This window comes from Ruegeria sp. BF12 (assembly GCF_056538705.1).
Genome location: NZ_JBQFTP010000005.1, coordinates 1 through 113,643, shown reverse-complemented (window position 1 = coordinate 113,643; position 113,643 = coordinate 1). Strand labels below are relative to the sequence as shown.

Sequence of the window (113,643 nt, the reverse complement as noted above, 5' to 3'; positions counted from 1 at the left end):
TTGATTGCCAACAGTGCCGCCCCAAAGGATGCCACCGGGCATGCCTTCTGCCAGCCAGAGATTGTCATGCCCCGGCGCTGGGCCTGCAAGGGGTAACTCATCCGGCGTCATCTGAAACGGGCCTCTGGTATTGGCTTTGATGCCAACTTCGCCCAGCACTGGTACCCGCTCGATTGCACGCTCCCATTGGGTTTCAACAGCGTCGAAATCCTCGGGCAACAAATCCGCGCCGAACTGGGGGGGGACGCGGTCTTCGGCAAATAGCTTCAGGTCTTTCTCGAATTCATAGGGTCCGAACTGAATACCGCCCGTGTCTTCGCGCAGATAGGCACCATAGTCCTCGTCCCGCAAAATGGGATACTCCGGAAAGCCCTTCTTCTTGCGTTCAATCAGTTGAGGAACTGTTTCCGTGGTCCAGTACTGGTGAACGATCGGGATACAAGGCAGGTCCAGCCCCACGCGGCGCGCGTTTTCGCGAGCATAGTTTCCGGTGGCGAAAACAAGATGCTCGCAGGTGATCTCGCCTTGATTGGTGACCACTTTCCAATGTCCGTTCGGCAGCTTCTTGTAACTTTGCGCCTCGGTGTTCTGATACACTTTCGCGCCCGCATCCCGCGCCAGTTTTGCCATGGCTTGCGTGATGTCCGCAGGGTTCACATAGCCGTCTTCGGTGTGCAGGATACCGCCTTTAATGTTTTCATTCTGATTGAGAAGTGGGTGTACTTCGGCAATTTCTTCTGGTGTCAGCAGCCTGCAAGGCACACCTGCGGCCTCTGCCACCGACAGGTAGCTTTGAAACTCGTCCCAACGTTCCGGCGTGTTTGCCACGCGCAGCTGCCCGACTTTGCGCAGTCCGACTGACGTGCCCAGTTTTTCCTCAACTTCTGAATAAATGCGGATTGTCTCCAATGTCATCTTAGAGACGTTGTGTGAGCGCACGAAGGTCACCAGCAAGCCCGCAGCGTGCCACGTTGATCCGGCGGTTAGCTGTGTGCGTTCCAGCATCACCGCATCGGTGCAACCGTGCTCTGTGAGCCCATAGAGAATGGACGCTCCGACACATCCGCCGCCAACGACAACTACCTTTGCATGGGACTTCATTGGACACTCTCCGATTCTGTGCTGACTTGTCGAGACTAATGGTCGTTAAACTGCCGGATTGCCGTCCTTTCAATTGCAATAAAATTTTCTTTGGATTAGGTGTAGTAATCCGAATCTCGACGGGGATTGTGGTTTTTATCCTTGTTGAACTCGTCACAACTGAATGGATTTTACCCGTGTCTGGCTATTCCCATCTGCCGATGCGCGCCCTGATCAGCTTTGAAGCGGCTGCACGACATGAAAGTTTCAAGGGTGCTGCGGCCGAACTCAATGTCACCCCGGCCGCCATCAGTCACCAGATCAAAGCGCTTGAACGTGAGGTGCGTGGAAACCTATTTCAACGATTGCACCGTCGCGTTGAGCTGACAGAAAAGGGCGCGTATCTGCTAGTTGCCATTCAGGGTGGGTTGGATCAGGTCAGTCAGGCCATGGATCAGTTGAAGTCTCGCCAAAGCCGTAGTGCTGTCACGATCCACTCCACTACTGCTGTAAGTTCTCTCTGGTTGACTCCCCGACTTGCGGAGTTCTGGAAGTCAAACCCTGATGTCTCTGTCTCGCAGGTGGTCAGTGACACGGATCGAAACGAAGGAACCTGTGATCTGAGTATCCATTACGGTGATATGTCCAGCGAAAGCGCTCAGTGCAGGCGGCTTTTCAATGACCGGATCAGTGCTTTGGCCAGCCCGGAGTTTGCCCGTAAGCATCCGGTTTTTTCGGTGTCCGATCTGGCTTCGGTGCCCCTCATTCAACTTCGCCGGGCGGAAAACCATTGGACCACTTGGGAACAGTGGGCCGAAGCGCTGGGCTATTGCGGACCGTTGCGGATGTCGCATTTCGTAAACAATTATGTCATCGCTCTGCAGGCCGCGCGCGATGGGATGGGTGCAGTTCTGGGTTGGGAGGGGTTGACGGCCGGCCTCACTGAAGCCGGCACCTTGGTCCGTTTGCTGCCCGAGACCCTATTGTCGCCATTGGATTTCTATGTCGCGCGTCACAACCACGATTCAAGTCAGGTGGATCGGGTGATCGAGTGGCTTTCGAATAACTAGCGTCATGACCCATTGATTTCCGTTTTGCGGCGTGATTCACGGTTCAAAAACGAGCGGTGAACATGTCTGATCTCTTCTGGCTTACGGATGCGCAAATGGCGCGTCTGGAGCCCTTCTTCCCGAAGCCCCACGGCAAGCCGCGCGTCGATGACAGGCGTGTGGTGAGCGGGATTATCTTCATCAATCGCAATGGTTTGCGGTGGCGGGATGCCCCTGCTGCCCATGGACCGCACAAGACGCTGTACCATCGATGGAAACGGTGGAGCGACAAGGGCATCTTCGCGCGAATGATGGCTGGCCTGGCCGCCGGGCACGGCGAACAGAAGACTGTGATGATCGCGCGACCTGTCTGAAGGCTCACCGGACAGCGACCAGCATGGGCGTCAAAAAGGGGGGCGTGGACGCCTGATTGGCCGAACCAAGGGCGGCATGAACACCAAACTGCACGCCATCTGCGACAGTCAGGGACGCACGCTGAACCTGTTGATAACCGCCGACTACATCGGTGCTCGGGCTCTGTTCAGCGGCATACCGAATGTCGATTGGCTACTCGGAGATCGCGGATACGATGCCGATTGGTTCCGAGAAGCGCTACAAGACAAAGGGATACGCGCTTAAATCCCCGGGCGGAAGCAGCGCAAGACAACGGTGAAGTACGACAAGCGCCGATACAAACGCCGCAACCGGATCGAGATCATGTTTGGCAGGCTCAAGGATTGGCGCCGCGTGGCAGCCCGGTACGACAGGTGCCCGAAGGTCTTCCTCGCAGCAATCGCCCTCGCAGTTCTCGTCATCTATTGGCGATCAGTCCTGACCCTAGAAATGGGCGTTCATCACTGGCAAGACGCGTTTCAAGCTGGGCCAGTGCTTCAAAGTAATTTTTGAACGCTTTGGCATATATTGCCTGATCTGAAGAAAAACCTGCTTTGTAAGCGCCATTGTTAATATTGATGTAAATCAGCTCGTTCAATTCGTCGATTTCACCCCGAAGCTCCGGCTCGTCGGGGTACAACTTTTGCTGTTCAGAAACGCTGCGCGAACTACCCAGTTCCGCTGCGTGTTGGTCGAGCATCCGAATGATCTCTGCGCTTTCGTTGTTAACGATGCGGTTCGTCTTTTTGTCGTAGAGTACAGGCACCGATCGTTCGTCCGCTCCTTCGGCCCGATAGATTTCCCGCACCAGTTTAAAGCCCTGACCCGTGCCGGTTTCAGCCGTACACTCCGATAAGGGATTGCCAGTCAGCGATGCCACTTGTTCGGGCGCAAACTGCCAGTGATTGGGGCCGTCAGGATGGTCTTCGCCCGTACGGTTTGGAAAGGCCACGTCCATCGAGATGCTACCCTGCAACCCCAACAAATTGCGTGCCAAAATTACACGATGGCACCAAGGACAGTTCAAGGCGACAAACAAGTGATAACGGTTTGGTTCAGCCGGGAAATCCGGATCGCCAATCGAATGCCGAAAACCGCTGACGCCGCGCACGAATTCTCCTCGTGCGCGGCGAGTTTCCGCGTTTGACTGATCTTCCTGTTTAGAATGGTCGGTCATTCGGGTGGCCTTACCCTCTCAGGCGGTGATGGAGGATGATCGGAACGGCAAGTTCCTCTTCATCGCTCAGGTGGCGTTGTAGAAAGGCCTCGATGGCCTCAGAGGTATCGCGCAATGCCCCCACTTCCGAGCGGGCCTGAGACTCGTCCAGATGAATGAGCTTTATCACACGATTGGCCGTCCGGGTGTATTGGTCAAGCACCAGATCCAGATCAGCGTGGTCCTTTTCCAACACTTCTAACCCGGCATCAAAGCGGGAATCCGCGGCAGAAAGCTCGGGGAAGTAGCTGCGATCTTCCCACCCATGATGTCCATGCAGATTCCCGACGAGGGCGTTGCCATAATAGGACAGGCGCGCTGCGTACTCATCTGGCGACACGTCCTTTTCCAGGTAATCCTCTGCATCCGCCCGAACCAGTTCGGCAAGGCGCCGGAACATCTGGTGCGCACCCAGCCAGTGACGCGTTTTCTCCTTGAAGCCGGGGTGAGCGTCCCAGCTGTCACGAGGATACTTGTCGAGCAAGATCTGCATCTCACTCGGCATGTCTGCGGTGCGGATATTGTAAGTATCAAGCATGAGCTTACTCCTTTCCGCAGTAATTTGTGTGCCATGATTTCAATCTGTTAGGCACAGGAATGCACAGGTGATGTCCATCTTTGCACACCATCAGAACCGCAGCCAATCAGTTCAACTCCAACTCCTTGTCAGGGCCTGAAGCAAGCAACAAAAAATTTTCCTTTCGGTCACCTGTGGCGGGCAGTCGACCATTAAGGTGAGGTGCTGAACGCTGTGGTGACCAAAGGCCTAAAGGACAGCGTCATTGGCCAAACAGAGACGAGTTCGAATTCGTCTGACGGCACCGCCACTCACACCATTTTCGACACATCTGCGTTTTCATCTTGTCCATAAACTGCGGCGCAGTTCCGTGGGGTTGATACATCCGGAACCCGTCAATCAATTACTCCGGATTGAGGAAGATTGCGTCAAATCGAATGCGTCGGATCTTTCCGCAGTCCCCGGCGATTTCAAGATAATCACCGTTCAGGCTTAGCGATTGAATGGCAGACCCTGTCGGCCACGTTATTGCGCCGATGGCATGTGTGACGATGGAAGGGGCGTCTAGCGAAAGGTTCAGAGCACCCGGACCGGAGAGTTCTGCATCGCGATTTGATCCCAGAACATGCGCGGCCGCGCCTTCTTCGATGCCCAGGCATCCGAAATGGCGACCGGACCAGGGCGGATAATCTCGACCTCCGTTGGAATGCCACAACATCGTCATGGGTAGTGAGGCAGACTGCTTCAGCGACAGAAAAAGGTCGCCCTCGACCGGTCGGGTCACGGCGGTCCACCCTAGTCGGTATCCTGGGGCATCGATTCCGACTACGAAATCCTCGTGCTTGGGAAACCAGGGGTAACGTGTCAGGTCCGTGGTTCCGTCAATCGATGGGAACCGCGTCGGATCGCTGCTGGATGCTGGATAGATCAATCCTGACCGGCCTCGGGCAGGATCGCTCTCTAGGGGCATCGGCGAGGTCTGCCAACCGGATTTGGGCGATGTCCGAATGATGCCGCCGTTCGGCAGAGACAGGTTTGCATGGTTGGCGACAGGGATTTGTCCGTTGCCGCCGTTGAATGTATGCCGCTGATAGACAAACGGGTGCTCAGGGCAAAGCCAAAGCTCTTTGACCAACTCAGCGTTGTTCACGCGACGGTCCAGCCGCGCGGACAGGTAGCCGGTTGAGGTGCTGGTGACAGACCATGGCGCGTTTGCCGGCCAACCATGCAGCGGAGCGCCGTCTTTTTCCTGCCCGAATGGGGCACAGAAAAAATCTCCGCCGAGTGTATACATGTGCGGTGCAAGACCTTTGGGAAGGACTTCGTCCGTTCCAACCCACGGTGCCCGATGCATAGGAGAAATCTCTGTGTCGCCGTCAGCGACGGTGAAGCTTTCGATCAGGCCGGTTTGGGGGTCGAACGACAGTTGGATGCCGTCTGCTGACAGGTGGAACATGTTTTCTGGCCTTCCGTCAACGAGAGCGCGCTTTCAAGGTTACAGATTTGTGGCAGCGCAGGATAGGCTTCTCAAGGAATCAGAACGAAAACGCGCCCGTCCTCTGACTTTGTCTGATAACTTCCGAGGCTGTCGCAGGCCGGTGCGCGCAACGCTTCACCAGACCGGTAATCGAAAAGCCCGTTATGCCGTGGGCATTCGATCTCATGATCCATGACCAAGCCATCAGCTAAATGCACCTTTTCGTGCGTGCACAGCCCGTCTGTGCAGAAGAAGGCACCTTCCGGACTGCGGACTATGGCGAAGGTCTGGCCATTGTGATCCCACCGAAGGACGTCTTCTTCGTCAACGTCGTCGACAGCGATTGCATCGATCCAGGGCATTCCAGCCTCCTTTCCTTTATTGGTCGGATCAACTCGAGCGGCGATCCGGCACATGCGAATGCAAGTGTTCCTTGTACGGTCTTGCGGTCGACGGAAGCTTTTTCCTCAACGCATAGCCGGGATCTTTTCGCTGCCGCATCACAGCGCCCAACATTTCCTTGTAACCATCCCAAATGGACGTGTTGGGTGCCGGCAGATCATCCTTGATCTCTTCGTGCAAAGCCGGAAGCGCGTAATACGGGACCATCGGGAACATGTGATGTTCAATGTGGTAGTTCATGTTCCAGTAAAGCCAGCGACTGACCGGGTTCATGTACAACGTGCGCGAGTTCAGGCGGTGATCAATGACGTCTTCGGGCAAACCGCCGTGTTGCAGCAAGCCTGTCATTACAAAATGCCAGCATCCGTAAACTCGGGGGGCGCCGATCAAAAGGACCGGAATTGCCGATTTCCAACCCATTCCGTTCACCAGCATCAAGACTGTGCTTAGCAATACCGCGGCGTAGATCAGCATATGAACGCGAGCCCAAAACACGGCTCTGGGCCACTCGGTCTCGGGAATGTAGTCCTTTTCGTCGGGTGATAACTGACCCAAGGCGTTGCGGAACAGACCGCGCAACGACAGCCAGGTCTCATAGATGCCAACAAAGGCAAGGGCCTTCAGCGTAAGGTTTATCGGGTGCATCCAGGCGATCTCTGGATCGCGGCCGACAATCAGCGTGTCGGTGTGGTGGCGCGCGTGACTCCATCGCCAGTTCACCGGGTTTCGCATGATCTGAAAGGACGCGATTTGGTACACGACATCGTTCATCCAGCGCGTGCGAAAGGCCGTCCCGTGTCCGCATTCGTGCCAGCGGCTGTCGCAGGCAGAGCCATAGATTACCCCATACGCCATCCAGAACGGCAGCGAGAGCCATGTTCCCCAGAAATAGATGGCGCCTGTCGCGAAGATGATATGAAGCGCAATCCACAATGCGGTGTCGCGCAGGGCGGGGGCATCACGGCGTTTCATCAGGGACTTCATCCTCTTTCGCGGTACGTCGCTGTGATACCACTCGGCTGCGGCAAGCCCGATCTCTTGGGCTTGCCGCCCAGATGCACCAGTCAGAGAATAATCCCGGTCTGCTTTGGGCGGTGCCAATTTATGTTCGGCGTCGTTCATTGGTCGAAGTGCTCCTGTGCAAGTCCCCGTACTTGGACGTGTGAGTGACTTGCTTTCTGTTGAAACAGCTTCGACGGGATGAGTCCCTGCTTCAAGCTGGGTTGCCATCAGATCACATCAGATTTGGTTCAACACTTCCTCTTTGTAAAAAAAAGACCTTGTTTCAGTGTTTACTTTTGAAGCCAGTACAACTCAGCTGATGTAAACTGATGTGCCATGAACAGGACTAAACTCGCGGATCGCGCTACAATCGTGCGGAAACTTGCATCATCGGGAACACACTGCGCATGGCACACGTGACCATAGCTGATATTTCGAAACGGGCAGGGGTCTCGACGGCTACTGTTGACCGGGCCCTCAATGGGCGCAAAGGCGTCAGCGCGGCCAACCGGCAACGTGTGATGCGGGCGGCACGGCTGCTTGGTTACCTCCCGTCCGAGGGCATTGTTGCGCTGCCGTCCCGGCCCGCGCGTCTGAGTTTTCTTATCCCGTACGGCGGAAACGCGTTCTTGCAAGAACTTGCAGACAAGATTGCCCAGTTCGCCCAAACGCAACCGTTGGTCGAGGACTGCAATATCGTTGCCCTCAAAGGCATTGGACCCGACCCGCTCGAAGAGGCCTTGGATGATTTGCCGCCAGATACCGAAGGGATCGGGGTGGTCGCTATGGACGATCCGCGAAGCCGCGACGCTCTGCGTCGGGTTTGCGAGGCCGGCATTCGCGTGATTACCCTTGCGTCTGACGTGTTGGCCACGCCCAGATCGGGGTACGTGGGTGTCGACAACTTGGTTGCCGGGCGTACGGCCGCACAAATTCTCGGGATGTTTGCAGGGGGCCGTGCCGGAGACGTTGCCGTATTCTCCGGGAGTCATTCCTATCATGGCCATAGCGAGCGTGAGGCCGGATTTCGAACCTGCCTGTCAACTTACTATCCGTCGCTGCAGGCCCTGCCGTCGATTGAGACCGGCGAGAATGGCGAGCGGTTGTATCAGGAACTGACCCGGTTGTTTCGGTCACAGCCCAATCTGCTTGGGGTCTATTGCGTCGGTGCCGGTCGGAAAGGTCTCGTGCAGGCCCTGGAAACCATTCCCCAGACCTCTTGGCCATATGTCGTGATGCATGACCTGATCGAAGATACGCGGCGGTGGCTTGCCGAAGGCATGATCCATGCGGTGATCGACCAGAACGCCCGTCTGATCGGCGAACAAGCCGTCATCCGGTTGCTCGGTGCCATCGCGTCTGGTCCGGTCCAATTGCCGCTTGAACAAATCGATCCAAGGATCATCCTGCGAGAGAACATTCCGGCCGGTCGGGTGTCGGCGTGACAATTCGGCTTGAACATATGGCCCTTATCGTCACGGGCGCGGCTCGGGGTATCGGTCGAGCGATTGCGCAAGAGGCCGCCGCGCAGGGTGTCCGGAGTATTCTTGCGACGGACAGGGATCAGGTTGGTCTCGAAAGCCTTGCGCGCGACCTGTCGGACCATGCTCGGGTTGAGATCACCGTCGCAGACTTGTCTGAGGCCAAAGCATGCGTCGACGTTGCAACGGTCGCGCAGTCGGCTTTCGGCCGGATTGATGGGCTGGTCAATGCGGCCGGAATAACGAACCGAGCCAGTTTTCTGGATGGTACCGCCAGCGACTTCGATCAGGTTTTTTCCATCAATGCTCGCGCACCATTTCTATTGATGAGCGCGGCAATCCGGGACATGCAGGCCCGTGGCGAAGGCGGTGGGATCGTGAACATCCAGTCCGTGAATGCGCATTGTGGCGCGCCGGACCTGGCCATCTACGCGGCCTCCAAAGGTGCGTTGCAGACGCTGACAAAGAATGCGGCCAATGCGCATCTGCGCGACGGAATTCGGGTGAACGGCATCAACCTAGGCTGGGTGAACACGGAATCCGAGCACGAAATGCAAACCGAGAGGTTGGGAGGGCACCCGGACTGGGCCGAGCGGGCGGGGCGCAGCCTGCCCCTTGGCCGCCTGATCACACCGGAGGAAGCGGCGCGGGTCGCCGTCTTTCTGCTTAGCCCCGCGTCCTTCCCGATGACAGGAGTGAGTGTCGATCTGGAGCAATCGATACTTGGTGCGCCGCCCTAGACTGTCCTCCTCAGGGTTTCGGGGCTGCAGTGCTCGCGCGGTCGATCAATTCGACCGGTACCGGTGTTTCGGGTTCACTTGCAAACCGGCCTCGGGAAAGTCTGCCAAGCAGCAGTTCGGCAGCTCTTTGCCCCAGTAGGTGCCTGTCCTGTCGTATCGTGGTCAGTGCCGGAACGTAGTATTCCGACATTTCAATGTCGTCGAATCCGACAACCGACATGTCCTCAGGTACGCGAATGCCGCCTGCCTGCAGTCCAGCGATCAAACCAAATGCAACCATATCCGCCGAGCAAAAGACCGCTGTGGGCTTATCCTGCATGGCGAGAATGCGTGAGGCGGCCTCGAACCCGGATTCAAGCGAAAAATCACCGCGGATTATCCATTCGGTAGGGGCAGGCAGTCCAAGACGCGTTCGTTCCGCGACCATCCCTTCACGTCGTGCCGTTGTCAGAACATTTCCCTCAGGGCCGGTTACATGCGCGATTTTCCGATGGCCAAGATCATGTAGGTGACGGATTGCAAGCCGCGCGCCTTCGACGTTGTCGCTCTTGATAACCGGGAATGACTGGTCTTCTACCCACTCGCACAGAAACACGATTTTATTGCCAGCACCGGCTTGAACGCATTCTCTGAGAACCGTCTCGGAAAGCTGTCCGTCAAGTGAGATGGCTCCGTCAATTCGACCGTCAAGAAAGTAACCAGCCAGCGCGGAATCATGTATAGGATTGCTTTCTGTATCGGTGATCAGAACGGCATATCCGGTATTCGAAAAGGCTTCGCTGATGCCTGCAAGAATGCCCGAGTAGAACGGTTTCCCCAAGTTTGGAACAAGAACTAATACTGCGTTCGCCCGCTGCATCCTAAGGTTTCTGGCCGCCTGATTGACCCGGTAACCAGTGCTCTGGATGGCCTGCAAAACGGCGTCTTTCGTGGATTTTTTGACCAGATCAGGGTTGGACAAGACCCGGCTGACCGTGGCGGTTGAGACTTTGGCCACACGGGCGACATCCTGGATTGTTGCGGTTTTTTGAATCATGAGCCTTGGTTGCAAAGTGAGATTCCAGTTGACTCGAATCCCTGACGCTGCCGATTATGTAATCGATTTCATTTGTTGAAAAGGTCGAATTTTCGAAAATGTAATCGATTGCAATGCGCGGATCGCGCAAAATGGGGGAGAGTAATGATCGCTGCAATAAGCAACGCATCGACCGGAGAGAACCTTTGACTGCCACAGCAGAGTTCGATTTCTCCGGTGCGCGGGTCACCGTGATCGGAGCAAGCCGTGGCGGTATCGGTGCGGCCATCGCGCGCGCGTTCAAGGACGCCGGCGCCAATGTCGAGATCACGGGCGCCGAGCCCGAATGTCTGCCCGAGGACGCGACGCGTTTTCCCTACACGCAACTCAACGTCACTGAAACTGAGGCCGTGCAGGCTTTTGGTCGCGAACGGGATGAGTTGGACGTGCTGGTCAATTGCGCGGCGATAACGCGACGCGATGAAGAGATGGAGCCGGGGTTCTTCAGCCACGTGTTGGATGTGAACCTGGTTGGGACACTGCGTTGTGCACAGGCCCTGCATTCCGCCTTGCTGGCCCGCCGGGGTCGGGTGATCAACATTGCATCAATGTATGCCCGCTTCGGATCGCCGCGGAACCCGGCTTACGGGTCATCCAAGGCTGGTGTCGAGCAATTGACGAAATCCCTTGCGATTGCATGGGCGTCGGACGGCATCCGCGTGAACGCCATCGCACCGGGTTTCATCGTTACCGAGCAATCCGCCCGGGCCAGACGGGACCCCGAATTTGTCGACGCTATCGAGGCGCGAACACCGATGGTGCGCTGGGGTGTGCCAGCAGACATTGTCGGCGCCGCTCTGTTTTTGGCGTCCGACGCGGCGGCCTTTGTCACCGGCATCTGTATGCCCGTCGACGGAGGGTATTCGGTTGTCTGAGGGAGGGGATCATGTCTGACGTCTCGCAGGTGCGCGCCGCAGTTATAGGTACGGGTTTCATCGGGACGGTGCATGTTCAGGCTCTGCGTCGTCTTGGGGTCAAGGTGGCTGGTGTTCTCGGCTCCTCCGCAGAAAGAGGGGCCGCTCGTGCCGCAGAAATCGGTGTGGCGCAGGCCTATGCATCGCTGGACGCGCTGCTGGCGGATCAGAGCGTCGACGTGGTTCACGTCACATCGCCGAACCACGCGCATTATCCGCAGGTGATGGCGATTCTAAAGGCGGGAAAACATGTGATTTGTGAAAAGCCGCTGGCGATGACCAGTCAGCAATCTGCCGAAATGGCCGAGATGTCGGTGGCTTCGGGAAAGGTATGCGCCGTTTGCTACAACATCCGGTTCTACCCCTTGAACCAGCAGGCGCACGAAATGGTCGCGAAAGGAGAACTGGGTGATATCCGGTTTGTGACAGGTCACTACCATCAGGACTGGCTTGCGAAACCGACCGATTGGAATTGGAGGCTACAAGCCGAAGCCGGAGGCTCACTGCGATCAGTCGGGGATATTGGTACGCATTGGGTTGATCTGACCAGTTTCATAACCGGGCTGAAGGCCAAGTCTGTTTTTGCCGATCTGACCACGTTCATACCAGAACGGCAGCGCCCCAAGGGTCCTGTCGAAACCTTTTCCAATGCACAGGGCGCAACGGAAACCGTGGAAATAGATACAGATGATGCCTCGGCGATCATGATCCGATACGACGGCGGGGCGAAAGGCGTAATGACCACCTCGCAGATCAACATCGGGCGCAAGAACTCGTTGATCTGGGATATCGCAGGAAGCCGTGCCAGCGCGGCGTGGAACAGCGAAACTCCAGATCATTTGTTTGTCGGGCATCGCGATGCGGCCAATCAGATTTTGATGCGTGATTTCACACTGATGAATGAGACCGGAACAAGGGCTGCGTGCTTGCCACCGGGCCATGTGGAAGGGTTCGCAGACAGTTTTTTCGGCTTCTTTCGCGCCGTGTACGCCGACATTTGCGCAGGTGCCCGGGGGCAAGACAGCACATGGGCGACGTTTGAAGACGGCCACTATGAAATGCGCTTTTGCGACGCCGTCGTGAAATCGGCCCGCGAAAGTCGCTGGGTCGATCTGGACGAGGTTTGAGGGGAACGCAATGAAACTTGGACTACTGACCGCGCCGTTCGAAGACACCGAATTGATGGAGGTTGCCACTTGGGCGGCGGGCAATGGGTTCTCGGCGTTGGAAATCGCGTGCTGGCCCTCGTCTGGCGGTGAAAAACGGCGCTATGCCGGTACGAGCCATATCAATGTGGATGGACTGACCGCATCGCGGGGCAAGGACATCGTTGACGGCCTGAAGAGCAAGGGCATCGAAATTTCCGGCCTGGGGTATTATCCCAATCCGCTCCATTCCGATGCGTCGCACCGGGACGAAGTGATCGAACATCTGAAAAAGGTGATAACGGCGGCCGGGGCAATGGGCCTGTCGGTGGTCAACACGTTCGTCGGGGGCGACAGGTCTCTGAACGTAGACGAGAACTGGGCGCGGGCGCGGAATATAATCTCACCCATCGTGGACCACGCCCGTGGGCATGGTGTTCGTTTGTGCTTTGAGAATTGTCCGATGATCTTCAGCTATGATGAATGGCCCGGTGGTCATAACATTGCCTACTCACCAAGAATCTGGCGCAGAATTTTCGAAGAGTGGGGCGACGATGTCGGCATGAATTTCGACCCGTCTCATCTGATCTGGCAGTTCATCGACCAAACCCGCTTCATAAAAGAGTTCGGCCCCAACATTGCCCATGTGCACGCCAAGGATCTGATGGTGGATCGCGACGGGCTTTACGAGCACGGGATCATGTCGGCGGGCATGGGGTGGCAGGTTCCCCGCCTGTGCGGGCTGGGCGACGTCGACTGGTCCGGTTTCTTCTCGGGCCTTTATCGCGCGGGGTACGACGGACCAATCATTATCGAGCATGAAGACAGGCTGTTTGAAGGAACCGACGAAAAGGTAAAGCGCGGGTTTTTGCTGGCACGCGACGTGCTGCAACCCTTCATCAAATAGAAGAGCGAACAGCTCCGGTCACATCAAAGATTGATCAACTGGGAGGAACCAGAAATGAAAAAACTACTAACGGGTGCGGCTGCCCTGGCTGTTGCGGCGGCGTTTTCACCGGCAGCGTTTGCCGCTGACTATACAATCGGCGTGTCCAACACTGTGCAGGGCAATGGATGGCGCGAGCAAATGATCTGCGCGATGCGGGCACAGGCCTTGGTGGAAGGCGATGTGTCCAACCTGATCGTGGCCCACCGAAATACCGACTCCGCCGGTCAATTGGAGGACATCAACAACCTGATTGAAGCCGGTGTCGATGCGATTGTCTTGAACCCGTCGAACCCAGATGCGCTGAATTCGGCGCTGGACGCGGCGATGGAGAAGGGCATCGTCGTGGTTGCTGTCGATGCGGGTGTGACGGCGGACGGCGCGTACATCCTGTCAAACAATCAGGAAGAATACGCTTATCTCGGCGCCAAATGGCTGTTTGAGCAGTTGGGCGGGTCTGGCGATGTGGTCTATATGCGCGGCATTGCCGGGGTCTCGGCGGATACCGACCGCGACAATGGATTCAAGCGCGCCTTGGCAGAGTATGACGGCATCAACGTTGTGCACGAAGTATTCACGGGCTGGCAGCAGGACCAGGGCAAACAGCAGATTTTTGATTTTCTGGCCACCGGCGTTCCGTTCGACGGCGTCTGGACCAGCGGGATCGACAATGTGATCGTTGATGCGTTTGTGGAATCCGGAGCACCGCTTGTACCGATCGTCGGTGCGGACAACGCCGGGTTCGTGCAGTATCTGACCGAGGTCGACGGGCTGCAGGGCGCGGCGGTGACGAACCCGGGATCGGTCGGTGGGGCAGGGATTGCTCTGGCGGTCGATATTCTGAATGGCAACGCCCCGGCAGATAAGACCGTTCTGGTTGACCCTGTGCTTTGGGAAAACGCCACCGACGAAGGCGTCGCGACAATAACTGCCGCGCAAAACCCGAACCTTGATCCGGAATGGCCGGTTTCTGTCACCGTTCCCGGTTGGACGGACTACACGATGGATCAGATCATCGAATGCAAAGGACCGGGCGATAGTTAAGATCGCCAGGAACCCGCGGGCACTCCCCCCGTCCAAACGGGTGGGGGGACGGCAATACTTTGGAAATGCAGGCATATATGACGGAAACGTATCTTCTTGACGCCTCAGGGATCGCCAAAAGCTTTGGCGCGGTTCGTGCTTTGACAGAGGCCAGTCTCTGCGTTTCACCTCGCGAAGTTGTCGCGTTGATGGGCGCGAACGGGGCGGGGAAATCTACATTCGTAAAAATCATCACGGGCGCCTTGCAGCCGGACAGCGGGCAGGTGTTGATCCGTGGCCGCCAGGCGCGTGTCGGTAACCCGTCCGAGGCGCGCAAATCCGGGCTGGTACCGGTCTATCAGGAGCCGTCGCTCATTCCTGATCTGGACGTGAAGGACAACCTGCGCCTGACGGACACAGCGGTCCAGCCTTTCCGTCATTGGGTCAGTGAGCTTGGGGTCGGTGACCTGAAACTCTCAGACATGATCGGAGACCTGCCGCTGGCTACGCTGCGCATTTTGGATCTTGCGCGCGCGCTGGCTTCAAAGCCCGACGTGCTGTTGCTTGACGAGATGACGGCGGCACTGCCGACGGACCTAGTTGAGAGGGTTCTCAAGATCGTACGCGAGCAGGCGGATGAGGGGATGGGCGTCATCTACGTGTCCCATCGATTCAGCGAAATCTCCGAACTCTGTGACAGGGCCTCGGTCCTGCGGGATGGGACGACGGTGGGTGATCTGGCCATTGAGCCCGGTGTGGAAGAACGTGCGGTAGAGCTAATGCTGGGGCAGAAACTGGACCTTGGGCGACGCGCCGCGCAAGGAATGCGTACTGTCATACGCGATGAACCGCGCCTGCATATCAGGGATATCGCCATTGCACCAAAAGTTTCGAATATCTCGTTTGACCTTTTTCCGGGAGAAGTGCTCGGCGTTGTCGCGCTGGAGGGGCAGGGACAGGACGAATTGTTCGATTGCCTGGCAGGTTTCATGCCGCCTACCGAGGGGGCGATCAAGGTAAACGGAAAATATGTTGCGTTCGGGCATCCGGCGGATGCGATCTCGGCGGGTTTGACATTTGTGCCGGGGGACCGGGCTGAGGCTTTGCTGGCGCAGAGGTCGGTGAAGGAGAACATCGCACTTCCATTCTCGGCTCGCATTCGCGATTGGGGGAGCCTGAAGCTGCGGCGTGAGCGCGAACGCGTGGATTACGCTATCGAAAAACTGCAGATCGACACGCGCGCGCAGGGAGAGGTTCAGCGTCTGTCCGGCGGGAACCAGCAGAAGGTGACAATAGGCAGGTGGCTTGCCACGGGGGTCGAAACGCTTTTGCTTTTTGACCCCACGCGGGGAATCGACGTGCGGACCAAGCGACAGATCTATCCGCTCGTTCGCGAATTGGCCGAAAACGGGGCCTCTGTTCTGTTTTATACATCCGAGCTGGAGGAGATCCCTCTTGCTTGCGACCGTGCGCTGGTCATTTTCAACGGCAGGGTCGTCGATGTCATCGACGCGCAGGATGCCGATGAGCAGACGCTTTTGCGGGCGGCATATGGGTTGACGGAAAACGAGAGTGCGGCGTGACAGGGATTTTACGCAAACACTCCTGGCTCCTTGGGCTCGTTGCGCTGCTTCTGGTTCTATTGATCATCACCAAAGCCATTCAGCCAACGTTCGGAACATCCGGTCTGGAAAGTATCGCGCGCGCCGCGTTGCCATTTGCCTTTGCAACTGCAGGTATGGCGGTGGTTGTCATCGTCGGTGGGATCGATCTGTCGGTCGCGTCCATGATGGCGGTGTGCGCAGTCTCGGCGGCCGTGTTGATGGAGAGAATGGCGGGGTTGCCTGCCATCCTGATTGTACTCGCTTTGGGGTTGGGCATGGGGCTGATCAATGGCGGTCTCATCGTCCTGACGCGCGTGCCGGACATCGTCGTGACGTTGGCGATGCTGTTCGTCTGGGAAGGGGTTGCACTGTTGATCCTTGAAACCCCGGGTGGTGCAACGACGGGTTGGGTGCAGCAGATCATTCGAGGCAGCATTTTCCCCGGTTTGCCCAGTGCTTTAGCGATCATTGTTGTTTGTATTGCCGCAATATGGCTGCCCGTTCGCCGGTCCAAACTGGGTGTCTCTATCTATGCGACGGGATCCGACGAGCGTGCAGCTTTTCGTTCGGGCGTCGCCGTTGGGCGGGTGAAAGTTGCGGCTTATGGCATTTGCGGCGTGTTCTGTGCCTTTGGGGGGCTGAGTCTGGCGGCCCTGACCGGGATCGGCGAACCGGTGCCAGGACCCTATCTGATGGCGTCCGTGGCCGCTGTGGTGCTGGGAGGGGTCGTTTTGGGCGGCGGCCGAGGAGGCCTGCTGGGGCCGATAATTGCTGTGTTCATTCTGCGGATCGTCCGAACGATCCTGACTCTGTTAGCTGTTGATCCCAACGTCACGACGATCATTGAGGGCACGATCATGGTGGCTGTCGTCTTGCTTGGCACTGCGGCAACACTGCGAGGGGCAAGATCATGAGCATGGCCGTGAACGACCCACCCATTGTCCGATTTGGTAGGTACCTGCGGGATAACCCCGTGATCCCGCTATTGGCGTTTCTGGTTTTGCTGATCGCGATACTCGAGGTGATGCGCCCCGGTATCGTGACGCCGTTCCGCGCTGGGCGAGACGGGATAATCTCGACCTTCTGGGTTGGAAACCTGATCAAGTTCGCGATCCCCCTTGCGATGCTAGCCGCTTGCCAAGTGTTGACGATGCTGACCGCCGGGATCGACCTTTCGGCTGGAATCGTAGCCACGGTCGCGGCATTCGTTTGCGCGACACTGAGCGCGCTTTGGGGCGTCACACCGGCGGTTCTGGTCGCTCTGGCGTCCGGCGTTGTTGTCGGGGTCGTCAACGGCCTTGGGGTCGGGTTGGTGCGGGTGCATCCGTTGATCATGACGCTGGGTACAGGCCTGATCGCCACCGGATGTCTTCAGGTGTATCAGCGCATGGTGATCAGCGCTGGTTCCCAGATTCCGACCTTTCTGACCTGGCTTGGGACTGGGCGCACATTGTCCTTGCCCAATGGCCTGTTTCTGTTCGTTCCGTTTGCCTTGTTTGTCTTCTGGCTGATGCGGTTCACGGGGTTCGGCAGGCTGCTTTTCGCGCTGGGGTCCAACGAAAATGCGGCCAAACTTTCGGGCGTCAAATCCTGGCAGGTGTATCTTGCGCTTTATGCCCTGTCCGGGTTGATCGCAGCCGTGGCCGGGTTGCTCTATCTTGGTATGATCCGCCAAACCTCATTGAGCTTGGCGAACCCGCTGTTGCTGCCATCCGTGGCCGCCGCAGTGATTGGCGGAACGTCAATTTTCGGCGGTCGTGGAAGCTTTGCGGGGGCCATCGTCGGTGCGCTGATCATCAGGGTTCTCGATACCATGCTGACATTGCTGCAGATGCCCGAAGGCGCAAGAACCGCCTTGTTTGGCCTGATCATCCTCGCCGTTACGGCAATTTACGTCAGGATCACCGGAAACCGCTAAAGGGAGGACACCCTATGCCCAGGTTTCGTATTGTTGGAATCAGTTTTGACCATATGCATATGGGCGACTTGCTCAGGATGGTGCATGATCACCCAGATGCGGAAATTGCGGGACTCTTTGACCCCGACCGGCAGAAAATGACGTCGGCAATCAATAACTTCGGTGTACCTGAAAACTGCGTTTTTACCGATCTCGATGACTGCATGGCCGCCGGGCCTTATGATATGGCCATTCTTTGCGTGGCCACGGCGCACCACGCCGAGTACACGGAAAAACTGGCGGCACATAACCTGCATGTGTTTGTAGAAAAGCCCTTCGCAGCCTCGGCGGATGACGCACGCCGCATGATTGCTGCCATGGAGGGCACCGGCCGGCAATTGGTCATCAACTGGCCGCTGAGATGGGTCGAAAGCCACGTCACTGCCAAGCGTCTGATCGACGAGGGAATGATCGGTGAGTTGCGGGAAGTGCATTTCTACGACGGCAACCGTGGTCCGCTTTTTCACCTTGCCGACAAGGTTGAAGTCAGCCCGGAAGAAGTTGAAAGCCAAAAGCCCACCTCTTGGTGGTATAAGAAGTCCTCGGGGGGCGGATCGCTTTTGGATTATCTCGGGTATGGGGCGACACTGGGAACCTGGTACATGAATGGTGAAGCCCCGCTCGAAGTGACCTGCGCCGTTGATGAAACGCCCGGAATCGAAGTCGATCAGCACGCAATTGCCGTCTGTCGGTATGCGAGCGGGTTGTCCAAGATGGAAACGCGCTGGGGAACGTTTACAGACCCGTGGACCACGCAACCGCAACCAACCTGTGGGTTTGTATTCGTCGGCGCCGATGGAACGATCGCTTCGCCTGATTACGCCGATCACCTTACTGTTCAGACGCGCGCCAGACCCGAACGACACAAGATTGCTGTCGATCCGCTACCCGAGGGGCAGAAGAATGCGATCGAATATGTGCTGGGGTGTATCGGGAACGGGCAGCCGGTGACGGGGCCATTGGACCCGCATCTGTGTCTGACGGCCCAACGGATCGTCGATACGGCGGTTCAGTCTGCCGCTCAAAAACGCACATTGGAGTTGTTGCCGTGAGTGATGATGCCGCCGACACAGATACATACGCTTTGAAGTCCAACAAGTTGCCGGAAATTGCCGCCCCGAAAGTTGCCTATCGTCCGCCGACCCCAAGGTCTTATCGCCCTCGGATTGGGATGATCGGGACCGGAGGCATTTCCAACAGCCATTTGGACGCGTATCGCACAGCGGAGTGGGAGGTTGCGGCTGTCTGGAACCGAACACGGGAAAAAGCGGAAGAGAAAGTTGCAGAATTCTGTCCGGACGCGCGGATCGACGACGATTTTCTGGACCTTCTGGCGGACAGTGAAATCGACGTGGTGGACATTACCCTGCCGACCGAACTGCGGGCCCCGGTGATCGAAGCGGCGTTGAAGGCGGGCAAGCACGTGCTCAGTCAAAAGCCGTTTGTGTCCGATCTGGCAACCGGTGAGGCACTGGTTCGGTTGGCCGATGATCAAGGGGTGCATCTTGCCGTCAATCAGAACGGTCGATGGTCTCCGCACATGGCCTGGATGCGCGAAGCCTGCCGGTCGGGTCTCATCGGAGAGGTCCAATCCGTGCACGCCGCTGTTCACTGGAACCATGGTTGGACCGCCGGAACCGCGTTCGATGAGATCGAAGACCTGATCCTTTATGACTTTGGCATCCACTGGTTCGATTTTGTATCCTCCATCGTCGGAGCCCGAGCCGAGGCGGTTTTTGCCACCGCGTCTCATGCCCGCGGGCAGGGCAACAAGGTTCCGCTTCTGGCTCAGGCGGTGATCAGGCTGGAGGGTGGGCAAGCCAGCCTCGTATTCGACGGCAATACGCAACACGGACCACAAGACACGACGTATATTTCCGGCACCACTGGCAGCATCGTTTCCATGGGTCCCGATCTTGGGCTGCAAACTATCACGCTGACGACCGCAGATGGGTTTTCCCGCCCTCAGTTGCAGGGCAAATGGTTCAACGATGGGTTTCGCGGAGCAATGGGAGAATTGCTTTGCGCGATTGAGGAAGACCGATCGCCGGATAACGCGGCCCGGAATAATCTAAGGTCGCTAGAGCTTACCTTCGCCGCGATCCGATCACGGAGCAGCGGCCAGGAAATTGCGCTCGGCAGGCAGTCCTGAAATGTTGGGGCCGGGCAAAGCATGCCCGCTGCGCGCGACAAGGATCGGTCGTTTGACCCCCGCCACTTTCACCGATGACGCAGCCTTATCACGCCAAAAAAGATCGGTCGAAGTTACTGGTCGAAAATTGTTCGAAAACACTCAGTTTTGCCTGAAATCGCATACTGGCATACAGTGCGGGCAATAAATTGTACGATTACGGCGTTTGAGTTTTGACCTATGAAAGCTGTTCTGGCCTGAAATGCTGAGGTGCATGCGGACCCATAAGATGTGGCGGCAGGCCCAAAAACCTTGCGGCAACACAGACAGGACAAGAGGGCGGGCAACCGCGCGACAGGTCGGCTCAACCAATCCTACATCCAGCTTGAACAGGTGCGTTTCTGATGCGTTAAATTGACAATATCAATAGGGTGGCTGAGCCACTGATTGAGGCGCAAACGCAGCCTGTGCAGTGGATCGAGCACGCAGAAGAAATTCACAAAAACGTGGTGCTGGTCGACTGGATGCTCGGCAATCGCTGCAACTACGCGTGCATCTACTGCCCGCCAGCACTGCATGACGGCACGAAGGGCTGGCAAAGGCTTGAAGATGTCGTGGGCATGATCGAGGCCTTGCATGAACATTATCAGGTCGGAATGGGAAGTCGTGTGTGGCTGCAACTGACTGGCGGCGAACCGACATTTCACCCAAAAATCAAAGATATTCTGGGTACTGCCCGCGCGCACGATATGAAGGTTAGCCTGATTTCAAACGGTTCACGGACCGAGCGGTTCTGGCAGGCCATTCGTGACAAGCTGGATTCTCTGATCCTGACGTTTCATCTCGAAGAAGCCGAGTTTGCACATGTACATCGGGTTATCGAAATTCTGTCCGAAGTCATTCACGTTCAGGTCAACATCACGATGCTGCCGGATCGGTTTGACGAAAGCTATGATGCCGCCCAAAAGCTTGGCTCGGATTTTCCGCGTATTGCAATCGTGATGAAGCCTTTGCGCGTTGGGTTTGGCAGTGCGCTGTACCCTTATAGCGAAGCGCAGATTGCCAAGATGCAAGAAAGGATGTCCAAGCCTTCGCGTTCAAAGGGATAGCTGCGGAATCCGCGCTGGATCATGGCCCGCGAGAACACGGACGGAACCCGCGAGATCATTCGCCTCAACGAGTTTATTCTCAGGGGCGAGAACCGTTGGCGGGGTTGGACCTGCAACTCGGGGATCGTATCCCTGCGGATTGCCGGTGACGGCGCTGTGTACCGTGCGGTGTGTGGCGTAGGCGGTTGCATTGGTGAAATCGGTCGCGACATCAGGCTGCCGGAGGGGTCGGTAGTCTGCGATCGCGATGCCTGTTCCTGCGTCGCGGACATACTGATTTCGAAGGCAAGGTGGCAGTAACAAGCACCGCACCAAATTGCATGTACCGAACAGTGATATTACGGAGCAAATTGAGGCTATCCGCGCGATGATTGCCCTTAGGAGAAGACGGTTCCCTGGCTAAAAACAGGCGACCCACCATCCAACTAAAACAGTAAGAGGTGCCGGTTTACTTGTTTTCGAGTGGTCAATTTTTTATACTCGATAGCGTATTTATTTTGGAATTTACGATGTTCACGAGTGTATTTGGTTTGCCCGAGTTGCAACAGCGTAGAGCGTGTTTCGGCGACCAGTTCGGGGGTATTAATGACAAAGGCCAGCGGTCCAAGAGCTCGACCTGAAGTTGCCAAAAAAGACGCTAATCGAGTGTCGGATCTCTATGATTTTGTGCAGTCTCCTGAATGGCAGGAGGTGCTTGAAAACGCTCGGAAAAAGCAGGAAATCAACCAGGCGGCGCTTAAGAAAAAGGCGCAGGCGGCGCAGCAGCCGGAAGAAGGCCGTAGTAAGGCGGGTCAATCAACTGCTAGAGCAAATTCACCAGAAGGACCAAACAAGGGGCCGGCCCAGGCAGAAGTGGCCAGCAAGCAAGGTGACGCAACAGGTGCCGGGCGTGCCGGTGAGTCGGTGCAAAAGCCCACTCAAGCGCAGAATGGCGCCCAGAATGTGAAAACCAGCGGCAACGTGGCCGGAACAGCCAGCACTTCTTTTGATGCCCAGAACCAGAACAGAGAACCCAACCCCGCGGATCAGAGTAACCGCGAGCACCCGCAACAAGAACCGGGTCAGGATACGGCTCAAGAGATTCAGGAAAGCCAAAGCGATCAGGCGTCCTCAGAGCCCAGATTGAAACTGTCCGCAGAGGAGGTAGCTGATCGCCTGCGCAAAAACGAGCTTGAAAGACTGGCGGATCAGAAAAGTACCCGCCGCAAAATGAAGTTGGGTCTGGTTGCTGTTGGATGTGCCATCGGAGTGGCGGCTTCGTCTTCGGTGTTTCTTGTACTTTCCGAATGGACGTCGTCTGGTCCGGTCGAAAGTGCAGGATCGGCGATTGAAAGCACCGAAGTGACCAGTATCGCGTCACTGCAAGATTCAGAGATAGGTCCGTCCGATGGGCCGCAATCTGATCTATCTGGGGGCGCGGAGGATCAAACTGTTCTGTCCGCAACCATTTTTGATACGTCATCACGCTCGGTGCCGCCTGACGCCAAGTTAGCCGAGCCTGAGGAAACGGAAAGTCTTGCTTCCTTGACACTACCTTTGCCCGGATCTGCGGAAGGTGAGGGTGTTGTCGAGCCGAAACTGTTACGATTGGCCCCCAACGTTCAGTCATTTGTGCCGACACTTGCTCAACCACCGCTGCCGATAAACCTGATAAGCTATCGTCCGAGGACAGAGTTGAATTTGGGATTTGTGCGGTTTCAATCCACGCCAGAGATTTTCGGTACGTCCGTCGCATTGCTCGAAGAGGCTGCGGCTGTTCCATTAAATCGCGCAGCTGAATTGACCGTTACGCCACGGCGCGCGCCTATCGTTCCAACGCAGCCTGGCGCGATGGTTTACGCGAGGCCTAGAATGAGTGGAGAAGTGGTCGCTGCACTTCCGAAACAAGCCAGCGCCTATCAGCCAGAAATACGCGGTTCAAATGTCCGCGAGATCAGCGCAGCGCTTTCGCTGCCCGAAATCATGGCTGCTCTTGAAATCGAAGAGCCGCCTGCGGTGCGCGTTTTGATCGATCCAAACGCAAGCGGATTGAAGACCGTGGCACTGGAGCCGATGGCACAACCGGACGAAACAGACCTTCCCCCGGTGATTACGCAACCTGAAAAAGCTGAGCCGGTGCCAGAACAACCAGATCTATCGGTCTTGTGGGCAACACCGGAGCCGCTGGAAACGTCCGCGCCATCCTATACTTCGGAACCATTGGAGGCACTGGTGCCAGATACGCCCGCGCCATCGGAGCCATCTGATCCCATCGAGCGCACGGCATTGCTTGATGATGCGATTGAGCCTCCGGAACCAGCTTCGGTTAGGGGGCAGGTGGCATTCCGGCTGTATGCGCCCCGCAGCCTGTCCGAGGATGCGGTCAACTCCGTCGTCACAAATCTGACGACAACCGGGCATGAGCTCAGCGGGACGGCGAGGGTTGGGTTCGGGATAAGCCAATCCAACGTCCGGTTTTATCATAAGCAGGACGAGGCGACAGCCGCAGCTCTTGCTCAAGATGCCGGTGCCTTGTTGCGGGACTTCACCGGTGCGGCAACCAAAACTCCAAGTGGGATCATAGAGTTATGGTTGGCTGGCGAAGGGTCTGGCGCGCTTGCGGTTAAGCGTACCGCGAAACGAAGCCGCGCCAAAGCACCGGCCGCCAACCGTGTAAACCGACTGAGAAGTCAGGTTCTGAGCAAACTTAAGAAAGCGACGAACTAATGATCGTGTTTTTGGAGTATAATACCAAGGACTGAGTCTTTTCTGTGTAGCGTTAACAATTATAGCCGGGTTTCCAAAGATGACTGATAGACGACTTATTGGAATAGTTACTGCCCTTTTGTTTTTATCTTCAACGCAGAGCGCGCGTGCCGAAATTACGCTTGAGCATCTGCTCGTTATAGACCAATTGCTGTCGACCAATGACATTCAGGCGCTTTATTCATACCTTGAGAAGAACCCGGATTTGTTAACGGGTGAGGACGAATTGTCGCTTGAGCTCAGAAGTTTTCACGAGGCCGCATCGGTTGGCAATGTGGATTTCAGCTATTCCACCAGTGCGCCAGCCAACACGGATGGCACCCTCAATGAAAACTCATCCTTCGCAAACTCGTTGCAGCACTGACACCGATGTCCGGAATGTATGCATTCAGGCGGTCGAGCTCTCCAAAGATCGCCTACGTCATTGAGCCACGGTTTTCAGGAGGAACATCAGCAGCGGTGGCCGCAGAGTTGCCGGTGGCTGCGGAATTTGGGCAGGTCGTTGTTCACGCGATCACGTCCAGAACATTTGGCGATAACCAGTGTGTCGCGCCGGTTTTGCGCAAGGTGCTGGACGATTTGCAAATTCCACTGGTTTGGGACGCACCCTTTATAAGTGCGGATTTCGTGTTTTTGCACAATCCGTCCTTTTTGAAGTTTCAGGATACGTTGGGCACAAAGATCATTGCCCGTGATCTGTTCGTGATCACGCACGAGAATTTCCTGCGTCCGGGCGGTGAAGAGGGGTTCGACGTCTCAACCTGTTTGAGCCAGATCGAGGTCTCAACGATTTCTCTGAGGAAAACGCTTGCGCCGATTTCACCGTATAATCGAAAGGGCGTCGTCAACTGGCTGGCCACGTCTCGAATGGCGCGGCGTTGGAATGTGCTCGACTGCGACTGGTTCAACATTTGTCAGATCGAATTGAATACTCCGTGCGAAACTCCCCAAGATCGTCGGGGGCGGCATTCACGACCCGGGTTCGAAAAGTTTCCTGCGATTGCCGAACTGGACAGCTGTTTTCCAAAGCATTCTCAGTGCAATGTTATTCTCGGGGCGGATGCTTTGTTAGAGGCGCGCGTACTTCGCGCACATTGGAACCTGCTTCCCTTTGACGCCATAAGTGTGGAAGAGTTCTTTGGAATGATTGACTTTTTCGTATATTTTACAGCGCCGACCTGGCAAGAAAGCTTTGGGCGCGTTGTCGCCGAGGCACTTGCCGCCGGAAAAGTGGTTCTGGCGAACCCCGACACAGGTGCGACGTTCGGCGATGCCGTCCTGACCTGCCGTCCGGCAGAGGTTGACGCAATCATATCCGACCTCGTCGCCCATCCGCACAGATATCATGAACAGGTGTCCAAGGCCCAATCGGCGCTGGATCGCTATTCTGCAGAGAATTTCAGGACGATGCTGTCCGGCATTCTATCCGCTGACAGCGGGGTACTTAAATGATCTACATTGAGGCTGGCACGCGCTCGTTACGTTCGTTTGATGCGCAGTTGATCTTTGCCGAACAACTCTCGGCGCGCGGATACAGTGTTTGCATTGATGCCGAGTATTTGCCGGAAAATGCGGGCCGGGGCAGAATTTATGAAGCGGCCAAATATCTTGTTGATCCGGCGGAACATGCAGCCGAAACCGTTTTTGCCCTGGGTGCCGAGGAAATCGACGACTCGCTTCTTGCATCGATCCGGAAAAAGCAACTCGGCCCGGGCGTTCCTGTGATTGCGACGGGTCGCTTCGTGACCCAGCAAAGCTATATAGGCGCCAAGGCGCGGCTGGCTTATGCGCTTGGACGCGAAGCCATGGTCATCGACCTGACCGATTTTCAGCCACGGACTTTGATGCCGTCCAGCGTAAGCCCTTTGGTCGCGGATATTCGAACTGTTTCGCGGCGGCCTCAGAGGGAAATGCCGAACGTAACCGTTGTTCTGGGGTCAATGGAGTTGGACAACCCCGAGACGCTTTCCTGCTTTTCACGGATGAGCAACCAAGGTGGCTATAACCTGAAGCTGATTGTAAGCGGGGCACAGAACGACGCGATCAAAGCGTCGCCATTCCATGATTTGCCCACCTATCTTTATACCGGGCTTTCTCCTCTAACCTTGGCGAACACGACGGATATTCTTGCGATGTTCGGCCATGGTATCGCCGGTGTGCGTATGGCCGCGTTCGCAGTCGAACTGATTGCGGCAGGAGGAGTTGCAATTGACTGCACCGAGGATGAGATCCTCATGTCGTCGGGCGCGCCCGCCTTGCTGGGGCCAAAGACCCCTTTTGCCCTGGATGGGTATTTGATTGGCAAGGTTATTGGAAACACGCCGCAAATCGCGGAGCAGGCGTCAAAATCTCAGTGGCTGCATACGGTGGACATATCGCGGCTGGAAACCGCGGCAGGTCTAAAGCCCAAAAGGCGCGGACCGGCGCGAACTACGCCAAGAACCTTGTTTTTCCCGACGAACGGAGTGGGGCTCGGCCACGCGCAGCGGTGCGCTATCATCGCCAAGGAATTGCCGGACACGGTCTCTACGATGTTCGCAGCATTCCCCACTTGTGTCCCGCTTGTCCGCCGCGAAGGCATCGACTGCATTCCCTTGGTGCAGCGAACCGACACAAAGTCCAATTCCGACGGCAATGACATTCTGACCTATCGACGACTTGGCGCCACCCTTCAGGAAAACGACACGTTGGTCTTTGACGGCGGCTATGTCTTTGATTCCGTTTACCGGGTGATCCGCGAACGCAAATTGTCGGCTGTGTGGGTTCGGCGGGGTCTGTGGCCCGAGGGCCGGTCGAGGCAAACCATGCTCCGCCGCGAGGGCGTTTTTGATCAGGTCATCGTGCCCTCCGAGGCGTTTGAAGAACTGAACGACGCATACAGCTACGGCGATCACGTGCATTATGTCGGCCCGATCGTGCGCCAGGTAGAACAGTCTGCAGAAGAGAACGAACAGCTCAGAGCCCGACTGTCAGAACGGTTCGGGCGCGAGTTCAGGCAGTTGGTGGTCAGTATGCTGGGCGGCGGTGTGGCCTCTGATCGATCCGCCCAATTGCAGGCAATCTCCGGCATGCTCGAGGCGCGGCCCGACTGTCTGCATTTGGTCGTGACCTGGCCCGGAAGCACGGTTCAACCCGCCGCGTTTGGCTGGAAAAATACCCATGTCGTACAAACGCTGGAAGCCACAAAGCTTTGTATGGCTGCGGATCTGGTCATTTCTGCTGCGGGATACAATTCCGTGCTTGAAATGCTTTACCACAAGATCCCGGCGATCTTCATCCCGCAATCGGCGCCTTATCTGGACGACCAGACTCGGCGCGCAATGGCTTTGGCCGAACGCGACCTGTGCGCCATGATCACCGAAAAGGAATTCATGAAGTTGGAGCGTACAGTATCGGAATGGCTGGATCACGATTGTGCAGAGGTCTACCGCTCAGCGTTAAGCAAGATTGAACTGCCTGAAACGGGGGCTTCCAGAGCAGCTGAACTGTTGACAAAGGCTGGGTCCAGAAAATGACAGGTAACGTATGGTTCGACATCTTAAGCCGCGCGTCGCCAAATCGGCCTGAGCCCTTGGACGATTTGGTCAATGATAACCGCGCCTCGCAACCGCGCGGGAAAGTCATATTCCCCCAAATGGATCTGACGCCGTCTGTCGCCCTTTGGGAACGTGAACCGGGCGGTCCCATACATATCGGCGTCCGGATTTTTGAACCGCCAGAGGCCCCCTATAGCGTGGCCAGGCTTCTTGCTGCCGCCGCAATGGAGCGGGACGTGTTTCCGGTTCTTCTAAGCCGGGTCGACTACTGCGGGTTCGAACGGTTTGGCTTTCGTGTCGAACGCATCCCGGACGAGCCGACAGCGGCCGAAGCTGCTGAAGAAGAGATCAGAAAGTACTGGGATCTCGCAATTATCATCGACGGGCATGAAATTGGCCTACTAAGTTAGCAATTTCCCCAGACGTGCGACTGCCGCATGTCTCAAGTGTTGCCCGGACCGCAGTTGACCAAAAAAGGTCCCGGCCGGTTCACTGTTCGAGGCGCCACTTGAGGTTAGCCTTCACCGTTGGCCATTCGCACTGAATGATCGAGTAGACTGCGGTATCGCGAACCGTGCCGTTTGCCATGATCATGTTGGATCGCAATATCCCGTCAAGCTTGGCCCCAAGCCTTTCAATTGCGCGACGGCTTTGCGTATTTAGAAAATGTGTTCTGAACTCGACGCAGATGCAGCCGAGTTCTTCGAAGGCGTGCTGGAGCAACAACAGTTTGCACTCGGTATTCAGCGGAGTTCTTTGAACCGATTTTCGATACCAGGTCGATCCTATTTCCAGACGGCGATTCGGGGCATCTATGTTCATATAGGTCGTCATCCCGACGGCCCGCCCTGAGGCGGGTTCGATCACCGTGAATGGGAACATCGAACCCGCCTCTCGCAGGGCCAGTCGGCGTATGATTTCTGCGGGTACGTCTTCGGGTTTTGGGACCGTTGTGTACCAAAGGCGGTGAAGCGCGCCGTCAGCGGCGGCCTTGGACAGATCGGAATGATGCTCTTCGGCCAGAGGTTCGAGCAAGACATGTTGCCCCTGTGCGGAAAACGGTTCTACCCAGCCAGTTTTGTTCATCAGATCTCGTATCCTCATTAGTTTCAGCCGAACGTGGGGGCCACCTCAATCACTCTAAAGCGAAACGCTGAGAGAGCCAGATGCTGAGGCCGGAAGTCACGGGTTGGGCATGGCAGTTGCTAAATCGTTTCGGTAATTTTGAAAATCCGACGTTTGCCAATAGGATGCGCACATATCTTCTAACGAAATTTTTTGTGGGGAATGTGTTATGACCTCAGGACATTGGACGGTTGGCTCGTATTTGGCGAAGCGACTGCATGAGGCGGGGATCGCGGATTATTTTGTGGTACCCGGAGATTACAATCTGGTGTTGTTGGACGAATTGCTTGGCAACACGGACATGCGAATGATCAGTTGCTGTAATGAGCTGAATGCCGGATACGCCGCGGACGGCTATGCGCGCGCAACCGGGGGGCCTTCGGCGGCGGTTGTCACTTATTCGGTCGGAGGATTGAGCCTGCTGAACGCAGTGGCAGGGGCTTATGCCGAAGACCTTCCATTGATAGCGATTTCGGGTGGGCCAAACACCAACTCTGAGGCCGAATGGGAATACCTGCACCACACATTGGGCGAGGTCGACTATGGTTATCAACGTGACATGTTCGCGCGCGTTACGGCCGAAGCAGTCATAATTCACCACCCTTCGTTGGCACCCGTGGCGATTGATCGGGCCATCGACACAGCCATGTTGCGCCGAAAGCCAGTCTATATCGAAATAGCCTCGAACATTGCCGGCGCGCCCACATCCGCGCCCATTTCCCGAAGCTTTGCCAGACAATCGGCTAGCGACCCCAATTCATTGGCGGCTGCGGTTGAGCAAACCTCGGCCTTTCTGAACGCCGCGGAGCGACCGGTGCTGGTCGCCGGTAGCAAGATCCGCGCGGGTCAGGCCGAAAAGTCGCTGCGCGGTCTGGCCAAGGCGTGCGAATATGCGCAGGCGTCGATGCCCAATGCGAAAAGCTTCCTGTCCGAAGAAGACGACAACTTTATGGGCATCTATTGGGGTCCTGTCAGCACACCGGGCTGTGGTGAGATCGTGGATGCCGCAGACGGGTTGCTGTTCGTCGGTCCCGTTTTCACCGACTACACAACGACCGGTCATCAGTTGAGCTTCGACCCCGGCAAGGCGGTCATGGTTCACCCGACGTCGGTTCAATTGGGCGAGACACATTTCAGCAATGTCCGCATGGACGAGTTTCTGGAAGCGCTGACCGATAAGCTTACGCCGAACAACAGTGCGATTACGGCCTTTGAGAGAGTCAGAACCGAACAAAGCGCGCCCGAGCCCGGCGCGGCAGAAACGCCCGTTACGGTTCGACAGTTGTTCGCCCGAATTCAGGGGATGTTGGATGGCAACAGTACACTGCTCGTGGAAACAGGGGATTCCTGGTTTAACGGGATGGAGACCAACTTGCCCGATGGCGCGCGTTTCGAGATTCAGATGCAGTACGGGTCTATCGGCTGGTCTGTTGGTGCTTCGCTGGGTTACGCGCTGGGCAGAGGTAATCGCCGGTTGATATCGTGCATCGGCGATGGGTCGTTTCAGCTAACGGCTCAGGAAATCTCGACAATGATCCGGTATGACGCAAAGCCGATTATTTTCCTGATCAACAACGGCGGTTACACGATCGAAGTGGAAATCCACGACGGCCCGTACAACACGATCAAGAATTGGGATTACGCAGGCCTGATCGAAGTGTTCGGCGCTGGCGAAGGCAATGCCTGGGGATGTCGCGTCGTGACCGAAGGCGAGTTGGACGCAGCCATCAAAAAGGCTGAGGGCCATGACGGTTTGTGCCTGATCGAGGTGTTGATCGACCGCGACGATTGCAACGTCAACCTTCTGCGGTGGGGCAATCAGGTCGCGCGGAACAACGGTCGGGCCAATCGATGCAGGTAAGGAGCGTTTTGTGAAGATCATGACAGGCGGACAGACCGGCGTCGATCTGGCTTCGTTGCAATTTGCGCTTGAGAACGACATTCCTTACGGCGGTTGGGTGCCCAAAGGACGCACGAACGAGGACGGCCTAATCCCAGAGCGGTTCACAGGGTTGGTCGAAACGTCGTCTGAGGATGTGAGTGAGCGGACAAAGCTGAATGTCCGAGACAGTGGTGCTTTGCTGGTGTTTCAGGACGGGGCGATCAGCCCGGGAACTCAGTTGACTATCGACTTTGCTCAAGAGGTCGGAAAACCGCACCTGGTCGTTGACCTTCGGAATGGGATAGATGCCTGCGCGCGTCAGGTGCGATCGTGGATCATGTCCCGCCCGGACGTGGTGTTGAACATTGCGGGGCCAAGGAATTCCGAAGCACCCCAAATCGGAGCAAAAGTGACGGCTGTTCTAAAGCGGTCTTTCGAAATCAAGGGCAGGTCAATCTAGGGTGGTGTGTGATCTGCGCTTACGACTTTCCGCCAGTAGGCGCAGTTCCATTCGGTTGCTAGGATTGGTTAGGGTGTGGCAACTTGATTGCAAAGGCCAGATTTCATGCACGCAAAAACTGCCGGACAAAGCGAATTCGACAAGGTTTTGATCGTCGATGATCATCCTCTGTTCTGTGACGCGTTGTCGATGACGCTGCAAAGCGTGGCCGATATTGGCGAAATCCACACCGCCGACAGGCTTGAAAACGCGATTGCGCTGATTGCCGACGGGCTCAAGCCTGACGCGGTTATGCTGGATCTGAACTTGCCGGATGTGGACGGGCTTGAGGGGTTGGTTAGGCTGAAGTCTGCGACCAACGCGCCGGTCATCGTGGTGTCATCGATTTCCGAAAACCGCGTGGTCAGCCAGGTGATCCATGCCGGAGCTTCGGGCTACGTGCCAAAACACAGTCAACGCGACGTGTTTCGTATCGCCATTGAGACGGTGCATTCCGGCGAAGTTTTCGTGCCTGAGGGTTGCGTACTGATCAAAGCTGACGGAGACAACGAACACAACGACGCGGTCAATCGCCTTGCCACTTTGACAAATCAGCAATCGCGCATCCTGCAACTGATCTGTGAGGGCAAGCTGAACAAACAAATCGCGTTCGACTTGTCCATCGCAGAAACCACAGTAAAGGCGCATGTGACCGCGATTATGCGCAAGCTTGGCGTGCAGAGCCGAACTCAGGCTGTGCTGATCGTCAAGAAAGCGTCCCTTGCAAGCGTCTTGCAAGAGTAAGCCTTGGCACCATATCCTATGAAGACGTCGCGCTTTTTAGGGAGGAAGGCACGATGAACCAAGCAATCGGGTGGGCAACAGCCACCGCCCGTACGTCAGGTATCGTCAAAACAGGATTTGTACATTGTAAGACGGATCAGGCGATAGCAAAGCTAGCCGGATCCTTGGGCGAAGACGCCTTGTCATTTGTCATTCTGTTTGTAAGCCCCAGCGCGGACGCTGCGGCCGTTATTGCCGAGGCTAAGTCAATCTTTGCGCCAACGCCCGTGATCGGATGTACGACGGCGGGTGAGCTTGCGGATTGCGGTTACAGTGAAGATCAGATCGTTGCCATCGGTTTTCCGAGCTCGCATTTCGAGACGCGGACCCTGCTGGTTCCCGACCTTGGGGATTTTTCGGCGCAGGAAATTATCGATCAGATGATCCGCAATCGTAATGACATGACGGTGACGACACCGGATTGGAGGCACGAGTTCACTTTTTTGATGATCGACGGGATGTCTACGAAAGAGGATGTTCTAACGTCGGAGCTGGCCATCGGTTTGGGGCCGGTGCCCCTGTTCGGCGGATCCGCCGGGGACGGGACCCGATTTGGCAGGACCTATGTGCTGAATGACGGTCAGGCTATGCAGAATGCGGCGATCCTTACGCAGGTGCGTACGCGCTGTCCGATCAAGGTGTTCAAGACAGATCACTTGATTCCGACAGCCCGGCGCATGGTGGTGACCAAGGCCGACCCAGCGCGACGCATTGTGCAGGAAATCAACGCAGAGCCTGCCGCCCGTGAGTATGCCCGAATCCTCGGCAAAGACCCCGACCAACTGACGACGTTCACCTTCGCGGCGCACCCTGTCGTGGTGCAGATCGGCGGGCAGCATCACGTGCGGGCCATACAGCGGGTCGCTGGAAACGGTGATCTGGTGTTTTTCTCGGCGATCGATGAGGGGTTGGTTCTGACGCTGGCGGAACCACGGGACATGGCAACGCATCTCGAGGAAGAAATAGCGGCCCTGACACAGGATGTGCGTCCGGACACGATCCTTGGTTGCGATTGCATCCTGCGTCGTCTGGAAGCGCAGGAAAAGCAAAAGACCGGCGAGATATCCCGCCTTCTGTCCGCAAATCACGTGGTTGGTTTTTCGACATATGGTGAGCAATACAACTCGATCCATGTGAATCAGACGCTGACCGGAGTGGCGATCTATCCGCCGGAAGAGGTTTAGGCGATGATAGAATCCCTTACCGATCCGAGTGACCCTCTGGATCGCCAGAATGAGAAGCTGCTGAAAATCGTGGCGGCATTGATGCGCCGGGTCGAGGAATCCACCGATGCCTCTGGTGCGGCCTACGCTCAGTTCCAGCGGGCCGCGATGCTGGAACAGGAAGTAAGGGCGCGCACGGATGAACTTGAGCGCGCACTGGAGTTGCTAAACGACTCGAACGCCCGTCTGGCCAAGGCCAATCAGGAAACCGAAGCGGCGCGGGCAGACCTCACGAACGCAATCGAGGCCGTGCAAGAGGGGTTTGCGCTATTCAATCTCGATGAAGAGTTGGTGCTGTGCAACAGCCGTTTCGGCCTGCATATGCCGGACATCCAGAACCAGCTTACCCCCGATTTGCGCTTTACCGAATATGTAGAGCTGGTCAGCCAGTCCAAATTCCTGTCGCTTCCTGATGCGGTTGAACCACAAGATTGGGTGCGGCGTCGGATGGCACGCCATGCCGACGATCACGTGGTCTTCAACGTCCGCCTAAGCTGCAACCGTTGGATGCAAGTGTCCGAGCACCGCACGCCAAACGGCGGCACCGTTATCCTGCAGACGGATATCTCTGACATCATGCGGCTTGAGCGTCAGGAAAGGGACCGCATCCTTGACGACAAGGCCCGACTGATCCGCGCGACGCTGGAACATATCGATCAGGGGGTTTGCATATTCGACAGCAAGCTACGTCTGGTCGGGTGGAACAACCGGGCCAGCGAATTGCTGGCCATTCCCAATTCTCAGTTCCAGATGGGGGCGCAGTTTCGAACTCTGTTCAATCGTCTCAGCACAACCATTCGCTTTGAGGGCGGCGTGACGGATGCTGATCTGCTTGCCTGGGTCAATTGCTCCACCGAGCGTCCGCCGTTGCAGTTTCAGATGCACAGCGGTCGAACCAAGATATTGTCAGTCTTTGCGCAGGAGATGCCGGACCGGGGTTTCGTGATTTCGTTCACCGATATCACGGCCGAACGTCAATCGGCGCAGGCCCTGTATGAGGCCAAGGAACTCTTGGAACAGCGCGTTGCGTCCCGCACGATAGAACTGGCAGATGCATTGAACGAGGCGGAACGCGCCAACGCATCGAAATCGCGATTTGTCGCGGCGGCCAGCCATGATCTGCTTCAGCCGCTTTCAGCAGCTAAACTTTACGTTGCGACACTCGGCGGTGGATTGGATGAGGCCCAAGCAAGCGCGGTCGCAGCAAAAGCGGAAAGCGCGCTCAATAGTGTAGAGCACATTCTTGAAGCGCTGCTTGATATCTCGAAACTGGATTCCGGACGGGCATCCGTTCATTTGTCGTCAATCTCGGTCGGAGAGCTTTTTTCACAGCTCGAAGACGCGTTCAGACCGGTTGCGCAAGCCAAGGGGCTTGAGCTGCGATTTGTCGGTACCGAGGCCGTGGTCAGAAGTGATGCAAGCTATTTGCGACGCATTCTTCAGAATCTGTTGTCGAATGCGATCCGATATACGGAAACCGGAAAGGTTCTAGTTGGAGTGAGACACCGGAAGAACACTTTTGCAATTCAGGTTTGGGATACCGGAATCGGCATCGCCGCCGAGCAACAAGACATTGTTTTTCAGGAGTTTAAGCGCCTCCACTCAGATGCTAGTGCGGCTGAGGGCATGGGGCTGGGTCTTGCCATTGTGGAACGGGCCTGCGGTTTGCTGAAACACCCCATTCAACTGCAGTCGCAGTTGGGTTGCGGATCCGGATTTTCGATTGAAGTCCCTTCGGCTGAGGAGACAGGTGCCGAACAAAACAATGACATCGCGGCGAAGAAATCAAACTCGGAAGTGCTGACCACAACTATCGCTTTGTTGATCGAAAACGATGACAACTTGCGGGCGGCACTGAGCATGACCATGGAGGCATGGGGCGTTCAGGTGCTTGAAGCAGCAAGCACAGAAGTGGCGGCCGACCTTCTGCACGAGATCGGGATTTTGCCGGATGTCGTGATCGCCGACTACCAGCTTAGCGACGGAAAGACAGGAACCGATGCCATTGCGGACCTAACGCGACAGTTTGGACACCTGCCTGGGTGCATCATTTCAGCAAATCGATCGCCTGAGTTGGCCGCATACTGCAAGACGGCGAACCTTCCGCTTTTGCATAAGCCGATTGACGCACAGATGCTGAAATCAGCGCTTGAGGCAGCAGTCGGTTGACGGTTTTAGGCACCGCAAAGGGTCAGGAGGATCGCCTCTTGCCAACCGTACGCATCATCTGCCGAAAATAGAAATCCGGGGCCAGACGGTTAAGAAGGTTGGCAATGCGCGCGACGCGGCCGACAGGGATGTAATCCTTGCCACGCTGGAACCCACGCAGAATTACCTGAGCCGCGGCTTCGGGTTCCATGTAATCAATGCCGTCCGAGGCGGAACCGGGGCGAACAAACCCGTTGCCTGCCGCATCGGGGCGGCCAATATTCGTTGCCACAAAAGAGGGGGTGGCGATGGATACACGAACCCCATGTACGGTTTCCTCGGCCCTAAGGGATTTGAAGAACCCCTCCATCGCATGCTTGCTGGCTGCATAGGCTGTGCGATGGACCAAAGGCGCAAAGCCCGCAACGGATGATATCGCCAGATGCGTTCCCTTGGATTTTCTGATCGGCGCCAGAAAATGCCGGGCGCAGCTTACAGCCGCGAAATAGTTGATCTCGAACAGGTTTCGATGTGAATCCATGTCGCTATCGGAAAATGCGGTGATCTGAGAAACTCCTGCATTGTAGATGACGAGGTCTATTGAGTCTCTTGAGCTTATGATCCGGGAACAGGTTTCTTCGCACTGATCACGGTCAGTCAGATCACAGGCATAGACGCTCACCTCACCAAGATCTGCAAGCGCGTCAAGTTCCGGACCCGGCAGGTCCATCAACGCCGTGTGCCAGCCCTGATCCCGCAGCGCGCCGGACAGGGCGCGGCCCAGACCGCCGGCTCCGCCAGTGATGACAGCAGTTGGTCTCATCGGGCGGCCTCCCACCAGCGTTTGAATGCTTCGGCGCTTGTGAATTTGGGGTGATAGCCGAACACGCCTTTTAGCGCAGCGTTGTTCAGAACCGGGCGGTACAGAAGAAAGCGCACCTGTTCCGGGCCATACCGGGACAGTCCGAGAGGGTGCGCAATCGACAATACTGCGCGCACCAACGCTGGCGGCAGCCAACGAACGGTTTTGCCCATCTGCGACGCGATCTGGGACACCGTCAGTGCGCCATCACCTGCAACATTGAAAACACCTGCGGGGCCGTCGGTGGCGGCGCGAACCAGAATATCGGCCAGATCCTCGTCCCAAATGAATACAAATGGGCTGTCTGAGCCTTTCAGACCAAGCAGGCGGGGTTTGTGAAACAGGGCCGTGATCTGGTTTTCGACGTTGGTCCCCAAAACCGTACCAACCCGCAGAACGACCTGTTCCAGATCGGGTGCCGTGGTCCTTGCGTCAGCCAACATCTCTTCGACCAGACGTTTGTGCCAGGAATAGGCGAATTCCTGATTGCCCCGTATCGCATCCGTCTCGCGCAGGGGGGTCGGGTTGTCGGCATGGTAACCATAGGCCGCGCCGGAAGACGTGACGATCAGACGTTGCACTCCGGCCGCGATCGCCGCATCCAGCACATTTCGTGTGCCTTCGACATCGACCTGATACTCGGACGCTCTGGTCGATTTCGGCCCGGGCGTCACGATAGACGCAAGATGTACGATAGTGTCCGGAGCCTCAGCCAGGATGACGTTCAGAGGATCGTTGCCTGTAACGTCCATTTTCAGGAAACGGGTGTTATCTGGCAAGCTATCGGGTTCGCGAATGTCCGTCGCGATGACTTTGATGTCGGCGTGTTCACCCAGTCGTTGCAGCAGGGCGGTCCCTACGGCACCGGCGGCACCGGTAATCAGGATGTTGCGCATTCCGGCACCTCCCGTCTTGCGAAAAAGGCGGCAAGCGCCAGGCCTGAGATTGCGTGCCAGATACCCCAAAGAGCTGCAGCAATTGCCATTCCGCCAAGCCCTCCGAAAAAGGCAAAGATCAGGATCAGCCCTAGGCCGGAATTCTGTATTCCGGTCTCAATAGTGACCGACCGGCGATCCCGTTCCGACAGATTTGCGGCTGTCGCGGTCAGATACCCGCCCATGAACGCCAGAGCATTGTGGAGAATAACGATCCCGATGATCGCGGTGGCAAAGCGCTGGAAGTTCTCCCAATTCGCTGCGAACGCCACAATGATAAAGGTCACGAAGATCGCCATCGATAGCCATTGCAAGGGACGACGGATTTTGTCCGCGAAAGGCGTAAACCGGGCGTTGACCAACATGCCAAGGATCAGGGGCAAAATCAGCATAAAGCCAACCGTGATGGCCACTGCTACCGGATCGATTTCGGTTCGCTGGAGGATTTCGCGCGTCGGGCCATATAGGTTCCCCCAAAGCGCAATATTGGCCGGGGTTACGGCAATTGCGGCAACAGTCGCAAAGCCGGTCATAGAAACAGATAGGGCAACGTTGCCGCCCGCGCGATGTGTCATGAAATTCGAGATGTTCCCACCCGGACAGGCGGCAACAAGGATTAGACCCATAGCAACAGATGGCATTGGGTTGACTGCAAGAAGCATCAGGAAAGTTATGGCCGGAAGAACCAGGAACTGGGACGCAAGACCCACCAGCAATGGTTTCGGGCCGCGTAGAATACGGCGGAAATCATCAACTCGCAGATCCAGCGCGATCGAGAACATAACGATGGCAAGGATGGCATTGAGGAGCCGCAAGTTTCCCGCGTCGAAGTTCAGCACAACTTCATCAATACCGCTCATGGCTGTGCGGCCTTCAGCGCGGCGATCTGCCCCGTGACTTCACCCCGGTAGGTCGCTTTGTCGACATAGTAGGCCATGCGGGGCAGGTCGATATAGTTCATGCCTCCCGTCGCGCGTTCGTAGCCTTCGGATTTGGTTTCACGGATGGCTTTCGCTGCCGTGTTCCCCGACTTCAGACCGGCGATATAGCGCGCAACCATCTCAGCCTGCTCATGGCGCCCTTGCCAGCCGAGGCCAGATGCTTCGACCATTCCCAGAACGAACAAGTCATCACGATCAGGATGAATGCAATTGAGGTAAAGGTGCGGCGCATCGCCTTGCCAATTCAGCAGCGCCTTGTCGATGAAGGGATAATGCAGCTTGTATCCCGTTGCAGCCAGGACCATGTCGTATTCGGCACTGGTGCCATCACGGAAGTGCACCGTCTTGCCGTCGAACCGTTCAACGTCGGATCGCACTTTTAAATCGCCATGCCCTGCGTGGAACAGGATCAAGGAATTGACCACGGGGTGGGATTCGTAAAGTGCGTAGTCCGGCTTTGGGAACCCGTACTTTTGTGGATCGCCTACGAACCATTTCAGGATTGTGCCGTCAACCTTCCGCTTAAGCCACATGGGCAGTTTGATTTTACCGCCCATGGTGTCAGCGGGCATGCCGAAGACGTATTTGGGAACGAAATAGTACCCCCTACGCATCGAGATATCGCAGGACTGCCCGTGGTGAATGGCGTCAACGGCAATGTCACAGCCCGAGTTTCCGGCCCCGATGACCAGTACACGCTTGCCGGTAAACTGCGTCGGGTAACGGTAGTCCGAGGCATGGATGAGCTCGCCTGTGAACTCACCCTCAAATTCAGGCATGTTAGGTTCGGACAAAGTACCGTTGGCGATCAGAACGCCTGCAAACGTCTGGCAGTGTTCGGTGCCGGTCTTGTCGCGCCACTTTATCTTCCAACCACCGTCGTCCAGAGGTGTCGTGCTCAGAACTTCTGCACCAAAGTGAAAGTGTTGATACAGGTCGAAGGCGTTTGCGAAATCCCGAAAGTATGTCTTCAATTCGCGGTGCGATGGATATTCCGCCGTTTCTTCCAGCATCGGAAAATCGGCGAATTCAGTCATCTTCTTTGAAGAAATGAGGTGGGCGGTCTCGTACATCGTAGACCGAGGGGCATCGATATTCCACAAACCACCCACATCATCTGCCAGTTCAAATCCCTGAAATGGCACCCCCTGCTCGACAAGTGTTTTAGCCATCGCCAGCCCCATGGGCCCGGCGCCGATCAGAGCAAAACACTCTTCTGGGCGGGCCTTCACCGTGACCGGTTGGCCCGCTCCTACCTGAACCTGTTCCATGCGCCTCTCCTCCTGCGACACTATTTATCTTGAACGATCGTTCGAAATAAGGCAAATTAGTTTTTGAAATGGCACAACACGCTGTAAAAGAAAGAAAAAGGGCGCCATCCCAGCGATCCATAGCCGCGCGAGAGCGTATACTTGACGCGGCGGAACTGGTCTTCGCCGAGCGGGGATTCGAGGGCGCATCGATTCGGGATATTGCTGAGCGCGCGCAGGTCCAGAAGGCCAATGTGAACTTCCACGGTGGCCCAAAAGACGAGCTGTTCGAACGCATCGTTGCGCGTCGCGCCAGTGAGCTGTCGCAAGAACGTCTTGAGGCAATCGCCCGACTGGATGAGCAGGGGGGATGGGATGCCGGGGACCTGATCGCGGCTTTCATGATGCCTTTGTTGAGCCGTGCATTCGGTGGGAACTCGCAGTGGCTTGCCTACGCGCGGATCGTTGCCATTGTGTCGGCCGATGTGCGCTGGCACGCGTTGACAAAAACCCACTTTGACCCTGTCGCCTCGTTGGTCGTGCAAAAACTGTGTGCACGATACCCCGAGGCTGATCCTGCGCGCGTGGCAGGTGCTTTGGTGTTTTCTGTATCGTCCATGCTGGCCCTTTGTGCTTCCGAATGGCGGATTTCGGCTTTGGCCGGTCCCCGCAGTGAACCAGCCTCAGATGGGATGATTCAGAACTTGCTGGAGTTTTGTGAGGCTGGCCTGGTTGGCAGTCTGAAAACGTCCCGGTAGCAATTCGAGTAAGATCGATTTCGGACAGTTCGTCAGCTGATAAGGGTTCATAAACTAAGCACCGCAACGGTTGCACAAGTCCAGCCAAGCCCCTCAACTTGAAGTTACGGGTCGCACCATACCAATTGCGCCTGTGCGCTATTATCTTGTGATTAACCAAGATTAACGATTTGGAGCGTGGGGTGACATGACAGAGAAAAGGGACCGCCTGACCGCCGAAGAGGCGAGGGGGCTGCGGACGGCCAAGGAACTCGAAGGGCATCTGGCATGGTTAGACACGTTCACACCCGCCGCTCTGGGCGTGCTGGCGATTGCATCGGGGATTTACACTTATTTGGGGGTCTCGTCGCTTCTGGAAGACAATGGCGCAGTGTCGTTCTTTGCTGCCGTCGCCTATTCAATCGCGGTTTCCGTCGGCATCTTTGTGTTCTGGAGCTACATGCTGCGGCTACTACCGTCGATGCGCACCGCCAGCGGCTTCATTGGATTGACGATCTCAACTATTGTCGGCTCGGTTGCCATCATTGCCATGTCCAGTTGGCTGAACGCAGCGGCTCTGGCCGGGGCGGCTGCGGTTGAGCAGCATCTGGAAAACACGGTGCGCGACTATCAGGCGGCTCTGGAGCAGGCCCATGACATTGCTCTCAGTGGGCAGGCGCTCGGCCGCGAAGTTGAACGTGCGCGCCAAAGTTTTGAGGAACTGGCTGAGCTTGAACAGTCCGGTGATCTCTCTGGAACCGCTGGGCGCGGCGCGGTGTTTCGGGTGCTGACGCAAAAGGCTGAGGAACTTCGAAATCTGGAAGAACAGATCGCCAACCAGCAACCTTTGATCGAGGACGCATTTCAACAGGGCAACGAAATTCTGGCCAGAATGCGCGAACTCACGGTCGCGCCCGGACCGGTTGACCGACGTTCCGTCCAGTTTTCCGAAGAAAGCGTCAAGCTGGCTGGGGTGATCTCACGCCTGAACCAGTACAACGTAGCGCCACTTGTTGCGCGGGCGGCGCAGGATTTGCCGTCTTCGGTGGTGCTACCTGAACTGGATGGGCGCAGTTCGGAAGTTCGTGACGCTCAGTCGTCGACCATCAACTCGGTCCTGAATGCGTTGGATCAGCGCGGTCAAACCCTCAGGAACGCGGCTGAGGAGGTCTTGGAGGCCGAGCCACCAATCGAGACGGCTTACAATCCGATTTCCAGCGCGGATGCGGTTATCAAGTATGCCCACAACTTTGTGCCATCGTGGGCCGGAGCCATCGCTATCGATCTTCTTCCTGCGGTTCTCGTGTTCGTTTTGGCGATTACGCAGGCCGCCATTCGGAGCGGCAAGGACGGTATGAGTATCGAGGATACCCTAACCCTGTCCGATCTGCGCGCGGCGATGAACGCTATGAAGGATGTCGAAGCGACAATGGGGGTTGCAGATGCTGCAATCCTTGATCGTACAACGCCGAAAAAAGACGAAACGTGATGGGCTACCTGTCCAAAGTGGAACTGCGAAATGGGCTGCGATATGTGCTGGTGCTGCAATTGGTCATCGCAGGTGTCCTTGTCCTGACGGACGTGTCAGAAGCGGTGCAAAACCCGTTCAGGCAACGGGTTGAGCTGCCGACAGGTCCCGTTTCACCAGGCGATCAGCGCCGTGAGTACCGGACCGACCGCACCGACCCAACGTTGCTGCCCCAATATCAGCCACTGGACGTACCCGTGCCCGAGAACTTCCCGACCCGGTTGGATTTTTCCGAGCAGATGGTCGACGATCTTGGCAGGGTACTCCTTGTGACTGGCCAGATCGAAAAGGGTGACGCGGATCGGTTCGAAACCTACCTGTCAGAGATGCAGGACCGACCCGATCTGGTAGCGTTGCACAGCCCCGGTGGCACCGTTTCCGAAGCATTGTTGATCGGAAGACAGATCCGCGCGGCTGGACTGTCTTCGGCAGTCCTGACCGGCTCAGTTTGCATGTCCGCTTGTCCTTACGTTCTGGCAGGCGGGGTGGAGCGCGTTGTGTCCCTGCAAGGTGTCGTCGGTATGCACCAACACTATTATGAGCAACCGCGCCTAATCCCAGTCGTCTTTGCCGTCGAAAACATCCAGAAAGGGCAGGGCGAGACAATGCAGCATTTGATCGATATGGATGTCGACCCATCGCTGATGCTGTATTCGTTGAACACACCGCCCGACCAAATCTATGCCTTGGTTGAGGAAGAGCTGGTAGATACCCGTATCGCAACGCAAATCGTGGACTGATAGAAAAGCCCGCCTAACGGGCCCTTCAATCGCGACGCCTTAGTTCCTGAAGGCTGCAATAAGCTCTTTGGCCATTGGAAGCGACGAGTACCCGTGCTTTGATGGGGTCAAGCCCAGCCGCACCAACACCATGTCATGAGATGGGAAGACTCCGATAAACTGACCATCATGCCCCTGCAGCCAGACGGCATCTTCGAACGGTGGAAGTCCACCTGGAGACTCGAGCCACAGGTGGCCCTTGCCGTACATTCCATCCGACGCGGCAACCGGTTCAAACATCCAGTCCGTAAAGCCTTGGGGAAGTATCTGCTGACCGTCCCATTCCCCTTTCTGCAGCAGCAATTGGCCAAAGCGGGCCCAATCACGCGCAGTTGCATACATGTAGCTGGACCCGACAAACGTGTTTGCGGCGTCAGTCTCCAAAACAACGGATGTCATCCCAAGCGGTTCGAACAGGGCTTCTTGAGGATAGGTCAGACCGCCATCACTCAGCAGATCCTGCCAGACGCGTGACAGCGCGGTGGTCGTTCCGGAAGAGTAGTTGAAGTCCGTCCCTATCTCACTTTCCGCTGGTTGACCCGAGACAAATTCTGCCATGTCATCCGTGAGATACAGCATCCTGGTGACGTCCGAGACGTCTCCGTACCCCTCATTCCATTGCAGGCCGCTGGACATGGCCAGCATGTCGCTGACGGTGATGTCTTTGCGCCCGTCCTGTTCCCAGCCGGGGTAGCTGGCCGTCAGCGAGTCTTCCAGCGAAATCTGGCCGGACTCGATAAGGGTGCCGATCAATCCTGCGGTCACGGTCTTGGTCATCGACCAACCAAGCAGAGGGGTGTTTTCGTCAAAACCCTCGCCATAGCTTTCGCCGACTATGCGCCCATTGCGAACGACGACCACGGCGCGATGACCTTCACCAAGCAGCGTCTCATCCGACAGAATGCGGGCAATTTCAGGGTCCTGGGATCGTTCGACCTCATTTCCGGCCGGCCAAATCCCATCAGGCAAAGGTTCCAGCGCGGCCAGTGTCGTGTCGCTGAGCGTGGCATCGTGGATATTGGTGCATCCAAGCCCCTCGCGATACTGCGATGTCGCAGGCGCGAAGAACCGGAAAATCCGCGCTGTCACAGTTTGCTTATCCGCGTCCACATCAAGCGTGATTTGCTTAAGCAACGGATGGCCCGGAGCCTGCACGTCGACGGCCAAAACCTCATCCGGATCGCGTCCGGCGATGAAGACGTTGGAACAGACGATCTTGGCCGAATAGTTTGTTCCGACTTTCAACAGGTCAGGAGGGGATACAAACAGGTACCCCACTGCCCCGACAACACCCAGAGCAAGGGTTCCCGCGACGATTTTCAGCGTTTTTGCAATCACTCGATATCCAAACCGGTTGTACCGGCCCCTCACTTGCCCCGGATTCAAATCGAGTTAAGTGCGATCCGCGTTTCGTTGCTACAGTTCCGTTACGTTCGCTCTGATCATTTGTCTTGGGCGCTGGGCCATGTTGTTGGACGATCGCTCATGTTCTCAGCGCGAAAATCTGCAAAGTTGTTTTGGCAAGCTGAACACTTGACCAAAGCCGCGGGGTCGTCCTTCATGGAGCGTAGTCTGGTTGGAGAATGTGGTAACTTCACCACATTCTAGTAGTTGCTGAAATGAACGGGTCCCTTCACTCTGCAGCACCCTGTTTCTGGTTTGAGGCAAATGAAACGATCGCATGTCTGAAATCGAGATCTGGCTTGAAAGGCACGGCCTGTCAAAATACGCCGAGGCCTTCGCCCAACATGAAATAGAAGTGGGTGATCTGTCCGAGTTGACGGATAATGATCTTGTCACAATCGGCTTGCCGCTTGGGCCACGGCGGCGATTTGCAAAAGCCGTTCGAGAGCAAACTTTGCATGGCGCCCAGCCGGTCAATCCGGCACTAGGTCCCACAATCGTTGCGGAACGGCGGCAACTGACCGTTATGTTCATCGACCTGGTCGGATCTACCGAAATCGCTCAGCGGCTAGACCCGGAAGATTTGGCCGAGGTGCTGCGGCTTTTCAAAGAGACCTGCGCCGCGGCCGTGGCGGCATTTGACGGGCATATCGCCAGTTACTACGGCGATGGCATCATGGTGTTCTTCGGGTTTCCGCAAGCGCATGAGGACGATCCCGAGCGGGCAATTCGTGCAGGTCTGCGCATCATTCAGGAGACACCGGAAATTCATACCCATGCGCGGCTTGAGGTGCGTATAGGTATTGCAACAGGTCTGGTGGTTGTTGGCGATCTGCGCGGCGAGAACATGTTTGAGGACGGCACCGCCATGGGCGAAACGCCGAATCTGGCCGCGCGTCTTCAGGCAATGGCCGACCCCGGTACTCTGATCGTGGCGCCCACTACGCACCAACTGGCAGGGGACGCTTTCGAGTATGTTCTGCGCGGTGCATTCAAGCTCAAGGGCTTCGCGAAAGAGGTCGAAGCTTGGCAGGTGACGGGAACGCGGCGGACCCTCAGCCGGTTTATGGCCGCTGACAGTGGCCCGATGAATTCTCTGATTGGTCGGGAGCACGAGTACAAGACCCTGCACAGCAAGTGGACGCAGGCCAGCGTCGGGCAGGGGCAGGTCGTCCTGGTGTCCGGCGAAGCTGGGATCGGAAAATCCCGATTGATCGAAGAGCTTCGCCTCAAAGTTGGCGACGCACGCTCTGGGCATTTGCGGTTCCAGTGTTCGCCCTATCACGAGACGAGCGCTTTCTATCCGGTTATCCGTCAACTTGAAAACGCCTCAGATCTGCGTGCCGACGACGCTAACGACGTCAAGCTTGAAAAAGTGGCTAAAACTCTGGGCGCCCCGTCCGATGACGCGTTGAAACTGGCGGCGGCGCTGTTGTCCATCCCGTTTGAAGATCAGTTGGGTCAACTTGATCTAACGCCTCAGCAAGTCATGGACCAGACGCTGGACATGTTGGTCGAACACTTTGTCGCCGAGGCCGGGCAACGCCCTGTTTTGTTTCTGTTTGAAGATGCGCATTGGATCGACCCGACAACAAAAACACTGCTGGATCGGATCGTTGATAAAGTTCAGGATACGTCGGTTTTGGTTGTGATGACACATCGGACCGGGTTCGACGCAGGTTGGGATATGAAGCCGCATGTTACCCATGTCCGTCTGAAGCAACTGGATTTCCCGCAAGTCAGAGAGATCGTTCACGAAGTTGCGGGAGGTAAGCCGATCCCGCCTGAGATGTTCGGCGTGATTGCCGGCAGATCCAACGGCGTACCGCTTTATGTGGAAGAGGTGACCAAGGATCTGTTGGAATCCGGCGTTTTGGCGGATCGCGCGAATGCAGTCACGCTGGATGGTGCCTCTAATCCTGCGCCTTCAGTACCCAGCACTTTGCATGACGCATTGATGGCGCGTCTCGACCGCCTGAGCTCGGCCAAGGAAGTGGCCCAGATCGGCGCTGTGATCGGGCCGCATTTCACCTATCCTCTGATCTCCAGCGTGTCTGGATTTGGCAACAAGGCGTTGCGGGCTGGTCTGGATCTGTTGGTCGATGCCGGTATTGTCACAGTTGCGGAAGCCGAGCCCGAAGAGACGTTCGTGTATCGTCACGCGCTTATTCGGGACACAGCCTACAACAGCCTTCTGAAAAGCGAACGGCGCAGCCTACACGCACGCGTTGCCGGGGCTCTTGGCAACGAAACATCGAGCAACGCAGGCACGGGCCCGGAGATTCTAGCGCATCACTACACCATGGCCGAAATGACCGCAGAGGCCATCGAGCAGTGGCACCTCGCTGGTCAGCGCGCAGCCGAGCGATCAGCAAATGTCGAAGCTGTGACCCAGCTTGGAAATGCGATTAAGCAGTTAAGCGAGCTGGAAAAAACCGCTGAACGCGACCGCAAGGAGGTCGAGATTCAGGTTCTTCGCGCGGGCGTGCTCCGATCCACGGAGGGCATTGCGGCTGACGAAACCGGTGCGGCTTACGCCCGAATTCGAAAGCTGTGCAACCGTCTGGACGAGACAGAGAACCTGTTTCCCGTCCTGAACGGCCTTTACGCATTCCATCTGGTGCGGGCCGAATATGATCTGGCGAAAGAGGTGGCCGAACAAATTCTTGAACTCGCGAGCCAGTCCGACGAAACGCATCATGTCATGATCGCCCATCGCGCGATGGGGGCTGTGCTGTTGCATATTGGTGATCTGGACGCCGCGCACGAGCATCTTGAGCAGGCGTTGCAGTTGTACGACGCGGATCAGCATGGGCGCCTCGCTTACGTCTATGGTTCCGATCATGCCGCGATAACTTCCTGCTTTCTGAGCATAGCAGTGTGGCTAATGGGAGAGCCCGACCGTGCGCTTGATATCCAGCGCACGGCTGTCAGCGCCGCGCAGGGTCTCAAACATGCGCATAGTATTGCCCAAGCGCTGACCTATCTTTGCATGCTGCACATTTTGCGCCGCGAACCCGACGAGGTGTTAGAGGTGGTGCAACAATTGGAAGAGCTGTCGGACAAGCATTCCTTCACTTTCATGACAATAACGGCCAATTTCTGGCGCAGTTGGGCGACCGCGTATAACTCGCCTACACCTGAGACGATCCGTGCACTGCAGCAGGCAGCTGAAGCCTGGTGGGACAGTGGCGCAGGAAACTACAAACCGTTCTTTCTGACGCTTATTGCCGAGCTGAACTTGAAAATTGGAGATCCGCAGAGCGCGCAGAGCTTGTTGGCCGAAGCGCGCCACTATCAGAAACTGACAAACGAAGGCTGGGCGCAGGCTCAGATGGATCGGGTGCATGCGCTCTTGCCACAGTTAGAGGCGCCTTAATTTGGTGAACGAGCAAGTCAAAACCCACTGACACGTTCGACCAACCAGTACATCGACACGCAGCCGATGGCATAACCGGTCACTGGTACGGCAACAGCGTCGGCTTTGGACATCACCGACGGTGCCAACAAACGCCAGATTATAATCAGGGCCGACAGAGCGGCGATGAACAGAAGCTGACCGGCCTCGACCCCAACATTAAACGCAAACAGAGCGGCAAATATGTCTTCTGGCGGCACACCGATCTCGGCCAGCGCACCTGCAAAACCGAGCCCGTGTAGCAATCCGAAGCAAAAGCAGACGATCCAGGGATACTGTTCGGACAGGCGCAGCTTGCCGTCTTTTCGGTAGAGGATTTCCAGCGCCAGAAACACGATGGACAGGGCAATCACGGCCTCGACTGGCGGGGCGGGGACGCGCAGCACTCCCAAGGTGGCGAGGGCCAGCGTAATCGAATGCGCCACTGTGAAAGCTGTTACCGCACCGACCAATCGCCACGGATCGCGTACCAGAACGAACAGGGCGAAGACAAATAGCAGGTGGTCCCAGCCCTCAAGAATGTGTTCGAACCCAAGAAGGAAGTAGCTGGCCAACACAGTCGAGGTCGTAGGTTGTTCAGGTATTGTCAGAACCGGCATATCGGGTGTGAACCGAAGAGTTGTAGGTTCGGACGAAAGTGGCTGAATGCGCATCAGAACGTCATTGCGTTGCCGCTCCAGACCCTCGATTGCGATGGTTTGACCGGCGAAACCCTCATCGCATTGAACGACCCAGGTTGCGATCCACGCAGCGCCATCCGATTTTGGTTCCGGGCCTCGAGGCTGGTCGCATTGGCTGGGCAAAAGGGCGTTGATGTCCATGGGGCGGCCGGTGACATCGGGTTTGCGCCACAACACCTGCCACGTATCGGACGCCAATTGGCGCAGATCCAGATATCCGGGGTCAAGCGCGTGCGCGTGGGCGGCTTTACCCGACATCAACACCCAGCCGACAAGCAGTAGACAAAGGATCTGCCTCATTCGGGAACCTGGTTTATCTCAGGGGTCTCGATCCGGTAGCTCGACGCGAGGTTTTCATATTGCGCTTGCGCCAGATCCGCGCCAGTTTCGCGCCGCCATTCCAGTAGAACGGAATCACGGACTTCATCCAATTTCGGCCGCTCAGGTGCTCGTTTGTCGGTGATGCGAACAAGGTGAATGCCGAATGCAGACTGAACCGGGCCGGACCAGATACCCGGTTCTAACGTGCCCAGAGATGACGAAAATCCAATGCCAAAGTTCGAGTCCACCACACGGGCCGTCGACAAAGGCATGGACTTTGGCAGTAAAGTCGTTTGCCCGAAACTGTCCCAATCATCCAGCCCATTTACCGACGCAATTGCATTCTTGATAACTTCGGGCTCAACCGTCTGCCCCAGATAGACCTGATCAAATGCAATCTGCGGGCGCGTCGTGAAACGCTCAGGATTTTCTTCAAGATAGGTCTGCAATACGTCGTCTTCCGGCTCGACGGATGCAGCAATCGCATCGGTCAGGAAATCCATCTTTTGCGCAAGCCGCGCGCGGATGACCTGATCTCCTTGATCCAGTCCCAGCTTGCGGGCTTCGCGCACCAGAACTTCTTCTCGGACCGTTGCTTCAATCAGAGCCCGCAACTCGTCCTGCGTGGGGGGGCGGTTCCAACTGGTTTCGAAACGAGTGGTCAAAAGAGCGACATCGTTGCCGTCGATTGTGATCGTGTCAGTTTCTTCGACGATGTCTTGCCGGGGAGAAACCCATGCAAACCAGAAGAAAATGGCGATCCCTATCAAAATGAAGTGGAACAGAGGTTCTTTCAAAATTCGCATGCGCGGTCCCGAGGTCGTGTCGAAAAATCTCCGGGCAGGGTAAGCCACCCGGAGAAACTGTAAATCAAATTATCCCGTTATTCGCTGGGCGTATACCAAATGGGTGAGGAATACGCCCGTTCCTGATGGACCAGCTGAGCCTCTTCCGGCAGATCCAGACCAAAACGGAGCTTGTCGTATAGGACCCAGCGTGGCGTCGGGATCTCAAGAACCCGAACGTAGTAGAAAGCGCGTTGGCCGGGGTCGAACTCAGGGTCGGTCCAAACAGTCACCAGTTCGGAGGCGCCGATTGTATTGCTCCAACTGGCGGTTTCCAGATCTACGGTGTTGCCGACCTCGGGCAGATTGCCATCAGCGTCCAGCGCGCGGTCATCGGACCAGGCGACATTAAACACTTTCTCGTGCATTTCCCCCTCGGCATCCAACCAACCTTTTACGACCTGAACACGGTCCAGATTTGCTCCGATCGGGTCGCGCAGGGCGCCGATCAGGAAATTCGGTGCTCCGTCACCTTCGCGGGGGCGCAGGTCGCTGCCCATGGGAACGCCCTTAGTGTAACCGACATCCGCCACCAGACGCGTCAGCAGGTCCTCATCCTGAAAGTCCCAGCCGCCAAAGAAACGAAGACCGATCCTCGGGCCGGTTGTGGCGTAGGTCTCACGCCGTTTGAATGCATCGAAAATGGCCGAACGGGTGTTTTCCGATGCCCAAACCGCTGTGTACCCCGAGGCGACCAGCGTATGGCCTTCAAACGCCCCCAGGTCGCTTTCGACAAACGGGTGCAGAACGCGTGTGGCAGAGGGTTCGGCGCTCACGGACTTGCCGAAATAGTTTTCCTCTTCAGCTGTGGCAAGGGACGTGTGGCTGTCTGTCGCCCCACCCATGCCGAATTTATAGGGGTTCACGCCGAACTTTTCTTCCAGCGCCAAACCGCGTTTCAGCGCCTCGCGCGCGTATTCACCGGCCAGCATGTCATCGGTTTTCAGCTCGGTGATATCGAGGTTTCCGACGTCCCAGTTTTCATAATCGGCAAACGGGTCATCAGGGCTGAGGTACGGATGCGCCTCGCCGTCGCCCTTGATTTGAGTGACTTCGTAGTGCGGTTCCCACTTGGCGCGGTTCTGTACGTATTCCTCGTCCACCTGGCCACCGTGATAGGTGTCTTCGGTCGGGAACATCCAGCCATTGGACAGGTTCCCGTTGTGGGCAAAGGCCACGGCGCGGCCACCGGTTTTGGCCTCGTAGTCCTCAAGCCAGGAATACAACGCTTTGGGGTCGGTATCGCCGTAGGGCGGCTGCGTCACCGGAGGCACGACTTGCAGCGCCCTGATCGGGCCGTCGCGCAGCATGACATTACGATGCAGATTGAAACCCTTGGGCACCGAGGTCCACTCGAACCCGATAAACGCGGTGAAGTTACCGGGATCATTATGGCGTTCGGCAGCCAGCACGATCTGTTCCCAAGTAAACGCAAACGCATCCGCACCCGGGCTGTAGGATTCCAGCAAAATCTCGGGCAGGGTCATTTGCGAGAAGTTGGTGATAATATCAAAGGCTGCCTTGGCCGCATCCTCACCGCCAGCTTTGTACCCTTCGTACCATTCCAGACCCTTTGGGTCGGAAAGCACTCCGGGTTTTCCGGCCTGCAGGTCAGGCGCGAACCCCATGAGATCTGTGTGATCCGTCAGAACCATCCAATCCAGCGGGCGCGCGAGCCTGACGGGTTGACCGGTGGACGAAGTAACCTGCTCGCCCTTCGCAAACCGCCACGCTTCATCCGGAAGCAAAGTGTTCCCGAAGGCGCCGGCATCCAGCGAAAGTCCGGTGTGCAGGTGCGTGTCGCCCCAGAGTGGCCGTTCGGGAAAGGACCGGTTGGCATAAGGTGAAAACGGGCGGTCCGCAAAGGTGCCCTCGGCCGCCTGTTTGCTGGGTACGGCGTCTGCCCAAGCGAATGTTGGCAAAACAAACAATGAGATCAAACAGGTTGAAAGTCGAAGCATTAAAACCTCCCCAGGCATTCGAACCAAGACATTATATGTACGTTGAAACTTTCGTATATTCGGTTTTTATAATGTATGGAGGGCGAGTTTTGTACTAATTTTTTACTGGAGTGACCTTCGTCGCGGCGCGAGGGTCTCGTTCCTGGTACTGCCTAGGTGCCGTCGGAAAGCCAGGTCATGAACATATCGACCTCTGATTTCGCCACCCCGGTTTTCGTTGCCGAACAGAAATAGCCCCGGTTCGTTGCGGGCTCGTGCTTGCAGGCCTGAACCAACGATCCGTTCAGGAGGAATTCGTCGATCATCGGGCGCCAGCCGATGCCAACCCCAAGCCCGTTTTGAATGGCACGCAAATAGACCATGTAGCTGAGAAATCGGTCGTGTGTTGCCGGGCGGGGTACCTGCTGGCCGCTGCCTAAAAAATACCTGTTCCAATCATCCGCATGCGCTGGGCCGGACATATGCAACAGACGTTGTTGCGCAAGCTCGTCCAACGAAAGTGGCGAGGAAGATTTCAAATAGTCCGGGTGGCATATGGCGACCATGCGCTCGGGGAAGACTCTCATGCTGTTCAAACCTGGCACACCCTGTTCGCCAAACACCACCACCGCGTCGCATCGGTTCAAGTCGTAGTCCGGATTTTGATCGCGCGTGACGATTTGAACTTTGATATCAGGGTGGGACATCTGAAAATCGGCCAGTCTTGGTAGCAGGTACAAGCTGGTAAATCCGATGGCCGCGCTGACAACAATGCGGCTTTCCTTTTGCCGGTTACGAATGTCGTCCATATCGGCACGGATCGCGTCAAAACCCCGGGACACGCTTGATGCCAGTTGCTCGCCTTCTTCGGTCAGCGTCAGACGCGGCTTGCTGCGGACAAATAGTGGTGTATCGAGCGCCGCTTCAAGGGCCGCGACCTGCCGGCTGACAGCAGGTTGCTGCACGTTCAGCTCTTTGGCTGCGGCCGAAAAACTCAGATGCCGCGCTGCGGCCTCGAATGCGTTTATCTGTGCCAGAGGTAAGGGTTTAACCACTCATACTATTCCTTCCGGGAATGATCGGCATTCATCATTTCCGTCTTTTTCGATGCGGGCAAGGGGTTAGTCTGATCATGAACGCTGAAAAAGGAATGTTGCTGTTGCACGTCAAACTGCTCGCTTTGGGAGGGGATGGCATCGGCCCGGAGATCCTTGCCGAGGGCTTGCGGGTCGCCGGTGCATTGGCGGCAAAGGCTGGTCTGACCCTGAATGTCGAGCATGATCTGCTGCATGGTGCATCGTGGGATGCGCACGGAACGTTTTGTCGACCGGAAGTGTTGGAAAAAGCCCGGCAGGCAAATGCAGTTCTGGTGGGTGCGGTTGGTGGTTCGAAATGGGACAACATCCGCGTCCCCGGTGGGGCAGAGTGTCAGGACGGGCTGATGTATCTGCGGCACCATCTGCAAACTTACCTGGGCCTGCGCCCGGCGCGTGCCTGGCAGCCATTGTTGCACCATACCCCATTCCGGCGCGGGCTCGCCGATCGCGCAAACGTTCTTATCCTGCGGGAGATGTGTGGCGGCGCTATGTTTGCGCGCGAAAGGGGGCAGCGGCAGGTGAACGGCGTGCGACAGGGCTACGACCTTACTGCTTACGACGCGGATGAGATCGCCAGATTTGCCCATGGCGGCTTTCAACTCGCGCGCCGCCGTCGCGGTAAACTGGTCAGCTGCGACAAGTCCAACGTGATGGAAAGCTACAAGCTTTGGCGCGAAGTGGTGAGCGAGGTTGCCACCCAATACCCGGACGTGGCCTTCGAGAACATGTTCGCGGATAACTGCGCTTATCAGTTGATGTGTCGACCCGGGGATTTTGACGTTGTTCTGTCATGCAACCAGTTGGGCGACATTCTGAGCGATCTGACGGCCGTCTACTCCGGGTCGCTGGGGATGCTTTCCTCGGCCTGTCTGTCCGCCAATCCTAAGGGTGGTCCTGTTTTTGGAATGTATGAAAGTACGTCCGGCTCCGCACCGGATATCGCAGGGCAGGGTATCGCCAATCCGATAGGCATGATCCTGTCCGTCGGCATGATGTTTGAATACTCACTGGCCCGCCCGGATCTGGCAAAAGCGTTAGAGCAGGCTGCCGAGCAGGCTCTGGCAGACGGTATCATGACGCGCGACCTTGGCGGCACCGCTGACAGCAGTTCGATAACCGATGCCATTCTGGAAAGGCTCTCGGGATGACGGTCTTTGATTACGTTATTGCCGGAGGTGGATCGGCCGGATGTGCGCTGGCCGCGCGTCTGGCGGAAGATCCTGATGTGTCGGTCTGTCTGGTCGAAGCGGGCGGGAAAGGGCGCGATCTGTTCATCCGAATGCCCGCCGGAAATGGATTTGTCTTCGGCAACCCACGCCTCGACTGGGGTTACGAGTCCGTTCCTCAGCCGGCTCTGAACGGGCGCAAAATCTATTTCGCAAGGGGGAAGGCGCTGGGCGGCACGTCGATTGTCAACGGCATGATCTACATGCGCGGCGTACCAGCCGACTATGATGCCTGGCGGCAAATGGGACTAAAGGGGTGGGGCTATTCCGACCTTCTTCCTTACTTTCGCCGATCAGAAGGATCGCGGGATCGGCGCGACGGGTATCATGGCGTTGCGGGACCTTTGAAAACGGAACCCGCAGCGAACTTCGGTACGCTGGATCAGGCCTTTGTAGAGGCCGCGGTTGCGGAGGGCCATACCAGATTGCCCGATTTCAACGGGCCGCACAGGACCGGAGTTGCACGAAACGACAGTACGGTCTGTCGCGGGACTCGCCAATCATCGGCCATCGCCTATTTAAAATCCCCGCCTGAAAACCTGACTGTGCTGACAGGCAAGCACATTGCCCGCATCCTGTTCGAAAACAAACGCGCCGTCGGTGTCGAAACCCTTGGCGGCGAACGGTTTCGCGCCAACCGTGAAGTCATTGCATGCCAGGGCGCTTTCGGCACACCGCATCTTTTGATGTTGTCAGGTGTTGGTCCGGCCGAGCATCTCGAGGAACATGGGATTGCGCCCATTGTCGATCTGCCTGGGGTAGGGCGAAATCTGGCGGACCATGTTGACGTTTCGATGCAATGGGCTTCGGACCGACTGGACCTTTCGCATGCGCGCCACCAGAGGTTGGACAAGGCCGCGATGCTTATGGCGCGCTGGCTGCTGAATGGGACCGGTCCGGGCGGCGGGGCAATGTTTTCGACCGTTCTGTTTCATGCAATTGATGACCCCGCACTGCCAGAGCTTGAGGTTTACATGACCCCCATGATTATCGAAGAAAACTTGGGCAATGGTGAAACAGAGGCCGCGCCGTTACTGCAGAGACTCGGTCGCAAGCTTTTGGTCCGGGGCCGCAAAGTGGCCCGCGCCGGGGTGCAGATCGACATCAATCAAGAGCGTCCCAGGTCCCTTGGCACTGTGCGCCTGAACAGTGCAAACCCTATTGTGTATCCCCAGATCGATCCGAATTACTTCGCAGACCCGCGCGATCTCGATGAACTTGTGCGCGGTGTCAAAGCCATGCGCGAAGTCATGGCCCAGCCGCAGATTGCCAAATACGTGACCGGAGAGCTCGGCCCCTGGGCTACGGCGCGCACGGACGCGGAAATCGTCTCGGCTATCCGCGAAACGGCTTACACCGGGCACCACCCGTGCAGCACGGTTAGAATGGGCGGCGATGGGGACCCTATGGCTGTACTTGACGATCAGTTAAGGGTGCGGGGGATCGATGGGCTGCGCGTTGTGGATGCGAGTGCGATGCCCACGCAGATCACGGGCAACCTCTATGCTACCGTTGTCGCAATGGCAGAAAAAGCTGCCGATATGATACTTGGGCGCCCGGCGCTCCCTTCAGAAAACCCTTCGGAGACCTGAATGGCTGATATCCGCACGTTCCAGTATTTCGCGAATAATCAATGGCATGATCCGGCAGACGGTGTCTGGTTCGACAGTGAAAACCCGGCAAATGGCGAGGTGTGGGCACGGGTTCCGGATTGCCGCGAGGCCGATGTTGATCGCGCAGTGGCAGCCGCGCGAGAGGCGTTCTACTACGGTCCATGGGGGCGAATGTTGTCGGCGGAACGGGGGCGGGTTTTGCGCCGTATCGGCGACGTGATCTCAAAACATGCCGAACGGCTTGGGGCAATTGAGACGCAGGACAACGGTAAGCTGCCCCACATGATCACGCCGGGGTTGAAAGAGGGGCATTGGCTGGTCGACAGCTGGCACTACTACGCTGGCATGTGTGACAAGTTCGAAGGCCGGGTCATCCCGGCCGAGACCCCCAACATGCACAATTACATGAAATGGGAACCCTTCGGTGTAGTCGCACAGATCCTTCCGTGGAATTCGCCTTTGGGGACTTTGATCTGGAAACTCGCCCCTTGTCTTGCTGCCGGAAACACAGTGGTGATGAAGCCTTCGGAACACTCCAGCTGTTCGACGCTTGAACTGATGGATGTGCTTTTGGAGGCTGACCTTCCGCCCGGCGTGCTCAATGTCGTCACAGGGTTTGGCAGCACGACCGGAGAGCCGTTGATCGACCACAAGGATGTTCGGATGGCGTCCTTTACAGGCGGAACCGCTGGCGGTCGCGCGGCTGCCGCTGTCGCTGCGCGTCAGGTGAAACCGATCATTATGGAGTTGGGCGGCAAATCCCCGCAGATCGTTTTGCCGGATGCCGATCTGGAACTTGCCGTGAATGGTGTTGCGGCAGGTATCTTCCCGCCCGGCGGGCAGTCTTGCATTGCCGGGTCGCGCTTTTTGGTGCATCGCAATGTCGTTGAAGAGTTCTCGGACCGGCTTGTCGATGTTGTCAAAAAGGCCCGCGTGGGGGAGCCTACCGATCCGGAAACCCAGATCGGTCCCATGGCCAACGGTCCGCATTATGAGAACGTTTTAGATCGTATCGCAGCGGCTGAAGAGGCAGGTCATAAATTGCTTTTGGACGGCCGAACTGTCTGTCGCGACAAAGGGTATTACATCGGCCCGACCATCTTTGCCGATGTGCCGAACGATGCGGATCTTGCGCAGAATGAGGTCTTCGGTCCTGTCGTCTCGATTGAAGCCTTCGACAACGAAGCCGAGGCGGTTCGGATCGCGAATGACACCATTTACGGACTGGCTGCTGGTATCTGGTCACGCGACGTTACCAAGGCCATGCGCATGGCCGACCGGATTGAGGCCGGTACGGTTTACATCAACAACTACTTCAACGCCGCCACACAAAGCCCTGTAGGTGGGTACAAACAGTCCGGATATGGTCGCGAAAACGGTTGGGAAGGCATGCGATGTTTCATGCAGACCAAGTCGGTCTGGCTAGCAACCGACCCCCATCAGCCTGATCCGTTTGGGTAATGACGGCGATCCGGTTTCTGGCCCAATTTGCCACTCAAGCCGATCTTGCGGACGACCTCCGTTCGATCATCGCTCCTGCGGTCGCTGACTGCTTTGGTTGCATTCTTGCCGGGGTTGACAGCGGTGTGGCGGTTCGTGTCCGGGCCGCTTATGCGCGGATGACTACGGGCTCCGCGCGCGTCTTCGGTGCGGATGAAACGTCCAGCCCACCAATTGCCGCCCTGATGAATGCGGTCGCGGGTCATGCATGGGATCTGGATGATTGGGAAGAACCCGGAAATACCCATCCGAGTGTCGTTCTGGTGCCCGCGTTGCTGGCGGCGGCTGATGTCCGTGCAACGTCTGGTCGGGAATTGGCGTTGGCATATCTGGTGGGGACGGAAATCATCATGCGGCTGGGTGAGGCCGTTTCGCTGGATCACTACGCAAGGGGGTTTCACTCCACGGCAACGCTCGGAACGATTGGCGCGGCCGGGGCCGTCGCGCGTATCCTGAAGCTGTCCGAAGATCAATCCGCTCATGCCCTGAGCATCGCGACATCGCAGGCTGTCGGTTACACCGCTCAGTTCGGTTCAAACGCCAAACCACTGCAGGCCGGTTTCGCCGCGCGAGCAGGCGTCGAAGCTGCCCTGTTGGCGAAAAGCAGTGTCACCGGGCAGCCGCAAGTTCTGGAAAATCGGCGCGGTTTCAGCGGGTTGTTGGGCTTACACGATGCGGACCGTTTCAAGGTAATGCTGGATAAGTTGGGTGCTCCGTGGGCTTTGCGTCAGTACGGATTGATTTTGAAGCCGTGGCCGTCCTGCGGTTATACACATCGGCTGATGACGGCGGCGCTGGAATTGCGGTCCCAAGTCTTGGGTCGTTTGCAGGATATCACCGCAATCGAGGCGTCGATGCCGGATTTTCACTTGGCCATATTGCCTTTTGACAAGCCCCGATCCCGGAGCGAAGCCCTGTTCTCGGCCCCGGCCTGTCTTGCGCAGGCGCTTGTCACCGGTGGGCTGACGCTGGCAGATAGCGAGGATGAGTTTTGGCGTCAGCCGGAGGTCGCACGTTTGATCGATATCACCACGGTGTCGCCGGAACCTGCGCGCAACCCGGCTTTGAACTACGATCACGATCAACCGGATACGCTGCGGATCTCGCTTTCAGACGGTTCGGTCCTCATGGCGGCTTGCACATATCCGCTCGGGGCTCCCCAGCGCCCAATGTCGACGGCGCAGCTTGCCGAAAAATACCGATCCATCTGCAACAGGCCTTCGCTCAGGTTCCACGCGTTGCTCGACTGGTTCGACGCGCCGGATGTCGCGAAATTCTTTGAGGAGGCAGGCCAATGACCGGCACAAGACGAGGCGGCGGGCGCGCCGCGCGCATGGCGGAACGGCAGGGCGGCGCGGGCTCTGGCCCGACCGAGGCGATTTGGCCGGGCATCGAAGGTGGCCGGTATCAGCCCCTGACCTCAGCCGAGTTGGCGATGGTCGACGAGACAGCGATGCGCATTCTCGAAGAAATCGGATTGAGGGGCGCGACGGACGTTTGTGCTCGGACCGTTTGCGCGGCCGGTGGGCAGATGACAGAAGATGGCCGGCTGAAAATGCCCGAAAACATGGTGCGCGAAGTCCTGAAGACCGCGGGCCGTGGGTTCAAGCTTTATGGACAAAAGCCCGAGCATGACATCGACCCGTCCGGCAGCCGCATCCACTTTGGAACCTCAGGGGCAGCGGTGCACATCGTGGACAGCGCCACTCGCAAAATCCGCGACTCCACTCTGCGCGATCTCTACGATATGGCCCGACTGGCGGATGCACTTCCGAACATTCACATGTTTCAGCGCACGGTGGTGGCGCGGGACCTGACAGACCCAAGGGAGATGGATCTCAACACTGCCTATGCCTGCCTGAAGGGCACTGCCAAACCCACCGGAACTTCGTTCGGGTCAGCCGAGGTGATGGAAGAAGCCGTGAGCATGTTGAGCATTCTTATGGGAGGAGCAGAGGCGCTGCGGGCTCGGCCTCCGATTTGCGTGTCTACCTGTTTCATCGTTCCGCCGCTTACTTTTGCCGAAGAGGCGCTGGGCGTCATTGAATGCGCGGCGCGACATGGCATACCGCTAAAGCTTGTCTCGGCTGGGCAGGCCGGCGCCACAAGTCCCGCGCCGCTGGCCGGGGCTGTCGCTCAGCAAACCGCTGAGGTGCTGGCTGGGATAGTTTACGCCAATTTGCTCAGCCCGGGTCATCCGGCCACTTTTGGCGCTTTGCCCTTCGTCAGCGATTTACGCACCGGTGCGATGTCAGGCGGCAGCGCCGAGCAAGGACTGCTGATGGCCGCGTGTGCTCAGATGGCTCGGTTCTATGACATCCCCTGCGCGGTCAGTGCAGGTATGACGGACAGCAAGATGCCGGATTTTCAGGCTGGATACGAAAAAGGCTATACCGAGCTTTTGGCAGCGTTGGCCGGGGCCAATCTGGTCTATGAAGCGGCCGGCATGTACGGTTCGCTTCTGGGCTGTTCGCTGGAGAGCTTTGTGCTGGATAACGACGTGATCGGGTCAGTCATGCGTGCCACGCGGGGTTTCGAGGTCAGCCGCGAGACACTGTCGCTGGAAACGATCCGCGAGATCTGTATCGGCGGCCCGGGGCACTTTCTTGGGCACGATCAGACGCTACAACGGATGCAAACCGATTACTACTACCCGGCCATGGCCGATCGCCGAACGCCGCAGGAATGGGATACCGCATCGGACAAGGATCTACTCGAGAGGGCGCGTATTCGGACGCGCGAACTTCTGTCGGCGCCCGAGCCCACACATATTGCGCCGGAGACGGACGCGGAAATCCGGGCGCGCTTTCCAATTCGGTTGAATTAGCGGCGGCGGGCGCAGTCAAGCAACGGAATACCCCTGAGCACCCAGCTGGTTTTGGCAGGTGTTTTGAAACGGGTCGAACAGCGCGACAAACTCCAGCGGTTTGCCTAGCTCGGTGGCCAGGATGACGTTCGTCGACGACGCAAATTTGTCCACAACGCTGTCGTTTATCTTGCCGAGCTTTTCGCTGACATACGGCAGGTCCTGCAGGCCGGCCCAATAGCCCACATCCAACATCTGGCCTTGAATGCCCTTTTCAAGAACGAACTCTTCGTAGGCCTGTGCGAACGCGTGTGCTGCCGGGTCATTCGCGATGTCTGGCCCGTACACGTCGCGGATAACTTCCAACGCATGCCGAGAAATACCGTGCCCCTTGATCGCCCTGTAAGCGACACCGGCACCAACGACGCCGACGCCCAATGCGATAACTTTGCGACGCGAAATCCTCATGACACTGCCTCCGATGCCCTGAGCGCAAGCGCTGAAACCGTCAGCGAAGGGTTGGCCGGTGGACAGGTTGGAAACGCTCCTGTGCCCAGCACAAAGACATTGGGCGCGGAATGAAGGCGCAGCCTGTCATCGACGACCGAGCCCTCAACAAAAAGACCCATACGATGTGTGCCTTGGATATGGGCGTCCGACGGTAAAAGACCGGTGACCGCAAGATCCTCGACTGTATCGGGAACGATGTCGGCCAAACCCGCTTTTGCCCTTTCTATGCCGCGCATGGCATAATCCGAATAGCCAGTCCATTCGATGGCGGGTTCGTCGTCTTCAAGCAGAACGCGGTTCTCGGCAAGTGGCAGATCTTCGACGGCGATGCGCATCTGGATGCGGTTGGCCCATTTCCCGCGCTCACGCCGGATTGATGCCGGGGCGTTTAGGGTTTCGATCAGGGCCGCGCCGGCCGTGCTGCGATCAATGTCATGATAGAAATGATAGCCGTGACCGGTTTCTGAGGTGCCGCCAAAAAATCCTTTGATGTTGGCAGTGTCGACATGAACGTCCACGACCGCCTGTTCATGCAGATTTTTGCCCAGCGCATCGTTGCGTATATCCGAGCGCTGCAAAATGGCAGCATTGAAAATGCCATTGGTACCCAGCGCGACAGTGCCCGCACGCAGGCGTGCTTCGGTGCCGTCTGCGCCTTTGACCCGGACACCGCGCGCGCCTTCTATATCGACCGCCGGTCCTTCGGTGCCGAAGAGGTAATGAACACCGGTGTGAGTTAGTTTCTCCAACCCGTTCAACATTGTGAACTTCGCGTCGCTGAGACAAATCAACCGAGCCAAGGGAAACTGGTTTTGCAGGCTGACGAGTTCATCCTAAGCTGGTTTTCTCGAAATGGATTACCCGGTCGGTGACACCGGAATTTCGATGGCGGCAATTTGAGGTTGCTGATCGCGCTCATTCACAGTCAGATCGCCGTTACAACAAAGGGGCGGACCGGCCAATGAAACAACAAACCGCGGGAACAGCCGTCTTTTTGACCGGCAGCCTGATGCGGCATGTGACCCGCATGTCGCTGACCACCAGTATCGGGCTGATGGCGATCTTTGCCGTGGATTTCGTGGACATGGTCTTCATCTCGATGCTGGGTAATGACGCGCTGGCGGCCGCTGTCGGGTATGCCGGGACCCTTTTGTTTTTCACTAACGCGGTCAATGTCGGCCTCTCGATTGCGGCCGGAGCACTTGTTGCGCGTGAACTGGGTGCGGGGCGGCCTGAAAAGGCCAGGCAATTCGGAACCAGCGTCGCCTTGCTGGGCATTCTGATTGGATTAGTCGTGTCCACCATCGTCATGATTAACCTGAAATTTCTGCTGTCGTTGCTGGGGGCGCAGGGCGAGGTGCTGCAATTGGCGGTGCGATATGTGTCCATCATTTTGCCAACGATGTGGGTGATGGCTGTGGCGATGGCCGGCATGGCCGTGCTGCGCGCGTATGGCGACGCGCGTCGGTCCATGCTGGCAACGATTTACGGAGGGGTCGCAAACGCGGTGCTCGATCCCATCCTGATTTTCGCAGTGGGACTCGGTCTGGACGGAGCAGCCATCGCCTCAGTGATCGCGCGGATCTGTATGCTGGTCGCCGCCGTCAGGCCAGCCGTTCGCGTTCATCGCGGTTTTGCCCGACCGTCTATGAAGCAGTTGATCGAAGATATCCATCCAGTGCGGGCGATCGCCATCCCTGCGGTTCTGACCAATGTTGCCACGCCGGTCGGCAATGCCATCGTCATCCGCGAGGTCGCGCAGTTCGGCACTGATGCCGTAGCAGGCATGGCTGTGATTGGACGGTTGATACCGGTGGCGTTTTCGGTTGTGTTCGCCCTGTCCGGCGCAATCGGTCCAATAGTCGGGCAGAACTTTGGGGCAGGGCAGTATGACCGTGTGAAAGAGGCATTTCTGGCTGGGGTGAAGTTCACCGCCGTCTATGTAGTGCTGATGGCGGCGGTTCTGTTCCTTCTGCGTGCACCCATCGCCGATTTGTTTCAGGCACAAGGAGAGACGCGGGCGCTGATCTATCTATTCTGCGGTCCGTTGGCCCTGGCGTCCTTCTTTAATGGTGTAATCTTTGTTGCGAATGCCAGCTTTAACAACCTTGGCTACCCGATTTATTCGACCTGGGTAAACTGGGGCAGGCACACGTTGGGAACCTGGCCTTTTGCGGTCGCGGGTGCCTATCTGGCGGGTGCTCCGGGTGTGCTGTTGGGGCAGGCGCTAGGAGGTGTCATATTCGCCGTGCTCTGCTGGGTTTTGGTCAGGCGTGTGGTATCGGGTCTGACTGCGCCACAAGACGTTGACCCTTTCGCCGGGCAAAGTCGGTTGCAATCACTTTTCGGGCGGCGCGGGTGGTGAAGCGGACAGGGCAATTGGCACTTCGACCGAACTAATTGTGACAGCATCGCAGGCGCTTTCAACGGCCGCCAAAGTAGGTTGTGACAAAAGTTTCCGGCGAGGTTTTACCGACCCAAACATCCTCAGTTGCCAATTCATGAATTCGTTGTAAGCTGAACCTATGATTACAGAAAACGCGCAGTGATTTCGCCGCGCCGATTTCAAAAAACTCTTTAACGACTGAGGATGAGCAATGTCCCGAAGTCTTTTGAAGTACACGCGTGTTCTTGAGATTGTCGGGGATACGATCAAGGTCAGGGTGCCGCTGGACGGATCGACCGACGCCGCGGTGCGTTTCAATGATCTGGCCGTTATCGAAACTGTGGACGGCCACAAGACGCTGGCACAGGCGATCTTTATCGACCGGGACGTTGTCACCTTGCAGGTGTTTTCCGGCACCAAGGGGATATCGACCGAGGCCACGGCGACATTCCTTGGCCACCCGATGCAAACGCCGTATTCGCAAAACATCCTGGGGCGCGTATTTGACGGTGCGGGTGTGTCGATCGACGGTGGTCCGGACCTGTCGTCCGAGCCACGTGTGGACATCGGAGGCCCAACCGTCAACCCCGCGGAACGGGCCGTACCCAACAAGATGATCCGTACGGATGTTCCGATGATCGACGTGTTCAACACTCTGGTCGAAAGCCAGAAAATCCCGATCTTTTCGGTTTCCGGTGAGCCGTTCAACGCGTTCCTCAGCCGGATCGGCATTCAGGCAGATGCAGATATTGTGGTGTTCGGCGGATTGGGGCTGATCTTTGACGATTACTTCACGTTCCGTACATCGTTTGAAGATGCGGGTGTATTTTCCCGCACTGTGATGTTCGTCAATCAGGCGATGGACCCGCTGGTCGAACGGCTGCTTGTGCCGGACATGGCGCTGGCCGTGGCAGAGAAATTCGCGGTCGAAGAGGGCAAGCGCGTTCTTGTCCTGCTGACCGATATGACTGCCTATGCCGATGCGATGAAAGAGGTTGGGATCAGCCAGGAACGCGTGCCCTCGCAGCGCGGATATATGGGCGACCTGTACTCGCAATTGGCCCGCCGGTACGAGAAGGCCTGTGATTATGCAAAGGGCGGTTCGGTGACCGTTTTGACCGTGACCACGATGCCGGGCAACGACGTGACCCATCCGGTACCGGACAACACGGGCTATATCACTGAGGGGCAGTTTTATCTGCATTCCGGGGTGATCGACCCGTTCGGCAGCCTTTCCCGTCTCAAGCAGAACGTGATCGGCAAGACCACGCGCGAGGACCACAGCCAGATCATGAACACCATGATCCGGTTCTATTCGGAAAGCCGCGACGCCGCGCAGAAACAGGCAATGGCTTTTGATCTTTCGGATTACGATCATCAGTTGTTGAAGTTCGGCGGCCTTTTCAGAACCCGGTTCATGGACATCAACGTCTCGATTCCACTCGAGGAGGCGCTGGATCTGGGCTGGAAAACACTGGCTGAGTGTTTCGCGCCTGAACAGCTGCTGATGAAGCAGGAACTTATCGACAAGTATTTCCCGAAGGATGCCGATGGCGCGGTTGCAGCTGAATAAATCGTCACTCGCCCGCGAGCAGACCCAGCTGAAAGGCTATGAACGGTTCCTGCCGTCGCTTGACCTCAAACGTCAGCAATTGATGGCAGAACGTGCCAAGGCGCGAGAGGACGTTCATCGCCTGCAGGATGAAGTGCATGAGCTGGCGCAAAAGATCGGTGAGAAACTGCCGATGTTGGCGCAGAAGGGTGTCGATCTGGATGGTCTGGTTGAGTTGAAGGACTACAAGGTCAAAGAGGTCAACGTCGTCGGCGTCAAAATGCCAGCGCTGGATCGGATTGAGGTTGCGGTGCGCCCGTATTCTTTTCTTGCCAAGCCGCACTGGGTCGATGCGGCAGCCAGTCTTTTGCATGACATGATCGAGGCGCGATTGCGCGTTAAAGTGGCCGAAGAGAGGGTCAAGATATTTGACAAGGCCGTCGCCACAATCACCCAACGGGTCAATTTGTTCGAAAAGGTCCTGATCCCCCGCGCCAAGGCCAACATCAAGAAAATCCGCATCTACCTGAGTGATGAACAGATGCAGGCCGTGGTGCGTTCGAAGATCTCGAAACGCAAACATGCGCAGGAGGCTGTGTCATGAGTGTCGCGAGGCTCAAGAAGTTGTCGCTGGTAGGGCCAACTGCTCATAAAGGCGAGACGCTCGAAGCGTTGCAGGAACTTGGGTGCATGCATGTCCTGCCTCTGGCTCCACCGCCCAGCGAACCCGAGAAGATCAGTGAAAGAGGTGCTCGTAACGCCTATAAAGCCCTGCGGTTTCTGAATGATGTGGCCGAACCCCGTCGGCAGATACAGCGTGATCCGGAATTCGATATGGAGCAGTTCGTCAGAGATGTTCTGGATCTGATGCAGCGCACCCGCGATATGACGGACCGACGGGATTTTCTGGCGAACCGGATCGCTCAGGTCCGTCCCTGGGGCGATCTGGACTTTCCGCCAGGCGATGTGCTGGCTGGCAATAGGTTGTGGTTTTACCGGTTGCCATTGAAGCACCGTGATGCGCTGGAAGTTATGGAATTGCCCTGGGCCATTTTGCAGCAGGACAATCGGTTCATCTACGCAGTTCTGATTTCACCCGAAGAACCTGATGACGACATCCTTCCTGTACCCCGAACTCACACCGGTTCGCTTCCCATTCACGAGCTTGAGGCGCAGCTGGAAGAAGCGGAGATCGCCATAGAAGCGCTGGATGCAGAGAGGGTCGCGCAGACGCGGTATCTGACGCTGATGCGACGGAATTTGTCAGTTGCTGAAAGTGCGGCTGAATTGGCCCATGCAACGCAGAAGGTACGCGACGAAGAGGCCATGTTCGCCCTTCAAGGCTGGGTGCCCGAGGACCGCGTTGACGCGGTGCTGGACATGGCTGGCGCCAAGGACGCCGCGGTTCTGATCGAGGAGCCCGATCCTGATGACAACCCGCCCACTTTGCTGGAACAGCCGGAAAAACGCAGCGCTGCCGTAGACTTGGCGCTGTTTTATCAAGTGCCCGGATACAAAGATTGGGACCCTAGTGTCATCGTCGCGGCGTCATTTGCGATCTTCTTTGCGATGATCGTTGCTGACGCGGGATACGGAGCGATCATCCTACTGGGCCTTCTGGTGTTTTGGAAACGGCTCGACGGAACGCCAGGAGAGCGATCCTGGCGGAGGTTCGGGGTGATCATCTCGGGCGCGACGATCCTGTACGGCGTTCTCGTCGGCAGTTACTTCGGTGTTTCGCCGCCTGACGGATCGTTTTGGGCCAAACTCAAACTGCTCGACCTGAACAACTTCGGTGCCATGATGTTGGTTTCGATTGTTGTGGGTGTACTGCATCTGGTTTTGGCCAACGCCTTGGCGGCCCGCGCGGCGTGGGGGCAGCGCAAGGCGATCGCCAACCTAGGTTGGATTGCGGCGCTGATTGGCGGGTTTATTCTGTGGCTCGGCTATATGAAGGGCAGTTCACTGATCCCCGGCGCGGTCCTGGTGGGTATCGGGGTTCTGGCCATCGTCTGGTTCTCTAGCGGCCTGCCCATCAACAAGCCCATAGATTGGCTTTGGCGCTTGATTGAAGGGCTGCAAAGCCTTGCTGGCGCGATGGGAGCTTTCGGGGACGTGCTCAGCTATATGCGTCTGTTTGCGCTAGGGCTAGCCTCAGCCTCACTGGCGATCACCTTCAACGATCTGGCGGTTTCGGTGATGCAGTCCCTCAAGGGGCTGGGTATTCTATTGGCACTGCTGATCCTGATCATCGGCCATGTTCTTAACTTCGCCCTCGCCATGATGAGCGGCGTCGTCCACGGTTTACGTCTCAATTACATCGAATTCTTTAAATGGGGTCTGCCGGACGAAGGCATCGTCTTTCGCCCGTTTGCCCGCAAGGAGGTTCAGGAATGAATGAGCTTGTTTTGACTTTGGGTTGGCTGGGCATCTATGCGCCGATGGCGCTGGGTGCAGCTGCAAGCGCCATTGGCTGTGCCATTGCCGGGCAGGCCAGTATTGGGGCGATGACGGAAACCGATGGTGGATATGGCCGCTTTGTTGGCGTGTCGGCCTTCCCATCGACGATGGTCATCTATGGCATCGTCATCATGTTCACCCTGAACCGGGACGTGACGCCCGAAAACGCGGGCGGCTTGTTCGGGATCGGTATCCTGTCGGGGATCGCGCTGATGTACTGCGGTATTTGGCAGGGCAGGGCATGTGCTGCGGCGATTAATGCCACCAAGGAAAAGCCCGAGATCTTCGGCCTTGCACTGGCTCCGGCAGCGATCATCGAGGGGTTTGGTGTCTTTGCCTTCGTCTTTGCTCTGGTCATCAGCGCGGGGATCAGCTGATGGCACAGGATGGCATGATTTCTCATGGCGTAGATGCCCTGATCGACAAGCTGCGCAATGACGGCGTAGCGGCCGGTCAGGCAGACGCTGACAAGCTGCGCGCCGAGGCCAAGGCTGAAGCCGCCAAAATTCTGGCGGATGCAAAGCGTGAGGCGGACGACTATCAGAAAAAGGCCCGTACTGAATCCGACAATTACCGTTCGGCCGGTGAAGAAGCGTTGAACACCGCCATGCGGGATGCGGTCCTGACCATGAAGGGTGGATTGACGGATCGGTTCCGCGAAGATGTCGAGCGTCTGGTCACCAAGGAAATGGCCGACCCGGATCTTTTGAAACAGATGATCCTTGAAGTGGTTGGACGTGAATCCGATGGCGTCAACTTGGATGGCAAAGTGCAGGTCATTCTGCCGGCCAAGGTCGCGACGCAAGAGGACATCAAGCAAAACGCTGATGACATCCAGTCAGGCAAGCTGACCAAGTATGTCCTTGGATTGACGGCCGAGATGCTACGCGAACAGGTCGAACTGCACGCATCGGATGATACGCAAAGCGGCATCCGTGTGCGAGCCGAGGATCAGGGTGTGGTTCTTGACCTGACGGACAAGGCCGTCGCGTCGCTGCTAATGGAGCATCTGCAGCCGCGGTTCCGTGCCGTGCTGGAAGGTGTGATCCGCTGAGATGTCGGACCCTGACGCCTATATCGCCCTGATCAGCAGCCTTCCGGGCTCTGAGCGGTTATTCGTCGCCAAACAGCCTCCGTTGTCGCGGCTACGGTTGGATCGCCGCATGAAAGCGCTGACGCCTGAGGACGCCCGTGTCCTGAATGTCATGGAAAATGCCCTGAACTGGAGCGCGTATGATATGGACGTCACCGACGCGCAGGCCGTTCAGAGGTGCAAACAGGCTCTGGCCGAAATCCCGCAACCGACGCTGCGCGATGTGTTTCTTGAGCGCATGGACCTTCGGACCGTCGTCGCTGCGCTGCGCTTGCGCGGGCAGGGGGGAGATCCGCCAATGGGGTCTTATGGTTTTGGACGCTGGAGCCGTCACATCTGTGCCAACTGGGGCGACCCGGATTTCCGCCTTTCGGTGCCGATGCCATGGATCAAAGAAGCGCGTCAGTTGCTGGAGGTCGAGGACCCGTTGGGCCTGGAACGGTTGCTTTTGTCCGTCAGCCACAAGCAACTGAGACGCCACGCTGGCCGCCACCTGTTCGATTTCGAAGCGGTGGCAATCTACGTTCTGATCTGGAACATTTTTGACCGCTGGGCCCAAAGCAACGCTCAGGATGCAGCAGCCAGATTCGAGAAACTGGCCCAACAAGCCATGGCCAATGTCGCAGATTTCGATTTTGAGAGAGTAAGCGCATGACTGCCCAAACACCCCCGGTTCAAACCGCAACCGCCCGTGTCGTCTCGGTCCAGGAAGGGCTGGTGCAAATTCAGGCCAACCCGGATGCTGCCGGAGTTCCGGGGCAATTGGTCAAGAACGAGGTGGTCTTCATCCTTCCCACTCGGCCAGGCCCCGGTGGACGGCAGGAGCGGCTGAAGGCGGAGGTGCTGCGCGTGCGCGGCGATACGGCCGACGTTCAGGTTTATGAAAGCACCGACGGCGTGGCCGTTGGCGACCCGGTGGAGCAATCGGGGCAACTGCTCTCGGTAGAGCTTGGGCCGGGGCTGTTGGGTCAGGTGTTTGACGGTTTGCAGTCACCCTTGCCCAAGGTCGCAGCCGAGTTCGGGACGTTCCTGCCACGCGGTGCCGACGTTGCTCCGCTGGATGATCAAGCGAAGTGGTCGTTCACGCCATCGGTCAAGGTTGGGGATACGGTCACGGCGGGCGACAGCATCGGCACCGTGCCCGAGGGGCGGTTCACCCATAAGATCATGCTGCCATTCAATTGGGTCGGCGATTACAAGGTCGTCTGGGTTCAGAAAGGCGCCGCTTCGATCCACGAAATCGTTGCGCGCCTGGAGGATGAGCAGGGCGGTGAGCACACCCTGACCCTATGTCAGAAATGGCCGGTACGGCGACCTTTGCCCGAAAGCATCCTGAAACGTGCCTTGTCCGAGCGTTTGTATCCGACCGAACCAGTGCTGACTTCACAACGCCTGATCGACACGTTCTTTCCCATCGCGCGTGGCGGAACGGCCTGTATTCCTGGTCCGTTTGGTGCCGGTAAAACCGTGCTTCAAAACCTGATCGCGCGGAATTCGAAGGTCGATATCGTCATCGTTGTGGCCTGCGGGGAACGGGCCGGCGAAGTGGTGGAAACGATCCACGAATTCCCCAAGATGACCGACCCAACCTCGGGCGGCAGCCTTATGGACCGGACGATCATTATATGTAACACCTCCTCGATGCCCGTGGCGGCGCGCGAGGCGTCGATCTTCACCGGGATCACGCTTGGCGAGTATTACCGCCAGATGGGCTATGACGTGCTGCTGATCGCCGATAGCACCAGCCGTTGGGCGCAAGCCATGCGCGAGACATCGGGCAAGCTTGAGGAGATTCCCGGCGAGGAAGGTTTTCCAGCCTATCTGGAGAGCTCGATCAAGGGGCTATACGAGCGCGCAGGCGCACTGAAAACCAACGATGGCGATCTGGGCAGCCTGACGCTGATCGGCACAGTTTCACCCGCGGGTGGCAACTTTGACGAGCCGGTGACGCAGTCGACACTCTCCACAGTGAAGTGTTTCCTTGGCCTTTCTTCGGAGCGTGCCTACAAGCGGTTCTATCCGGCCGTCGACCCGATGCTCAGCTGGTCGCGATACACGGATCAGCTTTCGGATTGGTACGACAAGAATGCAGAACCCGGCTGGACCGGTAAGGTGCGTGATCTGCTGGCGCTGATTGAAAAGGGTGAGCAGGTGGACCAGATGATGCAGGTCACCGGCGAAGAGGGCGTCACTATTGAGGACTTCGTGACCCAACAAAAAGCACTGTTCGTGGACATGGTCTATTTGCAGCAGGACGCGTTCGACAAGGTGGATGCAACGGTTCCGCTGGAGCGTCAGAAGATGACGTTCAAACTGATCTACGATGTTACTCAATCAACCGCGAGCTTTACGGACAAGGCCGAGGTACGGCAGGTGTTCACTCAGCTCACCGGGTTGATGAAGAACTTTCACTATGCCGCAGAAAATACGCCGGAATTCAAATCCCTGTGGGGTCAGATACAAGACCTGTGTCGAGAAAAATTCGGAGTGTAGATGAGGAGAAGTGGTAGCCCGTAGGGGAATCGAACCCCTCTTTCCAGGTTGAAAACCTGGCGTCCTAACCGATAGACGAACGGGCCATCTGAAATGGCGCAAGCACAAGTGGTAGCCCGTAGGGGAATCGAACCCCTCTTTCCAGGTTGAAAACCTGGCGTCCTAACCGATAGACGAACGGGCCACGCTGGCTTGTGGAGGGCCTTTTACGGTTTACCTCTGACCCCCGCAAGTCGAAAAATGCAGGGATGTGAAACTTTTTTGGCGCGGCCGGAAAAGAGCTCAGTTTGCCTCTGCCGCGTCCTCTAGCCTCAGTTGAACACTTTGCCGCCCGCCCCATGTGTTCACCTCAAGTCGCCCGGCGAAATGGAACCGGGCGCCACCGTGATTGGATAGCCGTTCACCCATCGGTCCGTCAAAAGCACCAAAGGCGATCGCGTCCAGTCCCGCGCCCATGCCGTCCGACAAAGACAGCTTCAGGTGCGATTCTCCCACGCGTTTGGCAAAGCGGACCTGTAAGTCGGATAGAGCGTAGCGCGGGGCAGGGGCACTTGCCCCAAATGGCCCTGCCTTTTCGATCTGTTCGATCAAGTCAACCGAGGCAGCGCCGGGCATCAGCGCACCGTCCAGCTTCAGGTCCGCCGGTCCGCCTTGACCCGCACCCTGCTTGGCCAGCAATTCGCTTAGGCGTTCCATGGCCGGCTCCAACTGGTCCCGCATTACGGTTAGCCCTGCCGCCATCTTGTGGCCGCCGCCTTTGACCAAAAGCCCCTCAGCCGCCAACCTCTGGATCGACGCTCCCAGATCAACGCCCGAAACCGAGCGGCCCGATCCTTTACCCTCATCCCCGTCAAAGCCGATTACGATGGCGGGTCTGTTCGCACTTTCCTTGAGACGGGACGCCACGATCCCGACGACTCCAGGATGCCAACCTTCGCCCGCAGCCCAGACCAGCGGCGCATCCAGCCCGCGCTCTTCGGCCTGTTCCAACGCTGCCGCGCGCACCGCATTCTCAATATCACGTCGTTCGGTGTTCAGTTCGTCCAGCCTGTTAGACAATGCCTCCGCCTCGGTCATCGAGTCGGTGCTCAGCAGGCGTGCCCCCAGATCCGCCTGACCGATCCGCCCACCCGCATTGACGCGCGGCCCCAGGAGGAAGCCCAGATGGTAGCTGTTGGGGGCCGAATCCATACGTGCCACATCCGACAACGCGACCAACCCCGGTCTTTGCCGTTGCGCCATGACTTTCAGACCTTGCCGGACCAGCGCCCGGTTCGCGTCAATCAAGGGGGCCACGTCTGCAACAGTCGCAAGGGCCACAAGATCCAGCAAACTGATCAGGTCCGGGCCTTTTACCCCGGCCTCGCGCAACTGTCGGCCAGCCTCAACCAACATCAGGAACACGACACCCGCTGCGCAGAGATAACCCAGATCGCCGTTTTCATCCTGCCGGTTAGGGTTCACCACCGCAACGCAGTCGGGCAGCGTCTCCCCCCCAAGGTGGTGGTCCAGCACGATGACGTCTGCGCCCTTCGCCGCCGCAATTGGTTCGTGGCTGAGCGTTCCACAGTCCACGCAGATGATCAGGTCATGCGCAGCCGCCAGTTCCTGCATCGCGTGTACGTTCGGCCCATAGCCCTCATCAATCCGGTCTGGAACATACAGCGTAGCCTGCAGCCCCATCTGACGCAGCCAGACCAGCAGCAACGCCGCCGAGCTGCCGCCATCCACATCGTAATCGGCAAAAACCGCAATCCGCTGCTTGTTCCGGACAGCTTCCAGAAAGCGCGTCGCGGCCTTCTCCATGTCCTTCATGGCCCGGGGATCAGGCAGCAGTTCCTTCAGCTTGGGGTCCAGAAAACTCTGCGCTTCCATGGGGGGCACGCCGCGCCGCGCCAGAACCTGACACACCGCACGTGGCAGGCCCGCCTGTTGCACCAGCATTTCCGTAGCCCGTTCGACCTCGGCCTCCGGTCCGACCCAACGCCGCCCTGTCAGTGACTGCTCAACCCCTAAGAAACTCATGCCTGCCCTCATATGCCAAGGCCGGACCCTCTCGGACCCGGCCTCTTCACCTATTTACAGATACTCTCGCCGAAGGCAGCGGCGCAAGCCGCTTATGCCTCGTTGTGCGGCCACATGGGGGTACGGTAGGACATACGGCGTACCGATCCGGTCTTGGACCGCATCAGCAGGGTAGTGGTTTCGACCCAACCCGGCTCGCGCTTGATGCGCGGCAGCAGAGAGCCACCTGTCACACCGGTTGCGGCAAAGATCACATCAGCCGTCACCATCTCATCGCGGGTATACACACGGTCCAGATCGGTGATGCCCGCCTTGGCGGCCCGACCACGTTCGTCGTCGTTGCGGAACAGCAGGCGGCCAAAGATCTGGCCACCCATACATTTCAGCGCAGCCGCTGCCAGAACGCCCTCGGGCGCACCACCTTGGCCCATATACATGTCGATGCCTGTCTCTTCGCTTTCGGCGCAGTGCATGACGCCCGCCACGTCACCATCGGTGATCAGACGGATCGAGGCACCGGTTTCGCGCACTTCGGCGATCATCGCCTCATGACGTGGGCGTTCCAGAATGCAGACGGTGATATCGGCCGGCTCACAGCCTTTGGCATTTGCCAGAGCTTCAACGCGTTCGCGCGGGCTCATGTCCAGATTCACGACGCCTTCGGGAAAGCCCGGACCGATGGCCAGCTTGTCCATGTAAACATCCGGCGCGTGCAGCATCGAGCCGCGTGGGCCCATTGCGATCACGGTCAGCGCGTTCGGCATATCCTTGGCGGTCAGCGTGGTGCCTTCCAGCGGGTCCAGAGCGATGTCCACACCGGGGCCGCTGCCCGTACCCACTTCTTCGCCGATGTACAGCATCGGCGCTTCGTCGCGCTCGCCTTCGCCGATGACGACAACACCGGCGATGTCCAGCAGGTTCAGTTGCTCGCGCATCGCGTTCACCGCCGCCTGATCCGCAGCTTTTTCGTCGCCACGTCCGACCAGCGAGGCCGAGGCCAGTGCAGCCTGTTCCGCGACCCGTGCTAGGCCCAGAGACAACAGGCGGTCGTTGAAATCGATTTTGGCAGCGCTCATTTTAGATATCCTCAGGTCAATAAAGGCGTTTCATCGGGCATAGCCTGCGTTTTGGGCAGGCTGCAAGGGTCAAACCTCTTCAATCCGCAGTGCAACGGGCTCACCCGATACAACATCGGTCGCGCGGAGGCCTTCCAAAGCAACGTCCAGCGTCGCGCGCGTGGTTTTGTGTGTGACGATCAGCACCGGCGCTGTGGCTTCTGTGTGCCCGTATTGGCGCATCCGATCAATTGAGACGCCGGCATCGCCCAGAATGGCGGCCACTTTGGCCAGCGCCCCCGGTTTGTCGAACAGCGCCAGACGCAGGTAATAGGGGGCGGGCAGACCGGTGATTGCGGGCTTGGCATCTTGTAGCGTGGTCGCCGGACGGCCGAATGTCGGGATTTGCAGCCCGCGCGCCAGATCGCACACGTCGCCCATCACGGCACTGGCCGTTGGGCCTTCGCCTGCGCCGGGGCCGCGCAGGACAACCTGCTCAACCGCATCGCCTTCGATCACCACCATATTGGTGCCGCCTTCCAACTGCCCCAAGGGCGAGCCGCTGGGCACGAGGCATGGCTGCATCCGCTGTTCCAGCCCGCGCGCCGAGCGCTGAGTAACGCCCAGCAGCTTGATGCGATAGCCCATGTCGTCGGCTTGGTGAATGTCATCCAGGCTGATCTGCTGAATGCCTTCGATCTGGATGCCGTCGAAATTCGGCTTGGTGCCAAATGCGATCGAAGACAGCAGCGCCAGTTTATGCGCCGCGTCGATACCACCCACGTCAAGGTTTGGGTCAGCCTCAAGGTAGCCCAGTTCGGCGCATTCCTCGAACAGAGCGTTATAGCCTAGCTCCTGTGACTGCATTCGGGTCAGGATATAGTTGCAGGTGCCATTCATCACGCCCATGACGCGAGTGATCTCGTTGCCTGCCAGACCTTCGGTGAGGGACTTAACTACCGGGATGCCGCCAGCGACGGCGGCCTCGAAACGGATTACGCGGCCTGCGGCCTCGGCCTTTTCGGCAAGTTCCTGACCATGGATTGCCAGGAGTGCCTTGTTTGCTGTCACAACATCTTTGCCAGCGGCCAGCGCCGCCTCGACCGATGCTTTGGCGGCACCGTTTTCGCCGCCCATCAGTTCAACAAAGACGTCAATATCATCGCGTTTTGCCAGAGCGACGGGATCAGTCTCCCACGCGTAATCCGACAGGCTCACGCCGCGGTCCTTGTTTGCGTCGCGCGCGGAAACAGCGGTGATTTCGATCGCACGGCCTGTACGCGCCTGCAGCAGATCGGCATGGCGGCGCACGATCCGCACGACACCCACCCCAACTGTTCCCAAGCCCGCAATTCCCAGCCGCAGCGCCTGTGTCATCCCGTGGGTTCCTTTCCGCTCGAATTTCTGTGGTTTCGGGCTGTCCGCCCGTTCATCGGTGCCTTAACGGGTTCAGCGCCGGGGCGCAATCCGAGACAGCGGATACAGGCGTTTGAATTGATGAAGGCTAGTTTATTTCGGCATTTTGCAGCGCTTCGGCCTTTTTCGCCAGCGCTTCGCTGCGCGCCGTCAGATCCTCTTCGACCTCAGCCGCTTCGCTCACGGGGTCCACTGGCGGGCCCAGAATGTCCTGAACCGGGATCAGCTTAGGGTACGCTGCCGAACGCACATTCGGCAGCTCACGCCCTTCCAACTCCGGAAAGTCGGCGCACGCTGCGCAAGTCAGAAACAGAACCAGCAATGGCAGGGGTTTCATCCAGAACCCTTTCAATGGCGACTGACACCGTGATGCACCTTTTGCGGCGGTCGTTCAAGCGGGGTTCTATATGAACATGCGTTCATATACGGTGATGCAATGGCACGTACCCAAGGTTCACATTCAGACATCACCGGCCCGCGCATCCGCAAGGCTGCGCTGGGACTTTTTGCTCGGCATGGCTATGCCGCTGTGTCCATGCGACAGATCGCGAAGGAAGTCGGCGTGCAGGCCGGCGCGCTGTACAATTACACGCCGGATAAACAGAGCCTGTTGTTCCGTCTGATGCATGACCACATGCAAGACCTGTTGTCAGCCTACGCTGAACTGGGCAAACCGGGGGATGCAGAAGGTGCGTTGCGCCGTTTTGTGGGCTTTCACATTCGGTTTCACTTGCAGAGGCCGGATGAGGTGTTCATCGCCTATATGGAGTTACGCAATCTCACTCCCGAAAATTTCTCTGAAATCGAGGGATTGCGCAGGACTTATGAGGACTCGCTTGAGACCATTCTGAGGGATGGACAAGAGGCAGGGCTTTTCTCGGTTGCCGATACCAAGATCGCAACGCTGGCGGTGATTGCCATGTTGAACGGTGTGATGACCTGGTACCGGACAGGTGGACGATTGTCGCTGGACGAGGTCGAGCGGGTCTATTGGGATATGGTCAGGCGCGCCGTAACCGCCTGACCAAATTGCCTTTATCAGTGAGCGGCACGGATGAATGTGCCATTCCGCAACTCGCGGAACGCCTGCTCCAGTTCTGCTCGTGTATTCATGACGATCGGACCATGCCAGGCGACCGGCTCGTCAATTGGTGCGCCGGAAATCAGCAGAAAGCGAACACCTTCAGGCCCGGCTTGAACCGTGACTTCGTCGCCGGTTCCAAACCGTACGAGTGTTCGATCCCCAGACATGTCGCGAATGTTGACCTCTTGCCCGGCGACTTCTTTTTCCAGAAGTACACCAGTGGGTTGTGACGCGTCAGCGAATGCGGCTTGACCTTGGAAGACATAGGCAAATGCCCGGCGATATGTGTCGATGCGAAAGGTCTTCTTCACTCCGGCCGGGATCTGAACGTCCAGATATTGCGGATCTGCAGCGATGCCGTCCACGGGACCTGTCTTGCCCCAGAACTCGCCAACGATGACGCGCACTGTGGTGCCGTCGTCATCGGTGATCTCTGGTATGTCCTTGCTTTGAACGTCCTGATAGCGCGGCGCAGTCATTTTCTGGTCCGATGGCAGATTCCCCCAAAGCTGGAACCCGTGCATCTGGCCGACATCGTTCCCTTTGGGCATTTCCTGATGCAGGATCCCGGACCCTGCCGTCATCCACTGGACATCACCCGCGCCGAGCGTGCCCGTGTTGCCGAGGGAATCCGAGTGCTCGACGGTCCCAGACAGAACATAGGTGATCGTCTCGATGCCGCGATGAGGATGCCAGGGGAAACCCGCCTGATAGTCCTGCGGGCGCTCGTTTCGAAAGTCGTCGAACAACAGAAACGGGTCGAGCTCGGACGGGTCCTGAAACCCGAATGCCCGATGTAGCTTGACGCCTGCGCCTTCCATCGTCGGAACGGCTTTGCGGGTTTCCAGTGTCGGTCTAAGGGACATGTTGGCCTCCTGGTGTTGTGAGGATCATGTAACCTGTGCACGATCTGCGTCAATTCGCGTGCAAACACGCTGGCTGTGCAAAAATCGAGGGTAAGATGCCCTCTGTTTTTCGACCGTCAAAGCAGTTAAACCCGGGCGGAGCAGAGCAGGGGATGACAATGCAACAGGAAATACTGGCCACGGTCAAACCGTCAGCACCGAGGCGCTGGATTGGCGTGGGAATGCTGTCGATCGTGGGCGCGCTGGTGCTTTATGTCGCGCTCGCTACCCCGCCGGAACCGGCTTGGCTGGTCTTTTTGCTTGCGGTCGGAGCAGGCGCCTTTTGGTTGGCTTACCGCATGTGGCAAGCCACCAACGACTGGATCGAGCTGACCGAAACAGAGCTTCGAACTGGGGCAGGGCAACTCATTGCAAAGGTTGAGGATATCGAGACCGTCGAGCGCGGCGTCTTCGCCTTCAAACCCTCGAACGGGTTTTTGGTTTGCACGCGTAAAAAGGCGCCCAACACTTGGGCGCCAGGTTTATGGTGGCGTGTCGGTCACCGTATTGGCGTCGGTGGGATGACCTCTGCGGCAGAGACTAAGTTTATGTCTGAGGTGCTGACTACACTGTTGGTACAGTCTGCTGACAAAACTGATCCGACGCAGCCCAAGCGACCTTGTCGTTGAAGCGAGGCCGCGTGAAGACAAAATTGTCGAATGTGTAGTCGTCGGCCAGCCAGCTAATATTGAACGTCGGGACGTACCTGTTTCTTGTTTCAACAAGGATCAGCGTATCCTGATCAGGCATAGGCGGAAGGCTGTCTTTCAGTTGTCCGATGCTGCCGTTTTCCCAGTTTGCTGTAAAACCGCATCTGGTGTTCCCCATCACATAATGGCGTTTGTCTTCCTCATCATATCTGATCACCGTCACCCGCATTTCGAGTTGCGACTCATTACCAACCATCCGGTCCATCAGAATAAATAGCGATTTAAAATAAGTATCTGTGAGCGAGTAGGATTCCCGTGAGATCAGGTCACCGATTGTATAAGCTGCCTTCAGGTTGGCAGCACTTTGGCGGAAGCCGTCAAAAAAGCTGTAAGTGCCGGTTACCGTCCACACCAGCAGAGGGAAGATAAGGACATATTCAACCGTCAGCGATCCCCGCTCGTCACGCTTTGCGCGCCCCAGAAATCCACGAATCTTTGAAAAAATGGCCATGCCGTTCTCAAGGCTCCTGTACAAATGCAGTTGTGGCCGTGAGGGCAATCTGCCCGGTTTCGTCGACCAGAGCGCGCCTCATTTGGGTCGTTCGCAACAGAGGATCGACCTTGGCGCACGCCCGTAAGATCATCAGTTCGTTGGCTTGACCATTTTTGAAGCTCCGAACCGGTTTGACCTCTTCCGAGTTGTCGGTGCAATCTGGCTGTTCGGGCAGGTTTATTCCCTCATACGCGTTTTGAACGATCATTTCCAAGCGAAGGTTCTGATCACAATCATTGACCATGAGAGTGCGATCGCAAATCGATTTTTTGATCTGGTCATGGGTAAATGCCTTTCCGGTACCCAGGCGAATATCGCGTACAACCAGATCGACCGACCTTTCCAGCATGGATTGTTGCATCGTCACAAAGGCATACTCCATTGCGCCGACAATAAAGAGGAGGAGCGATGGGAATAAAAGCACGAACTCGAGCGTAACATTGCCGTCTTCCGAGCGTTTGAAACGCACCACTTTTGCCAGTGTTTTCCGTATCATTGGGTCAGTCTCAGCTTTTTGATCGAAGACGCGATAGAAGCAAACGCTTCTTCCAAAGAGATGCCCTCGGGATCATTGAATTCATCAACGTTGTAGACATGGCTGTCTGAGCTAGCGCAGTTCTTGATCGTAGTCAGTCCGTGGCTGGGCGCTTCAAAAGCGATACCGTAGACGATTACGCCCTTGTTCTTCGCGGCAGTACAGATGTTTTTTGTTCGCGTGTCCTTTGTTGATCCACCGACCGAGGAACGTGCATCCCAATACCAATAGTTTTCGTGATTGTTCTGCCAGTAAAAATTGTTCTTAGCATTCCACCAAAGGGATGCCAGATTGAACAAGTCCGGATAGTTCAAGCGAACAGATGTTCCGATCTCTTCATTCGAAGAGTTCTCATTTTCGGGGTTTCCAAACGGGTGATCGGCAGTCACGTAGCTGCCACCGTTTTTTTCGGTATGCTGCATCCAGACCCAACGATCCGGGTCCCGGGAATAGCGAATGCTGTATTCGCCTGTCTTGCCGTTACCTCGATCGTATTCTGGGTTAAACCAAACTTCCGTTTCGCCGCTGCGGAATTCATCTTTCAAGAAGTACTGGCTCGTATTTTTCCCGTCCGTCATCACAATGACGATTTTCAGTACATCTGAATTGTATTCTTCCGGGCGATTATTGTACTTGGTCGGAACCGTTCCCTCTTGTGCCAATTTGCTTACAATACCCCTGAACTGGGGGTCCAACATCGCGCTGCCCCACTTCATACCCAGGTCAATCGACGTGTTGCCGCTGGCTGTCAGCTGATCAATCCGTTGGTGCAATACGTCGATATCATCTGTTACCGGGGTGATTTCACTGCCAGCACGAGTCGGGCAGACTCGGTATTTTGGATATTGCTCAGCCCCGTTCGAGTATCTCCACGGGTCAAAGTGCGCTGTCCGCTCGTGCACCGCATTAGGATCAATAGATGCGTCGCTGAACTGGCTGCCCGAGAAGTTAAGGCAGTGAGAATAGTCGTGTTCTGACGATACTTTCGTGAACTTTCCAAGGATCCCTTCGCCCGCGTTAACCTGAGTCGCATAGGGGATGATCGACATGGAAATTTTGCTTTCACCAGTCTTGTTGAGCATCAGCGTAACAAAGTCCTTGGCTGCAGAGCGAAGAACTTGAATCTTGGTCTTTCCCGCTTCGGCCGAAGGGTCGTTCATTGATCCTGACATATCAAGCACCAGCGAAATCTCGACCGAGCCAATGGATTCTTCAGCTGTGCTGGTGACGCGGGCCTTAAGTGTTTTCACACCTGAAAGCCTCATGAAATTGGTATTGACGAGGACGTCAGCGGTGGCCGTCACTTTACGTGACCCCAGACCCGAGACAACTATGGGTTCGCCTACGAGTGTACCGGGCGAACCCGACGTCGCCAGATAGGATTTCACAACATCCGAAGGAGGCAGTGTCTGGTCAAGGTCAGCTGCTGCAAGAACTGCACGGTCAAGTGTTGCCTGAAGATTAGCCCGATCACGCTCGAAGTTCATCATATCGACGCCCATTCCGGTCGTCGCGACGATCAACAAGAAGGTGAGAACCACGAAAACGATGAACGATCCGTCTTCGTTCCGGGCAAAGCGTCGGGCTTTCGATTCTTTTTCTTTAATGCCGTTCGAGACGTTTCTAAAAATTCGTCTTGCCATTTTGCAGTCCCCGCTGAGCAGACATACGACGCTGCTAAGGAAAAGTTAACGTTTGATAAATAACGGCGAAACGTGGCGTGAATTGGGCAAATTCGCCAGGTAATTGGCAAGTTTGCCCGTGGGCTAGGGATAATTGCTGATCTTTGGGCTCTCTGTTTTCGGTCGGGGGACAATTTCGCTGGTTCGGGCAGAAGACGCGACTCAACCCCGCTCAAAGATATTCACGATGATTTTGCCGTTTTATTTCTGCTTAAATATTGATCGTTTACCCAATGGGTGCGACAAAACGTCAGAACGCCAGTCGTTCGTTGGCACGGAGGATTAAATGACGGCCACTAATGAACCCAGCTTTCGCGAGAGTGTAGACCTGATGTTTAACAGGGCGGCGTCCCTGATGGATCTTCCGCCAGGGCTGGAAGAGAAAATCCGGGTCTGCAACGCCACCTACACGGTTCGCTTCGGTGTTCGACTGCGTGGCGATATTCACACGTTCACCGGATACCGCTCGGTCCATTCCGAGCATATGGAGCCCGTTAAAGGCGGGATACGCTATGCAACGGCCGTGAACCAGGATGAGGTCGAGGCGCTTGCTGCTCTGATGACCTATAAATGTGCTTTGGTCGAAACGCCTTTTGGCGGGTCCAAAGGTGGTTTGCGTATCGACCCGCGTAAGTACGAAGAGCACGAGTTGGAACAGATCACGCGCCGCTTTGCGTATGAACTGGCCAAGCGAGACCTTATCAACCCGTCGCAAAACGTGCCGGCCCCCGACATGGGGACGGGTGAGCGTGAGATGGCGTGGATGGCGGATCAGTATGCCCGGATGAACACCACGGACATTAACGCGCGCGCTTGTGTGACAGGTAAGCCGCTGAATGCCGGGGGTATCGCTGGCCGGGTCGAGGCAACGGGCCGGGGTATCCAGTATGCTCTGCGCGAGTTTTTCCGCCACCCGGAAGATATCAAGAAGGCAGGCCTGTCCGGTAAGCTGGACGGCAAGCGCATCATTGTTCAGGGGTTGGGCAACGTGGGATACCACGCTGCGAAATTCCTCAGCGAAGAGGATGGCTCACGAATCGTGGGCATCATCGAATGGGATGGCGCGCTTTATAATCCCGATGGAATTGACGTGGAATCGGTGCGTCAGTGGATCGTCAAACATGGCGGTGTCAGTGACTATCCGGATGCGACGCACTCGGCAGAGGGCGGTGCAGTTCTCGAGGAAGAGTGCGACATCCTTATTCCGGCCGCTTTGGAGGGCGTCATCAACCTCTCCAACGCTGACCGGATCAAAGCACCGTTGATCATCGAAGCTGCGAATGGTCCTGTTACCGCTGGTGCAGACGAGATCCTGCGTAAGAAAGGCACGGTCATCATTCCGGATATGTACGCAAATGCTGGTGGTGTGACGGTGTCCTATTTCGAATGGGTCAAGAACCTGAGCCACATTCGCTTCGGCCGCATGCAACGTCGTCAGGAAGAAGCGCGACACGAACTGATTGTCAGCGAACTTGAACGTTTGGATCGGTACCTTGGCGATGCCTGGTCGATGTCTCCGAACTTCAAGTCCAAGTACCTCAAGGGCGCGGACGAGTTGGAACTGGTGCGCTCGGGTCTCGATGACACCATGCGAATTGCTTACCAGTCGATGCGTGAGGTTTGGCACGATCGTGCGGACGTCGAGGATCTGCGGACCGCGGCCTATATCGTTGCGATCGACCGGGTCGCAAAAAGCTATCGCGCCAAAGGGCTGTAATGGTCTGAACTCAGGGGCAATCAGGCTTATGTCAGATTGCCCCAAAAACTTGACACCGGATCAGTCCAGCACAAATCGTACTTTGAAAACGGTCATGGCAGGCACCGCCCGCGGCGGGTAAGCTGCTGCGAAAGAATCGATTACCGGAGTACCCCATGTTGCGTATCGCGATCGCTGCTGCCTTGCTGGCCACACCATTGGCCGCAGAAGAGAGCAAAGAACAAAGCTGCCAATATCAAGCAGATGTTGTTAAGGCGATTCAGCAGGCTCGGCTGGACCGCGTCAAAGAACGCGATGTGCCCCAGGCCGTGGCTGACACCGGCCCGACCTGGCCCGAAAACTACAACGCGGCGATTCCCCTGATTACGCCTTGGGTCTATGAGCAAAAGATGCGCGATGTGCGCAAAAAGGATCTGGGTGCCGCATGGCTTGAGCTGTGTATGCAGCAATAATCCACAGCCTCATCATTTCCTTGTGGACAACCGCGCGTCATACCCTTGGCGCGCGTTTCCATTTCTGCCAAGTTTGACCCATGTCTTTGCCCCCCGGATTTCTGGATGAACTGCGCACCCGGTTGAGCCTGTCTCAGGTCGTCGGCCGAAAAGTCATGTGGGATCAGCGCAAGTCCAACCAGGGCAAAGGGGACATGTGGGCGCCTTGCCCGTTTCACCACGAAAAGACGGCGTCCTTTCATGTCGATGATCAGAAGGGGTTCTATTACTGCTTCGGATGTCACGCCAAGGGCGACGCGATCAGTTTTGTAAAAGAGACCGAGAATGTCTCCTTCATCGAGGCAGTGGAGATTCTGGCGCGTGAGGCTGGGATGCCGATGCCCGCGCGGGACCCCAAGGCACAAGAAAAACAGGATCGCCGGTCTCAACTGGCTGAAGTTATGGAGCAGGCGGCGCAGTTCTTTCGCCTGCAGCTCAAAACTGGGGCCGGGGGCGCCGCGCGTGATTATCTGACGCGCCGGGGCTTGGACGCGCAAGCGCTGGACCGGTGGGAGATCGGATTTGCACCGGACAGTTGGCAAGCCCTTTGGGATCACCTGCGCGGTAAAAACGTGGCCGAGGATCTGATCCTTGGCGCAGGTCTGGCAAAACCTTCCAACAAAGGCAAGAAACCCTATGACACCTTCCGCAACCGGATCATGTACCCGATCCGCGATCCGCGTGGACGCTGCATTGCGTTTGGCGGGCGGGCAATGGACCCCAGTGACAATGCGAAGTATCTGAACTCGCCCGAGACCGAGCTTTTTGACAAAGGACGCAGCCTCTATAACCACGGACCTGCCCGACAGGCGGCGGGAAAGGGTCAGCCGCTGATTGTGGCCGAAGGGTACATGGACGTGATCGCACTGGCTGAGGCTGGGTTTGGAGCGTCGGTTGCACCGTTGGGCACTGCCATCACGGAAAATCAGCTACAACTCCTGTGGCGTATTTCGGATGAGCCGATTATCGCACTGGATGGTGACACGGCGGGTTTGCGCGCTGCGATGCGGGCGGTCGATCTGGCTCTGCCGTTGTTGGAGGCCGGCAAATCCCTGCGCTTTGCGCTGATGCCCGAGGGCAAAGACCCCGACGATTTGCTGCGCGCCGAAGGGCCGGGGGCCGTGCAGGCGGTGTTGGAAAGCGCGATTCCTATGGTCAAGCTGCTGTGGCAGCGTGAGACCGAAGGGAAAGTGTTCGATAGCCCCGAGCGTAAGGCGGCGCTGGATAAATCGCTGAAGGAAAAGATCAAGCTGATCCGAGACCCCTCGATCCGTTCTCACTACGGACAGGAGATTAAGGATCTGCGCTGGCAGCTGTTCCGCCCACAACGCCAACCGCAAAACCGCCAATGGCAACCGCGCGGCAAGTGGCAGCCACAAAAACAGGCCGCAACTCCGGGCGCGCGCGCTTCTTTTCTGGCGTCTTCGGAAAATGCAGACATCCGAATGCGCGAAGCCGCCATTCTGGCAATCGCTGTCCTGAACCCCACTGTTGTGATCCAATTCGAGCACCAGCTGGAAGAAATGGAATGCCATGATCCCGATCACGCTGCACTACGCGCTGCCATCCTAAGGCACGCCATCGACGATCCGGATCATCTGAAAGACCACATTATTGAAACTTTAGGCCCCGCAATCCTTGAAAACCTGCTGGCCCTTCGCCATGTCGCAGTAATCCCCTGTGTGTTCAAACCAGGCGACGTTGAAAAGGCCGAGATCACGCTGGCCGAGGAACTCGCAAAAATCAAAGCGCTCCGGGGGTTGGATGCCGAGATTGCCGAAGCTGCAGAGGAATTGTCCGATCTGGCCGATGAGGCGCTGACATATCGGCTGGCGCAAGCCGCCGAAGAGCGTAACCGCACGAGCCGCAGCCAGAATGAGGACAGGGCGGTTTTCGACATCGCCGACAATGGCGCGCGAATCAACCGCGACGAGAAAGACGCGTTTAAGGCGATCATGTCTGGCATCAATTTTGAACGGAAACGTCGTTAAAGTGATGTTTTCGTAAGGCACTGGAAAAGAAAAACGGGTAAACGGGTGGCCGAATCACTTCTACGCGCTAATGATTCGGTTCAAACGAATCACCCATCCCTGCAGGAGCATTGAATGGCCGCCAAAGACACGACCGAAGATCGCAAATCCGAAGAGCAGGAACAGGAAATCTCGCTGGACATGAGCCAGGCCCAGGTCAAGAAGATGATCGCTGAGGCTCGCGAGAAAGGCTACATCACCTACGATCAGCTCAATCAGGTTCTGCCGCCTGATCAGGTGAGCTCGGAACAGATCGAAGACGTTATGTCGATGCTGTCCGAGATGGGCATCAACATCATCGAAGATGAAGAGGCCGAAGAGGAAGAGAATAAAGGCTCGACCGAACTGACCACCACCGATAGCAATCGTGAGGTTGCGCTGGCCGGTGCCGCCACTGAAAAGCTGGATCGCACCGATGACCCTGTGCGCATGTATCTGCGCGAAATGGGCAGTGTCGAACTGCTGAGCCGTGAGGGCGAGATCGCCATCGCCAAGCGGATCGAAGCAGGGCGTAACACTATGATTGCTGGTCTGTGCGAAAGCCCGCTGACCTTCCAGGCGATCACCATCTGGCACGACGAATTGCTGTCGGAAGACATTCTGCTGCGCGACGTCATTGACCTGGAGGCCACGTTCGGCAACCAGTTGGATGAAGACGGCGGTGTTGAAGAGCCTGTTGTCGATACGTCTGCCGTTCAGGCGGCGAAGCCTGCCAAGGAAACCGGTCCCGAACTGGATGCCGATGGCAATCCGCTGAACAACGATGACGACGACGATGATGACGATCAGGCCAACATGTCGCTGGCCGCGATGGAAGCCGCGCTGAAGGATCAGGTTCTGACCACGCTGGAACGGATCTCGACCGACTTCGCCATGTTGTCGGAAATGCAGGACAGCCGGATTTCGGCTACCCTGAACGAAGACGGCACGTTCTCTGCGAAGGACGAAGAAACCTATCAGAAACTGCGTGCCGAGATTGTGGAGTTGGTGAACGGCCTGCATCTGCACAACAACCGGATCGAAGCTCTGATCGACCAGTTGTACGGTATCAACCGCCGGATCATGTCGCTGGACAGCGCGATGGTGAAGCTGGCTGACCAGGCTCGCATCAACCGTCGCGAGTTCATCGAGGCCTATCGTGGCCGCGAGCTGGATCCGAACTGGCTGGCCGAGATGGCCGACAAGCCGGGCCGGGGCTGGCAGATGTTTATCGAACGCTCGACCGCGAAGGTCGAGGAACTGCGCAACGATATGGCTCAGGTCGGTCAATATGTCGGTCTGGATATCAGCGAATTCCGCCGCATCGTACAGCAGGTTCAGAAGGGCGAAAAAGAGGCGCGTCAGGCCAAGAAGGAAATGGTCGAGGCCAACCTGCGTCTGGTGATCTCGATCGCCAAAAAGTACACGAACCGCGGCCTGCAATTCCTTGATCTTATTCAGGAAGGTAACATCGGCCTGATGAAGGCGGTGGACAAGTTCGAATACCGCCGGGGGTACAAGTTCTCGACCTACGCGACCTGGTGGATCCGTCAGGCGATCACGCGTTCCATCGCAGATCAGGCGCGAACCATCCGTATTCCGGTCCACATGATCGAAACGATCAACAAACTGGTTCGGACCGGTCGCCAGATGCTTCACGAGATTGGTCGCGAGCCGACGCCGGAAGAACTAGCTGAAAAGCTGCAGATGCCGCTTGAGAAGGTTCGCAAAGTGATGAAAATCGCCAAGGAACCGATCTCGCTCGAAACACCGATTGGCGACGAGGAAGACAGCCAGCTGGGCGATTTCATCGAGGACAAGAATGCCGTGCTGCCGCTGGACAGCGCCATTCAGGAGAACCTCAAGGAAACGACCACACGGGTTCTGGCCTCACTTACCCCGCGCGAAGAACGTGTTCTGCGGATGCGCTTTGGCATCGGTATGAACACCGACCATACGCTGGAAGAGGTTGGTCAGCAGTTTAGCGTGACACGCGAACGTATCCGTCAGATCGAAGCGAAAGCGCTGCGGAAGCTGAAGCATCCCAGCCGGTCGCGAAAGTTGCGGTCTTTCCTGGATCAGTAAAGTCAAAGGCGCCTTAATCGAGGCGCCTTTTTCTTTCCGGCTTACGTGATGATCACGATGTCCGGTTTGCAATTCAATTTGGCGAGAAGTCACAAGGCTGACGGCCGCAGGATCTCTATATCCTAAAGGTCCACTCATGGGACAGGCCGGGGCGAGGTGTTGCCGCTGGTGACCCCCGGCCACATACCCAATGTCAGGACTCCAGGCGGTTACGGAATGTGCTGGGGGCCTGACCGGTCCACCTCTTGAAAGCGTTCGAAAAGGCTGGCTGGTCGGCGTAGCCAAGCGAATAGGCAATTTCGGACAACGGAATCCCGTCCGTAAGAAAGGTCTGCGCAAGATCGCATCTCAGGTCTTCGACGATCTCGCGATAACTGGTGCCTTCTTCATTCAACCGCCGTGCAAAGGTGCGTGGGCTCATACCCAGATTGGCCGCCGCGTCGTCGGCCTGAATGATCGTTCCGGGCAGGGATCGCGTGATCAACCCTTCGACCTGTGCCCTGAGCTGTTGCGTTGGCTGCCTGCGTTCGGCCAAAATGCGGTCACCGTAAGCTAGGAGGTGTTCCCGTAAACTCGGGTCATAAGTCGGCACGGGCAAGTCCAGCGAGGACAAAGTGAGGACGATTTCCAGCCTTTCCGCTCCGAAGGTCACCGGAAAGCCCGCCAGTTTTTGGTAGCGCTTGCTGCTCGCACCGACCTCATGTTGGAACCTGATTTCGATAGGGAAGAAATTTGTCTGCGTCAGGGAACGAATACGCGCCAGCGCGGCAAACATCAGAAACTCGGTCCGTCGGTGATACCGGGCGAAACTGGCGTCCTTCCAGTCACCTTCGATTGCAGCGAAGTTTCCCGCGACCCGCAGGGTGAAGGACAATGCTGGGTCGATAAGACTGTGAAAACGCGACGTGTTTTCCACCACCTGCTTCAGGTCCCGCGAGTACTTACTGATATAGGCGGTCACGCTGGATGATGCGGTGAACGCCAACCCGGCCCGGGCTGAAAAAGTAACGTCGTTCAACGCGTCGCAAGCATAACGGGCGAAAAGAGCTTCTTTGTGCGCACTGAATGTCGTTACGGGCGGCGCTATGTGTTCGCGGCTGACGCCGCATTTGGCAAACACACGGTCAACAACTGCGGAATCCTCCGCGCATTGATCCAGCGTTCTGGCCAACACTTGAATGCGGGCAATATCGACGTCCATTTATTACGACCATTTAATCTGAGTGTTAAACTTTTATCTACTTTGGCTGTCTTTTCGGAGGGGCGCGTATCGTCTGTCACATATTCAAATTACATTGGCGGAATTACGCAAGACCGCAGTCGCCAGTATGACTATTTTCCGCGCGTTGTCGGGTTGGAACCTTTTAGGGGATGAGGTCAGAGCCCAGGAAACTTGTCGTGCAGACTGCCGGAGGCTCCCCGACACATTCAACCCACAATGATGCCCAGTGTCGCATTGCCCGACTGATGCGGCGGTGTAATGGTCTGATGCAACGGAATTATCAGGCGTATCTGACATGACCGAACGAGCAACTGAACTGGCGGATGGTCAGGATTTCATCGTCTTTGACGGAGAATGCGTTCTGTGTTCCGTTTTTTTTAAATTCATAGTGGCGCGGGACAAGGTGCAACGGTTCAGATTTGCCACCGCGCAGTCTCCTTTAGGTCAAAGGTTGTATTCTGAGCTTGGGTTGCCCACACGGGATTTGGAAACCAACCTCGTTGTCGCCGACGGCGTGGTTTACCAGCGGCTGGATGCGTTCGCAGCGGCCATGCGGCATTTACCGGGGATCTGGTCCGCTTTATCGGTCTGCAGGCTTCTGCCTGGGTTTGTTAAAGATCCTCTGTATCGTGCGATTGCCAAAAACCGGTACGCGATCTTTGGGCGTTCGGCCACGTGTATGGTCCCGGACCCTGCGTTGCGGTCCCGTTTCCTGCCCGAGGGGTTCTGATTGAAACCGGATCCCTTTTTGCAGGCCATTCCCGCGCGGGCGGAGCTGCCAAAGGCCATCGAAATGCTGCATGGCGGTTCTGGTCAGTATTCGGGCCGGTGCACGGTCGAAACGGGTTCGGGGCGGTTCATCGGATTGGCGTTGCGCCTTGGGCAAATGCCACCCGAGGGTAAGGATGTTGCGGTGCAGCTCAAGGTAGATCGGGACGGGCCTGTCTGGGTCTGGACACGCGATTTTGATGGTCACACAACTCGCTCCCGGCTTACCTATGACCATGACCTTGGCTGTGTCCGTGAACGATTTGGCCAGCTCTCAATTTGGCTCGTGCCGATATTTGAGGATGGGCGTTTGTCGATCCGGATCAAGCGTCTCAGCTTTTTGGGCATTCCTTGCCCTAAGTTCATGCTACCGCGTTCAAGGACCGTGGAATGGGAGGATGGCGAAGGCCGGTTCCGGTTCGACGTGTCTGCTGATATGCCGTTCCTCGGGGCTTTGATCCGATACCAGGGCTGGTTAACGTCCGATCACGCGCAGGTGGTCAAAGACTGAATTGATTGTGAACCGGCTTTGCCCGTTTAGGAAGTATACTATTTCAAAAATCACCTCGTAACAGGAAAGAGTATGATTATGAAAAAGGTTGTGACTTTAGCGGTTTCCGCCGCGTTCTTATTGAGTGTGCCCGTAACTGCATCCGCCGCGCGCAATGGATATCAGACGGTCGCGTTGAGCAGTACGGTATTCGAAGTAATTCCGCGAACGCGACGCGATGTTGACGGGTACTGGTGCGCGGCTGCGGATTTTGCTCGCAGAACACTGGGTGCCGGCTGGCAGCAGCGCATTTACGTTGTGCGTGGCTACGGGCCTAGTGAAGCAACGGGGCGGCGGACCTCCGTTAAGTTTTCGATAGCGCCGCCCAAAGGGGGGGTTGCCCAGCAAAGCAGCTCGATATCGTCCGGCTTTACCCCCGGCGAAAGCATGTCGGTTCAGGGCGCAAACGGTCGTTGCAACGTCCGCCCGTTCTTCAACTGATCCAGGACTGACAACCGAATGCAGACCGAGTTTATTATTTCGACGAAAGGTCCGGGGCTGTACGAATTCACCTCGGACGTGCGCAACTGGCTCAACTCGGTCTCAGGCGACGGTTTGCTGACGTTGTTTGTGCGGCATACATCGTGCTCGCTGGCCATTCAGGAAAATGCCGATCCCGAAGTGCAAACGGATCTGCGCGCCTTTTTTGAAAGGCTGGTTCCGCCATCCGATCATCCCGCCATGGCATATTTGCGGCATACTTACGAAGGCCCTGACGATATGCCTGCCCATATCAAGGCCGCGCTATTGCCTGTGTCGCTGTCTGTTCCAGTGTCTTTAGGTCAAATGGTGCTGGGAACGTGGCAAGGCATCTATCTGTTCGAACACCGTAATGCGCCGCACGTCCGGCGGGTCGCAGCACATTTCGCCTGACCCCTTTATCTTGCGGTGAAAAATTCCGGCTACCCAAACCCTAGCGGCTGCCCTATAGTTGTGGATAAGTAAGCCATAGCACTTACAAAAAGAGGCGGAACAAGGGACGAGGAGACGGCGGATGCGCTGCCCGTTTTGCGGAAATATCGATACTCAGGTTAAAGATTCACGCCCGGCAGAGGATCACGTCGCGATCCGCAGGCGTCGGTTCTGCCCCGCTTGCGGTGGACGGTTTACCACATACGAACGCGTTCAACTGCGCGATCTGGTTGTCATCAAGACCAATGGCAAACGCGAGGATTTTGACCGGGACAAGCTGGAACGCTCGATCCGTATCTCGATGCAGAAACGCCCGATCGACCCGGAGCGGATCGATCAGATGATTTCGGGGATTGTGCGCCGTCTGGAAAGTATGGGCGAGACTGACATCCCGTCCAGCAAAATCGGCGAGATCGTCATGGAAGCTCTGGCGCGGATCGATACCGTCGCCTATGTTCGCTTTGCGAGCGTATACAAGAATTTCCAGGCGGCCGATGATTTCGAGGAGTTTGTCCACGAACTGCGCCCGCCGCAGCCTTCGACGGACGAGTGAGCGAAACAGATAAGCGATACATGGCGTTGGCCCTTTCCTTGGGTCGACGCGGTCAAGGGACGTGCTGGCCAAACCCGGCCGTCGGCTGTGTGATTGTGCGCCAAGGGCGCATTGTGGGGCGCGGCTGGACCCAACCGGGTGGCCGACCTCATGCAGAACCCCAAGCGTTGGCCCAGGCCGGAGAAGCGGCGCGCGGCGCAACGGCGTATGTCTCGTTAGAGCCTTGTTCTCATTTCGGAAAAACACCACCTTGTGCCGAGGCGCTGATCAATGCTGGCGTGTCGCGGGTCGTTTCAGCGATCGAAGACAGCGATCCTCGCGTGGCCGGGCAGGGCATTGATATGTTGCGCGCGGCAGGGATTGAGGTCACTACCGGCGTTCTGGCCGAGCAGGCCGCGCGCGATCACGCGGGGTTCTTTCTGAAGACCGAGCAGGGCCGGCCATTTGTCACTTTGAAACTCGCCAGCAGCTTTGACGGGCGGATTGCCACCGCCAGCGGCCACAGTCAGTGGATTACCGGCCCCAAGGCTCGAAGGGCCGTTCACGCGATGCGTGCGCGTCACGACGCAGTTATGGTCGGGGCAGGTACCGCCCGTGCCGACGACCCGTCTTTGACGGTTCGCGATCTCGGTGTTGAGGCGCAGCCGGTTCGGGTTGTCGTTTCGCGGCATTTGGACATTCCCCTGATGGGGCAACTTGCGCGCACCGCTTCCGAGGTTCCGGTATGGCTGTGTCATGGCCCATCTCCGGATGCCGAGCGCGCACGCGCCTGGGAAGGACTGGGGGCGCAATTGGTGCCCTGCGCCCTGAGCGATCATCAGATTGACGCGACAGACCTGTTGCAACAGCTGGGGCAGGCGGGTTTGACGCGCGTGTTCTGCGAGGGCGGTGCGGCCCTGGCTGCGTCTCTGCTGGCCGCCGACCTTGTGGATGAGCTGGTGGGGTTCACTGCCGGGTTGACCATCGGTGCCGAGGGGCTGTCAGCCGTTGGCGCGCTTGGGTTGGACAAGCTGGACGCCGCGCCCCGTTTCAAACTGATCGAGTCCCATGCCATAGGGCCGGACGTGATGCATCGTTGGGCACGGGCACTGCGTTAACGGCGCCATAGGTGCGTGTGGGTGGCAAATGCGCCTTGAAGTTTCGAGAGTATCCGAACGGCTGGGCCACCTTTAGGCGTAACGCCTTGTGACAGCCGCTCCACTGCAACTTCGACCGGGCAGGGGTCACCTGCGACTGGATCAAAATACCGGGGATAGTCAATCAGAGCCGCGTGGACCAATCCCCAGAGCGAAGGCCGTGCGCCACGGCGGACCGGAACGGTTCCAAGATCAGTTGTCAGACCCCAGCCCGCGTAAAACGGTGCCCCAAGCGTTGTTACGCGTACCCCTCGCATCAAGGCCTCGAACCCCAGCAGCGAGGTCATGGTCCAGACCTCGTGCACCTGCGGTAGTAACTCCGCCGGATCACATTGACTGGCGATAACGTCAGCCAGGCCTTGTGCGTCGATGGCCCCATCGCGCAAGCGGGCTTCGACATCTGGGTGTGGTTTGTAGATTAATACGGCATTCGGGTTTGCCTCGCGGACCGCGCGCAACAGCTCGGTATTGGTACGCACATTGCTGGTTCCGAGCAGGATCGAGGCATCGTCCTCGACCTGGCCAGGCACAAGTATCCGGTGTCCTTCAGGTAAATCGGGAGCGCTGCCGCCGATGTTATACTTGCTGATCTGTGCGGAAACGATTTGTGCGACAAGCCTTTCAGCGCGCATTTCCTGATCGTGCCTTAGAGTTTCGCGGGTGGCTATGAACTCTTCCAACTGGCTCGGATGTGTCGGGTCGTAATAGATGCCCTGATCGTCGGTTGCCAATGAAAGAGGCGGCACCAATTCGGCACCCAACCCGCGTGAACGCAGGAAGCCATCCTCGACGCGGACCGCGTTTTCCACGCCGCGGGCCTGACTGGCCCAGACCATGTGCGGCCGGTCCGATTTCTCAGGGACACCGTCGGTAAATCTGATCTTCTTCTCGCGCCCAAAAATCTGTTGCAGGTGTTTCCGCTTCCACAGGCGCATGCCAGAAGCTGTCCACCCCTTGTGATCCTGCCGCCACGCCCGCGTTCGGGCTTCTAACGTGTCCAGAACGGTTTCCAGCTCGCATAGTTGGTCCCTGTATGGGTCGTACCAAGCCGGATAGAGGATCATCGCGGCGGCAAACAGTTGCGCCCGCGTCAGGTTGCGCTGGCGGCGCGGCAGGTGGCCTTCATCCTGTGTCAGGCCCCAACCCGCATAGAAAGGTTGACCAAAAACGCGCGGCTTATGCCCTGCCAAAATCGCTTCAAACCCCATTTGCGAGGACAGGGTGTAGACACCGACGGCACCTTCCAGCAACGACCAGGGGCTGATGGGGGTATTGATGACGGACACCCAGTCATTTTGATCAACCTCCGAGTAGTATCCGGCCCGATGTCCGGCAATAGTATCGGGGTGTGTCTTGATCAGTATTCTGGCACCGGGGTTTTCCTCTTGCGCCATGACCAGCATTTCCCGAAACCGGGCGTGATCACCTCCACTAGCGGCAACGGCTGCGTCGTCGCGTGCCTGATCCACAACCAGCACGTATCCGGGGTCCGGTGGCTGAACGGACAGATCGAAAGCGGAGTACTTGCTGAGGTGCAGGTCGCGCATCCGCTCAATCCCGCCGCGCGCTCGGTTCAGCAGGGCGGTATCGTCCAGCGGGTGGGTCGCCAGCAGGGCTTCCAGATCAGACGCTTGCGCTGGGTCGAAATGCATCCCGGACCGGTCAAGCAGTAAACCCATAGGAGGTTCGCCGCTGCGGCCCGGATGCAAAGATCGCAGGAAGGCGTCTTCGACGCGCAAGACCGGGGTGTTGTGTCGGGCCGCCATGCTCAGGCCGCGATGGGCGGTTGGACTGTTACCCCAGACCCCTATGACGTCGCTTTCTTTGGGCAAGCCAAGGCGAACATCATAGCCGGCAAGAGACAGAATGCGGTGTATTCGGCGGGATGTCAGGAAGCCGCCGTTATAGACAAGCAGCCGGGTACGCTGGGACCCGGCTGTTGTTTCCAGAGACATCAGTTGCCCGTCAGTGTGGCGACGTTTGCAAGCGGCGTCAGGCCGCCCGCGATCAGAGAAATGGACTTGGTCCACTGTGCATACGGGGCCTCGGTTACGTAAATCGTATCGTCGTCGCGGATCACGAAGTCCCGAGCAATGAACAGCCCGTTTGGCGCGGTCAGGTTCAGCAGATAGATCATGCGCTGGTCGCCCTGCAGGTCCTGACGGCCCATGACAGAACGGGCGATATCCTGACGTTCCTTGCGCAAAACGAAAATCCCGGTTGGATCCGAGGACAACGACAGCAATCCGCCGACCTGAGCCAACGCCTCAAGCGCCGATAGGTCCTGACTGTCAAATGCAACGCGCGATTGGCCGCCCGTTGCGCCGAGGGCGATGTAGGACCGGCTGTCGGCTTCTACCAGAATCCGGTCACCGCCGCGCAAAGCCACGTCCAGCTTGGGATTGCTGAACAGGTCTTCGTACCAGACAGTCCCCTTTTCATTGCCCCGCATCAACGTCACGAGAGCAATATCTGAGCCGACTGCGACGCCACCGGCTCGCGAGAGCATTCCCGACAGGGTGCGCGTGGGCCGTTCTATCGGGTAGATACCCGGTGCGCCAATGGTGCCGGTCAGCGAAACGGTCGAGCCATCGCCCGCAACCCGGCGCACTTCGACCTGAGGATCAGGAGTCTGATCCCGCAGCTTGTCGGTAATAACCTGGCGCAGCTGCTCCGGTGTGTTTCCCGCGGCGCGCACGCGCCCGGCGTAGGGCACAAAGATAAAACCTGCGCTGTCCACCTGGACTTCATTCAGCAAAGTTGACGAGCCCACTTCGCCCGATAGCAGACCATCGTCGACATTCTCCCAGATCGTCAATCCCAAAACATCGCCGGGGCGAACGGTGTCCGCCGTCAGGTTCTGGGCGCTGGTGAATGTAGACGAGAACCCGAATTGTGGAATCGCGGATGTGGCGCGTGTGACGCGGTCGTCCACTTCAACGACAAAGGCGTTACCACCGTTTTCCACGGCACCCGCCAAAATCTCGTTCTTGTTGGGGCCTGATTTGGGAAGTTGGCACGCGGCCAGCAGGCCGAATACGGCCACAAGAGATGCCCCTCGCACCCAGCGAAATGGAAAGCAATTCACTGCCGTAAATCCTCAGTCGTCTTTTGTTTGCGACACGTTAGCTTGGTTGCGCTTTAACATCCAGCACCAAGCGGCGCGTTCTACTCGACGAGTTTCAACTGTGGCGTTGGTGCCTCTTTGCTGGAAAGCACGGTCTGGTATGGATCCTGCGAGCACAACATCATGTCAGCCGCGCGGCGCAGCAATTGCCGGCGGCCGCGAAGTGAATAAAAGCCGCCCGGTAACTGGCTGGTATTCAACAGAAATTGCCTATAAGCTCTATAGGCCTTGTGGTCCGGCGCCTGGGGCGTCGCAAAGAACTCTGTGATAGCCTGCCGCGAAACAAATTCGGGTTTGTCATAGACGGATCGCCCGAAAATGCGCAAGGGAATACCCCGCCACAACACTTGCTGGCCTGCAGTGGAATTTATTGTGACGGCCGAGTTCGCATCGTCCAGCAAACGGGCCAGCTTGCCCCCGGGAACATAGTGTACGCGATCTGCCACCCCATGCGCGCGGGCAATCTGACGGGCCCTGCACCGCAAAGGCTCACGGTGGTTTTCAAGCGGATGCTCTTTGAGCACAAGTTGGTGGTGCGTCGGCGCGCCTTTGGCAAACCCGGCAATCACATGCTCCAGAAAATCTGACATGCAGGAATAGCTGGAATGGGATTGCACGGAACTGTCATGCCCCAATTGCAATAAAGCAAGGTGATAGGGAGAGCCGCTTTTCCGAACGCGCGCTGTGGCCCAGCGGCGTCGAATTCTGTGAAACGGCATGAGAGCCAACCGTTTGAAATAGAGGCGGAACTCTTTTGAGACCGGTAGTTCCCGATGGGGTTTGAAGTTGCGATAGCGTTGATTCAGGAAGAGCACGAACCAGTGATACAGCGCGCCGTAAAAGATGTGCTGCCGCATGTCGCCCCAATGGGATGGCGGAGGTGGAACCTGAATGTCGGATTGGTCCAGCGCGTGCTGCATCTGCTCGACGTCCAGTGACATCAGGCGCGAGTTTCCGTTTGATCCCGTGCGTTCGTATGTGACCCACCAGGGCCTCAAGTATCCTTCCTCGAACACGTGGACAATTATGCCCATAGTTCGCGCAACGGCCACAGCATGTGCATGTACCGGCCGTGTGTCACCGTAAAGCACGATATCCGTTACGTCGTAAGTTTGGATCAGCTCGGACAGCTTTTCGGGCCACTGTTCAGAATGGTCCAGGAACGGGATATAGCTGTTGCGATCAAACCAGAATGCCTGATCCCCCGCGTTGAAGCCCACGCGCAGCACATCGGAACCGGCGGCGCGGAGTGCGCGGGCCAAGGCGCTGAAAAACGGGCCATGTGGTCCCTGCAAGAACAGGAACACCCGGCGTTGCGAGCGCGTGGTGAGTGGTGGCATCCGTGCTGCTCATTAGTGTTTGGTGCCAAATTTATGCCTGTTTACATCAATCACGGCAAGGCGAGGCTTGCCCGCAGCGCTGCTTAGGCTTACCTCGGCGTGGACAATTGGGCACAGGTTAAAAGCTAAGGATAAACGCAATGTTCACAGGGATCGTCACCGATATCGGCACTGTCACCGAGTTGGATCAGCAGGGAGATCTGCGAGCGCGGATCAAAACGGGCTACGACACCGCTGGCATCGATATCGGCGCCTCCATTGCAAGCGATGGCGTCTGTCTGACCGTGATCGCCCTTGGGGATGACTGGTACGACGTTCAGATCAGCGCTGAGACGGTGTCAAAAACCAATCTCGACAACTGGAAATTGGGCAAGCGTGTGAACCTAGAGCGGGCCCTCAAGGTCGGGGATGAACTGGGGGGACATATCGTGTCGGGCCACGTCGACGGTGTGGCCGATGTGGTTGCCGTTCAGGATGAAGGGGACAGTACTCGCGTGACGTTGCGCGCCCCCAGGGAATTAGCCCGTTTCATTGCTCCAAAGGGATCCGTTGCCCTGAATGGAACCTCGCTGACGGTCAACGACGTGGATGGCTGCGATTTCGGCATCAACTTCATCCCCCACACCAAGGAAGTGACCACTTGGGGCGAAGTCGCGGTTGGTGACCGGGTGAACCTCGAGATTGACACACTGGCCCGGTACGTTGCCCGTTTGGCCGAAATGTCCTGAGGCAACGGATTAGACGCCGTGTTTCGGCGATGCGTAGCCGCAAGCGCTCTGGTCTTTGAGCGCTTGGTGGTCTATCCAGCCGTTCAAACATGCTCTTGTGAAAGGCTGCCCCATGAGCTTTGAAACCCCCGGCCCGGTCGAGGCCCAGCTGCGTGACGCGATCAGCCCGATCGAAGATATCATCGAAGAGGCGCGCAAGGGCCGGATGTACATTCTGGTCGATCACGAAGATCGCGAAAACGAGGGTGATCTGGTCATCGCCGCCGAATTCGCGGATGCCGAGGCGATCAACTTTATGGCCACTCATGGGCGTGGCCTGATTTGCTTGCCGATGACCGCTGAGCGCGTTGACTCTCTTGGTTTACCAATGATGGCGGTGAACAATTCATCCCGTCACGAAACGGCGTTCACCGTGTCAATCGAAGCGCGCGAGGGTGTCTCGACCGGGATTTCCGCAGCTGACCGTGCCCTGACCGTGGCGACGGCGATCAACGAACAGAACACGATGGCGCACATCGCGACGCCGGGCCACATCTTCCCCCTGCGTGCCAAACGGGGCGGGGTGCTGGTGCGTGCAGGCCATACCGAGGCTGCCGTGGATATCTCGCGCCTTGCCGGTCTGAACCCATCGGGTGTGATCTGTGAGATCATGAAGCCTGATGGCACCATGGCCCGTCTGCCCGATCTGGTCGCGTTCGCCAAAGAACACGACATGAAGATCGGCACGATCAGCGATCTGATCACGTACCGTTCCCGTAATGACAATCTGGTCGTTGAAACCTCACGCAAGACGGTGACGTCTGAATTCGGCGGCGAATGGGAAATGCGTCTGTTCACCGATCAGACCCATGGCATCGAGCATGTGGTCATGGTCAAAGGCGACATCACCACACCCGAGCCGGTTTTGACCCGAACCCATGCGCTACATGAAGCGCCCGATGTTCTGGGGCTGGGACCAAAATCACCGCAGGAATTGCCCCGGGCGATGGAAAAGATCGCAGCCGAAGGGCGCGGCGTGGTTTGCCTGTTCCGTGAACCGCGCAACTCGCTTTACGCAACCGAGGACGAAGGTCCACGCACCATTAAGCAAACCGGTTTGGGTGCGCAGATCCTGTCAAAGATGGGCATTCAAGAATTGGTGTTGCTAACCGATACGCCGGAAACGAAATATCTGGGGCTCGACGCATTTGGCATCTCCATCGTTGGCACCCGTTCCATTCTCAAGGATAATTGATCGTGGCTGAACAAGACAAACACGGCGTATTGCCGACACCGACCTTTGATAAACCGGTGAAACTGCTGGTCGTGGTGGCACCGTTCTATCGTGCCATTGCAGATAATCTGGTTGCTGGCGCAAAGGCTGAGATCGAAGGGGCAGGTGGGACTTGCGACGTGGTTGAAGTCCCCGGCGCGCTGGAAATTCCCACTGCGATCGCGATGGCGGATCGTCAGTGCAACTATGACGGCTACGTGGCGTTGGGTTGCGTTATCCGTGGCGAGACCACGCATTACGAAACCGTCTGCAACGACTCCAGCCGCGCCATTCAGTTGATGGGCCTGCAGGGCCTGATGATCGGCAACGGTATCCTGACCGTCGAAAATGACGATCAGGCCGAAGTCCGCGCAAATCCCGAAAAGATGAATAAAGGCGGCGGAGCAGCCGCTGCGGCCTTGCATCTGATTGCACTCAGCCGTAAGTGGGGCTCTTCCAAAAAGGGCGTCGGGTTCAAACCCCCGTCCGAGTCCATCCTAGTGGCGGGCGATAGCAACGGACCCACGACAGCATGACCCAGACAGACGCGCCGAAACCGGCCAACCAGAAACGCCTGATGAAATCCGCCGCCCGGCTGTATGCCGTGCAGGCGCTGTTTCAGATGGAGCAATCGGGACAGACGACCGAGCAGGTCGTGAACGAGTTTCTGGATCACCGGTTTGGCGCTGTCTACGAAGGTGAGGAAATGCTGGACGGCGATATCTCGGTCTTCCGCAAGCTGGTCGAAAACGCCGTGAATTATCAGGCGTCGATTGATCAGATGACGGACCGGGCACTGGTCGCAAAATGGCCAATCGCACGTATCGATCCCACCTTACGCGCCACGTTCCGAGCGGCGGGCGCCGAACTGACGCAAAGCGATACGCCGCCGAAGGTGGTCATCACTGAATTCGTCGATGTGGCACGTGCGTTCTTCCCTGAAGGCAAAGAGCCCAAATTCGTCAACGCCGTGTTGGACCACATGGCGCGCGAAGCTCAGCCCGAGGCGTTCTGAGCCAAGTTATCCGGTGAAAAGAATAAGGCGCAGCCACGAGTTTAGCTGCGCCTGAACTTTAAAAATACCTCGTTCAAAAAAGCCTTCGGCCTCCACCACTCACAGTTTTATCCCAAGACACCAAAACTTTAGCGGAACGCCGTCGGCGTAACAGCTATCGATTCCGATAGCCCTGCGGGTCGATCAGCCCAAGTTGCATTGCACGGACCAGCGCCGATTCGCGTGTCGGAGCCCGCAACTTGTCGCGCGCGCTTTTCAGGTGAGTGCGCACGGTGATTTCAGACAAACCCAGCAGCTCGGCAATCCTGTCATTGCGATGCCCCAGTGCGAGCAGGTTCATGACCTGCAGTTCGCGCGGCGAAAGGTCCGGCGCAGTTGGTGCGATACTGGTGATGTCGTAGACGCGGCCATGATTGCTGGGAATATCCGACCCGAGGTTGGTGGCCAGAACGGTGGCCAAAACACGCATTTCTCGCTGTTGATCCGTCATCATATCCTGCGCCTCTGGTTGGGCAGAAGACAGAACCACCAGTTTAGCCTCATTGTCTGGGCAGGGCACGACCAGAGAATAAAGATGGATATAGCCGGCCTTTTGCAAGTCGTGGTTCAGGGCCATCGCTTTGTTCGAGTGACCATCCGCCGATTTCAAGCTTGCAGCCTGCACGTAAAGACTGTCTTTTCCGTTCTGAACTTGCGCCAACATGGGGTCCGCTTCTGCGTATCCTTCAGCGTCATAGCGATTCAGCCAACCTTTGGACATTGAGCTGCGCACCCAATGAATTGCGCCCGTCTCGGGCGTAAAGCAAAGCATGTTCAGGGCGTTGAACCCAATCTCTGCCAGCCGGTCTAATGTGAATTCCCAACGCTCCTGATCGTCGTGACGCAGAGAGAGCTCTTCAAGCAGGTCAAGCGTGAACAGGCTGAGGGCGTTCATGGAAACTCCGAATACAGTGTCGCACCCCTTGGGGCAGCAGTTTACTCTGCCTGACCATGCGCTATCATCACCGTATCAGACAAGGAGCTTTGTCATGCCCAAACTGATCCGCCTATATATCACGCAAGTTGCATGGGGATTTGTTATCTCGGCTGTTTTTGTTGGGGTGCTGCTGGCATTGAACGTCGCCAATCTGCGCGGTCTGATCTTTGGCTCTGACGTTGGCCTGATTGCGCTGGCCATGATCTGGTTCATGAACGGCATCGTGTTTGCAGGGGTTCAGTTCGCCTATGCGATTATGAGCATGGCGGAAAAGCCTAAAGGCCCCAAGGGTGGTACACCCGTAGTCGCCAAGTTCGAACCCGTTCGCGTTGTGGCTGACAAAACCTGACTTTCAACTTCCACCGTTTAAGTAAGGCAATTGTCTGAAACACCGGCTACCAGCCGAAAAAGCAGGTGTTGTGCGTGCAAAACGCACCTGAAGGGCACGCCACTCGAAACGACCAGTGAACAGCTTTTTTCCTTGAGTAATATTTCTTACGAAGACCTTTTGAACTCCCCGGCTTTCCGGGAAGACCTATCCCAGTTGAACCATGTGATCGCCCAAAGTCTGATCGACGCGGGCGAGCCCGTCGCCATTAATGGAACTGTTTGTTACGGGCACATGCAGAAGGACTTTCATCTCGGTGACATGGCACCTGGAATGGAGCCAAAACGTCGGGTGCTGCAGCAATTGGCGCAAGAAGTCGATTGCTTTGCCGAGGTCGGCGTGGCCGGTGGGCATGCGGCGCTGGTCGCCCTTCATTCGAACCCGTCCCTTAAGTTCATCGGTATTGATCTGGGACAACGCTTGAGACAATCCTGGCCGCCGGTTGATGTCTATGTGCCGGTTGTGTTCGAATGGCTAAGATCCAAGTTTCCTGACCGCGTGAGGGTTTACACCGCCCAGGCTGTGCAGGGATTAAAGCTGGCGGTTTCCGAAAACCCCTTTGGGCCAATTGGCCTGTTGCATCTGGATGCGCAGAAAAACAACCGGATCGCCGAGCTTGAAGCCGCGTGGCCCGGATTGGCAGATTGCTGCTACCTAATGCAGGGCGACAACAAAAACGGCAAAGTGAAAGAGAGCTCGGCCCATTTGATCGCCGACGGACGTGCGCGCCCGGTCAGGTCGGCAAAGTACAAAGACCTGATCGTTGACAACTTTGACGTTTTGGAGACCGGCCCGGGCGTATCCACTGGCCGTTTAAACCTGGACAGCTTACACAACGATCGCATTCTGGTGTGTGTGTGCCATCAGGATGACGAAACCCTGTTCTGCGGGTCGACTTTGTCCCAGTTAAAAGGGCGCGCCGATGTTACAGTCGCAAGCTTCTTTCGGCCTGCTCCGAACCGCCGCGACACCGACACGCGTGAAGCGGCGATGCAGCGCGTTTGTGAAGCATTGGGGGCGAAGTATGTTCAGTTCCCCTTTGCGGTCGAGCGCGATCACCGCCGACTGCGGCGGTTCATCAGAATGCCCTCGAACCTGGCAGAGAGCAGCCCCGAACTGACGCGACCCATCCACCGTCACGCATTGTTCGGGCTGTTGGCTGGTTCTGCATTCGCCTTGATGGAGCAAATCAAGCCGTCCACCATCATCACACATAATAGCGTGGGGGAGTATGGTCATATTGAGCACGTCTTGCTGCATCATGCCGTTCTGGACGCGGCGCGGCGTCATGGGGCAGGGCACGTACTCGCTTTTGGCGTTAATATGCCGAATGCGGATTTGGTTGTCCCAACCCGGCCAGAAGAAAAAAACCGGTTGTTTGACGAATACATGCCCCAATGGAATGGGCGGAAACCTTACGACTTTGCGCTTGCGGATGAGACATTTGTCAAAGTTGATCTGACCGCGGACGAGGCCTGAGATCATTGTATGTGGCGGGACCACCAGTCAACCGTGCGGTGTGATTCCCGAGGACCTGTATGTACAGGTGGGTGCCAGGTAATCAGGCCAGGACCTGAACAGAGCCAGCCCCCTCGGAATTGCTTAAGGCCACCAGAATGCTACCAATCACAAGAAGGGCAGAACCCGCCACGGGCCTAAGTAGGGTGTGCGGCGGGTTTGCGCAAGGGGTCAGGCATCAACAGTTTCGTGCAGCGCTTTACGCATCTTGCCAAAGTGTTCGTCCCAGCCATCATCAAGCGACAGGATCAAGCCAAACGCCTCGGCATTCTGCGGCAGCCCTTCATGCACCAAACCCAACCGCGTGCCGCCCGGAACAGGATCCAGCGTCCATTTGACGACACTGACGGTGTCGCCCAGTGGTTTGATGGTAAACGTGTATTCCAGATACTCGGGTGCGCGCGCGGCGCGCACATCTCCCCAGATCAGAAGATCTCCGCTGGTTGTACCATACATCTCAAGATTCTGGCCTTCCGCCAACGGGCGTTCGGGCTTGTGAAACCATTCGGCCAGTCGGTCGGGCTCGGTTAGGTATGCCCAGACAGTTTCCGGCTCGGCGCGCAGGAATATCGTCTTTTGCAGAACTGATTTGGTCATTGTTTATTCCTTTCAATAGCTTCCTTGAGATTGCTCAGGCGGTCTTCCCAGAACTGGTCGAAATAGCTGAACCAGTCGAGGATGGGGGCCATTCCTTTCGGCTCCAGCCGGTTTATGCGTTCGCGCCCTCGGGCTTCGACCGTAATGAGGCCACCGTCTGACAAAACAGTCAGGTGTTTCTTGACGGCTGCGCGGGTCATGTCGAACCGATCCGTCAGTTGGGCGATCGTCATGTCCTGAGACGCGAGGATCTGCACAATTTCCCGACGGGTAGGGTCAGCAAGGGCACGGAACGCGTTTTGAGTTTGGGACTGCATTTGTCACCCCTCAATAATGATACCTTTTGGTGTTATATTAAATGCAATACCAAAAGGTATCATGTCAAGGTCTATTAGGTCGCTTGATTTTTGTTCACGAATTGTTCACATTCTACTCATGACACTGGAATTGCAGCCTGGACAAAAACTGGCCCGTGGGGTTTCCCGCCACCTGTTGGCGCATGGCTTTGTATCTGTTGAGGAATTTGTCCCGACGCGCGGATTGCGCGTTGACGTCATGGGCCTGGGTCCCAAGGGGGAGCTGTGGGTGATCGAATGCAAATCCAGCCGGGCCGATTACCTGTCGGATTCCAAATGGCAGGGGTATCTGGACTGGTGTGACCGCTTTTTCTGGGCAGTGGGTACCGATTTCCCGACCGAACTTTTGCCGCAGGAAACCGGCCTGATAATCGCGGATGCCTATGATGCCGAGATTGTGCGGATGGCACCCGAGGACAAACTCGCACCAGCGCGGCGGAAGAAGATGATTCAGAAGTTCGCAACCGACACGGCCCGCAGGTTGCAGGCGCTGCGCGATCCAAAAATCTGAGGGTCAGTCCTTAACGGCCCGGGCTGCTTGCGCAGCGGCGCGGATTTCATCCGCAATTTCCTCGGCTTCCTCAGGGTCGAAGTCCATCGGAATCTCGATGTTGTCTGCCTCGATGAACAGGCGCACCATTCCATGGTCGGTCGGGCCGATCTGTAGGTTTGCCTGAATGTCACGTTCGGTGTTGATGCCCATTTGCGCCTCCGGGACTGAGCACTCCTGCTAGCGCGCAAAGGGTTGAGAATCAAGCCGCCTTTGCGGTCAGGTAGGGTATGGAAGACATTCTGATCAGACAGTTCCGTGCTGATGACACGCCTTGGCTGGTTGAACAGCACGGCCGTCTTTACCAGCGGGACGAAGGGTTTGACGACACGTTCGCGCCCCTCGTTGGACGTATCCTTATGGACTTCAACGCATCGCATGATCCATCACGCGAGCGGGGCTGGATTGCGGAACTCGAGGGCGCCCGGATCGGCAGTATTTTCTGTGTCACCCTGGATGATCACACGGCAAAGCTAAGGTTGTTTCTGTTGCTGCCAGAGGTGCGGGGGCAGGGGCTGGGTAAACGGATGTTGCACACCTGTATGGCCTTTGCACGCAGCGCTGGTTACCGCGAAATGGCCCTATGGACGCACGAAAGCCATCGGGCTGCGTGTGCGCTCTACAGGGCGTCAGGATGGCAACTGACGGGCAGCAGAAAGGTTCATTCCTTTGGGCTCGATCTTGTCGAACAAAGCTGGAAAATTCCTCTTTAATCCTCTTGCATTCCCCCGACGCGTTCGGTACATCGCCCCTGACGAGTGCCGCCTTAGCTCAGTTGGTTAGAGCGCTGGATTGTGGATCCAGAGGTCTCTGGTTCGAACCCAGAAGGCGGTACCAAGCTTCAAGCATAAAATCAGCAATAAAAACCCAATAAAAACAAGGGCTTGAAAATTGTCATTTTCCCTCACATCAGAAAAATGGTGAGGGAAAATAGCATGAACGGGACAGGAACACTTGCTGAACTGAGGGAAAACTGAGGGAAAACACCTGTGTCCGGGGTAAATTGTGAGACAAATGTAAGTAACTCTTGCCTTGTTAACATACGATTTTTCGTTTCTTAGTTAGTTTGAATGGCAACGATTTTCTGCCTACCCAGAGATTTTCTAGAAGGAAAGGAATCGGGGTTCGAACCCAGATTTGGAGTCCTGAACCCGGTTAGATTGCTTTGAATGATGAGGGTTGGAAGCCGGATGAAAGCAGTGACATCTCGTTAATGGATCACCAGATAACGGTGGAAGAGTTATACACTCTAGTGTGGCAGCGGCCGATACTGCACATTGCTCGAGAGTTTGGTGTTTCAAATACGGCTCTATCTAAGTGTTGCAAAAAATACGGAATTCCTACTCCGGGAGCGGGCCATTGGACGAAAGTCCAGCTTGGTATTTCGATTGAAACGCCGCCATTATCTATGGGGGCAGAGGAATTGTCAGCGCCGGTGATATTGCCGCAAAGCTCTCCGATGGACAGTCAGGCCAAGCAGACCAAAAGAGATCGACAGGAAGTCGACAAAATTCTTTCGATTCCGATAGTAGATGACTGTTTGGACAATTCCCATCCGATTGTTGAGCATTGGTTACGTGACGAAAACTGTATTGTTTCAGATGCTTGGAGTGAAGAAAGACAGACAGGATCAATCAGTGAGTATGATGACTTTCGCCTTAGAGTAACGAGTGCCTTTATTAAGTCAGTAGAGCCCCATGGGGTAGAAGTTACAAAAGCGAACTTGAATGGGCGCTTTGTTTTGAATGCTGGTGGTGCTCGTCTTGTGGCGATCATTCGCCAAAAAATGTCTGAAGTTCGTCGAGAAGGCGTCGAGCCGGATAATTGGACACGTTGGCCTGAACACCACAGTGATTGGTTGTATCCAACCAAAGACCTCAAATTTTCTCTGAGAGGTGACTGCATCCAACCCTTAGAGTTTTCATGTAGTCAAAGTCAGGTTCTCAAGAAAGGTCTTAAGAGATTTGTAGTTTGTGTATTGGCGGCTCAGCGGGCGAAGAGAAGACGTGAGCAGGAGCAATACCAAGACAGGAAAGAACAGCAGCGCATTCGGGCTGAACAAGCGCTTCAAAGAAATTCGGAACAGAGAGAACAAAAACGATGGGTGAGGTTTCAGGAGGCTGCTGAGCAGTGGCAGCACGCACAGAAACTGAGATTGTTTATTCAGAGTCTGCGCGAGCACGTCAACGATTCCGATACTTTGGAAATAGAAGGCAAGCCCATCGATACTTGGTTGGATTGGGCGCAGTCGCGTGTAAATGAAATCGATCCCAGCATGAGGCCTGAGCGATTGTTTTCCACCGACTAACTGCGGCTGGCTATGAAGCCAACGCTTCGTCTGGAACGTAAAACCTCGGCTCCCAACGACATATCGTTTCGCCAATTGAATTCCGCCCTAACTCAATAACGTTCAGGCTGTCTCCGTCGAAAGCGGGACTCAACTCTAGCGCCAAATAATCAAATAATGAACGTTCGTGTACAGCTATTACCACCTGACGTTTCACTTGTTTTGAGAGCGTTCGTAGCAACGCAGCAAATTGAGCAATGTGAACTTCGTCCATGCTTTGGACTGGGTCGTCGATTACCAACCATGGAAGTCTCGGCGTTACGGAAAGATGCAGAGCCAGAAAAAGTGTGAGTGCGGCAGTGTTGAGGTTCCCGGCGCTAAGCATAGCTCGCGGGTTGCCGCCTTTTCCACCGTGTCGATAGTGCGTCTCCAAAACAGCTTCAATTTTGGCGTTTGCAGAGTCTGGTATTGCGAATGCCGGAATGAAGGGTTCTTCTGGAGCAAGACGAACAAAAAGATCACGCCAGATTGTGTTCAGTTCATCACTGAATACTCTTCGCATAACACCGTTTCGAGCCTCGTGAGTTCTCCTTGTAACCTCTTTTCCAATTTCAATTATTTCGTCTGCATCGCTTTTTTTCTTTTCCAAGGCAGCAAGTTCGGACTCTTTTGCAGCTAGGATCGCTCTGATTTTTTCGGATTTGTTTTGCGCCTCAATCAACGCTTCTGCGGCATCGAGCGCGTTGGCTCTTGCATCTTGTTTGCTCTTTAACTCGACCTGCCTCTCTTCAATTGTCTGGTGAATCAATTCCATTAGTTGGAGCGGCGTTTCGGACCCCTCAACCTCCAAGCACAAGTCTTCGCTCAATTCGACGAGACTATTACGTAAGACCACCGCAGTTTCATCGGCGTTCTTTAGGGTCAATAATCTTCGGGCTGCACTATTTCGCGCTGTCCGTAGTTGATCGCCTTTTTGGAGCTGAGCTCTTTCAGATTGTAGTTGACGCCTGACCTCATGCACATCAACGGACCTAGACTTCAAGTCGTTCAACTCTGAGTCAGCGACCAGTTCGCGTTCTACTCGCTCGACTTCAACTTCAAGGTTTTTAATCTCAGTTTGGTATGTTCTTCTCGCCTCGGTGAGAGACTGGATACGGCCAGCTTGTTCAACTATGGCGGCGACCTTCTCAGAAACATGAGAAGCCAATGGCTTTGGCGATACCTCCGAAAAATTCCGGTCGCATACCGGACAAGTGTTATCATGTATTTCGGCGGTCAGTTGAGAAAGCGCCTTAGCGATTGTTTCATTAGTTTGAGATGCCGAAGAGAGTTCTTCGTCGATTCTATTCCGCCTGGATTGCGCTTCGCGAAGCGATTGCGCAATTTTATCTCTAAGCGTCAGGGATTTCTCATGGGAAGTAACGACACGCTCAATCCGTTGAAGATCGCCAGTTAGCCTCTCTTCAAGTAGCAGCCCTCGTTCCAAATAAGCGGTTTCGCTGGCTACAGAGAAATCGGCGAAGAAATCTGCGGCCTTTGTCAGAAGCTGTTCAATTCGCAGTTCGTGGTTGGATGACCAAATTTGCATCGCGCGTCTGGCTGACCTGTCTTCGGCCTCCAAGGAGACGCGATTGGCAGTTTCTTGCGCATCAAGATTCTTGCTCCAACTATTGTACGAAACGTTTAATTCACGCCGTGCATCAAGCAGTTTTTGTTGCTCAAGCTCTTCTGGATCGTCTTCTAGCGCTTCGATTAGGTCGCTCATTTCAAGTTTGATTAAAGAGCTATCCAGATCGTTAAGCTGGTTTTGCAGTCCGTTTTTTCCTTCTTCCGCGTCTTTACGAGCTTCTTGAGCCTGTAAGGTCAATTCTTTGATTTCATCTTCTCTAGCTTTGATCGCGGCTCGAACTTCCGCATATGCCGGTACCGGAGACTTTAGACGGGTAACGTTTCCAGCGGGATATAGACCAGAGATTAGAGCTTCCATTCGGTCTAGGCCCAGCAATTCTTTTACAAACCGAGTCAATGGTGAGTCGTCTTTGCGCTCAGAATGCTGATAGATTTCCAGCAGCCTACCCAACGTAGATTGTGCGAGGTAACTGCGTTCACTGAAGAATGTCGCGTCATCCGGCTTTAGAAGTGGCGATCCAATCACTTCGTTTGCCGTAACCTTCATCTCGGTTTTTTGGAGCTGACCATCTGAGTTTTCGATTTCGAGCGAAACTTGACCAAATTCGCTGTCTTTGTGCGGTAAATAGCTTAAATAGCCGGGTTCTGCGCGTGACAAAGAGGGGATATTGCCTGTTAACGCAAGCTCTATTGCTGAAAGCAAGCTGGTCTTACCAGCGCCATTGGGGCCATGAATTAGCACAATAGGAGCGTCCAGAGAAACGTTTACGTCTCCATTTATGCTGCGGAAATTTTTTAGGTGGAGAGACTTGAGGCGTGTCATCTTTAGATTTCCTCTCCGTTTTGTTCTGAATTATCGATCTCTTCGAGCACTTCATTTAGTGCCGAGTATAAGCGGTTCTTGACCTCCGCCGCTCCTAGTTTCGAGGCTTCGAAGAACTCGCCGGCGAGAGCATGGTCTGGTAAAGCAAAATCCTCACGATCTCCTAGATCATAATTTCCTGAAATGCTTTCTGGAACTTCGAGTGGCAACAGTACCGCAAGCCTGTCGCGGAGTTCGGATTGGTTGGATGCTTCTTCAACAGGAAGAACCCTTCCAAGTTGAGATAATGCGTCCAGCGTCTTTCCAATTGGTCTTGGCCCGAGAATAACCGCAGTCATGGGTCTATGCGACCTCATCACGTCCAGCGCACGAGCAACGCCCTCAATCTGACGAACTACTTTAGCTTCGCCATCCGTTGCTATGTCCCCGACCACTACAAGATCTGGAGAATAGTCGCTACCGACAAAGGCTCCTGCCAAGTCGAATTCCATTCCAGCGACTTGAAGTGGCATTGGTATTTTTCGAAATCCTGCTTCGAGCAGAATTTCCGAAACTCGATTGATTGGCGGTGTGGATGTCATAATGCAACCTTTTGTCGAAAACCGTCCAACAATTCCTCAGCATCTGTACCACCCTCCAGAAGTTCTTCGATGCTTACTTCACGCAGCTTCGAAAGGCCGGTTCGTCCGGGAGCACGACGTGGCGACCTAGCCAACCTAGGAGTCGTTTCGTGGCTGTGAACAAGTATAGCGTCATCGTTATTTGCCACATGACCGTTGTAGATTAACTTTGTTGCAGTCCGTCCGTTTGACACAAAGTAAAGCTTTGCGGGACCACTTCGTCCAACGACTGAAAATGCGCCGGAGTCGGGTGAGGCAGTATCGGCCTTTTCCACTGTCCAAAGACCTTTGTTAATCCCCATTCCAATTAAGCCAGTGGCTATTGCAAACTCGCACAGTCCAGACGCTGAAAGGTTAGGGTCAGCAGGCATGCGCTCCAATGGTTCTGTAGTTAATGGCGCGTAGATGCCATTCGCAGGTAACGGAAGGCCTCCTTCTCGGAACATTGTTAGCGTTCGACCGATTTGCCCAATTAGTTCCGAAGCCATTGGTTCCTCATGGCTCAGTGCTGAGGCAACCAAATCACGACACTTCTTCAACCCTGCGTGAAGGAGTTCGCGATCGTTGTCTTCGAGCTGAGGTAGCTTCAGGTCAACAAGTAACTTGAGTTTTGCACTGAGCACGTAAAGCACAAGTGATAACAGCAGCGGCTTTGCATAGGCTTGAAACAGCGCTTCATCTACCATCAAGGGGCGACTAGCTGCGTTGTAGTCTTGGCTATAGACGTTCTTTAGTAGGCTTTTTTGGTCAAACCCCAGAGCGTTTTCGGAGAACACGTATGCCGGTGGTTCGGACGGCCAACTCCACGGCATGTTTTCTTCTGCTTCCGAAAACAATTGCTGAATGTTGGCGTCTTGCGCGGATAGTCCAATCATCAGCGTGGCCTTCGATACGATTAGATTTCGCAAGCAATTCGCCATAACTCTGTTATTTGCGCTCCAACCGTTGATTTGGTTGTCGCGAGCTACAAGAAGACTCCTGTATAGATTTGGGGCTCTCAGCGCCGATCCTGCGCAACCGTGGAACTTGTACACGTTCGCTCGCATTCTGTTCTGACGAATTTCATCCGGAGCAACTACAGTCCTTAGGATTGGTTGATCTCCAACCAGCTTTCGGATTGCGGTTTCGATCAGCGTATCCCAATTGGCTGTGGGCATTTCCGACGCAACACCCTCCGCTGCGAGAACCCCAAGGCAAAGATGTTCTGTATCAGGATCGATGTTTGGATCAGCGTAAATTTCTTGAGCGCGGAGGACGTCCCAAAGCAGGTAGTCGTCTTCCTCACCATCGACTGTGACATTCAGCATGCGAGCGTAGTTTTGGACGAGGCGTGCCGCTAGAGCGTCAAGATCAACCCAATCCTTGACGTCGTCGCTGTAGTCAATTCGCCCTAATTCTTCTGGGCTTGGGTTTGCACAACTTACGACCTCGTCGAGGGCCTTAACAAATCGGCAATTGGGGTCAGCCACATCAGCGCGTGATTGGAGTTCCGAAATGATGTGCTTGGCTACATTGCGAAGGTCGGGCATCTTGTCGCGGGAAATTCCCGAACCAAGCCAGAAAACGTACTGATCGTTGGCAACACCCTCAGCGAACGTTTTTTTGGGTCCGTCCAATAGTGATAAAGTTTCGCTGATCGAAATTGCGGCGGCTTTTGGCAACGACATTGTCAGCTAAACCAAGTAACTTGCGTTGGACTACTGACTGACGTGCCATCAAAACACATATTCAAGAAGCTACTCCGAAATCAAAAAAGTCTTTTCAACCTTAAGGTTATTGGCTTTTTGTGAAGGAGCGCAACCCGGAAACGTAGCACTGCCAAGGTATATCTTCCTGTTACAATCGAAAGAATGGTTGAAGCACCGTCAAACTTTGAGGTGTGGCGTATGATTATTGAAAGGCTTCGATGGCAATCGGAAGGTCAAAACTGAACGCAAATCATTCCTTTATCGGTGGAAATTTTTTCAAAGCCCGCCCACCAGCTCGGTTGCCGACTATTGAAAACGTATAGTAACGGGAATTTTTGGCTCGTTTCGAATAACACTTCCAAAGACTCTAAGTCCAAACTTCTCCGCTATGTCGCAATTGTTCGGCTGCTTTTCAAGGTATTGATTTTAAATGAATATCAGTTGGGGTAGGCCAATTTGTGGATCCAGAGGTCCCCTGTTCAAGCCAGGGAGGCGGTACCATCTCCCAAAACTGATTATTTTAGTCTTCGTAGAGGCTTAGACGGCATTGCTTCGTGAACTTTGGATAAGTTGGTTTTGGAACAAAAGGAGCTCAAGAGCATGATTTGCCCAAAGACTGCCCAAAAAAGTAAGCTTAACTCACAAAAAGGGCGCTGATCCGAGGTCAGAAAAGCTTGTTTTTCTAACTGTGTTTTGCGGCTCAGAAAGGATATCGAGTACGCACTATGGGGCACTTAGTGCGATGAAGTTCTAACTCGTTTTTTGTGCTGTATAGCTTTGCGAACAGTAATAGAAAGTAACCCGCGCTTCGAGGGTCAGGACCCACAAAGTGGTAGAGACCTCAATGGTGGCTTCTACCACACAGCGAACGTTCGTGAGATTTGAGCGATTGACTGAGGTGCGGACAATGCAGACCTCCAGTTTTTTTTATCCTGACTATTACAATCCAGGCATGATGCACGTTACGCTCAACCAAAGAGATCATTGACCGATAGGCCGTTCGAACTTCAAAATGATCATGCGCTGGCTCCGTCGCGAACCACATTGAAAACATGGGCGGAGGATTGGCCAGAGAACGACTGGGAGGGGCGCATGACTGCCAATGTGGAGACCCTTTTTACCGAAAGCGACGGACTATCCATCGCCTATCAAGTTTGGGGCGATGGGCCGCGCAATCTTGTGTTGGTCCCCGGAATGATTTCGCATCTGGAAGCGTCCATGGAAAATCCGGGCTATCTGCAGTGGATGACAGCTCTCAGCTCGGTGGGAAGATTGGTTACATTCGACAAGCGTGGCAACGGCATGTCAGACCGCATTCAAGGGACACCGACCCTTGAAGAGCGTGTCATGGATATAGAGGCCGTGATGGATGTCACTGAAATAACCTCAGCAACGGTCATTGCTTTCTCCGAGGGGGCCTCACTTGCCTGTGTCTATGCCGCGATGCGCCCCGAGCGCGTCGAACGTCTGGCTTTGTGCGGTGGGTACGCTCAAGGCCGTCTAACACGCGGTTACCTGACCCCTGAAAGCCTTAAAATCGCGTTGAAACAGTTCCGCGAGAATTGGGGGAAGCTCTATAAACCTCACCCATTCTCGGCTTTCGGCCCAAGTGAGGACGATGCTGAAGCTCAAGAAGCATGGGCGCATTTCCAAAGGATGAGCGCGACCCCAACTACAGTCGCCAACCTGTTCGAATTGGCTGCCCGGATAGATATCCGGGAATTGCTTCCGTCTATTTCACAACCTACTTTGGTCATACATCGCGAACTCGAAGAACCCAACGGGGCTGATTGTGCCCAGGATTTTCTGCGTTTGATGCCATCCACTAAGTACAAAACCATACCCGGCCACGAGCATGTGCCATGGGAAGGCGACGTGGACAGCTATGCGGCCGCAATCGTCGAGTTTGTCACCGGCGAAGCACCGGCGACGACCCAACCCAAGCGCACCCTTGCTACCGTTCTGTTCTCAGATCTCGTTGCGTCCACCTCGCAACAAGCACGCATCGGAGATGAGAGTTGGCGCGAACTGATGAACCGCCACGATGAAATCTGCGCAAAACAGATCTCTCGACACGGTGGTCATCTGGTGAAATTCACCGGCGACGGCGTGCTGGCAACGTTCAGTTCTCCTACAAGTGCGCTGGCCTGCGCTGGTTCTTTACGAGAAGCATTGTCTGCGATCGACCTTAACGCCCGCTTCGGCGCTCACACTGGTGAGATTGAAATTCGCGGCGAGGATATCAGCGGCCTTGGCGTGGTCATAGCAGCGCGGGTGATGGGCCAAGCCCAGAAAGGACAGGTTTTGGCCTCCGATCTCACGCGGCAACTGATGCTTGGTGCGCCGTTCGAGTTTCAAGACCGCGGTGAGCACGAGTTGAAGGGCGTTCCAAATTCTTGGAGACTGCACGCGGTCAGGCCCACGAACTAAACAACTCGGAACACTGGCTTTGCCTACTGGTCTTTACCACGGCATCCGATTGTCGGCCTTGGGCTCGGAGCGGTCATCTGAGTCGTTCTATCGGATGACCGCGAAGGAGTGGATAGAGCACATTGCTTGGTAACTTCCATTAACGGCTACCAAGTGACTCGGCCACAACAGCAGAATTGCCCATGTCGCATCGCGCTCGGCGTTGTTGACGGCGATGGCAACAATCCTGCATCACCGACGTTGCAGGATAACAGCAGTGCACAAGGCGATGGTCAAGCTTTCAGGAGCCTATTGATAATGAGCCAGCTTGCTCAAACAATTAGGTTTTGTGCGACAATCTTCGTGACCTCATCCAAGGTCTGCTGATCGCCGGGAATTAGGTGACCATAGTGGTCGAGCGTTAAGGCTACAGAACTATGACCGGCTAGTACCGAGGCCTCTTTAATTCGTCCTGCCCTGACCAGCACCGAAACAAAGAAATGCCGCAAGCCGTGGAGACCATGATCCGTTATTGGCGGTTTGAGTTGTTGCCTGCGTTGATCATTTACGCGCTTTAGCAATGGTTTCCAGAACTTGTTTTTTACGTTGTTGTAGTCCAATGGCTGACCTGTTCTGGTTGGAAACACCCAACCCTCATTAGTTGCGGGGCAGGCAAGTCGCCATTCGGCGAGTGCTGGGCGAACAGATTGTGGAATAGGAATTGCGCGCCGGGCGTTTCTTGTTTTTGTCTTACCGACTCGTTCTTTCAGTGATTTGTTTTTGCGTACACGATCGACTTTTCGTTTTACAGTAACCGCCGAAAAGCCCACACCGAAATCGCTCCATTGCAATCCAAGGCATTGCGAAATTCTAACGCCGGTCATCCGAAGAATGAGAAACAGCGGATAGTACCTGCGATAGGTTCGCGCGATACGGATGTCATCGGACCTGTAGAGACTACGGGCCATTTCATCTAGATCCGCAATCTCTTGGTCGGAGGGGATGCGAATAGTTTTCATGTCTTCTTGCTCGCTCCAGTCTAATTTTATTTTCACTCCCTGAGCAGGGTTTGAGAACACGGCATCGAGTAATACCGCATATCCTAGGATAGCTTTCGCAACGTTTAGAGCGTGCTTGGCGGTGCTGCGGCTCGGACAGTTAGCAATCAAGTAGTTTCGAAATTCCCGCATTCTTGCTTTGTCTATGTCGCAAAGTGAAATCGGGCCAAGTTGTGGGTTGATCCAGCAGCGAAGATAAGACTCGTACCCGTCGATTGTCGACGACGCCAAGGCTGTATCGCCATCGTGACCCACAGAACTGTCACTAGGGTCAGGATTCATAACCAATAGATGACGGTTGCTGCGAGCGCGATGGCAGAAAGGAGTACTTTGGGACAGCGGTCATAGCGGGTTGC

General features: G+C 56.5%; 102 protein-coding genes, 3 tRNA genes and 1 pseudogene (1 of these 106 only partly in view). 65 read left to right on the top strand and 41 right to left on the bottom strand.

Translation table 11 applies throughout. From position 1 onward, the window contains the following. Positions 1-1,101: the beginning of a GcvT family protein gene (locus tag ACR0J0_RS10295; protein ID WP_480663597.1), read on the bottom strand. Its footprint begins 1,353 nt before the window's first position; only the first 1,101 of its 2,454 coding nucleotides appear in the window; it begins with the start codon at positions 1,099-1,101; its stop codon lies off the left edge, out of view. A gap of 176 nt (positions 1,102-1,277) precedes the next feature. On the opposite strand from ACR0J0_RS10295, the gene ACR0J0_RS10290 reads away from it, so the two are divergent. Together ACR0J0_RS10290 and ACR0J0_RS10285 are read left to right on the top strand one after the other, a co-directional pair. After that, positions 1,278-2,150: a LysR substrate-binding domain-containing protein gene (locus ACR0J0_RS10290; protein WP_480663595.1), complete on the top strand. Its 873-nt coding sequence runs from the start codon at positions 1,278-1,280 to the stop codon at positions 2,148-2,150. A 62-nt stretch (positions 2,151-2,212) separates the two neighbouring features. Next, a pseudogene (locus tag ACR0J0_RS10285) lies at positions 2,213-2,951 on the top strand (IS5 family transposase); the annotation flags it as partial. Here the strand turns inward: ACR0J0_RS10285 and ACR0J0_RS10280 are convergent. The 5 genes from ACR0J0_RS10280 to ACR0J0_RS10260 all read right to left on the bottom strand — a co-directional run bounded on the left by ACR0J0_RS10280 (position 2,941) and on the right by ACR0J0_RS10260 (position 7,256). After that, positions 2,941-3,699, bottom strand: coding sequence for a glutathione S-transferase family protein (locus ACR0J0_RS10280; protein WP_480663593.1), 759 nt, complete (start codon positions 3,697-3,699; stop codon positions 2,941-2,943). The pseudogene ACR0J0_RS10285 and the gene ACR0J0_RS10280 overlap by 11 nt on opposite strands. A 10-nt stretch (positions 3,700-3,709) precedes the next feature. Then, positions 3,710-4,276, bottom strand: coding sequence for a hemerythrin domain-containing protein (locus tag ACR0J0_RS10275; protein ID WP_480663591.1), 567 nt, complete (start codon positions 4,274-4,276; stop codon positions 3,710-3,712). 382 nt (positions 4,277-4,658) lie between these two features. Beyond that, the gene (locus tag ACR0J0_RS10270; RefSeq protein ID WP_480663590.1) at positions 4,659-5,711 is read right to left on the bottom strand and encodes a hypothetical protein; all 1,053 of its coding nucleotides are present in this window, start codon (positions 5,709-5,711) and stop codon (positions 4,659-4,661) included. A 71-nt stretch (positions 5,712-5,782) separates the two neighbouring features. Continuing rightward, a complete protein-coding gene (locus ACR0J0_RS10265) occupies positions 5,783-6,094 on the bottom strand; it encodes a MocE family 2Fe-2S type ferredoxin (protein WP_480663589.1) in 312 nt (103 codons plus the stop codon). A gap of 28 nt (positions 6,095-6,122) precedes the next feature. Further along, entirely contained in the window at positions 6,123-7,256 is a 1,134-nt protein-coding gene (locus tag ACR0J0_RS10260; protein WP_480663587.1) for a fatty acid desaturase family protein, read from the bottom strand. 287 nt (positions 7,257-7,543) lie between these two features. On the opposite strand from ACR0J0_RS10260, the gene ACR0J0_RS10255 reads away from it, so the two are divergent. Then, entirely contained in the window at positions 7,544-8,581 is a 1,038-nt protein-coding gene (locus ACR0J0_RS10255; RefSeq protein ID WP_480663585.1) for a LacI family DNA-binding transcriptional regulator, read from the top strand. Continuing rightward, positions 8,578-9,357 carry an SDR family oxidoreductase gene (locus ACR0J0_RS10250; protein ID WP_480663583.1) on the top strand — a complete coding sequence of 260 codons (780 nt, stop codon included), beginning with the start codon at positions 8,578-8,580 and terminating at the stop codon, positions 9,355-9,357. The genes ACR0J0_RS10255 and ACR0J0_RS10250 overlap by 4 nt, the downstream gene beginning before the upstream one ends. Positions 9,358-9,367: 10 nt before the next feature. Here the strand turns inward: ACR0J0_RS10250 and ACR0J0_RS10245 are convergent, their stop codons facing one another. Beyond that, positions 9,368-10,393 (bottom strand): LacI family DNA-binding transcriptional regulator, encoded by a 1,026-nt coding sequence (locus ACR0J0_RS10245; protein ID WP_480663581.1) that lies wholly within the window; start codon positions 10,391-10,393, stop codon positions 9,368-9,370. A gap of 185 nt (positions 10,394-10,578) precedes the next feature. On the opposite strand from ACR0J0_RS10245, the gene ACR0J0_RS10240 reads away from it, so the two are divergent. The 16 genes from ACR0J0_RS10240 to ACR0J0_RS10165 all read left to right on the top strand — a co-directional run bounded on the left by ACR0J0_RS10240 (position 10,579) and on the right by ACR0J0_RS10165 (position 27,952). After that, the gene (locus tag ACR0J0_RS10240) at positions 10,579-11,307 is read left to right on the top strand and encodes an SDR family NAD(P)-dependent oxidoreductase (RefSeq protein ID WP_480663579.1); all 729 of its coding nucleotides are present in this window, start codon (positions 10,579-10,581) and stop codon (positions 11,305-11,307) included. A gap of 11 nt (positions 11,308-11,318) precedes the next feature. Then, positions 11,319-12,473, top strand: coding sequence for a Gfo/Idh/MocA family protein (locus tag ACR0J0_RS10235; RefSeq protein ID WP_480663577.1), 1,155 nt, complete (start codon positions 11,319-11,321; stop codon positions 12,471-12,473). Between the two features lie 10 nt (positions 12,474-12,483). Further along, a complete protein-coding gene (locus ACR0J0_RS10230) occupies positions 12,484-13,398 on the top strand; it encodes a sugar phosphate isomerase/epimerase family protein (protein ID WP_480663575.1) in 915 nt (304 codons plus the stop codon). A 54-nt stretch (positions 13,399-13,452) separates the two neighbouring features. Next, a complete protein-coding gene (locus ACR0J0_RS10225; RefSeq protein WP_480663573.1) occupies positions 13,453-14,481 on the top strand; it encodes an ABC transporter substrate-binding protein in 1,029 nt (342 codons plus the stop codon). Positions 14,482-14,558: 77 nt separating this feature from the next. Continuing rightward, positions 14,559-16,043: a sugar ABC transporter ATP-binding protein gene (locus ACR0J0_RS10220; protein ID WP_480663571.1), complete on the top strand. Its 1,485-nt coding sequence runs from the start codon at positions 14,559-14,561 to the stop codon at positions 16,041-16,043. Further along, complete coding sequence (locus ACR0J0_RS10215; protein ID WP_480663569.1) at positions 16,040-16,978, top strand: ABC transporter permease; 939 nt, start codon at positions 16,040-16,042, stop codon at positions 16,976-16,978. The genes ACR0J0_RS10220 and ACR0J0_RS10215 overlap by 4 nt, the downstream gene beginning before the upstream one ends. Continuing rightward, the gene (locus ACR0J0_RS10210) at positions 16,975-17,982 is read left to right on the top strand and encodes an ABC transporter permease (protein ID WP_480663567.1); all 1,008 of its coding nucleotides are present in this window, start codon (positions 16,975-16,977) and stop codon (positions 17,980-17,982) included. Before ACR0J0_RS10215 ends, ACR0J0_RS10210 begins: the two co-directional genes overlap by 4 nt. Before the next feature lie 14 nt (positions 17,983-17,996). Then, entirely contained in the window at positions 17,997-19,073 is a 1,077-nt protein-coding gene (locus tag ACR0J0_RS10205) for a Gfo/Idh/MocA family protein (protein ID WP_480663565.1), read from the top strand. Continuing rightward, positions 19,070-20,173 (top strand): Gfo/Idh/MocA family protein, encoded by a 1,104-nt coding sequence (locus ACR0J0_RS10200; RefSeq protein WP_480663563.1) that lies wholly within the window; start codon positions 19,070-19,072, stop codon positions 20,171-20,173. Before ACR0J0_RS10205 ends, ACR0J0_RS10200 begins: the two co-directional genes overlap by 4 nt. 410 nt (positions 20,174-20,583) lie before the next feature. Beyond that, positions 20,584-21,261 carry a radical SAM protein gene (locus ACR0J0_RS10195; RefSeq protein WP_480663561.1) on the top strand — a complete coding sequence of 226 codons (678 nt, stop codon included), beginning with the start codon at positions 20,584-20,586 and terminating at the stop codon, positions 21,259-21,261. 21 nt (positions 21,262-21,282) lie between these two features. Continuing rightward, positions 21,283-21,561 carry a hypothetical protein gene (locus tag ACR0J0_RS10190; RefSeq protein ID WP_480663559.1) on the top strand — a complete coding sequence of 93 codons (279 nt, stop codon included), beginning with the start codon at positions 21,283-21,285 and terminating at the stop codon, positions 21,559-21,561. 285 nt (positions 21,562-21,846) lie between these two features. Further along, a complete protein-coding gene (locus tag ACR0J0_RS10185) occupies positions 21,847-23,967 on the top strand; it encodes a hypothetical protein (RefSeq protein ID WP_480663557.1) in 2,121 nt (706 codons plus the stop codon). A gap of 79 nt (positions 23,968-24,046) precedes the next feature. After that, positions 24,047-24,370 carry a hypothetical protein gene (locus ACR0J0_RS10180; protein ID WP_480663555.1) on the top strand — a complete coding sequence of 108 codons (324 nt, stop codon included), beginning with the start codon at positions 24,047-24,049 and terminating at the stop codon, positions 24,368-24,370. Positions 24,371-24,384: 14 nt separating this feature from the next. Then, positions 24,385-25,458 carry a glycosyltransferase gene (locus tag ACR0J0_RS10175; protein WP_480663553.1) on the top strand — a complete coding sequence of 358 codons (1,074 nt, stop codon included), beginning with the start codon at positions 24,385-24,387 and terminating at the stop codon, positions 25,456-25,458. After that, positions 25,455-27,521 carry a glycosyltransferase gene (locus ACR0J0_RS10170; RefSeq protein WP_480663551.1) on the top strand — a complete coding sequence of 689 codons (2,067 nt, stop codon included), beginning with the start codon at positions 25,455-25,457 and terminating at the stop codon, positions 27,519-27,521. Before ACR0J0_RS10175 ends, ACR0J0_RS10170 begins: the two co-directional genes overlap by 4 nt. After that, complete coding sequence (locus ACR0J0_RS10165; RefSeq protein WP_480663549.1) at positions 27,518-27,952, top strand: hypothetical protein; 435 nt, start codon at positions 27,518-27,520, stop codon at positions 27,950-27,952. Before ACR0J0_RS10170 ends, ACR0J0_RS10165 begins: the two co-directional genes overlap by 4 nt. 79 nt (positions 27,953-28,031) lie before the next feature. On the opposite strand, the gene ACR0J0_RS10160 is transcribed toward ACR0J0_RS10165, so the two are convergent. Further along, a complete protein-coding gene (locus ACR0J0_RS10160; RefSeq protein ID WP_480663547.1) occupies positions 28,032-28,628 on the bottom strand; it encodes a GNAT family N-acetyltransferase in 597 nt (198 codons plus the stop codon). Between the two features lie 208 nt (positions 28,629-28,836). On the opposite strand from ACR0J0_RS10160, the gene ACR0J0_RS10155 reads away from it, so the two are divergent. The 5 genes from ACR0J0_RS10155 (at position 28,837) to ACR0J0_RS10135 (ending at position 35,223) form a co-directional block, all read left to right on the top strand. After that, positions 28,837-30,528 carry a thiamine pyrophosphate-binding protein gene (locus ACR0J0_RS10155; RefSeq protein ID WP_480663545.1) on the top strand — a complete coding sequence of 564 codons (1,692 nt, stop codon included), beginning with the start codon at positions 28,837-28,839 and terminating at the stop codon, positions 30,526-30,528. 19 nt (positions 30,529-30,547) lie between these two features. Then, the gene (locus ACR0J0_RS10150) at positions 30,548-31,009 is read left to right on the top strand and encodes a putative molybdenum carrier protein (RefSeq protein WP_480663872.1); all 462 of its coding nucleotides are present in this window, start codon (positions 30,548-30,550) and stop codon (positions 31,007-31,009) included. Between the two features lie 105 nt (positions 31,010-31,114). Beyond that, positions 31,115-31,792, top strand: coding sequence for a response regulator (locus ACR0J0_RS10145; protein WP_480663543.1), 678 nt, complete (start codon positions 31,115-31,117; stop codon positions 31,790-31,792). Positions 31,793-31,845: 53 nt separating this feature from the next. Further along, complete coding sequence (locus ACR0J0_RS10140) at positions 31,846-33,015, top strand: FIST N-terminal domain-containing protein (protein WP_480663541.1); 1,170 nt, start codon at positions 31,846-31,848, stop codon at positions 33,013-33,015. A 3-nt stretch (positions 33,016-33,018) separates the two neighbouring features. Beyond that, on the top strand, positions 33,019-35,223 hold the full coding sequence (locus tag ACR0J0_RS10135) for a hybrid sensor histidine kinase/response regulator (RefSeq protein ID WP_480663539.1): 2,205 nt from the start codon (positions 33,019-33,021) through the stop codon (positions 35,221-35,223). A 22-nt stretch (positions 35,224-35,245) separates the two neighbouring features. Here ACR0J0_RS10135 and ACR0J0_RS10130 read toward each other — a convergent pair whose 3' ends face one another. From ACR0J0_RS10130 to ACR0J0_RS10115, 4 genes are read right to left on the bottom strand one after another with little or no spacing between them, the layout of a single operon-like run. Next, positions 35,246-36,025: an SDR family NAD(P)-dependent oxidoreductase gene (locus tag ACR0J0_RS10130; protein ID WP_480663537.1), complete on the bottom strand. Its 780-nt coding sequence runs from the start codon at positions 36,023-36,025 to the stop codon at positions 35,246-35,248. After that, positions 36,022-36,960, bottom strand: a complete 939-nt coding sequence (locus ACR0J0_RS10125; protein ID WP_480663535.1) for an SDR family oxidoreductase — start codon at positions 36,958-36,960, stop codon at positions 36,022-36,024. The genes ACR0J0_RS10130 and ACR0J0_RS10125 overlap by 4 nt, the downstream gene beginning before the upstream one ends. Continuing rightward, positions 36,945-37,859, bottom strand: coding sequence for a bile acid:sodium symporter family protein (locus ACR0J0_RS10120; protein WP_480663533.1), 915 nt, complete (start codon positions 37,857-37,859; stop codon positions 36,945-36,947). The genes ACR0J0_RS10125 and ACR0J0_RS10120 overlap by 16 nt, the downstream gene beginning before the upstream one ends. Further along, the gene (locus ACR0J0_RS10115; protein ID WP_480663531.1) at positions 37,856-39,211 is read right to left on the bottom strand and encodes a flavin-containing monooxygenase; all 1,356 of its coding nucleotides are present in this window, start codon (positions 39,209-39,211) and stop codon (positions 37,856-37,858) included. Before ACR0J0_RS10115 ends, ACR0J0_RS10120 begins: the two co-directional genes overlap by 4 nt. A 68-nt stretch (positions 39,212-39,279) precedes the next feature. Here ACR0J0_RS10115 and ACR0J0_RS10110 point away from each other — a divergent pair, with 68 nt between their 5' ends. The 3 genes from ACR0J0_RS10110 (at position 39,280) to ACR0J0_RS10100 (ending at position 42,195) form a co-directional block, all read left to right on the top strand. Next, positions 39,280-39,948 (top strand): TetR/AcrR family transcriptional regulator, encoded by a 669-nt coding sequence (locus ACR0J0_RS10110; RefSeq protein ID WP_480663529.1) that lies wholly within the window; start codon positions 39,280-39,282, stop codon positions 39,946-39,948. Between the two features lie 187 nt (positions 39,949-40,135). Then, positions 40,136-41,416, top strand: a complete 1,281-nt coding sequence (locus ACR0J0_RS10105; protein WP_480663527.1) for a hypothetical protein — start codon at positions 40,136-40,138, stop codon at positions 41,414-41,416. After that, the gene (locus ACR0J0_RS10100; RefSeq protein ID WP_480663525.1) at positions 41,416-42,195 is read left to right on the top strand and encodes a COG3904 family protein; all 780 of its coding nucleotides are present in this window, start codon (positions 41,416-41,418) and stop codon (positions 42,193-42,195) included. The genes ACR0J0_RS10105 and ACR0J0_RS10100 overlap by 1 nt, the downstream gene beginning before the upstream one ends. A 39-nt stretch (positions 42,196-42,234) precedes the next feature. Here ACR0J0_RS10100 and ACR0J0_RS10095 read toward each other — a convergent pair whose 3' ends face one another. Then, positions 42,235-43,572 (bottom strand): serine hydrolase domain-containing protein, encoded by a 1,338-nt coding sequence (locus ACR0J0_RS10095; protein WP_480663523.1) that lies wholly within the window; start codon positions 43,570-43,572, stop codon positions 42,235-42,237. A 343-nt stretch (positions 43,573-43,915) separates the two neighbouring features. On the opposite strand from ACR0J0_RS10095, the gene ACR0J0_RS10090 reads away from it, so the two are divergent. Beyond that, entirely contained in the window at positions 43,916-47,017 is a 3,102-nt protein-coding gene (locus tag ACR0J0_RS10090; RefSeq protein WP_480663522.1) for an AAA family ATPase, read from the top strand. Between the two features lie 17 nt (positions 47,018-47,034). Here ACR0J0_RS10090 and ACR0J0_RS10085 read toward each other — a convergent pair whose 3' ends face one another. The 4 genes from ACR0J0_RS10085 to ACR0J0_RS10070 all read right to left on the bottom strand — a co-directional run bounded on the left by ACR0J0_RS10085 (position 47,035) and on the right by ACR0J0_RS10070 (position 51,897). Further along, positions 47,035-48,036 carry a HupE/UreJ family protein gene (locus tag ACR0J0_RS10085; RefSeq protein WP_480663520.1) on the bottom strand — a complete coding sequence of 334 codons (1,002 nt, stop codon included), beginning with the start codon at positions 48,034-48,036 and terminating at the stop codon, positions 47,035-47,037. Continuing rightward, positions 48,033-48,863: a peptidyl-prolyl cis-trans isomerase gene (locus ACR0J0_RS10080; protein WP_480663519.1), complete on the bottom strand. Its 831-nt coding sequence runs from the start codon at positions 48,861-48,863 to the stop codon at positions 48,033-48,035. Before ACR0J0_RS10080 ends, ACR0J0_RS10085 begins: the two co-directional genes overlap by 4 nt. 77 nt (positions 48,864-48,940) lie before the next feature. Then, positions 48,941-50,863, bottom strand: a complete 1,923-nt coding sequence (locus ACR0J0_RS10075) for a DUF3604 domain-containing protein (protein WP_480663517.1) — start codon at positions 50,861-50,863, stop codon at positions 48,941-48,943. Between the two features lie 152 nt (positions 50,864-51,015). Next, a complete protein-coding gene (locus ACR0J0_RS10070; RefSeq protein ID WP_480663515.1) occupies positions 51,016-51,897 on the bottom strand; it encodes a LysR substrate-binding domain-containing protein in 882 nt (293 codons plus the stop codon). Between the two features lie 77 nt (positions 51,898-51,974). Here ACR0J0_RS10070 and ACR0J0_RS10065 point away from each other — a divergent pair, with 77 nt between their 5' ends. Genes ACR0J0_RS10065 through ACR0J0_RS10045 form a run of 5 tightly spaced genes read left to right on the top strand, consistent with a single transcriptional unit; the run spans position 51,975 to position 59,105 of the window. Next, on the top strand, positions 51,975-53,087 hold the full coding sequence (locus ACR0J0_RS10065; protein WP_480663513.1) for an isocitrate/isopropylmalate family dehydrogenase: 1,113 nt from the start codon (positions 51,975-51,977) through the stop codon (positions 53,085-53,087). After that, positions 53,084-54,757 carry a GMC family oxidoreductase gene (locus ACR0J0_RS10060; protein ID WP_480663511.1) on the top strand — a complete coding sequence of 558 codons (1,674 nt, stop codon included), beginning with the start codon at positions 53,084-53,086 and terminating at the stop codon, positions 54,755-54,757. Before ACR0J0_RS10065 ends, ACR0J0_RS10060 begins: the two co-directional genes overlap by 4 nt. Continuing rightward, positions 54,758-56,239 (top strand): aldehyde dehydrogenase family protein, encoded by a 1,482-nt coding sequence (locus ACR0J0_RS10055; protein WP_480663509.1) that lies wholly within the window; start codon positions 54,758-54,760, stop codon positions 56,237-56,239. It abuts the gene before it with no gap. Then, entirely contained in the window at positions 56,239-57,576 is a 1,338-nt protein-coding gene (locus ACR0J0_RS10050; protein ID WP_480663507.1) for an MmgE/PrpD family protein, read from the top strand. The genes ACR0J0_RS10055 and ACR0J0_RS10050 overlap by 1 nt, the downstream gene beginning before the upstream one ends. Continuing rightward, positions 57,573-59,105, top strand: a complete 1,533-nt coding sequence (locus ACR0J0_RS10045; protein ID WP_480663506.1) for a trimethylamine methyltransferase family protein — start codon at positions 57,573-57,575, stop codon at positions 59,103-59,105. The genes ACR0J0_RS10050 and ACR0J0_RS10045 overlap by 4 nt, the downstream gene beginning before the upstream one ends. Positions 59,106-59,120: 15 nt before the next feature. Here ACR0J0_RS10045 and ACR0J0_RS10040 read toward each other — a convergent pair whose 3' ends face one another. Together ACR0J0_RS10040 and ACR0J0_RS10035 are read right to left on the bottom strand one after the other, a co-directional pair. Next, positions 59,121-59,552 (bottom strand): hypothetical protein, encoded by a 432-nt coding sequence (locus ACR0J0_RS10040; RefSeq protein WP_480663504.1) that lies wholly within the window; start codon positions 59,550-59,552, stop codon positions 59,121-59,123. Continuing rightward, positions 59,549-60,355: a GMC oxidoreductase gene (locus ACR0J0_RS10035; protein ID WP_480663502.1), complete on the bottom strand. Its 807-nt coding sequence runs from the start codon at positions 60,353-60,355 to the stop codon at positions 59,549-59,551. The genes ACR0J0_RS10040 and ACR0J0_RS10035 overlap by 4 nt, the downstream gene beginning before the upstream one ends. Positions 60,356-60,555: 200 nt before the next feature. Between ACR0J0_RS10035 and ACR0J0_RS10030 the strand changes: the two genes are divergently transcribed. The 8 genes from ACR0J0_RS10030 (at position 60,556) to ACR0J0_RS09995 (ending at position 69,578) form a co-directional block, all read left to right on the top strand. Next, positions 60,556-61,959 carry an MATE family efflux transporter gene (locus ACR0J0_RS10030; RefSeq protein WP_480663500.1) on the top strand — a complete coding sequence of 468 codons (1,404 nt, stop codon included), beginning with the start codon at positions 60,556-60,558 and terminating at the stop codon, positions 61,957-61,959. 232 nt (positions 61,960-62,191) lie between these two features. Continuing rightward, a complete protein-coding gene (locus ACR0J0_RS10025) occupies positions 62,192-63,553 on the top strand; it encodes a V-type ATP synthase subunit B (protein ID WP_480663498.1) in 1,362 nt (453 codons plus the stop codon). Further along, complete coding sequence (locus ACR0J0_RS10020; protein WP_480663496.1) at positions 63,531-64,136, top strand: V-type ATP synthase subunit D; 606 nt, start codon at positions 63,531-63,533, stop codon at positions 64,134-64,136. Before ACR0J0_RS10025 ends, ACR0J0_RS10020 begins: the two co-directional genes overlap by 23 nt. Beyond that, positions 64,133-65,929: a V-type ATP synthase subunit I gene (locus ACR0J0_RS10015; RefSeq protein WP_480663494.1), complete on the top strand. Its 1,797-nt coding sequence runs from the start codon at positions 64,133-64,135 to the stop codon at positions 65,927-65,929. The genes ACR0J0_RS10020 and ACR0J0_RS10015 overlap by 4 nt, the downstream gene beginning before the upstream one ends. Next, the gene (locus ACR0J0_RS10010) at positions 65,926-66,369 is read left to right on the top strand and encodes an ATP synthase subunit C (RefSeq protein ID WP_170476012.1); all 444 of its coding nucleotides are present in this window, start codon (positions 65,926-65,928) and stop codon (positions 66,367-66,369) included. The genes ACR0J0_RS10015 and ACR0J0_RS10010 overlap by 4 nt, the downstream gene beginning before the upstream one ends. Further along, positions 66,369-67,046 (top strand): hypothetical protein, encoded by a 678-nt coding sequence (locus ACR0J0_RS10005; protein WP_480663491.1) that lies wholly within the window; start codon positions 66,369-66,371, stop codon positions 67,044-67,046. The genes ACR0J0_RS10010 and ACR0J0_RS10005 overlap by 1 nt, the downstream gene beginning before the upstream one ends. Before the next feature lies 1 nt (position 67,047). Then, complete coding sequence (locus ACR0J0_RS10000; RefSeq protein WP_480663489.1) at positions 67,048-67,740, top strand: hypothetical protein; 693 nt, start codon at positions 67,048-67,050, stop codon at positions 67,738-67,740. Then, on the top strand, positions 67,737-69,578 hold the full coding sequence (locus ACR0J0_RS09995; RefSeq protein WP_480663487.1) for a V-type ATP synthase subunit A: 1,842 nt from the start codon (positions 67,737-67,739) through the stop codon (positions 69,576-69,578). The genes ACR0J0_RS10000 and ACR0J0_RS09995 overlap by 4 nt, the downstream gene beginning before the upstream one ends. A gap of 11 nt (positions 69,579-69,589) precedes the next feature. Here the strand turns inward: ACR0J0_RS09995 and ACR0J0_RS09990 are convergent. From ACR0J0_RS09990 to ACR0J0_RS09965, 6 genes are all read right to left on the bottom strand, one after another. After that, positions 69,590-69,664: transfer RNA gene (locus ACR0J0_RS09990), tRNA-Glu, on the bottom strand. Positions 69,665-69,687: 23 nt separating this feature from the next. Then, a tRNA-Glu gene (locus ACR0J0_RS09985) sits at positions 69,688-69,762 on the bottom strand. 98 nt (positions 69,763-69,860) lie between these two features. Then, the gene (recJ, locus tag ACR0J0_RS09980) at positions 69,861-71,603 is read right to left on the bottom strand and encodes a single-stranded-DNA-specific exonuclease RecJ (protein ID WP_480663485.1); all 1,743 of its coding nucleotides are present in this window, start codon (positions 71,601-71,603) and stop codon (positions 69,861-69,863) included. 92 nt (positions 71,604-71,695) lie between these two features. Next, complete coding sequence (glpX, locus tag ACR0J0_RS09975; RefSeq protein ID WP_480663483.1) at positions 71,696-72,679, bottom strand: class II fructose-bisphosphatase; 984 nt, start codon at positions 72,677-72,679, stop codon at positions 71,696-71,698. Positions 72,680-72,748: 69 nt separating this feature from the next. Continuing rightward, entirely contained in the window at positions 72,749-74,035 is a 1,287-nt protein-coding gene (locus ACR0J0_RS09970; protein ID WP_480663481.1) for a homoserine dehydrogenase, read from the bottom strand. 127 nt (positions 74,036-74,162) lie between these two features. Then, positions 74,163-74,411: a hypothetical protein gene (locus ACR0J0_RS09965; protein ID WP_480663479.1), complete on the bottom strand. Its 249-nt coding sequence runs from the start codon at positions 74,409-74,411 to the stop codon at positions 74,163-74,165. A gap of 99 nt (positions 74,412-74,510) precedes the next feature. On the opposite strand from ACR0J0_RS09965, the gene ACR0J0_RS09960 reads away from it, so the two are divergent. After that, a complete protein-coding gene (locus ACR0J0_RS09960; protein WP_480663477.1) occupies positions 74,511-75,098 on the top strand; it encodes a TetR/AcrR family transcriptional regulator in 588 nt (195 codons plus the stop codon). 14 nt (positions 75,099-75,112) lie between these two features. Here ACR0J0_RS09960 and ACR0J0_RS09955 read toward each other — a convergent pair whose 3' ends face one another. Further along, complete coding sequence (locus ACR0J0_RS09955) at positions 75,113-76,024, bottom strand: pirin family protein (protein WP_480663475.1); 912 nt, start codon at positions 76,022-76,024, stop codon at positions 75,113-75,115. A 158-nt stretch (positions 76,025-76,182) separates the two neighbouring features. On the opposite strand from ACR0J0_RS09955, the gene ACR0J0_RS09950 reads away from it, so the two are divergent. Beyond that, complete coding sequence (locus tag ACR0J0_RS09950) at positions 76,183-76,692, top strand: hypothetical protein (protein ID WP_480663473.1); 510 nt, start codon at positions 76,183-76,185, stop codon at positions 76,690-76,692. On the opposite strand, the gene ACR0J0_RS09945 is transcribed toward ACR0J0_RS09950, so the two are convergent. From ACR0J0_RS09945 to ACR0J0_RS09935, 3 genes are read right to left on the bottom strand one after another with little or no spacing between them, the layout of a single operon-like run. Next, entirely contained in the window at positions 76,628-77,224 is a 597-nt protein-coding gene (locus ACR0J0_RS09945; RefSeq protein WP_480663472.1) for a TadE/TadG family type IV pilus assembly protein, read from the bottom strand. The two genes, ACR0J0_RS09950 and ACR0J0_RS09945, sit on opposite strands and share 65 nt — an antisense overlap. 7 nt (positions 77,225-77,231) lie before the next feature. Further along, positions 77,232-77,762, bottom strand: a complete 531-nt coding sequence (locus ACR0J0_RS09940; protein ID WP_480663470.1) for a TadE/TadG family type IV pilus assembly protein — start codon at positions 77,760-77,762, stop codon at positions 77,232-77,234. After that, positions 77,759-79,444 carry a TadE/TadG family type IV pilus assembly protein gene (locus ACR0J0_RS09935; protein WP_480663468.1) on the bottom strand — a complete coding sequence of 562 codons (1,686 nt, stop codon included), beginning with the start codon at positions 79,442-79,444 and terminating at the stop codon, positions 77,759-77,761. Before ACR0J0_RS09935 ends, ACR0J0_RS09940 begins: the two co-directional genes overlap by 4 nt. Before the next feature lie 325 nt (positions 79,445-79,769). Between ACR0J0_RS09935 and ACR0J0_RS09930 the strand changes: the two genes are divergently transcribed. From ACR0J0_RS09930 to rpoD, 4 genes are all read left to right on the top strand, one after another. Next, the gene (locus ACR0J0_RS09930; protein ID WP_480663466.1) at positions 79,770-81,200 is read left to right on the top strand and encodes a Glu/Leu/Phe/Val family dehydrogenase; all 1,431 of its coding nucleotides are present in this window, start codon (positions 79,770-79,772) and stop codon (positions 81,198-81,200) included. Between the two features lie 155 nt (positions 81,201-81,355). Then, complete coding sequence (locus ACR0J0_RS09925) at positions 81,356-81,652, top strand: hypothetical protein (RefSeq protein ID WP_480663464.1); 297 nt, start codon at positions 81,356-81,358, stop codon at positions 81,650-81,652. Positions 81,653-81,732: 80 nt separating this feature from the next. Then, positions 81,733-83,682, top strand: a complete 1,950-nt coding sequence (dnaG, locus tag ACR0J0_RS09920) for a DNA primase (protein WP_480663462.1) — start codon at positions 81,733-81,735, stop codon at positions 83,680-83,682. A 114-nt stretch (positions 83,683-83,796) separates the two neighbouring features. Beyond that, positions 83,797-85,785 (top strand): RNA polymerase sigma factor RpoD, encoded by a 1,989-nt coding sequence (gene rpoD / locus ACR0J0_RS09915; protein ID WP_480663460.1) that lies wholly within the window; start codon positions 83,797-83,799, stop codon positions 85,783-85,785. Between the two features lie 193 nt (positions 85,786-85,978). Here rpoD and ACR0J0_RS09910 read toward each other — a convergent pair whose 3' ends face one another. Further along, complete coding sequence (locus ACR0J0_RS09910) at positions 85,979-86,986, bottom strand: helix-turn-helix domain-containing protein (protein WP_480663458.1); 1,008 nt, start codon at positions 86,984-86,986, stop codon at positions 85,979-85,981. 316 nt (positions 86,987-87,302) lie between these two features. Here ACR0J0_RS09910 and ACR0J0_RS09905 point away from each other — a divergent pair, with 316 nt between their 5' ends. From ACR0J0_RS09905 to ribD, 6 genes are all read left to right on the top strand, one after another. Then, positions 87,303-87,737, top strand: a complete 435-nt coding sequence (locus tag ACR0J0_RS09905; RefSeq protein ID WP_480663456.1) for a thiol-disulfide oxidoreductase DCC family protein — start codon at positions 87,303-87,305, stop codon at positions 87,735-87,737. Further along, positions 87,738-88,286 (top strand): DUF4166 domain-containing protein, encoded by a 549-nt coding sequence (locus ACR0J0_RS09900; protein WP_480663454.1) that lies wholly within the window; start codon positions 87,738-87,740, stop codon positions 88,284-88,286. Between the two features lie 72 nt (positions 88,287-88,358). Beyond that, complete coding sequence (locus ACR0J0_RS09895) at positions 88,359-88,766, top strand: hypothetical protein (RefSeq protein ID WP_480663452.1); 408 nt, start codon at positions 88,359-88,361, stop codon at positions 88,764-88,766. A gap of 18 nt (positions 88,767-88,784) precedes the next feature. Beyond that, positions 88,785-89,198, top strand: coding sequence for a secondary thiamine-phosphate synthase enzyme YjbQ (locus ACR0J0_RS09890; RefSeq protein WP_480663451.1), 414 nt, complete (start codon positions 88,785-88,787; stop codon positions 89,196-89,198). Between the two features lie 121 nt (positions 89,199-89,319). Beyond that, complete coding sequence (gene nrdR / locus ACR0J0_RS09885; RefSeq protein WP_037307671.1) at positions 89,320-89,790, top strand: transcriptional regulator NrdR; 471 nt, start codon at positions 89,320-89,322, stop codon at positions 89,788-89,790. Then, complete coding sequence (gene ribD, locus ACR0J0_RS09880; RefSeq protein WP_480663450.1) at positions 89,787-90,887, top strand: bifunctional diaminohydroxyphosphoribosylaminopyrimidine deaminase/5-amino-6-(5-phosphoribosylamino)uracil reductase RibD; 1,101 nt, start codon at positions 89,787-89,789, stop codon at positions 90,885-90,887. The genes nrdR and ribD overlap by 4 nt, the downstream gene beginning before the upstream one ends. Here the strand turns inward: ribD and ACR0J0_RS09875 are convergent. From ACR0J0_RS09875 to ACR0J0_RS09865, 3 genes are all read right to left on the bottom strand, one after another. Then, the gene (locus ACR0J0_RS09875; RefSeq protein ID WP_480663448.1) at positions 90,884-92,881 is read right to left on the bottom strand and encodes a capsular polysaccharide biosynthesis protein; all 1,998 of its coding nucleotides are present in this window, start codon (positions 92,879-92,881) and stop codon (positions 90,884-90,886) included. The two genes, ribD and ACR0J0_RS09875, sit on opposite strands and share 4 nt — an antisense overlap. Continuing rightward, positions 92,881-94,014 (bottom strand): polysaccharide biosynthesis/export family protein, encoded by a 1,134-nt coding sequence (locus ACR0J0_RS09870; protein ID WP_480663446.1) that lies wholly within the window; start codon positions 94,012-94,014, stop codon positions 92,881-92,883. Before ACR0J0_RS09870 ends, ACR0J0_RS09875 begins: the two co-directional genes overlap by 1 nt. A gap of 80 nt (positions 94,015-94,094) precedes the next feature. After that, positions 94,095-95,393 (bottom strand): capsule biosynthesis protein, encoded by a 1,299-nt coding sequence (locus tag ACR0J0_RS09865; RefSeq protein ID WP_480663444.1) that lies wholly within the window; start codon positions 95,391-95,393, stop codon positions 94,095-94,097. A 140-nt stretch (positions 95,394-95,533) separates the two neighbouring features. On the opposite strand from ACR0J0_RS09865, the gene ACR0J0_RS09860 reads away from it, so the two are divergent. The 4 genes from ACR0J0_RS09860 to nusB all read left to right on the top strand — a co-directional run bounded on the left by ACR0J0_RS09860 (position 95,534) and on the right by nusB (position 98,388). Continuing rightward, on the top strand, positions 95,534-96,121 hold the full coding sequence (locus tag ACR0J0_RS09860; protein ID WP_480663442.1) for a riboflavin synthase: 588 nt from the start codon (positions 95,534-95,536) through the stop codon (positions 96,119-96,121). A gap of 112 nt (positions 96,122-96,233) precedes the next feature. Then, complete coding sequence (gene ribB / locus ACR0J0_RS09855) at positions 96,234-97,355, top strand: 3,4-dihydroxy-2-butanone-4-phosphate synthase (RefSeq protein ID WP_480663440.1); 1,122 nt, start codon at positions 96,234-96,236, stop codon at positions 97,353-97,355. Between the two features lie 2 nt (positions 97,356-97,357). Beyond that, positions 97,358-97,909: a 6,7-dimethyl-8-ribityllumazine synthase gene (locus ACR0J0_RS09850; protein ID WP_480663438.1), complete on the top strand. Its 552-nt coding sequence runs from the start codon at positions 97,358-97,360 to the stop codon at positions 97,907-97,909. Beyond that, positions 97,906-98,388, top strand: coding sequence for a transcription antitermination factor NusB (nusB, locus tag ACR0J0_RS09845; RefSeq protein WP_480663436.1), 483 nt, complete (start codon positions 97,906-97,908; stop codon positions 98,386-98,388). Before ACR0J0_RS09850 ends, nusB begins: the two co-directional genes overlap by 4 nt. 154 nt (positions 98,389-98,542) lie before the next feature. Here nusB and ACR0J0_RS09840 read toward each other — a convergent pair whose 3' ends face one another. Beyond that, the gene (locus ACR0J0_RS09840) at positions 98,543-99,322 is read right to left on the bottom strand and encodes a helix-turn-helix transcriptional regulator (RefSeq protein WP_480663434.1); all 780 of its coding nucleotides are present in this window, start codon (positions 99,320-99,322) and stop codon (positions 98,543-98,545) included. A gap of 94 nt (positions 99,323-99,416) precedes the next feature. On the opposite strand from ACR0J0_RS09840, the gene ACR0J0_RS09835 reads away from it, so the two are divergent. Together ACR0J0_RS09835 and ACR0J0_RS09830 are read left to right on the top strand one after the other, a co-directional pair. After that, a complete protein-coding gene (locus tag ACR0J0_RS09835) occupies positions 99,417-99,713 on the top strand; it encodes a hypothetical protein (protein ID WP_480663432.1) in 297 nt (98 codons plus the stop codon). A 132-nt stretch (positions 99,714-99,845) separates the two neighbouring features. Continuing rightward, the gene (locus ACR0J0_RS09830) at positions 99,846-101,231 is read left to right on the top strand and encodes a PIG-L deacetylase family protein (protein WP_480663430.1); all 1,386 of its coding nucleotides are present in this window, start codon (positions 99,846-99,848) and stop codon (positions 101,229-101,231) included. 210 nt (positions 101,232-101,441) lie between these two features. Here the strand turns inward: ACR0J0_RS09830 and ACR0J0_RS09825 are convergent, their stop codons facing one another. Further along, positions 101,442-101,867, bottom strand: a complete 426-nt coding sequence (locus ACR0J0_RS09825) for an SRPBCC family protein (protein ID WP_480663428.1) — start codon at positions 101,865-101,867, stop codon at positions 101,442-101,444. After that, positions 101,864-102,184, bottom strand: coding sequence for an ArsR/SmtB family transcription factor (locus ACR0J0_RS09820; RefSeq protein WP_480663426.1), 321 nt, complete (start codon positions 102,182-102,184; stop codon positions 101,864-101,866). The genes ACR0J0_RS09825 and ACR0J0_RS09820 overlap by 4 nt, the downstream gene beginning before the upstream one ends. 118 nt (positions 102,185-102,302) lie before the next feature. On the opposite strand from ACR0J0_RS09820, the gene ACR0J0_RS09815 reads away from it, so the two are divergent. Then, positions 102,303-102,734, top strand: coding sequence for an MmcB family DNA repair protein (locus ACR0J0_RS09815; protein WP_480663424.1), 432 nt, complete (start codon positions 102,303-102,305; stop codon positions 102,732-102,734). Positions 102,735-102,737: 3 nt separating this feature from the next. On the opposite strand, the gene ACR0J0_RS09810 is transcribed toward ACR0J0_RS09815, so the two are convergent. Beyond that, on the bottom strand, positions 102,738-102,926 hold the full coding sequence (locus tag ACR0J0_RS09810; protein ID WP_239338014.1) for a DUF6324 family protein: 189 nt from the start codon (positions 102,924-102,926) through the stop codon (positions 102,738-102,740). Between the two features lie 77 nt (positions 102,927-103,003). Between ACR0J0_RS09810 and ACR0J0_RS09805 the strand changes: the two genes are divergently transcribed. The 3 genes from ACR0J0_RS09805 (at position 103,004) to ACR0J0_RS09795 (ending at position 105,081) form a co-directional block, all read left to right on the top strand. After that, positions 103,004-103,486: a GNAT family N-acetyltransferase gene (locus tag ACR0J0_RS09805; RefSeq protein WP_480663422.1), complete on the top strand. Its 483-nt coding sequence runs from the start codon at positions 103,004-103,006 to the stop codon at positions 103,484-103,486. Positions 103,487-103,533: 47 nt separating this feature from the next. Further along, a tRNA-His gene (locus ACR0J0_RS09800) sits at positions 103,534-103,610 on the top strand. Between the two features lie 328 nt (positions 103,611-103,938). Beyond that, the gene (locus tag ACR0J0_RS09795; protein ID WP_480663420.1) at positions 103,939-105,081 is read left to right on the top strand and encodes a cell envelope integrity TolA family protein; all 1,143 of its coding nucleotides are present in this window, start codon (positions 103,939-103,941) and stop codon (positions 105,079-105,081) included. A gap of 10 nt (positions 105,082-105,091) precedes the next feature. Here the strand turns inward: ACR0J0_RS09795 and ACR0J0_RS09790 are convergent, their stop codons facing one another. From ACR0J0_RS09790 to ACR0J0_RS09780, 3 genes are read right to left on the bottom strand one after another with little or no spacing between them, the layout of a single operon-like run. Beyond that, positions 105,092-107,512, bottom strand: coding sequence for an AAA family ATPase (locus ACR0J0_RS09790; RefSeq protein ID WP_170439609.1), 2,421 nt, complete (start codon positions 107,510-107,512; stop codon positions 105,092-105,094). A gap of 2 nt (positions 107,513-107,514) precedes the next feature. Then, positions 107,515-108,093: a hypothetical protein gene (locus ACR0J0_RS09785; protein WP_170439607.1), complete on the bottom strand. Its 579-nt coding sequence runs from the start codon at positions 108,091-108,093 to the stop codon at positions 107,515-107,517. Further along, on the bottom strand, positions 108,090-109,799 hold the full coding sequence (locus tag ACR0J0_RS09780; RefSeq protein ID WP_170536164.1) for an SIR2 family protein: 1,710 nt from the start codon (positions 109,797-109,799) through the stop codon (positions 108,090-108,092). The genes ACR0J0_RS09785 and ACR0J0_RS09780 overlap by 4 nt, the downstream gene beginning before the upstream one ends. Before the next feature lie 1,113 nt (positions 109,800-110,912). On the opposite strand from ACR0J0_RS09780, the gene ACR0J0_RS09775 reads away from it, so the two are divergent. Next, positions 110,913-112,250 (top strand): adenylate/guanylate cyclase domain-containing protein, encoded by a 1,338-nt coding sequence (locus tag ACR0J0_RS09775; protein WP_480663417.1) that lies wholly within the window; start codon positions 110,913-110,915, stop codon positions 112,248-112,250. A 311-nt stretch (positions 112,251-112,561) separates the two neighbouring features. Here ACR0J0_RS09775 and ACR0J0_RS09770 read toward each other — a convergent pair whose 3' ends face one another. After that, positions 112,562-113,518, bottom strand: coding sequence for a tyrosine-type recombinase/integrase (locus ACR0J0_RS09770; RefSeq protein ID WP_480663415.1), 957 nt, complete (start codon positions 113,516-113,518; stop codon positions 112,562-112,564). Positions 113,519-113,643 lie beyond the last annotated feature (125 nt).

What these genes read in the sequence shown, in the direction of transcription:
- ACR0J0_RS10280 (WP_480663593.1), bottom strand. Translation starts at nt 3,699, where the DNA reads ATGACCGACCATTCTAAACAGGAAGATCAGTCAAACGCGGAAACTCGC.
- ACR0J0_RS10275 (WP_480663591.1), bottom strand. Translation starts at nt 4,276, where the DNA reads ATGCTTGATACTTACAATATCCGCACCGCAGACATGCCGAGTGAGATG.
- ACR0J0_RS10270 (WP_480663590.1), bottom strand. Translation starts at nt 5,711, where the DNA reads ATGTTCCACCTGTCAGCAGACGGCATCCAACTGTCGTTCGACCCCCAA.
- ACR0J0_RS10265 (WP_480663589.1), bottom strand. Translation starts at nt 6,094, where the DNA reads ATGCCCTGGATCGATGCAATCGCTGTCGACGACGTTGACGAAGAAGAC.
- ACR0J0_RS10260 (WP_480663587.1), bottom strand. Translation starts at nt 7,256, where the DNA reads ATGAACGACGCCGAACATAAATTGGCACCGCCCAAAGCAGACCGGGAT.
- ACR0J0_RS10255 (WP_480663585.1), top strand. Translation starts at nt 7,544, where the DNA reads ATGGCACACGTGACCATAGCTGATATTTCGAAACGGGCAGGGGTCTCG.
- ACR0J0_RS10245 (WP_480663581.1), bottom strand. Translation starts at nt 10,393, where the DNA reads ATGATTCAAAAAACCGCAACAATCCAGGATGTCGCCCGTGTGGCCAAA.
- ACR0J0_RS10235 (WP_480663577.1), top strand. Translation starts at nt 11,319, where the DNA reads ATGTCTGACGTCTCGCAGGTGCGCGCCGCAGTTATAGGTACGGGTTTC.
- ACR0J0_RS10230 (WP_480663575.1), top strand. Translation starts at nt 12,484, where the DNA reads ATGAAACTTGGACTACTGACCGCGCCGTTCGAAGACACCGAATTGATG.
- ACR0J0_RS10225 (WP_480663573.1), top strand. Translation starts at nt 13,453, where the DNA reads ATGAAAAAACTACTAACGGGTGCGGCTGCCCTGGCTGTTGCGGCGGCG.
- ACR0J0_RS10220 (WP_480663571.1), top strand. Translation starts at nt 14,559, where the DNA reads ATGACGGAAACGTATCTTCTTGACGCCTCAGGGATCGCCAAAAGCTTT.
- ACR0J0_RS10210 (WP_480663567.1), top strand. Translation starts at nt 16,975, where the DNA reads ATGAGCATGGCCGTGAACGACCCACCCATTGTCCGATTTGGTAGGTAC.
- ACR0J0_RS10205 (WP_480663565.1), top strand. Translation starts at nt 17,997, where the DNA reads ATGCCCAGGTTTCGTATTGTTGGAATCAGTTTTGACCATATGCATATG.
- ACR0J0_RS10190 (WP_480663559.1), top strand. Translation starts at nt 21,283, where the DNA reads ATGGCCCGCGAGAACACGGACGGAACCCGCGAGATCATTCGCCTCAAC.
- ACR0J0_RS10185 (WP_480663557.1), top strand. Translation starts at nt 21,847, where the DNA reads ATGACAAAGGCCAGCGGTCCAAGAGCTCGACCTGAAGTTGCCAAAAAA.
- ACR0J0_RS10180 (WP_480663555.1), top strand. Translation starts at nt 24,047, where the DNA reads ATGACTGATAGACGACTTATTGGAATAGTTACTGCCCTTTTGTTTTTA.
- ACR0J0_RS10175 (WP_480663553.1), top strand. Translation starts at nt 24,385, where the DNA reads ATGTATGCATTCAGGCGGTCGAGCTCTCCAAAGATCGCCTACGTCATT.
- ACR0J0_RS10170 (WP_480663551.1), top strand. Translation starts at nt 25,455, where the DNA reads ATGATCTACATTGAGGCTGGCACGCGCTCGTTACGTTCGTTTGATGCG.
- ACR0J0_RS10165 (WP_480663549.1), top strand. Translation starts at nt 27,518, where the DNA reads ATGACAGGTAACGTATGGTTCGACATCTTAAGCCGCGCGTCGCCAAAT.
- ACR0J0_RS10160 (WP_480663547.1), bottom strand. Translation starts at nt 28,628, where the DNA reads ATGAACAAAACTGGCTGGGTAGAACCGTTTTCCGCACAGGGGCAACAT.
- ACR0J0_RS10155 (WP_480663545.1), top strand. Translation starts at nt 28,837, where the DNA reads ATGACCTCAGGACATTGGACGGTTGGCTCGTATTTGGCGAAGCGACTG.
- ACR0J0_RS10150 (WP_480663872.1), top strand. Translation starts at nt 30,548, where the DNA reads ATGACAGGCGGACAGACCGGCGTCGATCTGGCTTCGTTGCAATTTGCG.
- ACR0J0_RS10145 (WP_480663543.1), top strand. Translation starts at nt 31,115, where the DNA reads ATGCACGCAAAAACTGCCGGACAAAGCGAATTCGACAAGGTTTTGATC.
- ACR0J0_RS10140 (WP_480663541.1), top strand. Translation starts at nt 31,846, where the DNA reads ATGAACCAAGCAATCGGGTGGGCAACAGCCACCGCCCGTACGTCAGGT.
- ACR0J0_RS10135 (WP_480663539.1), top strand. Translation starts at nt 33,019, where the DNA reads ATGATAGAATCCCTTACCGATCCGAGTGACCCTCTGGATCGCCAGAAT.
- ACR0J0_RS10130 (WP_480663537.1), bottom strand. Translation starts at nt 36,025, where the DNA reads ATGAGACCAACTGCTGTCATCACTGGCGGAGCCGGCGGTCTGGGCCGC.
- ACR0J0_RS10125 (WP_480663535.1), bottom strand. Translation starts at nt 36,960, where the DNA reads ATGCGCAACATCCTGATTACCGGTGCCGCCGGTGCCGTAGGGACCGCC.
- ACR0J0_RS10120 (WP_480663533.1), bottom strand. Translation starts at nt 37,859, where the DNA reads ATGAGCGGTATTGATGAAGTTGTGCTGAACTTCGACGCGGGAAACTTG.
- ACR0J0_RS10115 (WP_480663531.1), bottom strand. Translation starts at nt 39,211, where the DNA reads ATGGAACAGGTTCAGGTAGGAGCGGGCCAACCGGTCACGGTGAAGGCC.
- ACR0J0_RS10110 (WP_480663529.1), top strand. Translation starts at nt 39,280, where the DNA reads ATGGCACAACACGCTGTAAAAGAAAGAAAAAGGGCGCCATCCCAGCGA.
- ACR0J0_RS10105 (WP_480663527.1), top strand. Translation starts at nt 40,136, where the DNA reads ATGACAGAGAAAAGGGACCGCCTGACCGCCGAAGAGGCGAGGGGGCTG.
- ACR0J0_RS10100 (WP_480663525.1), top strand. Translation starts at nt 41,416, where the DNA reads ATGGGCTACCTGTCCAAAGTGGAACTGCGAAATGGGCTGCGATATGTG.
- ACR0J0_RS10090 (WP_480663522.1), top strand. Translation starts at nt 43,916, where the DNA reads ATGTCTGAAATCGAGATCTGGCTTGAAAGGCACGGCCTGTCAAAATAC.
- ACR0J0_RS10085 (WP_480663520.1), bottom strand. Translation starts at nt 48,036, where the DNA reads ATGAGGCAGATCCTTTGTCTACTGCTTGTCGGCTGGGTGTTGATGTCG.
- ACR0J0_RS10080 (WP_480663519.1), bottom strand. Translation starts at nt 48,863, where the DNA reads ATGCGAATTTTGAAAGAACCTCTGTTCCACTTCATTTTGATAGGGATC.
- ACR0J0_RS10075 (WP_480663517.1), bottom strand. Translation starts at nt 50,863, where the DNA reads ATGCTTCGACTTTCAACCTGTTTGATCTCATTGTTTGTTTTGCCAACA.
- ACR0J0_RS10065 (WP_480663513.1), top strand. Translation starts at nt 51,975, where the DNA reads ATGAACGCTGAAAAAGGAATGTTGCTGTTGCACGTCAAACTGCTCGCT.
- ACR0J0_RS10060 (WP_480663511.1), top strand. Translation starts at nt 53,084, where the DNA reads ATGACGGTCTTTGATTACGTTATTGCCGGAGGTGGATCGGCCGGATGT.
- ACR0J0_RS10055 (WP_480663509.1), top strand. Translation starts at nt 54,758, where the DNA reads ATGGCTGATATCCGCACGTTCCAGTATTTCGCGAATAATCAATGGCAT.
- ACR0J0_RS10050 (WP_480663507.1), top strand. Translation starts at nt 56,239, where the DNA reads ATGACGGCGATCCGGTTTCTGGCCCAATTTGCCACTCAAGCCGATCTT.
- ACR0J0_RS10045 (WP_480663506.1), top strand. Translation starts at nt 57,573, where the DNA reads ATGACCGGCACAAGACGAGGCGGCGGGCGCGCCGCGCGCATGGCGGAA.
- ACR0J0_RS10040 (WP_480663504.1), bottom strand. Translation starts at nt 59,552, where the DNA reads ATGAGGATTTCGCGTCGCAAAGTTATCGCATTGGGCGTCGGCGTCGTT.
- ACR0J0_RS10035 (WP_480663502.1), bottom strand. Translation starts at nt 60,355, where the DNA reads ATGTTGAACGGGTTGGAGAAACTAACTCACACCGGTGTTCATTACCTC.
- ACR0J0_RS10030 (WP_480663500.1), top strand. Translation starts at nt 60,556, where the DNA reads ATGAAACAACAAACCGCGGGAACAGCCGTCTTTTTGACCGGCAGCCTG.
- ACR0J0_RS10025 (WP_480663498.1), top strand. Translation starts at nt 62,192, where the DNA reads ATGTCCCGAAGTCTTTTGAAGTACACGCGTGTTCTTGAGATTGTCGGG.
- ACR0J0_RS10020 (WP_480663496.1), top strand. Translation starts at nt 63,531, where the DNA reads ATGGCGCGGTTGCAGCTGAATAAATCGTCACTCGCCCGCGAGCAGACC.
- ACR0J0_RS10015 (WP_480663494.1), top strand. Translation starts at nt 64,133, where the DNA reads ATGAGTGTCGCGAGGCTCAAGAAGTTGTCGCTGGTAGGGCCAACTGCT.
- ACR0J0_RS10010 (WP_170476012.1), top strand. Translation starts at nt 65,926, where the DNA reads ATGAATGAGCTTGTTTTGACTTTGGGTTGGCTGGGCATCTATGCGCCG.
- ACR0J0_RS10005 (WP_480663491.1), top strand. Translation starts at nt 66,369, where the DNA reads ATGGCACAGGATGGCATGATTTCTCATGGCGTAGATGCCCTGATCGAC.
- ACR0J0_RS10000 (WP_480663489.1), top strand. Translation starts at nt 67,048, where the DNA reads ATGTCGGACCCTGACGCCTATATCGCCCTGATCAGCAGCCTTCCGGGC.
- ACR0J0_RS09995 (WP_480663487.1), top strand. Translation starts at nt 67,737, where the DNA reads ATGACTGCCCAAACACCCCCGGTTCAAACCGCAACCGCCCGTGTCGTC.
- recJ (WP_480663485.1), bottom strand. Translation starts at nt 71,603, where the DNA reads ATGAGTTTCTTAGGGGTTGAGCAGTCACTGACAGGGCGGCGTTGGGTC.
- glpX (WP_480663483.1), bottom strand. Translation starts at nt 72,679, where the DNA reads ATGAGCGCTGCCAAAATCGATTTCAACGACCGCCTGTTGTCTCTGGGC.
- ACR0J0_RS09970 (WP_480663481.1), bottom strand. Translation starts at nt 74,035, where the DNA reads ATGACACAGGCGCTGCGGCTGGGAATTGCGGGCTTGGGAACAGTTGGG.
- ACR0J0_RS09965 (WP_480663479.1), bottom strand. Translation starts at nt 74,411, where the DNA reads ATGAAACCCCTGCCATTGCTGGTTCTGTTTCTGACTTGCGCAGCGTGC.
- ACR0J0_RS09960 (WP_480663477.1), top strand. Translation starts at nt 74,511, where the DNA reads ATGGCACGTACCCAAGGTTCACATTCAGACATCACCGGCCCGCGCATC.
- ACR0J0_RS09955 (WP_480663475.1), bottom strand. Translation starts at nt 76,024, where the DNA reads ATGTCCCTTAGACCGACACTGGAAACCCGCAAAGCCGTTCCGACGATG.
- ACR0J0_RS09950 (WP_480663473.1), top strand. Translation starts at nt 76,183, where the DNA reads ATGCAACAGGAAATACTGGCCACGGTCAAACCGTCAGCACCGAGGCGC.
- ACR0J0_RS09945 (WP_480663472.1), bottom strand. Translation starts at nt 77,224, where the DNA reads ATGGCCATTTTTTCAAAGATTCGTGGATTTCTGGGGCGCGCAAAGCGT.
- ACR0J0_RS09940 (WP_480663470.1), bottom strand. Translation starts at nt 77,762, where the DNA reads ATGATACGGAAAACACTGGCAAAAGTGGTGCGTTTCAAACGCTCGGAA.
- ACR0J0_RS09935 (WP_480663468.1), bottom strand. Translation starts at nt 79,444, where the DNA reads ATGGCAAGACGAATTTTTAGAAACGTCTCGAACGGCATTAAAGAAAAA.
- ACR0J0_RS09930 (WP_480663466.1), top strand. Translation starts at nt 79,770, where the DNA reads ATGACGGCCACTAATGAACCCAGCTTTCGCGAGAGTGTAGACCTGATG.
- ACR0J0_RS09925 (WP_480663464.1), top strand. Translation starts at nt 81,356, where the DNA reads ATGTTGCGTATCGCGATCGCTGCTGCCTTGCTGGCCACACCATTGGCC.
- dnaG (WP_480663462.1), top strand. Translation starts at nt 81,733, where the DNA reads ATGTCTTTGCCCCCCGGATTTCTGGATGAACTGCGCACCCGGTTGAGC.
- rpoD (WP_480663460.1), top strand. Translation starts at nt 83,797, where the DNA reads ATGGCCGCCAAAGACACGACCGAAGATCGCAAATCCGAAGAGCAGGAA.
- ACR0J0_RS09910 (WP_480663458.1), bottom strand. Translation starts at nt 86,986, where the DNA reads ATGGACGTCGATATTGCCCGCATTCAAGTGTTGGCCAGAACGCTGGAT.
- ACR0J0_RS09905 (WP_480663456.1), top strand. Translation starts at nt 87,303, where the DNA reads ATGACCGAACGAGCAACTGAACTGGCGGATGGTCAGGATTTCATCGTC.
- ACR0J0_RS09895 (WP_480663452.1), top strand. Translation starts at nt 88,359, where the DNA reads ATGATTATGAAAAAGGTTGTGACTTTAGCGGTTTCCGCCGCGTTCTTA.
- ACR0J0_RS09890 (WP_480663451.1), top strand. Translation starts at nt 88,785, where the DNA reads ATGCAGACCGAGTTTATTATTTCGACGAAAGGTCCGGGGCTGTACGAA.
- nrdR (WP_037307671.1), top strand. Translation starts at nt 89,320, where the DNA reads ATGCGCTGCCCGTTTTGCGGAAATATCGATACTCAGGTTAAAGATTCA.
- ACR0J0_RS09875 (WP_480663448.1), bottom strand. Translation starts at nt 92,881, where the DNA reads ATGTCTCTGGAAACAACAGCCGGGTCCCAGCGTACCCGGCTGCTTGTC.
- ACR0J0_RS09865 (WP_480663444.1), bottom strand. Translation starts at nt 95,393, where the DNA reads ATGCCACCACTCACCACGCGCTCGCAACGCCGGGTGTTCCTGTTCTTG.
- ACR0J0_RS09860 (WP_480663442.1), top strand. Translation starts at nt 95,534, where the DNA reads ATGTTCACAGGGATCGTCACCGATATCGGCACTGTCACCGAGTTGGAT.
- ribB (WP_480663440.1), top strand. Translation starts at nt 96,234, where the DNA reads ATGAGCTTTGAAACCCCCGGCCCGGTCGAGGCCCAGCTGCGTGACGCG.
- nusB (WP_480663436.1), top strand. Translation starts at nt 97,906, where the DNA reads ATGACCCAGACAGACGCGCCGAAACCGGCCAACCAGAAACGCCTGATG.
- ACR0J0_RS09840 (WP_480663434.1), bottom strand. Translation starts at nt 99,322, where the DNA reads ATGAACGCCCTCAGCCTGTTCACGCTTGACCTGCTTGAAGAGCTCTCT.
- ACR0J0_RS09835 (WP_480663432.1), top strand. Translation starts at nt 99,417, where the DNA reads ATGCCCAAACTGATCCGCCTATATATCACGCAAGTTGCATGGGGATTT.
- ACR0J0_RS09825 (WP_480663428.1), bottom strand. Translation starts at nt 101,867, where the DNA reads ATGACCAAATCAGTTCTGCAAAAGACGATATTCCTGCGCGCCGAGCCG.
- ACR0J0_RS09820 (WP_480663426.1), bottom strand. Translation starts at nt 102,184, where the DNA reads ATGCAGTCCCAAACTCAAAACGCGTTCCGTGCCCTTGCTGACCCTACC.
- ACR0J0_RS09815 (WP_480663424.1), top strand. Translation starts at nt 102,303, where the DNA reads ATGACACTGGAATTGCAGCCTGGACAAAAACTGGCCCGTGGGGTTTCC.
- ACR0J0_RS09810 (WP_239338014.1), bottom strand. Translation starts at nt 102,926, where the DNA reads ATGGGCATCAACACCGAACGTGACATTCAGGCAAACCTACAGATCGGC.
- ACR0J0_RS09805 (WP_480663422.1), top strand. Translation starts at nt 103,004, where the DNA reads ATGGAAGACATTCTGATCAGACAGTTCCGTGCTGATGACACGCCTTGG.
- ACR0J0_RS09790 (WP_170439609.1), bottom strand. Translation starts at nt 107,512, where the DNA reads ATGACACGCCTCAAGTCTCTCCACCTAAAAAATTTCCGCAGCATAAAT.
- ACR0J0_RS09785 (WP_170439607.1), bottom strand. Translation starts at nt 108,093, where the DNA reads ATGACATCCACACCGCCAATCAATCGAGTTTCGGAAATTCTGCTCGAA.
- ACR0J0_RS09780 (WP_170536164.1), bottom strand. Translation starts at nt 109,799, where the DNA reads ATGTCGTTGCCAAAAGCCGCCGCAATTTCGATCAGCGAAACTTTATCA.
- ACR0J0_RS09775 (WP_480663417.1), top strand. Translation starts at nt 110,913, where the DNA reads ATGACTGCCAATGTGGAGACCCTTTTTACCGAAAGCGACGGACTATCC.